This window comes from Nocardia sp. NPDC057668 (assembly GCF_042799795.1).
Taxonomy (GTDB): Bacteria; Actinomycetota; Actinomycetes; order Mycobacteriales; family Mycobacteriaceae; genus Nocardia.
Window position 1 is genome coordinate 1 of the sequence record NZ_JBHVIC010000002.1, and the last position, 111,982, is coordinate 111,982.

Annotated in this window: 107 protein-coding genes, 3 tRNA genes and 1 other RNA gene (1 of these 111 cut by a window edge); 61 read left to right on the top strand and 50 right to left on the bottom strand. The window is 68.5% G+C overall.

All coding sequences use genetic code 11. The features are described 5' to 3' along the window. Positions 1–1,058, bottom strand: a 1,058-nt coding sequence (locus ACFVBH_RS12930; RefSeq protein ID WP_379001754.1) for a DUF222 domain-containing protein, incomplete at its 3' end; no start/stop codon positions are given. Positions 1,059–1,383: 325 nt separating this feature from the next. Here ACFVBH_RS12930 and ACFVBH_RS12935 point away from each other — a divergent pair. Further along, positions 1,384–2,154 (top strand): hypothetical protein, encoded by a 771-nt coding sequence (locus tag ACFVBH_RS12935; RefSeq protein ID WP_379001756.1) that lies wholly within the window; start codon positions 1,384–1,386, stop codon positions 2,152–2,154. Positions 2,155–2,264: 110 nt separating this feature from the next. Here the strand turns inward: ACFVBH_RS12935 and ACFVBH_RS12940 are convergent, their stop codons facing one another. Further along, positions 2,265–2,408 (bottom strand): hypothetical protein, encoded by a 144-nt coding sequence (locus tag ACFVBH_RS12940; protein WP_379001758.1) that lies wholly within the window; start codon positions 2,406–2,408, stop codon positions 2,265–2,267. Between the two features lie 151 nt (positions 2,409–2,559). Here ACFVBH_RS12940 and ACFVBH_RS12945 point away from each other — a divergent pair, with 151 nt between their 5' ends. After that, positions 2,560–2,979, top strand: a complete 420-nt coding sequence (locus ACFVBH_RS12945) for a hypothetical protein (protein WP_379001760.1) — start codon at positions 2,560–2,562, stop codon at positions 2,977–2,979. A 65-nt stretch (positions 2,980–3,044) separates the two neighbouring features. Here ACFVBH_RS12945 and ACFVBH_RS12950 read toward each other — a convergent pair whose 3' ends face one another. Further along, positions 3,045–4,280 (bottom strand): multiprotein-bridging factor 1 family protein, encoded by a 1,236-nt coding sequence (locus tag ACFVBH_RS12950; protein ID WP_379001762.1) that lies wholly within the window; start codon positions 4,278–4,280, stop codon positions 3,045–3,047. A gap of 174 nt (positions 4,281–4,454) precedes the next feature. On the opposite strand from ACFVBH_RS12950, the gene ACFVBH_RS12955 reads away from it, so the two are divergent. From ACFVBH_RS12955 to ACFVBH_RS12970, 4 genes are all read left to right on the top strand, one after another. Further along, positions 4,455–4,631, top strand: a complete 177-nt coding sequence (locus ACFVBH_RS12955) for a hypothetical protein (RefSeq protein WP_379001764.1) — start codon at positions 4,455–4,457, stop codon at positions 4,629–4,631. A gap of 6 nt (positions 4,632–4,637) precedes the next feature. Next, on the top strand, positions 4,638–4,895 hold the full coding sequence (locus ACFVBH_RS12960) for a helix-turn-helix domain-containing protein (RefSeq protein ID WP_379001766.1): 258 nt from the start codon (positions 4,638–4,640) through the stop codon (positions 4,893–4,895). Beyond that, entirely contained in the window at positions 4,892–5,128 is a 237-nt protein-coding gene (locus ACFVBH_RS12965; protein ID WP_379001768.1) for a hypothetical protein, read from the top strand. Before ACFVBH_RS12960 ends, ACFVBH_RS12965 begins: the two co-directional genes overlap by 4 nt. Positions 5,129–5,529: 401 nt before the next feature. Further along, positions 5,530–6,354, top strand: coding sequence for a hypothetical protein (locus tag ACFVBH_RS12970; protein ID WP_379001769.1), 825 nt, complete (start codon positions 5,530–5,532; stop codon positions 6,352–6,354). Positions 6,355–7,029: 675 nt separating this feature from the next. Here the strand turns inward: ACFVBH_RS12970 and ACFVBH_RS12975 are convergent. Then, positions 7,030–7,102 (bottom strand) — tRNA-Ala (locus ACFVBH_RS12975). A gap of 198 nt (positions 7,103–7,300) precedes the next feature. On the opposite strand from ACFVBH_RS12975, the gene ACFVBH_RS12980 reads away from it, so the two are divergent. The 6 genes from ACFVBH_RS12980 (at position 7,301) to ACFVBH_RS13005 (ending at position 13,481) form a co-directional block, all read left to right on the top strand. Beyond that, positions 7,301–8,035 carry a phosphatase PAP2 family protein gene (locus ACFVBH_RS12980; protein ID WP_379001771.1) on the top strand — a complete coding sequence of 245 codons (735 nt, stop codon included), beginning with the start codon at positions 7,301–7,303 and terminating at the stop codon, positions 8,033–8,035. A gap of 147 nt (positions 8,036–8,182) precedes the next feature. Further along, positions 8,183–9,277: a serine/threonine-protein kinase gene (locus tag ACFVBH_RS12985; RefSeq protein ID WP_379001773.1), complete on the top strand. Its 1,095-nt coding sequence runs from the start codon at positions 8,183–8,185 to the stop codon at positions 9,275–9,277. A 3-nt stretch (positions 9,278–9,280) separates the two neighbouring features. Further along, positions 9,281–9,424, top strand: a complete 144-nt coding sequence (locus ACFVBH_RS12990; protein ID WP_354989412.1) for a hypothetical protein — start codon at positions 9,281–9,283, stop codon at positions 9,422–9,424. A gap of 10 nt (positions 9,425–9,434) precedes the next feature. Beyond that, the gene (locus ACFVBH_RS12995) at positions 9,435–10,625 is read left to right on the top strand and encodes a hypothetical protein (protein ID WP_379001775.1); all 1,191 of its coding nucleotides are present in this window, start codon (positions 9,435–9,437) and stop codon (positions 10,623–10,625) included. Then, the gene (locus ACFVBH_RS13000; RefSeq protein ID WP_379001776.1) at positions 10,622–12,829 is read left to right on the top strand and encodes a hypothetical protein; all 2,208 of its coding nucleotides are present in this window, start codon (positions 10,622–10,624) and stop codon (positions 12,827–12,829) included. Before ACFVBH_RS12995 ends, ACFVBH_RS13000 begins: the two co-directional genes overlap by 4 nt. 217 nt (positions 12,830–13,046) lie before the next feature. Further along, on the top strand, positions 13,047–13,481 hold the full coding sequence (locus tag ACFVBH_RS13005) for a hypothetical protein (RefSeq protein ID WP_379001778.1): 435 nt from the start codon (positions 13,047–13,049) through the stop codon (positions 13,479–13,481). Positions 13,482–13,593: 112 nt separating this feature from the next. On the opposite strand, the gene ACFVBH_RS13010 is transcribed toward ACFVBH_RS13005, so the two are convergent. Continuing rightward, positions 13,594–14,772: a cytochrome P450 gene (locus tag ACFVBH_RS13010; protein ID WP_379001780.1), complete on the bottom strand. Its 1,179-nt coding sequence runs from the start codon at positions 14,770–14,772 to the stop codon at positions 13,594–13,596. Between the two features lie 53 nt (positions 14,773–14,825). Here ACFVBH_RS13010 and ACFVBH_RS13015 point away from each other — a divergent pair, with 53 nt between their 5' ends. After that, a complete protein-coding gene (locus ACFVBH_RS13015) occupies positions 14,826–15,620 on the top strand; it encodes an SAM-dependent methyltransferase (protein ID WP_354989418.1) in 795 nt (264 codons plus the stop codon). A gap of 9 nt (positions 15,621–15,629) precedes the next feature. Here the strand turns inward: ACFVBH_RS13015 and ACFVBH_RS13020 are convergent, their stop codons facing one another. The 3 genes from ACFVBH_RS13020 to ACFVBH_RS13030 all read right to left on the bottom strand — a co-directional run bounded on the left by ACFVBH_RS13020 (position 15,630) and on the right by ACFVBH_RS13030 (position 18,243). Then, positions 15,630–16,067: a hypothetical protein gene (locus ACFVBH_RS13020; protein WP_354989419.1), complete on the bottom strand. Its 438-nt coding sequence runs from the start codon at positions 16,065–16,067 to the stop codon at positions 15,630–15,632. Between the two features lie 40 nt (positions 16,068–16,107). Continuing rightward, positions 16,108–16,917: a hypothetical protein gene (locus ACFVBH_RS13025; RefSeq protein WP_354989420.1), complete on the bottom strand. Its 810-nt coding sequence runs from the start codon at positions 16,915–16,917 to the stop codon at positions 16,108–16,110. Between the two features lie 240 nt (positions 16,918–17,157). Further along, positions 17,158–18,243, bottom strand: a complete 1,086-nt coding sequence (locus ACFVBH_RS13030) for a polyprenyl synthetase family protein (RefSeq protein WP_379001783.1) — start codon at positions 18,241–18,243, stop codon at positions 17,158–17,160. A 501-nt stretch (positions 18,244–18,744) separates the two neighbouring features. Between ACFVBH_RS13030 and ACFVBH_RS13035 the strand changes: the two genes are divergently transcribed. Next, positions 18,745–19,953 (top strand): glycosyltransferase, encoded by a 1,209-nt coding sequence (locus ACFVBH_RS13035; protein WP_379001785.1) that lies wholly within the window; start codon positions 18,745–18,747, stop codon positions 19,951–19,953. A gap of 90 nt (positions 19,954–20,043) precedes the next feature. On the opposite strand, the gene ACFVBH_RS13040 is transcribed toward ACFVBH_RS13035, so the two are convergent. Further along, entirely contained in the window at positions 20,044–20,574 is a 531-nt protein-coding gene (locus ACFVBH_RS13040) for a PaaI family thioesterase (RefSeq protein ID WP_354989423.1), read from the bottom strand. Between the two features lie 55 nt (positions 20,575–20,629). Between ACFVBH_RS13040 and ACFVBH_RS13045 the strand changes: the two genes are divergently transcribed. Together ACFVBH_RS13045 and ACFVBH_RS13050 are read left to right on the top strand one after the other, a co-directional pair. Then, complete coding sequence (locus ACFVBH_RS13045) at positions 20,630–21,088, top strand: helix-turn-helix domain-containing protein (RefSeq protein ID WP_354989424.1); 459 nt, start codon at positions 20,630–20,632, stop codon at positions 21,086–21,088. A gap of 167 nt (positions 21,089–21,255) precedes the next feature. Continuing rightward, positions 21,256–21,609 carry a ribosomal subunit interface protein gene (locus ACFVBH_RS13050; RefSeq protein WP_354989425.1) on the top strand — a complete coding sequence of 118 codons (354 nt, stop codon included), beginning with the start codon at positions 21,256–21,258 and terminating at the stop codon, positions 21,607–21,609. Between the two features lie 173 nt (positions 21,610–21,782). Here ACFVBH_RS13050 and ACFVBH_RS13055 read toward each other — a convergent pair whose 3' ends face one another. Continuing rightward, positions 21,783–22,646, bottom strand: coding sequence for a LuxR C-terminal-related transcriptional regulator (locus tag ACFVBH_RS13055; protein WP_379001787.1), 864 nt, complete (start codon positions 22,644–22,646; stop codon positions 21,783–21,785). Between the two features lie 62 nt (positions 22,647–22,708). On the opposite strand from ACFVBH_RS13055, the gene ACFVBH_RS13060 reads away from it, so the two are divergent. From ACFVBH_RS13060 to ACFVBH_RS13085, 6 genes are all read left to right on the top strand, one after another. Further along, positions 22,709–24,361, top strand: coding sequence for an AMP-binding protein (locus ACFVBH_RS13060; protein ID WP_379002754.1), 1,653 nt, complete (start codon positions 22,709–22,711; stop codon positions 24,359–24,361). Beyond that, positions 24,358–26,061 (top strand): AMP-binding protein, encoded by a 1,704-nt coding sequence (locus tag ACFVBH_RS13065; protein WP_379001789.1) that lies wholly within the window; start codon positions 24,358–24,360, stop codon positions 26,059–26,061. Before ACFVBH_RS13060 ends, ACFVBH_RS13065 begins: the two co-directional genes overlap by 4 nt. A 173-nt stretch (positions 26,062–26,234) precedes the next feature. Further along, complete coding sequence (locus ACFVBH_RS13070) at positions 26,235–26,426, top strand: hypothetical protein (RefSeq protein WP_354989428.1); 192 nt, start codon at positions 26,235–26,237, stop codon at positions 26,424–26,426. A gap of 256 nt (positions 26,427–26,682) precedes the next feature. Then, positions 26,683–28,875, top strand: a complete 2,193-nt coding sequence (locus ACFVBH_RS13075) for a hypothetical protein (protein WP_379001791.1) — start codon at positions 26,683–26,685, stop codon at positions 28,873–28,875. A 272-nt stretch (positions 28,876–29,147) separates the two neighbouring features. After that, entirely contained in the window at positions 29,148–29,339 is a 192-nt protein-coding gene (locus ACFVBH_RS13080) for a hypothetical protein (protein ID WP_354989430.1), read from the top strand. Positions 29,340–29,359: 20 nt separating this feature from the next. Then, positions 29,360–30,073, top strand: a complete 714-nt coding sequence (locus ACFVBH_RS13085; RefSeq protein WP_354989431.1) for a phosphoribosyltransferase family protein — start codon at positions 29,360–29,362, stop codon at positions 30,071–30,073. 3 nt (positions 30,074–30,076) lie between these two features. On the opposite strand, the gene ACFVBH_RS13090 is transcribed toward ACFVBH_RS13085, so the two are convergent. Together ACFVBH_RS13090 and ACFVBH_RS13095 are read right to left on the bottom strand one after the other, a co-directional pair. Then, positions 30,077–30,247, bottom strand: a complete 171-nt coding sequence (locus ACFVBH_RS13090) for a hypothetical protein (RefSeq protein WP_379002843.1) — start codon at positions 30,245–30,247, stop codon at positions 30,077–30,079. 650 nt (positions 30,248–30,897) lie between these two features. Further along, the gene (locus ACFVBH_RS13095; RefSeq protein WP_379001793.1) at positions 30,898–31,260 is read right to left on the bottom strand and encodes a MerR family transcriptional regulator; all 363 of its coding nucleotides are present in this window, start codon (positions 31,258–31,260) and stop codon (positions 30,898–30,900) included. 65 nt (positions 31,261–31,325) lie between these two features. On the opposite strand from ACFVBH_RS13095, the gene ACFVBH_RS13100 reads away from it, so the two are divergent. Next, complete coding sequence (locus tag ACFVBH_RS13100; RefSeq protein WP_354989433.1) at positions 31,326–32,549, top strand: MFS transporter; 1,224 nt, start codon at positions 31,326–31,328, stop codon at positions 32,547–32,549. Between the two features lie 108 nt (positions 32,550–32,657). On the opposite strand, the gene ACFVBH_RS13105 is transcribed toward ACFVBH_RS13100, so the two are convergent. Next, positions 32,658–34,052, bottom strand: a complete 1,395-nt coding sequence (locus ACFVBH_RS13105) for an MFS transporter (protein WP_379001795.1) — start codon at positions 34,050–34,052, stop codon at positions 32,658–32,660. Positions 34,053–34,262: 210 nt separating this feature from the next. Here ACFVBH_RS13105 and ACFVBH_RS13110 point away from each other — a divergent pair, with 210 nt between their 5' ends. Next, positions 34,263–36,518 carry a CocE/NonD family hydrolase gene (locus tag ACFVBH_RS13110; protein ID WP_379001797.1) on the top strand — a complete coding sequence of 752 codons (2,256 nt, stop codon included), beginning with the start codon at positions 34,263–34,265 and terminating at the stop codon, positions 36,516–36,518. Between the two features lie 80 nt (positions 36,519–36,598). Here ACFVBH_RS13110 and ACFVBH_RS13115 read toward each other — a convergent pair whose 3' ends face one another. Further along, positions 36,599–37,678 carry an LLM class flavin-dependent oxidoreductase gene (locus tag ACFVBH_RS13115; protein WP_354989436.1) on the bottom strand — a complete coding sequence of 360 codons (1,080 nt, stop codon included), beginning with the start codon at positions 37,676–37,678 and terminating at the stop codon, positions 36,599–36,601. A 320-nt stretch (positions 37,679–37,998) separates the two neighbouring features. Beyond that, positions 37,999–38,071 (bottom strand) — tRNA-Ala (locus tag ACFVBH_RS13120). 127 nt (positions 38,072–38,198) lie between these two features. On the opposite strand from ACFVBH_RS13120, the gene ACFVBH_RS13125 reads away from it, so the two are divergent. After that, positions 38,199–40,019, top strand: coding sequence for a DUF222 domain-containing protein (locus tag ACFVBH_RS13125; protein ID WP_379001799.1), 1,821 nt, complete (start codon positions 38,199–38,201; stop codon positions 40,017–40,019). Between the two features lie 329 nt (positions 40,020–40,348). Next, positions 40,349–40,666, top strand: coding sequence for a hypothetical protein (locus tag ACFVBH_RS13130; RefSeq protein WP_379001801.1), 318 nt, complete (start codon positions 40,349–40,351; stop codon positions 40,664–40,666). A 50-nt stretch (positions 40,667–40,716) separates the two neighbouring features. Here ACFVBH_RS13130 and ACFVBH_RS13135 read toward each other — a convergent pair whose 3' ends face one another. The 3 genes from ACFVBH_RS13135 to pgm form a co-directional block, all read right to left on the bottom strand. After that, the gene (locus tag ACFVBH_RS13135; RefSeq protein ID WP_354991393.1) at positions 40,717–41,460 is read right to left on the bottom strand and encodes a thioredoxin domain-containing protein; all 744 of its coding nucleotides are present in this window, start codon (positions 41,458–41,460) and stop codon (positions 40,717–40,719) included. 293 nt (positions 41,461–41,753) lie between these two features. Beyond that, the gene (locus tag ACFVBH_RS13140) at positions 41,754–42,959 is read right to left on the bottom strand and encodes an MFS transporter (protein WP_354991392.1); all 1,206 of its coding nucleotides are present in this window, start codon (positions 42,957–42,959) and stop codon (positions 41,754–41,756) included. Next, positions 42,952–44,592 carry a phosphoglucomutase (alpha-D-glucose-1,6-bisphosphate-dependent) gene (pgm, locus tag ACFVBH_RS13145; RefSeq protein WP_354991391.1) on the bottom strand — a complete coding sequence of 547 codons (1,641 nt, stop codon included), beginning with the start codon at positions 44,590–44,592 and terminating at the stop codon, positions 42,952–42,954. The genes ACFVBH_RS13140 and pgm overlap by 8 nt, the downstream gene beginning before the upstream one ends. Before the next feature lie 785 nt (positions 44,593–45,377). Between pgm and ACFVBH_RS13150 the strand changes: the two genes are divergently transcribed. Beyond that, positions 45,378–46,559 carry a lipase family protein gene (locus ACFVBH_RS13150; RefSeq protein WP_379002757.1) on the top strand — a complete coding sequence of 394 codons (1,182 nt, stop codon included), beginning with the start codon at positions 45,378–45,380 and terminating at the stop codon, positions 46,557–46,559. 148 nt (positions 46,560–46,707) lie between these two features. Here the strand turns inward: ACFVBH_RS13150 and ACFVBH_RS13155 are convergent, their stop codons facing one another. Beyond that, positions 46,708–48,210 (bottom strand): MFS transporter, encoded by a 1,503-nt coding sequence (locus ACFVBH_RS13155; RefSeq protein WP_379001804.1) that lies wholly within the window; start codon positions 48,208–48,210, stop codon positions 46,708–46,710. A 118-nt stretch (positions 48,211–48,328) separates the two neighbouring features. On the opposite strand from ACFVBH_RS13155, the gene ACFVBH_RS13160 reads away from it, so the two are divergent. From ACFVBH_RS13160 to ACFVBH_RS13180, 5 genes are all read left to right on the top strand, one after another. Continuing rightward, positions 48,329–49,003 (top strand): TetR/AcrR family transcriptional regulator, encoded by a 675-nt coding sequence (locus ACFVBH_RS13160; protein ID WP_354991388.1) that lies wholly within the window; start codon positions 48,329–48,331, stop codon positions 49,001–49,003. Positions 49,004–49,128: 125 nt separating this feature from the next. Further along, positions 49,129–50,424 (top strand): D-arabinono-1,4-lactone oxidase, encoded by a 1,296-nt coding sequence (locus ACFVBH_RS13165; protein WP_354991387.1) that lies wholly within the window; start codon positions 49,129–49,131, stop codon positions 50,422–50,424. 293 nt (positions 50,425–50,717) lie between these two features. Continuing rightward, positions 50,718–50,963 (top strand): CsbD family protein, encoded by a 246-nt coding sequence (locus tag ACFVBH_RS13170; RefSeq protein ID WP_354991386.1) that lies wholly within the window; start codon positions 50,718–50,720, stop codon positions 50,961–50,963. Between the two features lie 8 nt (positions 50,964–50,971). Continuing rightward, complete coding sequence (locus ACFVBH_RS13175) at positions 50,972–51,241, top strand: hypothetical protein (RefSeq protein WP_354991385.1); 270 nt, start codon at positions 50,972–50,974, stop codon at positions 51,239–51,241. Between the two features lie 121 nt (positions 51,242–51,362). Further along, a complete protein-coding gene (locus ACFVBH_RS13180; RefSeq protein ID WP_379001807.1) occupies positions 51,363–52,955 on the top strand; it encodes a BCCT family transporter in 1,593 nt (530 codons plus the stop codon). On the opposite strand, the gene ACFVBH_RS13185 is transcribed toward ACFVBH_RS13180, so the two are convergent. Then, positions 52,942–53,805 (bottom strand): sterol desaturase family protein, encoded by an 864-nt coding sequence (locus tag ACFVBH_RS13185; protein ID WP_379001809.1) that lies wholly within the window; start codon positions 53,803–53,805, stop codon positions 52,942–52,944. The two genes, ACFVBH_RS13180 and ACFVBH_RS13185, sit on opposite strands and share 14 nt — an antisense overlap. A gap of 100 nt (positions 53,806–53,905) precedes the next feature. Continuing rightward, positions 53,906–54,523: a TetR/AcrR family transcriptional regulator gene (locus ACFVBH_RS13190; protein WP_379001811.1), complete on the bottom strand. Its 618-nt coding sequence runs from the start codon at positions 54,521–54,523 to the stop codon at positions 53,906–53,908. 256 nt (positions 54,524–54,779) lie between these two features. Between ACFVBH_RS13190 and mscL the strand changes: the two genes are divergently transcribed. Then, positions 54,780–55,292, top strand: coding sequence for a large conductance mechanosensitive channel protein MscL (gene mscL, locus ACFVBH_RS13195; RefSeq protein ID WP_354985513.1), 513 nt, complete (start codon positions 54,780–54,782; stop codon positions 55,290–55,292). A gap of 123 nt (positions 55,293–55,415) precedes the next feature. Then, positions 55,416–56,966 (top strand): MFS transporter, encoded by a 1,551-nt coding sequence (locus ACFVBH_RS13200; protein ID WP_379001814.1) that lies wholly within the window; start codon positions 55,416–55,418, stop codon positions 56,964–56,966. 227 nt (positions 56,967–57,193) lie between these two features. On the opposite strand, the gene ACFVBH_RS13205 is transcribed toward ACFVBH_RS13200, so the two are convergent. After that, positions 57,194–57,880: a GAF and ANTAR domain-containing protein gene (locus ACFVBH_RS13205; protein WP_379001816.1), complete on the bottom strand. Its 687-nt coding sequence runs from the start codon at positions 57,878–57,880 to the stop codon at positions 57,194–57,196. A 177-nt stretch (positions 57,881–58,057) separates the two neighbouring features. Continuing rightward, positions 58,058–59,413 (bottom strand): ABC transporter permease, encoded by a 1,356-nt coding sequence (locus tag ACFVBH_RS13210; protein ID WP_379001817.1) that lies wholly within the window; start codon positions 59,411–59,413, stop codon positions 58,058–58,060. Between the two features lie 121 nt (positions 59,414–59,534). Between ACFVBH_RS13210 and ACFVBH_RS13215 the strand changes: the two genes are divergently transcribed. Both ACFVBH_RS13215 and ACFVBH_RS13220 read left to right on the top strand, forming a co-directional pair. Beyond that, positions 59,535–60,128: a TetR/AcrR family transcriptional regulator gene (locus ACFVBH_RS13215; protein WP_354985517.1), complete on the top strand. Its 594-nt coding sequence runs from the start codon at positions 59,535–59,537 to the stop codon at positions 60,126–60,128. A 99-nt stretch (positions 60,129–60,227) separates the two neighbouring features. Further along, positions 60,228–60,851: a TetR/AcrR family transcriptional regulator gene (locus ACFVBH_RS13220; RefSeq protein WP_354985518.1), complete on the top strand. Its 624-nt coding sequence runs from the start codon at positions 60,228–60,230 to the stop codon at positions 60,849–60,851. Positions 60,852–60,855: 4 nt separating this feature from the next. Here ACFVBH_RS13220 and ACFVBH_RS13225 read toward each other — a convergent pair whose 3' ends face one another. After that, entirely contained in the window at positions 60,856–62,970 is a 2,115-nt protein-coding gene (locus ACFVBH_RS13225) for a prolyl oligopeptidase family protein (protein WP_379001820.1), read from the bottom strand. Between the two features lie 170 nt (positions 62,971–63,140). On the opposite strand from ACFVBH_RS13225, the gene ACFVBH_RS13230 reads away from it, so the two are divergent. Beyond that, entirely contained in the window at positions 63,141–65,759 is a 2,619-nt protein-coding gene (locus tag ACFVBH_RS13230; RefSeq protein ID WP_379001822.1) for a DUF4132 domain-containing protein, read from the top strand. Here the strand turns inward: ACFVBH_RS13230 and ACFVBH_RS13235 are convergent. The 4 genes from ACFVBH_RS13235 to ACFVBH_RS13250 all read right to left on the bottom strand — a co-directional run bounded on the left by ACFVBH_RS13235 (position 65,735) and on the right by ACFVBH_RS13250 (position 69,920). Then, positions 65,735–67,192, bottom strand: a complete 1,458-nt coding sequence (locus ACFVBH_RS13235) for an FAD-binding protein (RefSeq protein WP_379001824.1) — start codon at positions 67,190–67,192, stop codon at positions 65,735–65,737. The two genes, ACFVBH_RS13230 and ACFVBH_RS13235, sit on opposite strands and share 25 nt — an antisense overlap. Beyond that, positions 67,189–67,680 carry a VOC family protein gene (locus tag ACFVBH_RS13240; RefSeq protein ID WP_379001826.1) on the bottom strand — a complete coding sequence of 164 codons (492 nt, stop codon included), beginning with the start codon at positions 67,678–67,680 and terminating at the stop codon, positions 67,189–67,191. Before ACFVBH_RS13240 ends, ACFVBH_RS13235 begins: the two co-directional genes overlap by 4 nt. A 136-nt stretch (positions 67,681–67,816) precedes the next feature. Next, a complete protein-coding gene (locus ACFVBH_RS13245; RefSeq protein ID WP_379001828.1) occupies positions 67,817–68,473 on the bottom strand; it encodes a VC0807 family protein in 657 nt (218 codons plus the stop codon). Between the two features lie 118 nt (positions 68,474–68,591). Next, positions 68,592–69,920, bottom strand: a complete 1,329-nt coding sequence (locus ACFVBH_RS13250) for an MFS transporter (RefSeq protein WP_379001830.1) — start codon at positions 69,918–69,920, stop codon at positions 68,592–68,594. Positions 69,921–70,135: 215 nt separating this feature from the next. On the opposite strand from ACFVBH_RS13250, the gene ACFVBH_RS13255 reads away from it, so the two are divergent. After that, positions 70,136–70,552 (top strand): nuclear transport factor 2 family protein, encoded by a 417-nt coding sequence (locus tag ACFVBH_RS13255; RefSeq protein ID WP_379001832.1) that lies wholly within the window; start codon positions 70,136–70,138, stop codon positions 70,550–70,552. 52 nt (positions 70,553–70,604) lie between these two features. Here the strand turns inward: ACFVBH_RS13255 and ACFVBH_RS13260 are convergent, their stop codons facing one another. Continuing rightward, positions 70,605–71,498, bottom strand: a complete 894-nt coding sequence (locus ACFVBH_RS13260; RefSeq protein ID WP_379001834.1) for a bile acid:sodium symporter family protein — start codon at positions 71,496–71,498, stop codon at positions 70,605–70,607. Positions 71,499–71,680: 182 nt separating this feature from the next. Between ACFVBH_RS13260 and ACFVBH_RS13265 the strand changes: the two genes are divergently transcribed. Beyond that, a complete protein-coding gene (locus ACFVBH_RS13265; RefSeq protein ID WP_354985527.1) occupies positions 71,681–71,893 on the top strand; it encodes a DUF5302 domain-containing protein in 213 nt (70 codons plus the stop codon). 54 nt (positions 71,894–71,947) lie between these two features. Here the strand turns inward: ACFVBH_RS13265 and ACFVBH_RS13270 are convergent, their stop codons facing one another. Both ACFVBH_RS13270 and ACFVBH_RS13275 read right to left on the bottom strand, forming a co-directional pair. Then, the gene (locus ACFVBH_RS13270; protein ID WP_379001836.1) at positions 71,948–72,907 is read right to left on the bottom strand and encodes a DNA polymerase domain-containing protein; all 960 of its coding nucleotides are present in this window, start codon (positions 72,905–72,907) and stop codon (positions 71,948–71,950) included. Between the two features lie 46 nt (positions 72,908–72,953). After that, the gene (locus ACFVBH_RS13275; RefSeq protein WP_379001838.1) at positions 72,954–73,301 is read right to left on the bottom strand and encodes a hypothetical protein; all 348 of its coding nucleotides are present in this window, start codon (positions 73,299–73,301) and stop codon (positions 72,954–72,956) included. 79 nt (positions 73,302–73,380) lie between these two features. Here ACFVBH_RS13275 and ACFVBH_RS13280 point away from each other — a divergent pair, with 79 nt between their 5' ends. The 3 genes from ACFVBH_RS13280 to ACFVBH_RS13290 are packed head-to-tail and all read left to right on the top strand — an operon-like array spanning position 73,381 to position 75,030. After that, positions 73,381–73,707: a hypothetical protein gene (locus ACFVBH_RS13280; protein WP_379001839.1), complete on the top strand. Its 327-nt coding sequence runs from the start codon at positions 73,381–73,383 to the stop codon at positions 73,705–73,707. After that, entirely contained in the window at positions 73,688–74,203 is a 516-nt protein-coding gene (locus ACFVBH_RS13285) for a DUF6879 family protein (RefSeq protein WP_379001841.1), read from the top strand. Before ACFVBH_RS13280 ends, ACFVBH_RS13285 begins: the two co-directional genes overlap by 20 nt. Further along, on the top strand, positions 74,200–75,030 hold the full coding sequence (locus tag ACFVBH_RS13290; RefSeq protein WP_379001843.1) for a helix-turn-helix domain-containing protein: 831 nt from the start codon (positions 74,200–74,202) through the stop codon (positions 75,028–75,030). Before ACFVBH_RS13285 ends, ACFVBH_RS13290 begins: the two co-directional genes overlap by 4 nt. Positions 75,031–75,163: 133 nt before the next feature. Here ACFVBH_RS13290 and ACFVBH_RS13295 read toward each other — a convergent pair whose 3' ends face one another. Further along, positions 75,164–76,468 carry a class I SAM-dependent methyltransferase gene (locus ACFVBH_RS13295; protein WP_379001845.1) on the bottom strand — a complete coding sequence of 435 codons (1,305 nt, stop codon included), beginning with the start codon at positions 76,466–76,468 and terminating at the stop codon, positions 75,164–75,166. Positions 76,469–76,637: 169 nt separating this feature from the next. Between ACFVBH_RS13295 and ACFVBH_RS13300 the strand changes: the two genes are divergently transcribed. Together ACFVBH_RS13300 and ACFVBH_RS13305 are read left to right on the top strand one after the other, a co-directional pair. Further along, positions 76,638–77,321, top strand: coding sequence for a DUF899 family protein (locus ACFVBH_RS13300; protein WP_354985533.1), 684 nt, complete (start codon positions 76,638–76,640; stop codon positions 77,319–77,321). A gap of 200 nt (positions 77,322–77,521) precedes the next feature. Continuing rightward, a complete protein-coding gene (locus tag ACFVBH_RS13305) occupies positions 77,522–77,989 on the top strand; it encodes a hypothetical protein (RefSeq protein ID WP_379001847.1) in 468 nt (155 codons plus the stop codon). 53 nt (positions 77,990–78,042) lie between these two features. On the opposite strand, the gene ACFVBH_RS13310 is transcribed toward ACFVBH_RS13305, so the two are convergent. Beyond that, positions 78,043–78,666, bottom strand: a complete 624-nt coding sequence (locus ACFVBH_RS13310; RefSeq protein ID WP_379001849.1) for a hypothetical protein — start codon at positions 78,664–78,666, stop codon at positions 78,043–78,045. Between the two features lie 116 nt (positions 78,667–78,782). On the opposite strand from ACFVBH_RS13310, the gene ACFVBH_RS13315 reads away from it, so the two are divergent. Beyond that, positions 78,783–78,929: a hypothetical protein gene (locus ACFVBH_RS13315; protein ID WP_379001851.1), complete on the top strand. Its 147-nt coding sequence runs from the start codon at positions 78,783–78,785 to the stop codon at positions 78,927–78,929. Between the two features lie 9 nt (positions 78,930–78,938). On the opposite strand, the gene ACFVBH_RS13320 is transcribed toward ACFVBH_RS13315, so the two are convergent. The 3 genes from ACFVBH_RS13320 to smpB form a co-directional block, all read right to left on the bottom strand. Beyond that, positions 78,939–79,463 (bottom strand): NUDIX domain-containing protein, encoded by a 525-nt coding sequence (locus tag ACFVBH_RS13320; RefSeq protein ID WP_379001853.1) that lies wholly within the window; start codon positions 79,461–79,463, stop codon positions 78,939–78,941. Between the two features lie 177 nt (positions 79,464–79,640). Next, positions 79,641–80,012, bottom strand: a transfer-messenger RNA (tmRNA) gene (gene ssrA, locus ACFVBH_RS13325). A gap of 136 nt (positions 80,013–80,148) precedes the next feature. Further along, on the bottom strand, positions 80,149–80,625 hold the full coding sequence (smpB, locus tag ACFVBH_RS13330) for an SsrA-binding protein SmpB (protein ID WP_379001855.1): 477 nt from the start codon (positions 80,623–80,625) through the stop codon (positions 80,149–80,151). 252 nt (positions 80,626–80,877) lie between these two features. Here smpB and ACFVBH_RS13335 point away from each other — a divergent pair, with 252 nt between their 5' ends. Then, on the top strand, positions 80,878–81,375 hold the full coding sequence (locus ACFVBH_RS13335) for a hypothetical protein (RefSeq protein ID WP_379001857.1): 498 nt from the start codon (positions 80,878–80,880) through the stop codon (positions 81,373–81,375). 74 nt (positions 81,376–81,449) lie between these two features. Continuing rightward, on the top strand, positions 81,450–81,911 hold the full coding sequence (locus ACFVBH_RS13340) for a hypothetical protein (protein WP_379001859.1): 462 nt from the start codon (positions 81,450–81,452) through the stop codon (positions 81,909–81,911). Between the two features lie 81 nt (positions 81,912–81,992). Here ACFVBH_RS13340 and ACFVBH_RS13345 read toward each other — a convergent pair. From ACFVBH_RS13345 to prfB, 8 genes are all read right to left on the bottom strand, one after another. Then, positions 81,993–82,065 (bottom strand) — tRNA-Glu (locus tag ACFVBH_RS13345). A gap of 150 nt (positions 82,066–82,215) precedes the next feature. Then, positions 82,216–82,575, bottom strand: a complete 360-nt coding sequence (locus tag ACFVBH_RS13350; RefSeq protein WP_354991222.1) for a hypothetical protein — start codon at positions 82,573–82,575, stop codon at positions 82,216–82,218. Positions 82,576–83,080: 505 nt separating this feature from the next. After that, on the bottom strand, positions 83,081–85,129 hold the full coding sequence (gene recQ, locus ACFVBH_RS13355) for a DNA helicase RecQ (protein ID WP_379002759.1): 2,049 nt from the start codon (positions 85,127–85,129) through the stop codon (positions 83,081–83,083). 243 nt (positions 85,130–85,372) lie between these two features. Then, entirely contained in the window at positions 85,373–86,275 is a 903-nt protein-coding gene (ftsX, locus tag ACFVBH_RS13360; protein ID WP_354991223.1) for a permease-like cell division protein FtsX, read from the bottom strand. Continuing rightward, entirely contained in the window at positions 86,275–86,964 is a 690-nt protein-coding gene (gene ftsE / locus ACFVBH_RS13365; protein WP_354991224.1) for a cell division ATP-binding protein FtsE, read from the bottom strand. The genes ftsX and ftsE overlap by 1 nt, the downstream gene beginning before the upstream one ends. Before the next feature lie 56 nt (positions 86,965–87,020). Beyond that, entirely contained in the window at positions 87,021–87,188 is a 168-nt protein-coding gene (locus ACFVBH_RS13370; RefSeq protein WP_354991225.1) for a hypothetical protein, read from the bottom strand. Then, on the bottom strand, positions 87,175–88,038 hold the full coding sequence (locus tag ACFVBH_RS13375) for a mechanosensitive ion channel family protein (protein ID WP_354991226.1): 864 nt from the start codon (positions 88,036–88,038) through the stop codon (positions 87,175–87,177). The genes ACFVBH_RS13370 and ACFVBH_RS13375 overlap by 14 nt, the downstream gene beginning before the upstream one ends. Positions 88,039–88,287: 249 nt before the next feature. Then, the gene (gene prfB, locus ACFVBH_RS13380; RefSeq protein WP_379001862.1) at positions 88,288–89,403 is read right to left on the bottom strand and encodes a peptide chain release factor 2; all 1,116 of its coding nucleotides are present in this window, start codon (positions 89,401–89,403) and stop codon (positions 88,288–88,290) included. 360 nt (positions 89,404–89,763) lie between these two features. Between prfB and ACFVBH_RS13385 the strand changes: the two genes are divergently transcribed. Continuing rightward, the gene (locus ACFVBH_RS13385) at positions 89,764–90,117 is read left to right on the top strand and encodes a DUF732 domain-containing protein (protein ID WP_379001864.1); all 354 of its coding nucleotides are present in this window, start codon (positions 89,764–89,766) and stop codon (positions 90,115–90,117) included. Between the two features lie 66 nt (positions 90,118–90,183). Here the strand turns inward: ACFVBH_RS13385 and ACFVBH_RS13390 are convergent, their stop codons facing one another. Next, positions 90,184–91,044, bottom strand: coding sequence for a helix-turn-helix transcriptional regulator (locus ACFVBH_RS13390; RefSeq protein WP_354991229.1), 861 nt, complete (start codon positions 91,042–91,044; stop codon positions 90,184–90,186). A 225-nt stretch (positions 91,045–91,269) separates the two neighbouring features. Here ACFVBH_RS13390 and hisN point away from each other — a divergent pair, with 225 nt between their 5' ends. After that, positions 91,270–92,055 (top strand): histidinol-phosphatase, encoded by a 786-nt coding sequence (gene hisN, locus ACFVBH_RS13395; protein WP_354991230.1) that lies wholly within the window; start codon positions 91,270–91,272, stop codon positions 92,053–92,055. Positions 92,056–92,154: 99 nt separating this feature from the next. On the opposite strand, the gene ACFVBH_RS13400 is transcribed toward hisN, so the two are convergent. Continuing rightward, on the bottom strand, positions 92,155–92,379 hold the full coding sequence (locus ACFVBH_RS13400) for a hypothetical protein (RefSeq protein WP_354991231.1): 225 nt from the start codon (positions 92,377–92,379) through the stop codon (positions 92,155–92,157). Positions 92,380–92,646: 267 nt separating this feature from the next. Here ACFVBH_RS13400 and ACFVBH_RS13405 point away from each other — a divergent pair, with 267 nt between their 5' ends. The 4 genes from ACFVBH_RS13405 to ACFVBH_RS13420 all read left to right on the top strand — a co-directional run bounded on the left by ACFVBH_RS13405 (position 92,647) and on the right by ACFVBH_RS13420 (position 97,541). Continuing rightward, on the top strand, positions 92,647–94,041 hold the full coding sequence (locus tag ACFVBH_RS13405) for an acyl-CoA dehydrogenase family protein (protein WP_379001866.1): 1,395 nt from the start codon (positions 92,647–92,649) through the stop codon (positions 94,039–94,041). 28 nt (positions 94,042–94,069) lie between these two features. Then, on the top strand, positions 94,070–95,296 hold the full coding sequence (locus ACFVBH_RS13410; protein ID WP_379001868.1) for an acyl-CoA dehydrogenase family protein: 1,227 nt from the start codon (positions 94,070–94,072) through the stop codon (positions 95,294–95,296). Positions 95,297–95,599: 303 nt separating this feature from the next. Next, positions 95,600–96,574, top strand: coding sequence for a M48 family metalloprotease (locus ACFVBH_RS13415; RefSeq protein WP_379001870.1), 975 nt, complete (start codon positions 95,600–95,602; stop codon positions 96,572–96,574). Positions 96,575–97,076: 502 nt separating this feature from the next. Beyond that, positions 97,077–97,541, top strand: a complete 465-nt coding sequence (locus tag ACFVBH_RS13420; protein ID WP_379001872.1) for a DUF4160 domain-containing protein — start codon at positions 97,077–97,079, stop codon at positions 97,539–97,541. A 132-nt stretch (positions 97,542–97,673) separates the two neighbouring features. Here ACFVBH_RS13420 and ACFVBH_RS13425 read toward each other — a convergent pair whose 3' ends face one another. The 3 genes from ACFVBH_RS13425 to ACFVBH_RS13435 form a co-directional block, all read right to left on the bottom strand. Further along, positions 97,674–98,174, bottom strand: coding sequence for a DoxX family protein (locus tag ACFVBH_RS13425; RefSeq protein WP_379001874.1), 501 nt, complete (start codon positions 98,172–98,174; stop codon positions 97,674–97,676). An 11-nt stretch (positions 98,175–98,185) separates the two neighbouring features. After that, positions 98,186–98,476 carry a hypothetical protein gene (locus tag ACFVBH_RS13430; RefSeq protein WP_354991236.1) on the bottom strand — a complete coding sequence of 97 codons (291 nt, stop codon included), beginning with the start codon at positions 98,474–98,476 and terminating at the stop codon, positions 98,186–98,188. Positions 98,477–98,541: 65 nt separating this feature from the next. Further along, on the bottom strand, positions 98,542–100,377 hold the full coding sequence (locus tag ACFVBH_RS13435; RefSeq protein ID WP_379001876.1) for a sensor histidine kinase: 1,836 nt from the start codon (positions 100,375–100,377) through the stop codon (positions 98,542–98,544). A 54-nt stretch (positions 100,378–100,431) separates the two neighbouring features. Between ACFVBH_RS13435 and ACFVBH_RS13440 the strand changes: the two genes are divergently transcribed. From ACFVBH_RS13440 to ACFVBH_RS13460, 5 genes are all read left to right on the top strand, one after another. Further along, positions 100,432–101,061 carry a DNA-binding response regulator gene (locus ACFVBH_RS13440; RefSeq protein WP_379001878.1) on the top strand — a complete coding sequence of 210 codons (630 nt, stop codon included), beginning with the start codon at positions 100,432–100,434 and terminating at the stop codon, positions 101,059–101,061. Positions 101,062–101,205: 144 nt separating this feature from the next. After that, entirely contained in the window at positions 101,206–102,594 is a 1,389-nt protein-coding gene (locus tag ACFVBH_RS13445; RefSeq protein ID WP_379001880.1) for an allophanate hydrolase, read from the top strand. Next, positions 102,591–103,292, top strand: coding sequence for a cysteine hydrolase (locus ACFVBH_RS13450; protein WP_354991276.1), 702 nt, complete (start codon positions 102,591–102,593; stop codon positions 103,290–103,292). The genes ACFVBH_RS13445 and ACFVBH_RS13450 overlap by 4 nt, the downstream gene beginning before the upstream one ends. Before the next feature lie 30 nt (positions 103,293–103,322). Continuing rightward, the gene (locus ACFVBH_RS13455; RefSeq protein WP_379001883.1) at positions 103,323–105,107 is read left to right on the top strand and encodes a regulator; all 1,785 of its coding nucleotides are present in this window, start codon (positions 103,323–103,325) and stop codon (positions 105,105–105,107) included. Between the two features lie 275 nt (positions 105,108–105,382). Next, on the top strand, positions 105,383–106,864 hold the full coding sequence (locus ACFVBH_RS13460) for an AIM24 family protein (RefSeq protein WP_354991274.1): 1,482 nt from the start codon (positions 105,383–105,385) through the stop codon (positions 106,862–106,864). A 41-nt stretch (positions 106,865–106,905) separates the two neighbouring features. Here ACFVBH_RS13460 and ACFVBH_RS13465 read toward each other — a convergent pair whose 3' ends face one another. Further along, a complete protein-coding gene (locus tag ACFVBH_RS13465) occupies positions 106,906–107,718 on the bottom strand; it encodes an SDR family oxidoreductase (protein WP_379001885.1) in 813 nt (270 codons plus the stop codon). A 517-nt stretch (positions 107,719–108,235) separates the two neighbouring features. Here ACFVBH_RS13465 and ACFVBH_RS13470 point away from each other — a divergent pair. The 3 genes from ACFVBH_RS13470 to ACFVBH_RS13480 all read left to right on the top strand — a co-directional run. Then, a complete protein-coding gene (locus ACFVBH_RS13470) occupies positions 108,236–109,882 on the top strand; it encodes an acyl-CoA synthetase (protein WP_379001887.1) in 1,647 nt (548 codons plus the stop codon). A 187-nt stretch (positions 109,883–110,069) separates the two neighbouring features. Further along, positions 110,070–111,728, top strand: coding sequence for an acyl-CoA synthetase (locus ACFVBH_RS13475; protein WP_354991271.1), 1,659 nt, complete (start codon positions 110,070–110,072; stop codon positions 111,726–111,728). 64 nt (positions 111,729–111,792) lie between these two features. Beyond that, positions 111,793–111,982, top strand: the beginning of a protein-coding gene (locus tag ACFVBH_RS13480; RefSeq protein ID WP_354991270.1) for a hypothetical protein. It continues 386 nt past the right edge of the window; only the first 190 of its 576 coding nucleotides appear in the window; the start codon lies at positions 111,793–111,795; the stop codon falls past the right edge of the window.

Below are 111,982 nucleotides of genomic sequence, written 5' to 3' on the forward strand. Positions count from 1 at the left end.
GTCGCGTTGGCCGCCAGCTCAACCGCCTGGGCGATCGAGAGGGTGCCGCCGGTGGCGGTGGTCGCCATACCGGTGCGCTGCTCGAGATCGGTGATACTCATCGTGATCACCGTGGAAACCGGCAAACCACGATGGTTTCCGAGCCGGGTCGGTCCCATGTCGGGGCGCAGGAATGCGATCACCGCGTCATGGTTACGTTGAGCAGCGGTGCGGTGATCCCGCTTGGCGGCAGCTTCGAGCACCGCCCGCGCGGCAGCCACGGGCCCATCGCTGTTCTGGTCGCCGGTGTCGGTTGCGGTGTCGATCCCGAGTTCGGCAGCAGACCACGGGCTTTGCGGATCATCGGGGTTACACATGCCGGGACGGGCGAGCTTCTCGAGCACCGGAGTGAACACGGCTTGGAATTGCGGGGTCACCCACCCCGACACCGGAGCCATCCCATCAGCGCGCGCATGCCCGATCGTGAACCCCCGCCGCGCCTGCTGATCACGATCCCTGGTCAACGACCCATCCGGATCGGTGAATTGCAAGATCCGCACCCCGAGCGTGGTGATGCCCTTCGGATCACCTTCACGCGCGAACGCCGTCAGCTGTTCTTCGGCGAAATCCACAGCCTTGGCACCCGCCGCGGCGGGGATCTGCTTGATCACCTCATGAATCGCCCGAATGTGGTCGGTGGAGATCTCCCCCGCCCGCTGCGCCTGCGCCACCAACGCCAACACCGGCGGCCGCGTGAACGTGCCCTCGGACACCTCGGACAGCAATTCGGTATTCCGCACCCGCGCGGCGGCCTCACCGGGTGAAAGCCGCAGTGTCTCTTGCAGAAACCGGACCGGGCTCTTCACCCCCGCCCGAACAGGCAACCCCCGCGTCACCGCTTCGAGCACGAGATGCTGCTTCATCGCGTCGAGTTTGCGCGTGATGGCTTCGATGTCCTGCATAACCTCGATGAGCTCATCATCGACCACCGAAAACAAGGGCGATTCGAGCAAGGATTCCGCCGCGACATCGAGTGCGTGTACACCCTGCGCGATAGCGGTCATCCCTCCCGAATTCATACCCCCATTCTACGCCTCAATAGCGAGCTGACATAGCCCAATGCCATTGTGATACAACAATATTCAGACACATCGGCAGTTCAAATTCAAACATCCCACCGCCGGCACAAAGCACCTGCCCGGTGTTTCAACGGGGCAGAACCGGAGACCGTAAACGCCACGACGTCGGCGATATCAGAGGGCTCGGCAAGCCTCCCCAGGGGTATCTCGGCGGCGCCTACGGCTGCGACTCGACCCGGGCAACCGGGCGACGGTTGCGTCCGCCCACCGCTTCGGGGCATCCGAAGTTGACCATGGTTGAGCACCCGATGATGCTGTACGCGTTATGGATTCGACAATTGAACCGGTCCGGCGGACCCAAGAGCGCATTCATCGTCGTCGCCGGGTGGTCTTCGGCGAGCTGCCCGAGCGGGAGCGGGAGGCGATCGTCGACGAGACGTTCGAAATCTGGTCGGAGCATGTCGTCGGGAACACTCGTGCCGAGTTTCGTGAGCACCGCCTGTTCGATGACACGCGGCTGCACCTGTTCTATGGCGTCTCAGGCGAACTCGCGGCCTTCCTGAACTTCACCGTCGATCCGATACCGGTGTCGGGGCGCAGGCTGCTCGTGGTGTCGTGCGCGGTGATGAGCAGACTGCACTACCGGGCCATGGTGCCGCTCGCGACCGCTCTCACGCAGGAGATACTGCGAACGCGACTTACCTTCGCCCGCCACGAGCTCGCCTACAACGCGGTCGCGTCCTCGCCGATTTCCTTCGGTACCCTCACTCGTTTCACACCGGAGTACTACCCCCACGTCGACGGCCGGGTCGCTCCCGCATACATACTCGACGCGCTCACCGAATTGGCACACCGCCGAGACTTGGTGATCGACGACCACGATCCGTGGATCCTGCGCAGCGATGCCGTCATCCGTCATCCGGACCGTATTCGTGCGTCCCGCACAATGCAGAACCCCGACCGATTCATCCGATGGTTCCTGGATCGCGCACCCAACTGGGATACCGGCGAGCTCCTGATGATGTGGATCCCACTGACATTCGGCAACGTATGCGCGGGCCTGATGAACCTGGTGCGCCGCCGCCCGATCGGCTGATTCTCGAGCACGGGCCCTTCACCGCCCGATCCTCGCGCACATCCGGTCGCGTCCCGAACCGGACGCGCCATTATTCGGGCAGTGGTCGCTGCCCGACGGCGGCCACCGCCCTATTTGGCGGTTTTGAGAACCGCGTTGGTACGCGAAGGTTTCCGCTTCAGCATCTTCTCGACTTCGCGACGGCGCTCGGCGATCTGCTCCGACGTGAGCGTCACCCGCGTGACGCGGCTGGGTCCCTGTATCAACACGCCCATCACTCGCCTCCTCGCACAATTGCTCTATTGCGGGACATATTACGCGTGTCGGGGTGTCCGGCACCAACGATGTGTGCGGTGGGCACGTCTGTAACCAAAAATTCTCCAATGCCTTTCGTCGCCACGGTTCGACCGAGCTACCGTTTCGGGCATGGGAGCGGCATCCCTCGAAGCCCTGAGAAACGCTGTAGAGCAGTCATGGTCGGCTGACACGGCTGTCGGGTCCGGCTGGTTCGAGGTCAATCGCGCGAAGGGCCAGTGCGCGGTCACCGCCTGCGTGGTTCAGGACTACCTCGGTGGAGAGATCCTCCACACAACTGCGACATTGCCCGGTGGCGAGCAGGTTTCGCACTATTTCAATAGTGTCGCCGGCAGGTTCGTCGACCTGACGCGAACGCAGTTCCCCGCCGGTACTCGGTTTTCGTATCCAAGGCCGAAAGCGAAGGAATTCGCCTCGACTCGCGAGTACTGCCTGTCTTACGACAGCACGAGACGGCGGTATGAGGAGTTGCGTGAGCGCGTCACGGGCCGCTTTCCCAACAGGACCAGCCATACAGAAACGGGCCCCTGAGCTGAACCCACTCACGTGGCGGACCCAATCCCACTTTTGTTGGACCGATCAGAACGCAATCCCGGCTAGACGCGGACACCTACTCGCCGGCTGAGTTCACGGACATCGCCGCGCATGCCGACGGGCGGCTTCTTCGACAGCTCCCGAAGCATGTCGCGAGCGAACCCGTTGTAGCGGATAGTCTCGGGTGCCGTCTGTTCCGACTTGATCAACATCGTCAATGCCGCGGTGTCCTCGTCGCGTTGCATGTGGGCGCGGGCGACCTCGATCAGGTGGCGGCCACGCCGTGGCACCGAGACTATGTGGTCGGGGGCGATCGAGCGGGACGCGCGCAGGGCCTCGCCGGGCTGTCGGAGCTCGACGCCGAGAGTTGTTGCGTGTGCGGCCATTACCGGCTGGGAGAAGCTGGTTTGTACGTGGCGATAGGTGGGGCCGAGCTGCTGGGCGATGTGGCCGGCCTGCTCGAGAGCGTGCCAGGCGTCGCCGGAGCGGCCTCGGCGGCCGTGGACGTGGGCGATCTCGAACTCCAGCGCTCCGGCTATGCCGTGCCAGTCGTCGGGGGTTTCGGGGCGGGTCAGGTAGGGAGCGAGTTGGTCGATCGCGTTGCGGGCCAGTGCGATTGCCTCCTCCCACCGGCCGGAGTCGCGAAGCGCTTGCACCATCGCCCACGCGCTGCAGGCGATCACGTAGGGGTCGTCGGCCTCGTAGCCCTCGTTCACCGCGCGGTCGGCGACCATCCAGACCAGCTCGGGCGCGGGCTGGTAGGCGACGTAAAAGTCGGCCAGCTGATAGACGCCGGCCAGGGTTCGGCGGGCGGCGCGACGGTCTTCGGCGGTGCGCGCCGCCGTCTGAGCATCTCGGATAAGGCCGGGCAGCAACGCACCGAGTTGCGAGCGGTGGTCGGGGCTGGAGTGGCGGATCCGCCACGCTTTGCGGAGGCGCTCGGCAAGGTGTTCCGCATTGATCAGCCGGTCACCGGGGGTGATGCGGTAATCGGTCAGGGCGGCCTGCACGTCGGAGAGAGCCGAATGTCGTTCCCCCGCGAAGACAGTGACCGGTACGGCGTGATCGTCTCCGGTGAGGGTGGCGAGGTCGTCCAAGTCGAGGACGCGCGCGACGCGCAACAACAGCTCGAGGCTCGGCGTCCGCTGAATTCTGCCGTTCTCCAAGGCTTTCAGCCATTCGGCGGACCGGCCGATCTGCGCGGCCAGCACCGGCCGCGCCATTCCGGCGCGCTCCCGGTACAGCCGGACCCGCTGACCAATTTTCGAAGGACTTTCGGAACCACTCACGGGGACCACCTCCTGGTCGTGTTCTCACGACAATCGCCAGCGTAACGGCATTGGGGGTACGTTCGTACCCCTTCGCGGCGTCGGCCGGGCATACGTTCCACATTGCCCCGACGTCGGTCAGATCACCAGTCCCCGGCGCCGAGTGCACTCCAACACCTTCCAGGGACATGGAGAACACCCGACATGGAGATCATCGTTGTCGCCACCATCATCGCGCTAGTGCTGGTTTCTCTCCGGAGCCGAGCACTACCGGACGCCGATCGCGCTCACCGGCCGAAGCGGTTGACCGTCGCCGGTATTCAGGCAGGGCTCGCCGCCGAATCGGCACGCAACTACGTCCCGGTCTACAGGGCCGGGTGAGAATCAATGGCCTTCACCGAGCCCGAAGCGAAAGTACTTGGCGCACTCTCGATCCTGGACTCATCGCATTCACTGACGGTGCGGCAACTCTGCCGCACGACTCAGTTGCCCGAAACATCGGTGCACCGGGCACTGCTCCGGCTGTCGCGTATCGGACTGGTGTTGGGCACCTCCCAGGGCTCCACTCGATGGCGCTGCACCGACCGCGGCCGGCGCGCGATCACGCGACCCGTCTACAGCGACTACGCGGGGACACGACCATGACCGGCTACGCGATCGGATTCCTCCGTCCTGACCTGTGCGGACCGGCACGACCCGAAGACGAGGCGCGCATCCACGCGCTTGCCGCCGAGTTCGGGCGGTCACTGATTCTGATGTACTACGGAGACCCGGGCCGACCGGGCGGCGCGATGGTCAACCGCCTGATGAATCTCGCCTACGCCGTGGACGCCAACGAGGTGATCGCACCGAGCGCGAACCACTTCACGCCCCGGTGACATCGCGGCACTGGTCAAGATCACCGACGTGGTCTGCGTGGACACCGGCGCCAGATACACCGCTCGCAACACCCGTATCCCCGCCGAATGACCGACCCCCGAAACGACGTTGAGGCTGGAATCGCCTGTGCGATTCCAGCCCCAACGGAGTCGGTTCGTGTAGATACACGAGGAGTGGAGCTAAGGGGATTCGAACCCCTGACCCACACTGCCAGGGCGTAATCCGCTGTATCACACCGTCTAGACCGTATTGAATTGTCGACGCACACAATGCATTACGTCCAATATGTCCAATGCGTGCGAACGAGTGATCGAACGTCCTAGAACACTTCTAGGACACGGTCGAACGCTTGTTCTCCCACGTCAGACACATGTCGGACGCCCGGAATAGGGTGTGATCTGTGACGGACGAACATGGCGGCGCGACTGATGGCGGACAGCGCGTGACGCGGGGAATCACCGTCACCGACGGATCGGACCTGCGGATCGGCCCGTTCCACATCGAAGTCAACATGGACACCGGCGAGACGACCGCTGCGCCGGTCGATGTCCACCTACGAACGGACATGTGGCCCTACTGGCTCGCCGAGGGAATCGAGGCCGTGATCGACGTCCGTCAGTACGCAGCCCTGATCCCGGCGGCGGTAGCCGCCGACGACGGCCCGGCGATCGACGCCGCAATGATCCGTGAACTCCGGTCCTCCATGCGTGCGGTGTGCGCCGCAGCGTTCGCGGTGGACTCGTTCTACGCGTCAGTGAAGGCGCGGTCGCCGCAGCACCCCGACGCCGACCGATGGCGGACTAACCGGACACCCCGCCACTCGCAGGTGTTCGAGACGTTCCGATACCACCTGAAACTCGACAACGCGACGTCGAAGGAGACGAAGAAGCGGATCACGCAGCTGTTCACGATCCGGGACGCGGCGGTTCATCCGGGATCGGAGTTCAAGGAGCCGGTGTACCGCCCGGACGTCAACGCGTCCGTCGACTGGCACTTCGGGGTGTTCACCGCTGACAACGCCGTGGCGTGCGTCGCGATGATCGTTCAGATGATCGACCGGTTCGAGCCACGTCTCCAACGCGGCAGTGCGGAACTGGCCGGGTTCCGGTCGAAGGTGCGGCCCGCGATGGACCGGGTTCTCGATCAGTACGAGGCCGTGGACGGCCTTCCCGCAATCGGGCGTGCGGTGCCCCCGACAGTGGAGCCGGTACCCGCTGACGCCTGACCCGTAGACGACGGACGTCGCCCGGGCGAGTTCCGCGTCACCAGGGCGGCGTCCACCATCGGGAACACAACACCGGGATCGAGCGTACTGATCGGCCGGTGTACGTCGGTCTTCTGAAAATTCGGTCAAATTCCCTGGCGTGTCGAATTCGGATAGTGCAGGTCGTGATCGTGGCAGGGTGCGTCAGACGGACCAGCGCAGCGTCCGGCGATCGAGGGCGGAACTGAACGACGGGCGTTCCCGCAGCGGGTGGGTCCGAGGAAGCCGCCAACCCTCGATGTCCACAACATCGCCCGTGTCCGATTCAGGTTGCAACGCCGACACCGATCCCAAGGATTGCGGGCCCGCACCCGCCGCGTTAGGAGCAATCGCGGCGGGCTGTTCGAGGCCGGGCTACGGACCATCCCGCTGCGGAACGTCCGGCATTCGTCGGTGTCGCGGATGCGGCAGATGGGCGTTGCGTCGGACGTCGTGGCGGCATGGCACGGGCATTCAGAACGGATGACGCAGGCGGTCTACGGCCGCGTATCCGACGACCTACTCGCAGCCGCCGCGCTCACGATGTCAGCGGCCGTTGGTAACCGCTAGGACACATCTAGGACAAATGGTTTCGTCAGGACATCCGCCAGAACGAGAAAAACCCTGAATCCTGTTGGGATTCAGGGTTTTTCGTTGTGGAGCTAAGGGGACTCGAACCCCTGACCCCCACACTGCCAGTGTGGTGCGCTACCAGCTGCGCCATAGCCCCGAACTGTGCGCTCGGTGTCCCGAGTGCGGGGATGAAGTTACACCATCACCTGGGGGTTACCGCAAATCGCGACACCGGGAAGGGGAGCCTTCGTCGGGGAGCGGGAGCCCGGCGGAGAGTTGGTTAACATTGGGCTACATGGGACACATGCGGGGCGAGCGGGTCGTTGGAGCCGTACTTCGGCTTCGGTGGGTCCTTTTGGGGACCGGGCTGTTCGTCATCGTCGCCGCGCAGGTGGTTGCGGGTGGGTGGCTGACCACGTGGGACGTGGGGACTTTGGAGTGGTTCGTCGCGCACCGGAGTGACGGGTGGAGTACCGCGGCTCGGGAATTCACGTTCTTCGGGAACCCGGGGCGGGCCACCGTTGTCGCGGCGGCCGTCGCGGGGTTCGTGGGGTGGCGGGCGAGGGACTGGCGGGCGGCGGCGTTGATCGCGGGCACGGTGGCGGGAGCCGCGTTCGCGGGGGCGATTCTCAAGCAGGTGCTCGACCGGCCGCGGCCGCCGGCCGGCACCCGGATGACGGTCGTGACCAACATGTCGTTTCCCTCGGGGCATGCCGGGGCCACCACCGCGCTGGTGGGCGTGGTGCTGCTGACGTATCTGAGCAGCAGGCCGGGGCGCTTGCGCGGTTGGGGCGCAGTCGCATTGGGGGCGGTGTTGGTCATCACCATGTGCCTCACGCGGCTATACCTCGGGGTGCACTGGCTCACCGATGTGGTGGGCGGCACCATTCTCGGCGGCACCGCGGTCGCCATTGCCGCGGTGGCGCAGGCCCATTGGCGACCGCGATTCGGGAAGGCGCCCGGGACCGGCCCGGTGGACATCGTGACAGCGGGTGAAAAACCGCTGGCTGACACCGCACGAAGGACCCCGCCGGGCAATAACGGTGACGGGCCGGCGCCGAACCAGACGGACGGTATGAACCGTCGGTGAATTGCCGTCAGATGACTTGGGGCGGAGGAAAATAGCGGGGCGGCCGTTCTGACGCCCGCGTACACTCGGCGGTGATTCTGGTTCGTCCGACAAGCCGTCCGAAGGGGCCGGCCAGCGAACCATCCGGGGTGGAGGGATCGCACGCGCTTGAGGCTGATCAATAACCGCTATGAGCTCCGCGAACTCGTCGGCAGAGGAGGCATGGCCGAGGTCTGGGGCGCATGGGACAGACAGTTGCGCCGCCAAGTCGCGGTCAAAGTACTCGATTCCGGGAGTTTGCCGCCGCTCGAGCAGGATGAGCGAATACAGCGGCAGCGCTTCGAACAGGAAGCCCATATCGCCGCGCAGATGAACTGCCGCAATATCGTGATGGTCCACGACTCCGGCATCTTCGCCGAGAACGGCAGGCGCTACCCGTTCCTGGTCATGGAATTCATTCACGGCAGAAACCTGCGCCAGTATTTGCGCGATCGGGAGAACACTTCCCTGCCTGCGCTTTTCCGCATTCTCACCGACGCACTCGAGGGCCTGGTCTACGCGCACGCCAAACACGTCGTGCACCGCGACATCAAACCCGAGAACATCATGATCTGCCGCGACGGCCCGGCCAAGCTCGCCGACTTCGGCATCGCGATCGAGATGCGCGCCACCATGCGCCGGCTCACCCACGATCAGCGCGCCCTGGGCACCCAGCCGTACGCCGCCCCGGAGTACCTGCACCACGGCGAGATCACCCACCTCAGCGACGTGTACTCCTTCGCCGTGGTCTGCGCCGAAGCGCTCGAATTCGCCTACGGCACCGAGCCCGTCCCCACCGATCTGCGCTTCGAACTCGATCGCGCCCGCTCGCTGGATCCCGCGCTGCGGCATCGCTCCGCGGCGGAATTCCAGCATCAGTTCCGGCAGGCGATCGACCGGGCCATGCGGCCGGTGCGCAATCCGCCGCCCGAACTCGAGACCACCAAGCGCATGCAGACCACCCTGCTGACGCCCAGCGAAACCGGCTATCTCGAACCCGATCCGCAGCGTCCCGCACTGCCGACCCACACCACCTGGCAGTTCCTGACCGCGCCGATGATCGAATCGCGCCAGCGGATTCTGGCCGGGCTGCACCGCAACGACTACCGCATCATCGGCGGCGTGCTGGCCACCGCCGTCACCGTGGGAATCCTCACGGGCGGACTGGCATTCATCCTGCTCACCTGGTTGTGCGTGCAGGTCGCGAATTTCGTGGGAGGCTGAGGAATGAATCGTCCGACCGGCACCGGGTGGCAGCTCTACGTCTTTCCGGGTTCCCGGGCCTCGACGTGGCTGCGCCGCGCGTTCCGCGTGGGCGCGGTCGCCTTCGGGTGCACGATCGTGCTGCTCACCATCGCCGTGCTGAGCTGAGATGCGGCCGATGCGAACCGTCTGCCTGAACTGCCTCACCGAATTCACGTACGACCGCGAGCACAATCGCTGGTACACCGTGATCCGCCAGCGCAACAGCGGGCACGCGAAGCAGATCGAAACCTATTTCGACAAGCTGAATCTGCGCTGCCCGCGCGGCTGCGAACTCGATCCGGTGACCCTGGACCATCCGACGAAGGTCATCGGCTTCGTCGGCGAATCCGCGTCGTCCAAGAGCCATCTCATCGTGTCGATGATCCACTCCATGATGAACGACCCGAATCTCGCGAGCCGGTACTCGTTCATCGTCTCGCCCAAGTCCGCGAGCCTGTGGACCCAGCTCGAGGCGCGACTGCTGGATCGGCGCGCGCTCGACGCCACCGGGCCGCGGCGCATGTCCATGGATATGACCCAGCGCTCGGACGGCATCACCGTGCAGGCCCAGCGCCAGACCCAGGGGCACGTGTGGGCGGGGCTGGAGCAGCGCAAACCCATCCTGGTGACGGCGTATTCACTGCATTCGGCGCGGGCGGTGAACCTGGCCTTCATCGATGTCGCGGGTGAGGACATCGCCGACGGGGCGGTGGCGGCGCGGGTGAGCCCGCATCTCACGGTGGCGGATTTTCTCTGGTTCGTGGTGCCTTCCACCCTCAACAAGCAGTACCTTGCGCTCATGCGCGAGCACGCCGACGCCGACGATCAGGAGAGTCTGACCAATGCCGTGGAGCATTCGCAGACCGTGGGGCGAACCACGCTGATGATCGATCAGATCGCCAAGCTGTGGCGGGCCGCGAACTCGTTCCCCATCGACCGGCAGATCGAGCCGCCGCGCGTGCACGTGTCCACGATCATCGCCAAAACCGATCTGCTGTCCCTGATTCCGCTGCCGGAGGTGAACATGGTGGCGCCGCCGGCCGACTGGGCGGACAGTCCGGTGAGCGCCAACGGGGCGGGGAACTCCTACGACCCGGCGCAGATCATGCACCGGGGTGAGATCACGCGCGGACTGGTGCGCAGATTGTTCCCGGCGGTGGATTCGGCGTTGAGCATTCATTTCCCGTGGAACATGTACTTCCCGGTGTCGGCGGTGGGGTGCGGAAAGCGCGGTGACGGAACCTATCCCGTGTTCAAGCCCTACGGCGCGGCCGATCCGGTGGTGTACATGCTGGACATGATCGAGGACCTGCGGGTGCGCGCATGACGGGATTCGCGCAGCTGGTGTGCGGCTGGGCCCTGGTGAACCTCGAGTCCTCGGGCGCGGGGGTCGGGGTGGTGGCGCGCTCCGGGAACTGGCCCGCCGCACTGGGTTCCACGGTGCGCGAACTCGGGCCGCTCGTCACACCGGTCGAGAACGCGCCGGGATTCGTGCTGGAGTTCACGCTGGCGCGCGGGCTCGCGGTCGCCGGGCTCAAGACGCCGTCCGAGGTGCGGCCGGGGACCTGTGTCACGCATCTGGTGGCGGGTGATCGCGGGGCGCTCGACGGGTCGATCGCGTTGCAGCTCTTCGAATCCGGGGCGCTGGTGACCTCGCTGCAGGACGGGGTGTCGCCGACCGAGCACTGGCCGGCGGCCGACGTGGAGCCGGACGGGCAGTTGTTCGCGGGGGCCGCGACGGCGTCGATCGACCAGCCGTGGTTGCCGGTACTGGTCGGGGCGGTGCTCGCACAGCTGGCCGAGCAGGGGCCGCCGATCGCGTTGCACGTGGAGCAGGTGCGGGACGCGGTCACGATGTTGAAGGCTCTGTACGGGGTGCTGCCGCGAAATCTGCTGCGGGAGTTGACCTTCTCCACCGGTCCCGAGCTGTCATCCGAGACGCCGGCGATCACCACGGTGGTCGGGTGGGAAACGCCGCTGCCCGGGGGGCGGCACGCGATCAATCCCGACAGTGCGATCGAGGCGAGCGCCGAGACCTATCCGCGACTGGGCCGCGACATCGTCGCGCACCGCCGGGCCGGGCTCGCGGCGCCCGCGACACTGCGGAGTGTGCACGATCTCCGGCAGTGGTGCTACCAACAGCATTTGCGGACAGTCGAACCCGCACTGCTGGACGACGGCCAGCTCGCGCGGGTGATCACCGATCCGACGCTGAGCCCGGACTGGTTCGTCGACGAGACCGTGGCGCGCCGGGCCGTGCACCTGGCGATCGACAACTCGGAGGTGGCAACGGCTTTGGCGGCCATCGACCACCACGCGGTCGTGCGGAACACCTTCGAACGAACGCTGACCGACTACGTGCTCGCCGACGCGCGCGGGCACTCGCGCGCGACGCGGGTCGCCGAGCAGCTCGGGTTCGACATCAGCGCGGTGGTGGTCGAGTCGTCCTTCCGGCGGCTGGAGAACGGGACCCTGTCCGCGACCGACGCCAAAACCGTGTGGCCGCAACTGAAGAAGAGCTGGACCACCGGGGAGAACGAGGAGCGGAACCAGATCCTGGAGCACGTGCGGCGGCATCGCGCGCTGCGCGAGCACAGCATCGCCTCGCCCGATCGTTTCCTGGTGTACGAGACAATTCGCGCCGAGATCGGCGATCCGGCCGTGCACACCGGATCCAGTCAGCTGCTGCGCTCGGCCATGCACTCGCACCTGCCGATCATCGCGCAGCTGCTGGTGAACATCTCCTGCAACAGTCGCGATCGCTATGTGCTGGAACAGATTCTGGCGTGCGCTCCCGACGATCAACTGCCCCGGCTCGTGGCGGAGTGCTCGAAATACCAGGCCGTGGACGCGTTCGAGCTGATGAAAGCCGTGACCCTGGTCAAGGCCGAACCCGAGGAACTCGCGGCCGCCCTGAAGCCCGCGTGGCGTCAGCTGCGCCGCTCCCTGGGTCTGCCCGAGGCGCTGGAGGCGGTGACCACCCTCGACGCCGCGGCTGCCGCGCCCGCCTCCGGCGGCGCTCGATTCGCGTTGCTGCTCAACCGCTTCGGCCGCACCCGCGACAACGGCCTGTGGAGCAAAGCGGAGGTGGCGGGCATCCTGCGCGCCGCCGTCGACGATCGCCTGGTCATCGACGAGCACTTCGAGATCCTCAACGCCGCCATAGCCGCCGACATCGACTACGTGGCCGGCTGCATGGCCGAGCGCTCCCAAGCACCCACCGGCGCGGCGATCCTGGCCCAGGTCCTGGTCAACGCTCCCCACGACCGCCTCCCCGCTCTGATCACCGCCTGCGCCGCCCACCCCGACATCAACCCCCACGCCCTGATGCGCGCGGCCTGCGCCCTGGACCTGGACTCCCCCGCCCTGGTGGAGCTCCTGACCCCCGCCTGGCCCCACCTCCGCCAGCACCTGAACCTCCCCCACCGCGTGGCCGACCTCCTGACCCTCGACCCCGCCGCCGCCCATCCCCCACGCCTGCAACCCCTCCCCGCCCCACCGAAACCCCGCCGCAAACGCTTCAGCTTCTGACGCGACCGAGTTCCCGGAGCAAGCTGGGTTCCCGCCGTGCCGAGGCAGGCCGAGCAGGGCGGGGCCGACGCCGGGACAGCGCGGACGACTGACCGTTTCGGGTTGCGGAGTGGTTGCTGAAAACTGTTCCGGGGCAGGGGGATTGGGGTGGGGCGGTGGTAAAGTTCGGCTCGGTGCCGGTACTTGGGCCGGCGGGTTATCAGGAAGGGGCGGGGTCGTGTCGGACTTTCAGCCGGGCAGTGTCAAGTTTCTCGAGGTTCGGAACAAGTACCGGTCGTTGCAGATCAGGGAAGTGCTGTGGGGAGCCGAGGAGCGGGAGCTCGACTTCGGGTTCGGGACCGAGCTGCGGTACGAGGTGCGGTACCAGGAGGGTGAGTTCCCCGCGTTCGAGAGCGCGGGCGGGCATCTGCGGCAGCTGGATCTGAACAACGGCAAGTCCGCGGACGACATCAACTTCCCGCAGCCGGGTAATAGCGGAGACGACTCCATCACCTACGTTGCCGGGTCCGGGCGGCGCGGGACCCTGGTGGAGCTGACGGCTGGGACGGTCGGCGCGGTCCTCGACCTCGACGGCATCGCGGGCGGAGCGCCCGGGCAGGTCGTGGCCAGCATCGAGGACGAGACGCTGGTCATCACCCTCAGCCTGAAGTAGGCGAGCGAATCACGGCCCGGCGCAGCGTGCACCGAACCGGGCCGTGTCATCGCGTGACCCCGAGCGGACGGGACAGCCGGGGCGTCCCGCCGCTCCCGGAGGAAGCGGGCGCTCAGCGCAAGGTCACCGTGGTCGGCAGACTCGCGAAGCCGCGATTGTTCGACGAGTGGATTCGCCGCAGTCCGGCGGGGTCGATGTCGTAGTCGGCGACCGCGGCCGCGATCTCACCCAGGGCGATACGCAGTTCCAGCAGCGCCAGATTCGAGCCCAGGCAGTGGTGCCGGCCGCTGCCGAACACCAGCGAGGCACTCGTGTCGCGATCCAGGTCGAAGGCGTCGGGGTCCGCGAAAACCTCGGGATCACGATTCGCCGCGCCGGTGAGCAGCAGAATCCGCGCCCCGGCCGGAATGGCGACGCCGTGCAGGTCCAGCGCCTCGGTCGTGGTCCGCAACTGGCCCTGCGAGGACGGATCCCACCGCATGGACTCCGCGATCCAGTCGTCCACCCGCCCGTCCAGCGCCGCGCGCCGCGCGTCCGGATGCAGCCAGCCCGCGTGCCAGGTGTTGCCGAAGGTCAGCATCGCGGTCTCGATGCCCGCCCCCACCAGCAGAATCAGAATGCCGACGATCTCCTCCGGCGTGAGCTTGTCCGCACCGTCTTCCGCGCCCAGCAGCCCGGACAGCAGATCCTCGCGCGGCGATTTGGCCCGCTCGATGGTCAGTTCGGTGTAGTACCCGACCAGTGCGCCGATGGCCGCCATCGCCTCGGGCCGCAGATCGGTGGACTCCGCGTCGGTGTACATGATCTCCATACCGAGCTTGCGGATCATCTCCCGATCCGCCTCGGGCACCCCGACCAGTTCGGAGATCACGTCGGTCGGGAAGGGCCCGGCGAAATCGGTCATCAGATCGAAGCTGCCGCGTTCGAGCAGCGGTGTGAGAATTCCGCGCGCGATCTCGCGTAGTCGCGGCGCCAGGCCCTGCACCCGGTGTGCGGTGAACGCGCGCAGCACCAACCCGCGCAGGCGGGTGTGCTTGGGCGCGTCCATGGCGACGAAGGAGAAGAAGTGTTCGGCCTGCGGACCCCAGAACGCGGGTTCCATCCGAATGCCGTTCACGCTGGAGAAACGATCGGAATCGCGAAGGGCGGCGAGGACGTCGGCGTGCCGCGAGAACGCCCAGAAGTCGTCGGTCTCGTTACGGTAGACCGGGGCCTGCGAACGAAGACTGGCATAGTAAGGGTACGGATCGGCGTGCACATCGAAGTCATACGGGCTGTAGCTCGGCAGCATGATCGAAACAGTAGTCGAGATGGATTGGGGGCGTTGTGAACTCGGAGTCGGCAATGGTACGGATCGACACCACGAAACCGCATCCCGCTCGCCGGTACGACTACTGGCTCGGCGGCAAGGACAACTACCCGGCGGACCGGGAATCCGCGGACGCGGTCGCCGAGGCGTTCCCCACCGTGCGCCTGGCCGCGGTCGAGAACCGCAACTTCCTGCGCCGGGCCACCGGCTATCTGGCACGGGAAGCCGGCATCCGCCAGTTCCTCGACATCGGCACCGGCCTGCCCACCGCGGGCAACGTGCACGAGATCGCCCAGGGCATCGCCCCCGAATCGCGCATCGTCTACGTCGACAACGACCCGATCGTGCTGGCACACGCCCGCGCGCTGCTGAACAGCTCGCCCGAGGGCAAGACCGCCTATCTGGACGCCGACCTCCGCGATCCCGACCGCATCCTCACCCACCCGGACCTGCTGGCCACCCTGGACCTCACCGAGCCGGTGGCGCTCATGCTGGTCGCGGTACTGCACTTTCTGCCCGACGACCAGCAGCCGTACGAGCTGGTCCGGCGGCTGTCCGCGGCGCTGCCCTCGGGCAGCTACCTGCTCATGACCCACGCCACCAGCGACTACCTGGACGCGGAGGATCTGGCCCGCACCACCGAGGCCAACCAGCGCAGTGGGGTCCCCTTCCAGCTGCGTTCGAGCGCGGAGTTCGCGAATTTCTTCACCGGCTTCGAGATGGTGGCCCCGGGCATCAGCGCGGTCACCGCGTGGCGACCCGAGGTCTGGCGGCCGCATCCCCGGGCCGAGGCCGTGTCCATGCTCGGCGCGGTCGCGCACATTCCCTAGCGCGGGGGTTCAGAGCCTGCCGATGTCCTTGAGCACGCGGCGGGCCTGCGCGAACAGCATGCCGACATTCACCGCCTTGCGGCACACCACCACGATCACGACATCGTCGCGGCTCTCGGTGCGAATGAACAGGTGGGTGAGGTTGTCGGAGTTGACGAGTATCTCCTGAAAGTAGTGCCGCTCCTGCCGAATACCGCGGCGTTCCTTCCAGATGTCCTCGATCATCACCACATTGCGGCCCTGGAACAGATCCAGCGTCGCGGCGGCGAGCAGATCCAGGACCTCCTGGGGATGATTGTCGACCGTCTCGACCGCCAGCAACATGCCCGTCGACATGTCGATCGCGCCCGAGGCCAGGCACTCGGGCACCTCGGTGCGTAAATCCTTGACCAGCAACCCGATTCGATCGGCCAGACTGGCCGCACCGGATCCAGTGGGAGAACTCATGACGTCCTTTCGGGCGCGCGGCTGACTTTCGGGCGCGCGGCTAAATGCGAATGACCGGCTGTGGAGCGCGTGGCAGCAGAGTGTCGTTGATGCCGCTGGCGCCCCGCCGGCGACGCGGCAGTGCGGAGCGATCCGGACCGCCCCGTGCGGGTTCGGCGTCGCGCGAGGGTTCGCGAGCCGGCGCCCGCACGGGCGGCGCGATGGCGACCAGGTCGTTGTCGAGAAGGCGCACGACTTCGACGGTCACCCCATACAGGCTGCGGCACAACAGCATCGAGATATCCCGGCAGCTGTGCCTGCCGTTCACCCAGAGCAGGATGTCCGCCCACTGCCCACCGTCCGGGCCGCGGAGAAGGGCGCGGCCCGGATCGGTGAGCACCAGTTGATTGCGATGCGGGGAGACCCGGCCGTGCGCCAGGGCGCGCAGCCGCCGCTCGGTCTCCGACAGCAACCAGCCGGGTTCCACACCGGGAACAGGCGGGACAGGGTGGTCCGGCCACCTCTGGCCGGATGGCAGCTCCTGCCAGGTACAGGAGCCGATCCAGCCAGAGGTGAGTGCGAAGGCGCCGTCGAGCGTGGCCATCAGGGCGACCACGCGCAGGTCGGCGGCGCCTCCGCGGGTACGTCCGGGACGCGAAAGCAATTCGCGCACACCGGGAGCACCGGGTGTTTCGATGGCGACGACCTGGCCGTGCACGATATAGAGGTCGCCGCCGGGTTCACCGGATACGCGCAATACTCCGGTGCGTGCGGTGGAGGCGGCGCGCACCAGCTCCGCCACCAATTCCCGGATGGACTCTCGACCGAGTGCCAGCAACCGCCCCGACTCGGCGAATGGCCCCGTCGTCATGTTGGCACTCCTGGGAATAACCGCACTGAGACAGGCGTATTCGCGAGGGCACACGAAAGATTGCGAAAGAGCTACGCCTGCTTGAACTTTCGGCGGCGGTTCGAGCTTCCGAACCACCGCTCGCAAGTAATCCTGACAGCACAGCGGTTTTGGAGCAATGGACTCCGATCAATTGATTACCAAAGTCCCTACCGGTACCGGGCGGTCGAATTTCAATTCCAATTTGCCCGAAATGCCGTGTCAGCGTTGCCGATCGACCGCACCGTCCGCCAGTTCGATCAGCTCGCGCTGATCACTTCTACCGCCCAGCTCGGACAAATACGCTTTGGCCGCGCGCACATGCCGTGCCGATTCCGATTGCGCCCAGCCCTTGCCGCCGGCCCGCTCGACGAGATCGGCGGCGTGCGCGGCCGACGCGGCGTCCAGCGGACGATCCGCGGAATAGAGCTCGGCGAACTCGCGCCCGGCCGCCGTATCGGATTCCAGCGCGGCCAGCATCGGCAGAGTCATCTTGTGCCGCAACAGATCACTGCCCCTGGGCTTGCCGGTGAGCGCTGGATCACCCCAGATGCCGAGCAGATCGTCGGCCAGCTGGAACGCCACACCCAGCTCCCGGCCGAACCCGTCCATGGCGGCGATGGCCTCCGGTGCGGCTTCGGCGCATACCGCGCCCAGCGCGCACGCACAGCCGAGCAACGCCCCGGTCTTGTAGCGCAGGGTCTGCATGCAGTCCTCCACCGTGAGTCCGAGACTCGTTTCGGCACAGTCGAAATGCTGGCCGAGGCAGAGTTCGATCACCGCCTCGGCGAGCCTGCCCATGCCGGTCTGCGCCGCGCGCGGGGCGTCGGCCAGGGTCCAGATGGCCAGACCGTGCAGGGCGTCGCCGACCAGCACCGCGTCGTCCACGCCCCATACCCGCCACACGGTCGGGCGACCGCGCCGCAGGACGTCGCCATCCATGACGTCGTCGTGCACGAGGGTGAAGTTGTGCACCAATTCGATTGCCGCGGCGGCGTGCAACGCGGCGTCCGGGCCCGCGCCCAGCGCTCGCGCGGCGGCCAGCACCAGGGCCGGTCGCAGGCCCTTGCCCGGGGCGGAGGCGGCGGGCACACCCTCGGCGTCCCACCAGCCCAGGTGGTAGCCCGCCATGAGGCGCAGTTCGCCGGGTAGATTGTCCACCGCCCCGCGCAGGATCGGGGCGGTCAGGCGCTGTGCCCGCTCGAGCGGATCCAGCCCTTTCCCGTCCGGGCCGACGAGCGTTCCCCACCCGCCGTCCCACTCCGATTCGGAGCCGGATGCGGGATCCGCCGCGGTCGACGAACTCATGGCTACCTCCAATTACTCGCCGGGTCATGTATCGCGACTATCGGTTGCGCACGGGTGCGCGATACGACGTCGCGGGGATGCGGAGCACAGGGCCGAGGAGCCCGCCCGAGGCACCCGGACAGCGAGGCGGGGCGGGAGCTACCGAGAGCGAGAAGTGCTGCCGCACAGGCGAATCGAGCGCCGGATGGGAACGGGGCGGCATAATGAGCCCCTCTCCCCGATTCGACGGCGCGAACGCCCGGCGGCACACCGGCGCACCCGGCGCCGGCATCGGAACACACACGGCTGCACGGTGTTCCGAATCACAACCATGGTAGAGGCCAATCGACCGATAGCCAACACCCCGCAATCTTCGCCGACCGACCAGTACCGACCGCGCCGTACGCACCGCGCGGGCTCTCATGCCCGCCCGGCGGCCGCGCGCTAGCCTGAACCGGGCGCCGCGGCCGGACCCGGCCCCGCCCCGTCAGCCGACCGACCCCGCCCCAGGAGGCTCGTCCTATGCCACGTCCCGCCCTCGACCGCGCCACCATCCTGCGCCGGGTCGGCGCACACGCGAAGGTGCGCGTCATCGTCGCCGGCGGCGGCACCGGCGGGCACACCTATCCGGCGGTCTCGGCCATGCGAGCACTGCGCGACCTGGTCGCCGAAGCGGGCAGCGAGGTCGAGGTGCTGTGGGTCGGCACACCGGACAGCCTGGAACAGCGGGTGGCGGGCGAGAACGACATCGCCTTCACCGGGATCAAAGCGGGCAAGCTGCGGCGCGATCGCAATCCGCTCAAGATGCTGAACGCGGCCAACGCCAAGGACGCGGTGCGGGTACCGCTGAGCGTGCTCACCGCGCAGTCGGTGGTGCGGCGCTTCCGGCCGGACGCCGTGCTGTGCACCGGCGGATACGTGTGCGCGCCCATCGGCATGGCGGCCGCGCTGCGCCGGCGGCCGCTGGTGATCCACGAGCAGACCACCGGCATCGGCAAGGCCAACCAGCTGCTGGCCCGCGCCGCGACACGCATCGCCCTCAGTTCGGATGCCTCGGTGGAGCTGCTGCCCGCCCGGGTGCGCGACCGGGCCGTGGTGACCGGCAACCCGATCCGCCCCGCGCTGACCACCGGCCGCGCGGAAGAGGCTGTGCCCGCGCTGAATTGGGACGGGTACACCCCCGGCCTGCCGACGGTGTACATCACCGGCGGTGCGCAGGGCGCGGTGCAGATCAACGATCTGATCAACGAGTTCCTGCCCGAATTGCTGGCCGTCGCCAACGTGATTCACCAGTGCGGCGCGCGGTCCTACGATCAGGTCCGCGAACGCGCGGCGGCCCTGCCCGCCGAGCTGCGCCCGCGCTACCTGGTCCGCGACTTCCTCGGGACCGAACTCCCGCACGTGCTCGCGCTCACCGACGTGGTCGTATCCCGTTCCGGGGCGGGCACTCTCGCCGAACTCACCACCCTCGGCAAGCCGTCGGTGCTGATCCCCTACCCGCATTCGGTGGGCGGCGAACAGATTCGCAACGCCCGCATCCTGGCCGAGAACGGGGCGGCCCGCGCGGTGATCGGCGACGACGCCACCCCCGCCAATCTGCGTGCCGCCCTGTTCGATCTGCTCACCGACGCCGAGGCCCGCAAGGCCGTCGGCGCGGCGGCGCGGGCCATGGGGCACCCGGACGCGGCCGAACAGCTCGCCCTGACGGTCCTGGACCTCGCGGTCGGGTGAGCCGCGCGGGCGGACGTTGTTCGCCCCCGGGGCGGGAGGGCGGGTGCGAGCCGCACGGATGCCGGTGGGGCGGGACGCCGGACCGCTCGCTCAGGCGCCGATGATCAGGCAGGCGCTGGTGGCGGTGGCCAGCAGTACCCCGTCGGCGTCGCGGAGATCGGCCTCGGCGAACGCGACACGCTTACCGGGTTTGGTCACCCAGCCGTGGGCGGTCAGCTCGCCGGTGTGGGTGTGGATCGGGCGCAGGTAGTTCACCTTGATCTCGATCGAGGTGTAGCCGACGCCGGCGGGCAGGGTCGTGTGCACGGCGCAGCCCGCCACCGAATCGAGCAGGGTGCAGGCGATGCCGCCGTGCACCATGCCGATCGGGTTGTACATGGATTCGTCCGGCGTGCAGACGAATACGATGTCGCCCGGCCCGGCGCTGATGGGCCGCATGCCCAGCAGCCCGGAGATGGGCGGACCGGGAATCTCGCCCGCGGCCATGGCGGTCAGGAACTCGAGCCCGGTACGGCCGGGCGCGGCCTCGAGGGCCACCTTCGGGTCGTGCCACCGCACCGTCTTGCTGCGCACCTCGCCCCAGGATTCGGGCGCGCCCGCGGACTCGGAAGTAATCGTCATGGCCCCGACCCTAACACCCTGAGTTCACAATGTGAATGTAGATAGAATGTCGGACATGGCACGAATCTGTTCGGTGGCGAACGCGCTCGAAGTGGTCGGTGAGCAGTGGGCGCTGCTCGCCCTGCGCGAGATCTTCCTGGGCGTGCGCCGCTTCGACGCCATCCAGACCGCCACCGGCGCACCGCGTGCGGTGCTGGTGCGCCGGCTGAACACCCTCGTCGAGGCCGGGGTGCTCGAACGCCACGACTATCGCGAACCCGGCGCGCGCACCCGCCAGGAGTACCGGCTCACCGATGCCGGCCGGGAACTGCAGCCGGTTCTCACCGCGCTCATGCAGTGGGGCGACAAGCACTTGGCCGGGCCCGCCGGCCCCCCGCTGGCCATCACCCACACCGATTGCGGCGCACCCGTTCGCGCCGCGCTGTGTTGCGAACAGGGCCATCTGCTCGCGGACTCCGGACACGAGCTCACCGCGACTCCCGCAGCGCCGCAGCGGAATCCGCACCGCGACTGAGCCGCACGCTCATCCGATTCTCAGAAATCGGGCGCGAACAATACCGTCCGGGAGCGTCCAGCGGGGGTGATCTTTCCAACCGGCTTTTGACGAGCCGATCCGTGGGAATACGGGTACTGTCGGGGATGTCAGCAAGTTCTCGGCAATCCCGAGAGATTGGAGATGCCATGCAAATCCAGGTCTTCGCAGACAAGCACGTCGGCGGTGGCGCGACACTCATCGAGCGGGCGGAGGACGGCATCGCGTCGGTCCTCGACCGTTTCGCCGAGCACCTCACGCGGGTGGAAGCCCACATCACCGATGTGAACGGCCACAAGAGTGGTCACGAAGACAAACGCTGTAGCCTCGAGGCCCGTCCCAAGGGACAGCCGCCGGTGGCGACCAATCACAAGGCGTCCACCGTCGAAGAGGCCTATCTGGGCGCTGCGGAGAGCATGGCTCATCTGCTGGACAGCAAGTTCGGCCGCCTGCACCACGCGAAGGGCGGCGAATCCATCCGATTCCTGCCCACCGACGACTGACGGTGGGCACCGGCCCGCCGCGGTCCTCCCTCCCGCGGCGGGCCCTCGAACACTTCGAGAAGTAACTCCCATCCGTCCGAACGGCGGCCGCGTACGCGGCCGCCGTTCCGCCGTCCGGATCGGCTACGGCGGAACGGATTTCGCGCCAGATTGTGCTGCGTGCCGTGAAAGCCCTAGGGCAGCAGGCCCGAACGGCGGGCGCGGACCACGGCCTCGTGCCGGGTGTGCGCGCCGAGCTTGGTCATGGCGCTGCGCAGGTAGCTCTTCACCGTCTCCGCCCGCAGCGAAAGACGCCGGGCCACTTCGGCGTTGGTGCAGCCCAGCGCGATCTGAGCGAGCACGTCGAGTTCGCGCGGAGCCAGGGCCACCGGCTGCTCGGCCGCGGCGATTCCGGAGACCAGACCCGCCAGGCGATCGGTGACCGCCCGCAGCCTGTCCCGCGCCACGGCGTCCGGGATGCTCTGGCCGATCTCGCGCAGCTCCGCGTGCAGATCCCGAAGCTGCTCGGCGCCAACGCCATCCGATGCACCCGCGCCGAACCCGCCCTCGACGCGCAGGCGCAGCCGCCGATCGACCTCGTCCCGGATCGCCAATTCCGCGCTCAGCCGCCGCCCGGCCCGCACCATCTCCTCGGCGATGCGATCCCCGATGGGCCCGGACTCGCGGGTGGCCACGTACAGCACCGCGCGCGCCTGCCCGGCCACCACGACCGGCACCGCGGTCACCGCCCGCAGGCCCTCCCCCAGCACCGGGCCGTCGTAGTGGTGGGTGATGGTGGACGCCGAACGATAGTCCGCCACCGCGCGCGGCCGACCGGTCGCCACCGCGCTGCCGCCCAGCCCGGAGCTGGGCGCGACCACCAGTCCGCGCATGCTGTTGGTCCGGGTCCCCACGAACTCGCTGAGCACCAGCGTGCCCGCGCTGACCTCACCGCCGAAGACCACCGGCAGGCGGGAGATCGCGGCGATATGGCGCAGTTCGGCCCGCAGGGCGTCGGCGTCGCGCGGGCGCAGCAGCGGATCGGCCACAGGGGTCATCGGATACCCCTTTCCGGGGGTAGTCGAGCGGCGGGTGTGATGTGGATCCTATCGGTGTGAGCATGAGCATGGACCGGCTCCCGCCGGTGAGCTATTCCTTCGGGGTCTGGGACGCGCCGTTGCTCGGCGATACCATCGGCGCCGACCTGGACCGGACGGCGGCGGCCTTCCCCGACCGCGAGGCGCTGATCGACCACCCCACCGGCCTGCGCTGGACCTATCGCGAGTTCGTGGCGGAGGTGGACGCGCTGGCGCTGGGGCTGCTGGCGGCCGGGATCGGCAAGGGCGATCGGGTGGGGATCTGGGCGCCGAACTGCCCGCAGTGGACCCTGACGCAGTACGCCACCGCCAAGATCGGGGCGGTGCTGGTCAACATCAATCCGGCCTATCGATCCCACGAGCTGCGGTATGTGCTGCGGCAGGCCGGAATTCGGGCCCTGGTGGCCGCGCCCGCCTTCAAGACCTCGGACTACGCGGCCATGATCGAACAGGTCCGTCCGGAGTGCCCGGAGCTCGAGCAGGTGGTGCTGCTGGAGAGCGGCGAATGGCGCGCCCTGCTGGACACCGGGCGCGCGGGCGATCCGGAGCTGCTGGCCCGCGCGCAGGCCGGACTCTCCGCCGACGACCCGATCAACATCCAATACACCTCGGGTACAACGGGTTTCCCCAAGGGCGCCACGCTCAGCCATCACAACATCCTGAACAACGGCTATTTCGTGGGCGAGCTGTGCGGCTACACCGAACATGACCGCGTGTGCATACCGGTCCCCTTCTATCACTGCTTCGGCATGGTGATGGGGAACCTGGCCGCCACCAGTCACGGTGCGGCCATGGTCATTCCGGCCCCCGCGTTCGACCCGCGCGCGACCCTGGAAGCCGTTGCCGCCGAACGCTGCACCGCCCTCTACGGGGTGCCGACCATGTTCATCGCCGAACTCGCGGACCCGGACTTCGACAGCTTCGATCTGTCCAGCCTGCGCACCGGGATCATGGCCGGATCGCCATGTCCGGAGCAGGTCATGAAGCAGGTCATAGAGCGCATGGGCATGCGCGAGGTGAGCATCTGCTACGGCATGACCGAGACCTCACCGGTCTCCACCCAGACCCGGGCGAACGACAGTCTGATCCAGCGCACCGCCACCGTCGGCCGGGCCGGCCCGCATATCGAGATCAAGATCGTGGACCCGGACACCGGCCTGACCGTGCCCCGGGGCGCGCCCGGGGAACTGTGCACGCGCGGGTACTCGGTGATGCTGGGCTACTGGAACGACCCGGACAAGACCGCCGAGGCCATCGACGCCGCGCGCTGGATGCACACCGGCGACCTCGCGACCATGGACGCGGACGGCTACGTCGCCATCACCGGGCGCATCAAGGACATGGTGATCCGCGGCGGCGAGAACATCTACCCGCGCGAGATCGAGGAATTCCTCTACACCCACCCGGACGTGCTCGACGCGCAGGTGATCGGCGTCCCCGACGCCAAATACGGTGAGGAGCTCATGGCCTGGGTGCGCATGCGCGAAGGCGCGACCGCGCTCACCCCCGCGGCACTGCGCGAGTTCTGCCTGGGGCGGCTCGCGCACTTCAAGATTCCGCGCTACGTGCACGTGGTCGACGAGTTCCCCATGACCGTCACCGGCAAGATCCGCAAGATCGAGATGCGCGAGATCGCCGCGCGCCTGCTCGACGACACCACCGAGGAGCAGGCATGACCGCCAACATCGAGACCTACCGCGCCGCTCGCGACCACCTGCTGGCCACCGCGACCGATTACGACGCCGCCGTAGCCGGTTTCGAGTGGCCGCGCCTGAGCGGCGAATTCAACTGGGCCACCGACTGGTTCGACGGCTTCGCGCGCGGCAACGACAACCTCGCGCTGTGGATCGCCGAAGAGGACGGCAGCGAACGGCGAATCACCTTCGACGCCATGGCCACCCGCTCGGACCTGGTCGCGACCTGGCTGGCCGGGCTCGGCGTGCGCACGGGCGATCGGGTCATGCTGATGCTCGGCAATCAGGCCGAACTGTGGGAGGCCATGCTGGCGGTGACCAAACTGGGCGCGGTCATCATGCCGACCACCGCCGCGCTGGGCCCGGAGGACCTGCACGACCGAATCACGCGCGGCGGCGCGAGTTTCGTCATCGTGAACACCGCGGACACCGCCAAGTTCGAACAGGTTCCGGGCGAGTACACCCGAATCGTGGTGGGCGAACCCGTGATCGGCTGGCACCCGTACCGCGCGGCCGACGACGTCGTGTCGGCCGGGCCGTTCACCCCCGGCACCACCGTCGAGGATCCGCTGCTCGTCTACTTCACCTCCGGCACCACCAGCCGGCCGAAGATGGTGCAGCACTCGCAGATCAGCTACCCGGTCGGGCACCTGACGACCATGTACTGGATCGGCGTGCGGCCCGGCGACGTCCACCTGGCCATCAGCGCGCCGGGCTGGGCCAAGCACGCCTGGAGCTGTTTCTTCACCCCGTGGCTGGCCGAGGCCACCATCTTCGTCTACAACTACGCGCGCTTCGACGCCGCCGCGCTGCTGCGCGAACTGCATCGCGCGGGGGTGAACACGTTCTGCGCGCCACCGACGGTGTGGCGCATGCTGATTCAGGCCGACCTCGGCGAGCGTCCGGCCGGCCTGCGCGAGATCCTGGGCGCGGGTGAGCCGCTCAACCCCGACGTGATCGCGCGGGTGGAGAAGGCCTGGGGACTGACCATTCGCGACGGCTTCGGGCAGACCGAGACGACGCTGCAGGTCGGCAATACTCCGGGGCAACCGGTCAAGCCCGGATCCATGGGCCGCCCGGCGCCCGGAGTGCCGGTGGTGCTTGTGGATCCGATCTCCGGAGATGTCGCTGACGAGGGCGAGATCTGCCTCGACCTGGGCTATGATCCGGTCAACCTGATGACCGGATATTTGGGCGATCCGGAACGCAATGCCGTTGTCACGGCGGGGGGCTTCTACCACTCCGGTGATGTCGCCACTCGCGACGAACACGGATATATCACCTATATCGGCCGCACCGACGACGTCTTCAAGTCCTCGGACTACAAGGTGTCACCTTTCGAGCTCGAAAGCGTGCTCATCGAGCACCCGGCCGTGGTCGAGGCGGCCGTTGTGCCGCAACCGGACGACACGCGCCTCGCGATTCCCAAGGCATATGTTTCGCTCGCCGCCGGATGGGAACCCGATCGCGGAACCGCCCGCGCCATACTCGAATACGCCCGCGATCACCTGGCGCCGTACCTGCGCGTACGCCGCCTGGAGTTCACCGAGCTACCGAAGACCATTTCCGGCAAGATTCGCCGCGTCGACCTGCGCCAGCGTGAGGAGCAGGCATACGCGGCAGGAACACCCATTCCCACCGAGTATCGCTACGAGGACGTTTTCACCGACAGCACTTCCTGATTCGTCGTCCCACCGCTCGCGTCATACCCACAGCTCTCGCGTCATACCCCACAGCTCTCGCGTCATGCGGTACCCGCTCTCGCGTCATGCGGTACCCGCTCTCGCGTCATGCAGTACCGCCCTGTGCAATGCCGTACCGCCCGCCCATCCCGACGACAGATTGGAGTCCATGCGTGTCCCACACCGTGGAAACCGCCACTGCCTACGTGATCGCAGCCCTGGAGGTCAAAGGCACCGCCTCCAGAGATGATTTCGACGTGCACGGCATCGTCAGCGCGACGCACACCATCGCCGAGACATGGGATTTCCACTCGGTGGATCGCGGTCGCTTCTGGAGCATCGCGGCGAGTTTCCTGAGGCCCTGACCCCACACGGCCGCACCGCCGGCTAGTCCCCGCAGCACTCGACAGCCGGATTCGGCCGGGTCCACCCCTGCGGACTCGGCCGAATCCGAAGTGACACCGGATCCCCCGCCTCGAGAAAACGGGGCGTCCTTCGCCTCGAGCAAACGGGGCGAAACGGATCCGGTCACGACAAAGTCTTGTTCCGTTCACCCGCTTGCCTTAGCCTCCGATCCTCGTGAGGACTAGCGCGGAGACCGAACCGCGAAGAGATGTACGCGTGTGGGGGACGGTTACCGCGCTCGGAGTGATCGCCGGATATCTGGCGGTACTGCTTGCGGATCCACGTCACTTCTATACCGACGACACCGAGGCCCAGTACGCGCCGATGTGGCAGCTCCTCGGCGCCGAATTGCGAGAGGGCAGATTCCCCGCGCTGGTGCCGTGGGAATGGATGGCGGGCAACTACTCGCTCGAAGAGGCCGCGATCTACAACCCGCCGCAGTTGCTGGTGTATCTGCTGGCCCCGTCCATGGACAACCTGGCCGTGTACGCGACCGTGGTGAAACTGGTCTTCGCGATCATCGCCGCCCTCGGCGTCTATCGAATCTGCCTGGCCTACGGCGCCAAACCCGCCTGGGGCGCGGTCGCGGGCGTGGCCTTCCCGCTCAGCGGCTGGTTCCTGTTCTTCGATCAGGCCAGCTGGTTCACCTCACAGACCGGCACCGCGTGGCTGCTGCACGCGTGGGCGTCGGCGGTGCTGTACGCGCGCGGGCGCGGCGGGCCGATCCCGGTGTTCGGCTTCCTGTGGCTCGCGCTGACCATCCAATACGTCTTCCCCGCGGTGGAAGCGGGCCTGATGATGCTCGCGGTCATCGCCGGTGAGTACATCTATCAACAGCATTGGGCCGTGGTGCGGCGGCTCGTGCTGGTCTCGGGCTGCGCGGCGCTCGCGGCACTGGTGGCCAACCTGCCGCTGCTGCTGTCCTCACAGGTGACCTGGCGCGGGGACGCCCGCATCCGCAACGAGCCGTTCCTGACCGTGCCGTGGTCCGAATCGCTCAACGCCAGCCTGCCCAGCACCACACCGGCCTTCCACGCCTGGTGGGGATACGTGCAGCCGCTGCCCATGGTCTACATCGCCTGGTTCCTGATTCCGGCGCTGGCCTTCATCGACTGGAAGGCCGCGCGGCATTCGGCGCGCGAGTTCAGCGGCATGGCGCTGTTCGCCGGCGGCATGCTCATGTGGACGGCCGGGCCGGGTGCGGTGGGACCGCTGCGCTGGCCCGCGCGCGTGCTGCCCATGGTGGCCATCGGGTTGCTGGTGCTGGTGTGCGTGCTGCTCAGCAGGCACGGCGATTTCGGATCCTCGCGCCGGCGGGCCATCGCGGGGCTGGCGCTGACCGGCGTCCTGTTCATCCGCTCGTTCTCGGCCGCACCGGAATTGGTCCTGCGGCATCTGCTGGCGGTGGCGACGGTGGTCGGGGTGGGCGCCGGGGTGCTGTGGCTGGCGCGCCATCGCGGACCGGCCCTGGCCAGCGCGCTGATCATCGTGGCCATGTTCCCGATCGCCTTCGCCCAGGTGAAGGCCGCCCCCTCGACGCCCATGTCGTACAACTTCCCCGAGCGCCGCTCCACCATGACCGATGCCTTCCCGCATTTCCCGGGACTGACACTGCAATTGGCCGATCGCGCGCTGCTGCGCCCGGAGGACAAGAGCGTCGAGCGGGCCTGGGGGTCACTCGCCATCGGCAGCTATGCCAAGAATCTCGGCCAGCAGTACGTCAACGGCTACACCCCGGTCGGGCACGCCGCGTTCAGCGACGTGCTCTGCATCGCCTGGGACGGCAGCACCTGCGGGGACGCGTATCGGCGGGTCTTCACCGCCGAGCCATCCACGGGCCGCACGATCGCCGACCTGATGAAGGTGGATCGGGTGGTACTGCACACCGCGCAGTACCCCGGCATCGACGCCACCGCGGCGCCCGAGGGCTGGAAGTGGGTCGAGCAGCCCGGGCACGAGGAGTACATCCGGGTGCTCGAGCGCGAAGGCGGTCTCGCCTCCATCGTGAACGGGGCCATCGCGGACACCCGGGGCGTGAGCGCGGTGACCACCATGGTCGACGGGGTGAGCACCCGCGCCCGGGTGAGCTCGGCCGACGGCGGTCGCATCGTGTTCTCGCGGCTGGCGTGGCCGGGCTACCGGGTCACCCTGAACGGGCGCGAGCTCGAGCACACCGAGGTCGCCAAAACCTTCCTCGCGGTCGACATTCCGGCCGGGACCTCCGACGCCGATCTCGAGGTGAGCTGGATGCCGCCCGGCTGGGAGATCAGCCTGGCCGCGGCGGGGATCGGCGTGACCGGCGTGGGTTTGCTGCAGTGGTCGTACCTGCGCAATCGGCGGCGAAATGCCGAATTGCCGCCCAGCGAACGCCTGCATCCGGCACAGGATCACACCCTCATCAGCACCTAGTACGCATTGCGAAGGACGTGTGCGCCGAAAAGGCGCGCACGCCTTCGCGATTCGGCGGTGTTTCTGATCTCTTTCAGGCCATATGACTGTTTTGTCCGTGTAATTGGGCAAGTGATCCAGAGATTGCCCGCAATGCGCGGCGGCACAATGGAATCCGCTCGCTACCGATCCGCGAAGCCGCAGGTCGCCCTGACGTACACTGGTGATCTGCCTGACTGAGACGTTGTCATCAACACTCATGAACCGCGGCAGCTCAATGGAGAGGGCATGCGATGACGATGGTTGCTGAGCAGATCATCCGTCTCGCCCGCACCCCGCTGGGCCGCCGAATCCGGCCGAATCCCTTGGCCGAGCATCAACTCCGCAGCACCCATGCGGCACTACTTCGAATTACCGGTGACTGGCCGACGCCCGCGCCCGGCGGCAGGACACCCGCCGCGCGCGTGCTGTCGACACCAGGCTGACACGCACAGTCGGGGACTGTATGCCGCCTTACTTGGACCGCAATGACGCGGGACGGCAGTTGGCCGGACTGCTGTCGGCCTTTCGCGGCCGCGACGTGGTGGTGCTCAGCCCACCCGGTGCGGGCGTGCCGGTCGCCTACGCGCTCGCCAGCACCCTGCGCGTGCTGCTCGACGTCATTCTCATCCGGCCGCTGAGCGTGCCGCGCCGGCCCGATCTCGTCTACGGGCTGCTCGGCGAGGACCGCTCGTTGCTCATCGACACAGCGGCCGTCGCCGACGGGGCCATCGCGGACCCCGAACGCGTGCACACCGAGCAGGAGCAGGAGAACATATTGCGCCACAACGCTTTCGACCTGCGGGGCCATCGACCACGGGTGAGCCTCGACGATCGGACGGTGGTCATCGCCGAGGAATTCGTCACCGACGCCACCGCGCTGCGCGATGCCTGCCGGATGGCGCGGTTGCAGGGCGCGATCCGGATCGCGGTGGCGGTCAGCGTCGGGGATCCGCGCGAGTTGGACACGCTCAGCGTCTACGCCGACAAGATCGTCTGCCTGGAGCCCGCGCCGCGCGCGGCGCCGGACACCATTCGCGAGCTGAGCACCACGAACGCCGATATCGCCGCCATGCTGGCGGCCAATCACGCGGCCGAATGGTCGACGGTCACCACGGTGCTCAACGATCGGAGCATTCCGCCGATCCGGAGCTTCCCGCTGCGCGACCCCTGCGCCTGAGGCTCAGTCCGCGGCCGGCGGCTCGGTCTGCTCGGGCCGGGGAGCGGGCGCGAGGCGGATCACGCCCGCGTCGAGGTCGAGCTCGACGCGCGGCTTGTGTGTCTGGCCGTCGGCGTCCTGGCCGCTCTCGTCGTTCAGCTTCTGGCCCGGAAACAGTTCACCCATGATGCCCACGCATCCACGATAGGCGCTCGCACGGAGTGCGCGCCGCGCCCGAATCGGGACAGGCCGCCTGACCCGGGCGAATCAGCTGGTCGGGGGGTGGTCCGGGCATGGGCAACGGCCCGGAAGCTGCGGACCTCCGGGCCGTTTCGTACTCCGGGCGCCATGCACGTATCCAATGTCCCGCCGGCACCCGACCGGGTACACCCGCAATCGTGACCGAGCTCGAACGCCACGACTACCGACAATTCCCGACCGGCGTGCATTGGCGGTACACCCATGACGCCCGGAGCAGATCGGTGGAGAATCACGAGGAGCTTGCGAATCTCCGCCGGTCACAGCAAGTGTCGCGCGGTTGAACGCACAACGTCGACTCGACCGGACCAAGTGGCACTGCACGTCGCCCGATTGGCACTGCACGTCCGCCGCCGGGACGGGGAATGTGTACCCGCTCTCTCCTCTCGCCGCGGCGCCGGCCACGAGCTCGCGCCATCCAGCGAGGGCGAGGCATGGCGGGCGCAGATGGCGGCGAGTTTCGGGTCCGCGGGCACGGCTATCACCGCGCGCCGGAGGTCATCGAACAACTCCGCACGGTGAGGGAACCCTCCGTCGCGGTCGGTCAGGACGCGGCCCGGGGGTGCGATTCACCCGGTTCGGGCCACTCAGATCTGGGCGCGCACGGCCTCGAGGTAGTCGGCGATCGCGTCGCGGTTGCGGGCGAGGCAGTCGATGCGGTGGGACATGCGCGCCAGTTCGGTCTCCAGGAGCTCGAGCATCTCGGGGGTGGCGTCGCCGAAAACGATGGTGCGGGGCTTGTCGAGGCAGGGCAGGATCTGTTTGATGATGCGGGTGGGCAGCCCGGCGTCGAGCAGACCGCGGATCTGGACGACGCGGTCCACGAAGCGCTCGTCATAGCTGCGGTAGCCGTTGCCGCAGCGATCGGCCGCCAGCAGACCCTGCTCCTCGTAGTAGCGCAGCAGGCGGCGGGAGGTGCCGGTTCGCTGGGCGAGCTCTCCGATGCGCATATGTCGTACCTCACAGGTGCTCCGGTTGACCTTCACATCAATGTGAAGGTTCGACCATACCGTTCATGACGACACCGAACACGTTCCCGCCCAGCGCATCTGCGCCGCCGGGACCGGTCACGAAGCTCGATGCCGGTGCGCTGCTGGCACTGGCCACGGCCGTATTCATCACCAGCCTCACCGAAACGCTACCGGCCGGAGTGCTGCCCGCGCTCAGCGGCGACCTGGGGGTCGGCGAATCCGCCGCCGGACAGTCGGTGACGATCTACGCGATCGGCACGGCGCTGACCGCCATTCCGCTGACCGCCGCCACCGCTCATTGGCGGCGCAAGAGACTGCTGCTGACCGCGATGGCGGGGTTCGCGGTCGCCAACACCGTTACGGCCCTGTCCTCCAACTACGGGCTGACCATGACCGCGCGATTTCTGGCCGGGGTGGCGGCGGGGCTGGCCTGGGCACTGATGGCCGGGTACGCGCGGCGGCTCGCCCCGGATCATCTGCAGGGCAAGGCGGTTGCCATCGCGATGGCCGGGATCCCGGTCGCGCTCTCGCTGGGCGTGCCCGCCGGTGCGTTCATCGGCCAGGCGGTCGGGTGGCGGGCCGCGTTCCTGTCGATGTCCGTGCTCACGGTCCTGCTGCTCGGCTGGATCCGGTTCGGGGTGCCCGATCGGCCCGGGCAGACCTCCGGCGAGCACACCCCGATCACGCGCGCCCTGACCGTTCCCGGCGTGCGCCCGGTGCTGTTCGTGACGCTGATATTCGTTCTGGCGCATACGATTCTGTACACCTACATCGCGGCGTTCCTGGCGCGCGCGGGTATGGAGGACGCCACCGGCGCGGTGCTGCTGGCGTTCGGCGCCGCCTCCCTGGTGAGCATCTGGTTCGTCGGCGCGCACATCGACCGCCGGCTGCGCGCGCTGACCATCGCCAGCGTCCTGCTCGTCGCCGTCGCGGCGGGAATCCTTGCGGCACTGGCACGCAACCCCGCACTCGTGTACTTCGCCGCGGTGCTGTGGGGGCTGGGCTGGGGCGGTCTGCCGACGCTGCTGCAGACGGCCGTCGCCGACGCGGGTGGCCCCGCTGCCGATTCCGCGCAGGCCATGCTCGTCACGCTCTGGAATGTGGCCATGGCGCTGGGCGGGGTGGTGGGCGGGCTGCTGCTCGGATGGTTCACCGCCGGCGCGCTGCCCTGGAGCGTACTGGCGCTGCTCGTGCCGGTGGCGGTCGCCGTCGGTGCGGCCCGGGCACACGGGTTTCCGGCCCGGCGCGGGGTGGCGGCTTCCCGGTGATCGATTCGGCGAGACGGGCTCGGGGCGACGGGACGGGCTCGGGGCGACGGAATTGCACGGCACGGCAGAGGATCCGGCCCGGTGCGGCCCCCGCCGCCCACGCCGTGCCTAGCCCTCGAGAGCCGGATCGAGCCGTGGCGCTGCGGGTGCGGGCGTGCGGGTGCGGGCGAAGGCGCGCAGGGCGGGGAGCGAGACCAGCATCAGCAGGGCGGGGGCGACGGTGAATCCGAGCAGCATGCCCAGTTTCGCTCCGCCGGACTGGGCCACCGGGGCATCCCAGGTGGTCGCGGCGTATCCGGAGACCGCGAGCGCCACGGAGAACAGCCCCGGACCGATGGCCATGCCGGCCGTCTCGCCCGCGGTCCAGAGGCCGGTGAAAGTCCCCGCCTGCGTCTGTCCGGTGCGGTCGGCGTCCGCCAGGACGGTGTCGGGCAGCAGCGCCAGCGACAGCAGTTGCAGTGCGGCGTAGCAGATTCCGAGGAGGGCTATCAGGATCAGCGCCGGAATCGGCCCGCCGAGGGCGATGCCCGGCAGCAACAGCAGCGCGCCGGCGGCGTAGCCGACGGTGGCGGCGAGATAGCAGCGGAGCCTGCCGAAGCGGCGGGCGAGCCGCTCCCAGACCGGGATGGCCAGTGCGCTCGGGGCGACCAGGCAGATGAACAGGACCGAGGTCATGCCGTGCCCGCCGAGCCAGTAGGTGGCGATATACGGCGCGGCCGCCAACATGATGGCCACCGCGACGGCCTGGGTGATGTACACGGTCAGCAGCGCGAAGAACGGCCGATTGCCCCGCGCCGAGCGCACCGCGGCGATCAACCTGAGCGACTGCCCCGGACTCGACCGCACCCAGCGGGTGCCCAGGGCCGCGGTGACCAGCGCGCCCAGCATCAGCACTCCGACCACCACCCCCATCACCACGTAGCCGCCGCGGCCACCACCTGCCGTGGCCGCCAACACCGGGGCTATCCCGCCGCCGAGCAGGATGCCGATGGTCAGGTAGATGACGCGGCGCGCTGTCACCCGGGTCCTGGCGTCCGCGCCCGCCGCCATTTCCGCCGGCAGCCCGACATAGGGCACCTGGAACAGCGCGTAGGCGCTGGAGGCCAGGACGAAGACGACCGCGACCCATGCCGCACCGGCGGCCCCCGTGAACGGCGAGAGGAACATGGCCGTGAAGAGCACGGGCAGCGATATCGCGCCCCACAGCAGCAGCACGGTCCGGCGACCGGTGCGGACCGCCTCGCGATCACTGGCCGCGCCGACGATGGGGTTGAAGATCACGTCCCAGAGCTTCGGAAGCGCGACTACGAGCCCCGCCAATCCCGCGGCCACGCCGAGCACATCGGTCAGGTAGTAGAGCAGCAGCAGGCCGGGGACCGTGGCGAACACCGCGGTGCCGACCGAGCCGACGCCGTAGGTGGTGAGCCTGCGACGGGTGAGAGGTTCGGTGAGTTCCGGGCGGCTCAGCGCACCCGCGGGTGGGCTCGGCCGACGTTCGATCATCGTGCGGCTCCCACCGAAACGCGTCGAGCGCCCGGGTGGCGTCGACCGAGACCGAACTCTATGCCGGACGTGTGACCAACAGGCCGAGTTTCGCTCAGCTTGATTGTTTCGATTGCCTGAACAATTCGAAACAGCTTACGGCCCTGCGGATAAGAACCCGACTGACCGAAAGCGACGCTTCCTGGTCAGTTGACCTTTACCGTGTGCACCGTGCGCCCCTATCGACGGCTGACCCCCCTGCTGGCACTGCTCCTCATCGCGCTGGGCGCCGTGCCCGCGGCGCACGCGGCACCCGATACCGGCACCGGGCAGGGCTCGGTGACCGCGGCGTACATCCGGGGAGCGACACCCGGTGCGGGGGTGGAACTCCTCGACGCGAACGAGCGAATCGTGGGGCGCGGCAGCGTGGATCGGCTCGGCTCGTTCCTGGTGCGGGATCTGCGGCCGGGCGACGGCTACCGGTTCCGGGTCGAGGGCGTGCGCGGCAACAGTTTTCGCGTGCTGGACGGGACAGCGCCACCGCAGTCGCAGTACGACGAGCAGCGGTTGCAGCCCGGGATGAACTATGTGCGCATGCGCGACGGCATCACGCTCGCGGCGTTCGTGCGGCTGCCGTTCGGGAAAACATTGGCGGACGGGCCTTTTCCCACCGTCATCGAGTACTCCGGATATCAGACCGCGGCGCCGAATCCACTCGTGCTGGGCGCGGCCACCGGGTTGCTCAAGGCGCGCGATCCGCTGGCCCCGGCGAACGGCCTCGTGCTGGGGGCCGAGCTCGCCCCGGATATCGGATTCGCGTCGGTCAGCGTGCAGATGCGCGGCAGCGGATGCTCCGGGGGTGCGTACGACCTGTTCGACTACCCGACCGTGTACGACGGCTACGACACGGTGGAAACCGTTGCCGCCCAATCCTGGGTCGCCGGGCACAAGGTCGGCCTGGTCGGCATCTCGTACTCGGGCATCTCGCAGATCGCCGTCGCCGGTACCGAGCCGCCGAGCCTGGCCGCCATCGCGCCCATGAGCCTGACCGAGGATCTGCACTCCACCGGATTTCCGGGCGGCATCTTCAATACCGGTTTCGCCGACACCTGGCTCACCGAGCGGCAGGCCGATGCCACGCCGGGGCCGGACGGCGGGCAACCCTATGTGCGGCAGCTGATTCAGCGTGGTGATCAGGAATGCGCGGCGAATCAGTCATTGCGGCTGCAGACCCCGAGTCTGCGGCAGCTGGTGGCCGACAATCCCGAACGCAATCCCGAGGTGTTCGACCACCGCTCCCCCTCCACGTGGGCGCCGAAGGTGCGGGTGCCGGTCCTGTTGACCGGGGCGCTGCAGGACGAGCAGGTCGGCCCGCAGTGGACACGCATCATCGACAGGTTCGACGCGAATCCCGACGTGTGGGTGCGGATGATCAATGGCGCGCACTTCGACTCGCTCGGGCCGCAGATCCTGAGTCAGTGGTGGGAGTTCCTGAATATCTTCGTGGCGGACCGGGTTCCGCCGCCCTCCCCGGCGCTGGAGGCGCTCAGCACCGTGATGTACGCGGCCATTACCCGATCCCCTGCCGTTCGGGTCGACAGCACCCGGCTCGCGGGTTCGCCGTCGGTATCGGCCGCCAGGGCGGCGTTCGCGGACTCGCCGCGGGTCGAGGTTTTCTATGACAATGGGGCCGGAGCCGCGGGAGCCGGCGGACTCGCCGCGCCCTGGTCGCTGGGGCTGGAGGGCTGGCCGTCGTCGCGGATCGTACCCGCCACTTGGCATCTGGGGGCGGGCGGCGCTCTGTCGACCGAGCCCGGGGCGGTGGAGAGCATCTCGTTCCGGCCCGATCCGGCGGCCCGCCCGGCCGGGACGCTGGATGTGGTCGGTCCGTCGGATATTCCCTGGCAGCCGATTCCGCCGTACAACTGGACACCGCTGCCCGGCGACGCCGGAATCGGTTTCACCTCACCGGTACTGGACCACGACGTGGTGACGGCCGGGCCCGCCAGTCTTGATCTCCAGCTGTCCAGCACCGCGCCGGTCACCGATCTCCAGGCGACCGTCACCGAGGTGCGCCCGGACGGACGCGAGACCTATGTCGCCTCCGGCTACCTCCGGTCGTCCTACCGCGCCGTGGACGCGAATGCGACCGAGCTGCAACCGATCCGGTCCTATCGCAACCCGGCGGACCTGTCACCCGGATTCAACGAGGCGCGTATCTCGATCGACCCGATGGCGCACGCGTTCCGCGCCGGCTCCCGCATTCGCGTCACCCTCACCGCGCCGGGCGGTGACCGCACGTCGTGGCGATTCGACACCCCCGCCACGAACGGACTCGTCGTGGACACGATTCAGCTCGGGGCGGGCGGCTCGGCCCTCGTGCTGCCGGTGATCTCCGGGGCCGTGGCCGGCGCGCCGCTGCCCGCCTGCGACGGGTTGCGCGGTCAGCCGTGCCGGGCGTACGCGCCCGCGCTCAACGGCGGCTGACCATCGCGAAAGTCCTTCCGCCGGTTACTTCTCGACCGGCGGAAGGACAACCGATACGCCTGCTCGATGTGCTCGGCCGGCTACTTCTTGACCAGCGGCAGTACGCCCTCGCCGAACCAGTACGCCTCCTCGATGTGCGGCTGGCCGGAGAGGATGAAGTGGTCGACCCCGACGGCGCGGTACTGCTCGATCAGGTCGGCGACCTCGGAGTGACTGCCGACCAGGGCGGTGCCCGCGCCCGGGCGCACCAGGCCGTAGCCGGCCCACAGCCCCGGATACACCTCGAGGCTGTCCCGGTCGGCGTTCAGCTCCAGCTGCCTGCGCTGCCCCTCGGACTCGCCCTGCTTCAGCCGGGCCCGGGCCAGTTCGATGATCGCCGGGTCCATGCGGGACAGCAGGTTTCGCGCCTCGGCCCAAGCCTGCTCGTGGGTGTCGCGGGTGATCACGTGCGCCCGGATGCCGAAAGACAGCTTCCGGCCGTACTTCTCGGCCCGGGCGCGCACGTCCTCGATCAACGCGCCCACCGCGGCGGGCGGCTCGGTCCAGGTGAGATAGGTGTCGACATTCTTGGCGGCGACTTCTCTGGCCGCGTCGCTCGCCCCGCCGAAGAAGACCTCCGGCACCGGTGAGGGCGCGGGCAGCACCATGGTTCCGGTCACGTCGTAGTACTCGCCCTTGAAGTCGCTCGGCTGCCCGACCCACGCCTTCCGCACGACCTGGATGAATTCGTCGGTCCGCGCGTACCGCTCAGCCTTGGAGAGGTAGTCCCCGAACCGCGCCTGCTCCTCCGCGTCGCCCCCGGTCACGACGTTCAAAGCGATTCGCCCGCCGGACAATTGCGCGAAGGTGGCCGCCTGCTGGGCGGCGAGGGTCGGGGTGATCAACCCCGGCCGGAAGGCAACCAGGAACTTGAGCCGCGAGGTCTGCGGAATCAAAGCGGCGGTGGTGATCCAGGCGTCCGCGCACCAGGTCCCCGTCGGGGTCAAAACGGCTTCGAACCCCAGCTGCTCGGCGGTCTTGGCCACCAGTGTCAGGTACTCCAGGCTCGGCGGCCGATGCGCGGACGCGGTCCCGATAACCCCCGCCGACTGCAAAGCCCCGATCACTTCCCGCCCGTCCCCCGAGGTCGGCAGATACCAATGGAAGTGCGGATCACCCATACGACAAACTCCTTCGTGACCGGGCCGGCGGAACACTTTCCGGCCGCAGCCCTACAGAGTTCCACGCGTCGGCGGTGCCCCGAAGGGTTACGGCTGAGGTGATCCGAATTGATTTGGGCGCACGACCAGATTGTTCACAGGCCCGGAGACTTCCGGAAAACTGCCGGGCAGCGCGAGTGCGCGGAACGGATCAGACGGTCAGTCGCCGCCCCGAACCGCCGATAGCGGGTACGACATGAGCCAATCCGAACGCCCGCGGATCTCCGGGACATAAGAAAAAGGTCAGGCCCGGCGGAACCCGCCGGGCCTGACCTTCGAAGTGGAGCTAAGGGGACTCGAACCCCTGACCCCCACACTGCCAGTGTGGTGCGCTACCAGCTGCGCCATAGCCCCGTGTTCAGTTCTCGCTCGCGGGGCGTGCCCCGCTTGCTTGAACGAAGTTACACGACGCGTGTCGGACAAACCAAATCGCCTGCGTAAAGGCTGGCAATGACGATCTTCCGGGGGTAGCCTCGAACACATGTTCGACAGCAGAGAGGTGGAGGCGATGGGCGACGAAGAGCTGATCGATGCGCTGCGGCGGGCACATGGAGCAGCGGCTTTCGCGCACGCGGCGGAGGTCACGGCGGTGCGGGAGGTGTATCGGCGGCATCGGGCCGAGAACGCCGCGCCCGGGCCCGGCGGGACGCGGGCCGGCGAGTTCGCGGCCGCCGAGATCGCCGTCGCCGTGCAGGTCAGCGAAGGCGTCGCCGCCGCGCTCATCGACATCGGACTCGCGCTCGACTCGCTACCGCAGACCAAGCTCGCCTTCGCGGCCGGGCGCATCGACCTCTCCCGCGTGCAGGTGATCGTGGAGAGCATGCGCGGGCTCACCCGCGAGGTGCGCGAAGTCCTCGAACCCCGGCTGATCGACACCGCCATCCGCTCGGATCCCGCGCGGCTGCGGCAGACAGCGCGACGCTGGCTCATTCGCCTCGATCCCGACGGGGAGCGGCGGCGGCGCGAAGCGCGCGAGGAGGACCGCGACATTCGCATTCGCGCGGTCGAGGACGGGATGGCGGTGTTCGACGGGCTGCTACCCGCGGCCGGCGCGCAGACCCTGGCCATGCGGTTGCGGGAGATGTCACTGCAGGTCTGCGACCACGACCCGCGCAGCATGCCGCAGCGGCGCTCGGACGCGCTCGTCGCGCTGGCCGAGGGCAGCACGCAGCTGGGCTGCCGGTGCGGGCGAGGTAAGGCGTGCCCGGCCGCCGTGGCCCCGGTCAGCACTCGCAGGCCGCTAGTGCAGGTCGGAGTTTCCGCGGACACGCTGCTGGGACTGCGAGACGATCCGGCTTTCCTGGCCGGATACGGGCCGATCGATCCCGCGCTCGCGCGCACGCTCGCCGAACACGCTCGGTTCCAGGTGATTCCGGAGTACTTCCCGGACGAACCGCAGCCCGAGCCCGAGCGGGAGGAAGAGTCGACCCGGGCCGAGCAGGCCGGCGAGCCGCCGGCGGCCGATCCCGTTCAGCAGCAGCGCAAATCCACGACGAACACGGCCGCGGTGCGCGTGGAGATCGAGGAACCGCGACCCGTTGTCAACGACACGACGCTCAGACCCGGTCAGGTGCATCCGAGTTCGCGGCGGCCGCAGACCGAGGCCGCGCTCTGGGCCAAGGCGAACCGAGAGAGACTGAGCGCCAGGCCGATCGACGACTGGTCCCGGCCCGAGCGGCTCAACCCGCACGCGCCCGCCGCGCGAGCGGACGAGCCGAAGCCCGCGGAGTCGCCGGATTCACCACCGGTGGTGGCGTATTCGGTCGACCGGGGGAATCTGGTGCCGCGCGTGCAGCTGCGTCCCTTCATCGCCGCGCCCCCGCGCGAGGTGCGCGCCGTGGACGGACACTGCCGCTTCCCGGGCTGCACGATGCCCGCCGCCGAAACCATTGTCGCGCAGTTCAAACCGGCCAGAGCACTACGCGCGGTCCCCTCCGACCCCGCCGCGAGATCGGTGCTGTGCAGCCACCACTGCCGCCTGAAGCTGCTGGCGGACAGCGGAAAACAGCCCTGGCGGGTCTATCTCTCGGACACCGATCACATGCGCTGGATCGACCCGAGCGGCGAGTCACACGAAACCATCCGCGAGGGCGCGCGCTATCTGTTCCCGCACACCGACCTGGACGCCCCCACCTGGCCGAATGCCCTGCGCCGCCCCCACACCGACCTCCCCATTCCCCGCCCCTTCCCGGTGGACCTCGCCTACCCCCTGGAGTCCCACCCCCTGATCCACGCCCAGCTGTCCCGCTGCACGCCGGAGAACGACATCCCCGAGCCGGCCACCCGCACCGGAACCCACTGACCGCGAACAGCTCTGCGGCGAACCTTCACACCTCCCCGAACCAGGAGCCGACCGCCCACGTTGACCCGAGGTTTGTCCCGACCCTCGGTGCCGTGGCCGGTCGACGGCTCCCTGCCAGGAGTGCGGTCCGTCCGGTGGCCCCACCGGGCGGACCGCATTCCGCCTATCTCTTGCGCCCGAACCGAAACCCACGACCACGGGGCCGCATTCCGGTGCGGCTCCCCGCCCGGGGTGCGGCCCTCCTGTCCACTCGATGGGCCGCACCCCAAACGTGTTCGTCCACAGCGGAATCCCGGGCCGCGGTCCCAGGCATCCCGCATGCTGGGCTCATGAGCACGGACAACGGTGCGACCGCCGACAGTTCGGATCCCCTGCTGCTCGAGCAGCGGCGGCGACTGCTGCGAGAGCGGCTCGAGGCGCTGCGGCACGAGGTCGCCGACCTGGCGCAGGCGTATCGCGCACTCCCCGAAAGCGGGCTGCTGCTGGACACGCCCGGGGTCGGTGCGCTCACCTCCCCGCACTACTGCGTCGCCGGCGCCACCGAGGTTTTCGAGGAGGCACTCCTCGAACTCGACGCCGCCGACGACGCACTGGGCCGCGCCGGGGACTACACCGGCAGACTGCGCCGCGCGGTACTCGACGGCTGAACGCCGGGTGTGGGCAGCCCGGGCCACCCACCGCCGGAAGAACCTCGGGACTACTTGCCCGCGTTCAGGACCCAGTCGCTGTCGTTCACATCGACCTTCTTGCCGTCCACGAAGACCGTCGGGGTCGCGGCCTTGTCGCTGCCCAGCGCCGACTTCAGGGACGTGATCGCGGACTCGGCGTGGTTGCGAGCCGTGTCGAGGCGGTCGCCGGTGATGATGCAGCTGACCACGTCGGCGGACGCGCCGGAGTTCTTGGCCAGGGCCGCCAGGGCCGCGTTGTCGTGGTCGGCGGCGCGTTCCTCGGGCTGGTCGGTGGTGAACAGGGCGGTGTGGAACTTCGCGTAGACGGGGCCGTCGCCGGCCTGGGCGACGCACTCGTTCGCCGCCACCGCGCGGGTCGAGTAGTCCTTGCTGCGGGAAGCGTCATCGAGGAAGTTCACCAGGCGGTACCGCACCGCGATCTTGCCCTCGTCGACCTGCTGCGCGATCTCCTGGCCGTAGCGGCGCTCGAGCTGGCCGCAGGCGGGGCACAGCGGATCCTCGTAGATCTCAACGGTTTTGGTGACGCCGGACTTGCCGAGCACGATCGCGCCGTCGGAGTCGAGGGCAACGCTCACCGCCGGATCATGGGAGGAGCCGTAGCCGTCGTTGCGCACCTCGTCCCCATTGCCGCCGCTCCACTGCATGACAGCGAAGACGATCAACCCGATCACGACCACGGCTACCGCCGCGAGGGCATAGGTGGTCCTGCTCGAGACCGGCCGCGGAGTGTGTTTCGTAGACGGTGTGCTCACCCCGCCCACTCTGCACCACCGAGCGCCCGAACGCCCACCCACCCCGCCGGGAGAGCCCCACACCGCACGCGCTCGAACGCACGCCGCGTGCTCGGTCCGACCACGACAGCGGCACCGAGTGGGACGCGAAACTGCGAACCCTCATCGCGCGCCCGGTCTCTCATGCGGGGGTCTCGCTCCCCGCCGGCGACCACGCCACCGTCGACGGCACAGGATCCTCCACGCACACCCGCACCGCACGCTCCCGCACCGCGTGCTGCGTCACGCCCACCGCATCGGCGGGCCACCCCGCCTCACACCGCCGGCGTCGGCGCGGTCTCCTTGCGGTGCAAGGTCTCCGGCACCGCCAGCCACGCCGCGGTCGCCGAGGCCAGCAGCACGCCCGTCACCGCCAGCGCCAGCCCGTACGACACCTGATCCGCCAGCAGCCCGATCAGATACGGCCCCAGGAACGTTCCGAGGTCTGCCGACATCTGATACCCCGCCAGCACCGGACCGCCCCGGGTATTCGGCCCGACGATGTCGGCCACCGACGCCTGCAGCGCGGGCGAGAACATGCCCGACCCCAGCCCCGCCACCGCGGACGCCACCAGGAACCACGGCAGGCTCGGAGCCAGCCCCAGCCCGGCGGTGCCGACGGCGCAGACCAGCGTGCCCGCGATCAGGAACGGCTTGCGGCCCAGCGTGTCCGACCAGCGCCCGGACAGGAACAGCACCGCCGCGTTGCCCGCCGCGAACACCGTCAGCGCCACCCCGGCCATGGCCGCGCCCTCGTCGAGCACCTCCACCACGATCAGCGGCACCAGCGCCATGCGCACACCGAAAACAGCGGCGCCATTACCGAAGTTGGACCACAGCGCCGCCCGGTAGGCGGGGTTCGCCAGCCCCTCGCGGAAGGTCATGACCCGCAGCCCTCCGGCCGATTCGGGCGTGACCAGCGGGGAATCCTTCAGCGCCACATACACGATGAGCGACGCGATGAGCAGCGCCACGCAGTAGATCAGGAACGGCGCGCGCAGGCCGAGGAAGGTCAGCGCGCCGCCGACCAGCGGCCCGCTGATCGATCCGATGAGAAAGCTGGTCGAGTACACCCCGGACACCCGCCCGCGCTCGGCGGGCGGGGACATCCGAATCACCAGCGCCAGTGAGGACACCGTGAACATGGTCGACCCGATGCCGCCCAGCGACCGCAATACCAGCAGCTGCCAATAGGTCTGGGCGAACGCGCACGCCCCGGTGGACACCGCCACGATGATCAACCCGGTGAGATAGACCGGCCGCTCCCCCAGCCGCTGCATGAGCTTGCCGCTCATCGGCGCGAAGATCAGCCGCATGAGCGCGAAGGCGCTGATGATGAACGAGGCCGCGGCGACCCCGACCCCGAAACTACGCGCGAACTGCGGCAGAGCGGGCGCGACGAGCCCGAATCCGATGGCGATCGTGAAGGCCGACCCCACCAGTACCCAGATCTCGACCGGCAGGGCTTTGGACTTACTCACCGGATAGTGCCCGTCCCACCATCTCCTCCGCGGCCGCCTGCACCTGCGCGAGATGCTCGGGGCCCTGGAACGATTCCGCGTAGATCTTGTACTTGTCCTCCGTGCCGGACGGGCGGGCGGCGAACCAGGCGTTCTCGGTGGTCACCTTCACCCCGCCCAGCGGCGCGCCGTTGCCGCGGGCCCGGGTCTGAATGCCGGTGATCGGTTCGCCGGCGATCTCTGTCGCGGTAATCATGTCCGGCGTCAACGCCGCCAGCCGCGCTTTCTGTTCCACGGTGGCGGCCGCGTCGATCCGGTTGTAGGCCGGGCTGCCGTACCGCTTCTCGAGCTCGGCGTAGCGGGTGGACGGACTCTGCCCGGTGACCGCGGTGATCTCCGCGGCCAGCAGCGAGAGCAGGATCCCGTCCTTGTCGGTGGTCCACACGGTGCCGTCCATGCGCAGGAACGACGCCCCGGCGCTCTCCTCACCACCGAAAGCCAGGCTGCCGCTGAACAATCCGGGCACGAACCATTTGAAGCCGACCGGAACCTCGTACACGTCGCGACCCAGCACCCCGACCACGCGATCGATCATCGAGGACGTGACCACCGTCTTGCCGATCTTGGTCAGCGCGTCCCACCCCCTGCGATTGGCGATCAGGTACTCGATCGCCACCGCCAGGTAGTGGTTCGGATTCATCAGGCCCGCATCGGGAGTCACGATGCCGTGCCGGTCGGCGTCGGCGTCGTTGCCGGTGGAGATGTCGTAGTCGTCGCGAATCGCCACCAGCGAGGCCATGGCGTAGCGCGAGGACGGATCCATCCGGATCTTGCCGTCGCTGTCCAGGGTCATGAAGCGCCAGGTCGGATCGACGAACGGATTGACGACCTCGAGTTCGAGGTCGTACCGCTGCCCGATCTCCTCCCAATAGTCCACGCTCGCACCGCCCATGGGGTCCGCGCCCAGCCGGATCCCGGCGCCGCGCACGGCGTCCAGGTTCAGCACGTTGGGCAGGTCACCGATGTAGCGGTCGAGATAGTCGTAGCGTTCGACCTTGCCGGCCAGCGCCGCGGACAGGCTGGTGCGCTTGACGTCGGCGAGCCCGCCGCGCAGCAGTTCGTTGGCGCGCGCGGCGATGGCGTCGGTGGCCACGGTGTCGGCGGGCCCGCCGTGCGGCGGGTTGTACTTGAAGCCGCCGTCGCGCGGCGGATTGTGCGAGGGCGTGACCACGATGCCGTCCGCCTGATGCCGGGTGCCGCCACGGTTGTGCCGCAGCACCGCGTGACTCAAAGCCGGTGTGGGCGTGTACCTGTCCCGCGCGTCGATCATGGTGGTGACGTCGTTGGCGGCGAGCACCTCGAGCGCGGTGGTCCACGCGGGCTCGGACAGCGCGTGCGTGTCACGGGCCAGATACAGCGGCCCGGTGATGCCGCGACTCGCCCGGTACTCCACGATCGCCTGCGTGATGGCGAGGATGTGCGCCTCGTTGAAGGCCACGTCGAGGCTGGATCCGCGATGCCCCGAGGTTCCGAAGGACACCAGCTGCGCGGGCACGGACGGATCGGGAATACGGCTGTAGTACGCCGTCACCAGATGGGCGATGTCCTCGAGATCCGTGGGCCGCGCGGGCCGGCCCGCGCGATCGTGAGCCATGCTCGCACCGCCCTTCCGTATCGCCTGCGCCCGGCTGGTCATCAACATCACGACCCCACCCGCTGCCCGGACCAGGTCCCGGGGCGGGTCACGGCCGGCCTTGCCGCGACGCCGATCACGACGTTCGCCACCGCATAGCTGTCAACGCCCTCCTCAGCCCATCGAATCGTTGCACAGCCGAACAGACCGGGTGCGGCCGGTGCCCCAGGAAGCCCTGTTCCCGCGGCGCCGAACTCCCAATGCTGCGCTCCCACAGGGTCCGGCGGGCCCGCCGCCCCCGATTCGGCGACGTTCACCATCGGTGTGCCCGGTCCACAGACCCTAGCGAATCGCGGGGCCCGCACGCGATCGGGCAGATAGCGGGCTGTCATGCCGACCATATCGCCCCGTGCCGCCGGTGCGACCGTCATCGCCGAACCTCGCCCATCACGTGCCCCCGTTCCGTCGCGCCGTACCGATATCCACCGTGCCACGCCCGTTCCCGCCACGGTCGCGCCCGGCCATATCGACCACCTCCCCCCGAGGTGGCCGGGCGCGGAAGGGATCCGGCCCGTTTCCAGCAGTCTACGAACTTCCGCGCCGTCGCAGCAGGGTCACCGCGCGACCTCGATGCTCCCGCGCCGCCGGGCATCTCGATCGGAAACCCGCCCGTTTCGGTTGCCAATTCATTGCCGAACGGCGTGTTGCTGAGGCCGAATGCCGCTGCGGAGCTGCAAGGATAGGGCGGCTTGCCAGGTGTTGTCCCAACGGCCACGAGGAGAGCCAATTTGTCGGTACGGCAGTCGATCAGGAGCATGCTGTTCCGAACCTGCGGAATTGCCGCAGTAGCGATCGCGGTGGCTACGAACGCACCGACCGCGCACGGTGCGGTGTACCCGATCCCGGAAGGGGACGGCTTCTACTACGCCCCAGGGAATCTCGGTGACAGCGCACCCGGCGATGTGCTGCGCTCGCGCATGGTGGGCGCCCACGGCTGGCCCGGTTCCACCGTGTGGCAGTTGCTCTTTCACTCCACGGATTCCTCCGGCGGCCCCATCGCCGCCGTGACGACCGTGATCGTCCCGCCCGGCGGCGGTTCCCATCCGCTGGTCTCGTACCAGCCGTTCGTGAACTCGCTCGGCATGCAGTGCGCCCCCTCGCACACGCTCTTCAACGGCGGGCTCAAGGAATCCGCCGCGCTGAACATGCTGCTGGCCCGCGGCTGGGCGGTGGCGGTTCCGGATCACCTGGGACCGACCAGCGCCTACGGCGCTGCCCGGCTCGGCGGCCAGATCACCCTCGACGGCATTCGGGCGGCCAAGCGTTTCGCTCCCGCGGGCCTGGGTGATTCACCGGTCGGCATGGTCGGCTACTCCGGTGGCGCGATGTCCACCGGCTTCGCGGGCGCGCTGGCCGCGGAATACGCGCCCGAACTGCCCATCGTCGGCATCGCCATGGGCGGCGTGCCGGTGAACCCGGGCAAGATGGCCATCGAGGTCGGCGACACTCCGCACCCGCTGTTCGGGCTGGGCTTCGCGGTCGCGATGGGCATGGAACGGGAGTACCCGGGCGAACTGCCGCTCGGCAACGCCCTGACCCCCGCCGGATTCGCGATGCGCGATCGCATCGCCAATGCGTGTGTGGACGACATCATCTCGGCCGGCGCGGGCCACACCATCGGGGAGATGTTCAACGCGGGCATGGAGAACGACCCGACGCTGATCAGCACCTTCCACGCCAACGCGCTGGAGATCTACCCCGGGGTGCCGCGCGCCCCGATCTACCAGTGGCACGGCGGCAACGATCAGGTGCCGCTGGATCTGGCGATGAACACCGCCGGAAAGTACTGCGCCGCGGGCACCCCGGTGCTGTTCGACGTCATCCCGGGCACCGACCACCTCACCGCGATCGCGCCCGGCACGATGAACGCGATGGGCTGGATCGGCGATCGTTTCGCGGGCAGGCCCGCACCGTCCAACTGCCGCTAGCGCTTTCGGCAGTAGCTCGAACACATCACTGAGAACAACGATGGGGCCCACTCGCGAATCGCGAGTGGGCCCCTGTCGTACCGCGGGACAATCAGTACCCGAGTCGCCGCGCGCCCGTTCGTGAGCTCGGCGCGCGGCTATTCGAATCTCAGTGCGCCAGAACCGGTTCACCTTCCGACGGCTGCGGGACAGTGTTGGGCATGATGAGTCCGGTGATCACCGCGCCGACCACGAAGATGGCGGCCGCCCACCAGAAGGTGGTGGTGTAGCTCTGGACGGCAGCTTCGGCCAGCGTCTGCGGCGACGGCGGAACCCGGTCGGCGACATAGTCGTCGAACGCGGAGGCGGCCAGTGTGCTCAGCAGCGCGGTGCCGATGGAACCGCCCACCTGCTGGCTGGTGTTCACCATGGCCGAGGCCACGCCGGCGTCGGTGTGATGCACGCCCGAGGTCGCGCCGATGAACGCGGTCGACATCGCGGTGCCGAGACCGATGCCCATGAGGATCAGGCTGGGCAGGATATGCGTGGCGTAGGCGGTGTCGACGCCGATGTTGGTCAGCAGCGCCATGCCCACCGCGGCGATGAGGAAGCCCGCCACGACGGTCACGCGCGGCCCGACCCTGGGCACCAGCAGCGAGGGCACCGTGGTCGAGGAGGCCACCATGCCCGCGACCATCGGCAGGAAGGCCACGCCGGTGATGATCGGCGAGTACTCCAGCGACTGCTGCATGTAGTAGGTCAGGAACAGGAACATCGCGAACATGCCGATGCCGATGGCGAACACGGTGATGTAGGACGCGGCGCGGGTGCGGTCCAGGACCACGCGCAGCGGCAGCAGCGGGTTCTTGACGCGCTGCTCCAGGAACACGAACACCGCCAGCAGGATCACGCCGCCGATGAGGAAGCCCAGGGTCGCCGAGTCGGTCCAGCCGTCGGTCTCGGCCTTGGAGAAGCCGTACACGATGGCGAACAGCGCGGCGGTGACCGCGAGCGTGCCGGGCAGGTCCAGTTTGGGCCGCTCGGTGGCGGTGTGCTTGGCCAGCAACAGGATCGCGCCGACCAGTGCGACGGCCGCGAAGACGAGGTTCACGTACATGACCCAGCGCCACGACGCCCACTCGGTGAGCGCGCCGCCCAGCAGCAGGCCCAGTGCGCCGCCGGCGCCGGCGATGGCGCCGAAGATGCCGAACGCCTTGGCACGTTCACCGGGCTCGGTGAAGGTGACGGTCAGCAGCGAGAGCGCGGCGGGCGCGAGCAGCGCGCCGAACACACCCTGCGCGACGCGCGAGGCGACCAGGATTTCGAAGTTGGCCGCGGCGCCGCCGACGGCGGAGGCGACCGCGAAGCCGATGAGGCCCACGATGAAGGTGGTCCGGCGGCCGAACAGGTCGGAGAGGCGTCCGCCCAGCAGCAGCAGGCTGCCGAAGGCCAGGGCGTATCCGGTGATCACCCATTGGCGGTCGGCGTTGGAGAAGCCCAGATCGAGCTGGGCCTCGGGCAGTGCGATGTTCACGACGGTCGCGTCGAGCACGACCATCAGCTGTGCGACGCCGAGTACGGCGAGCACCCACCAGCGCATGGCGTGCGATCCGCGCCGGCCGTCACCGGCCGGCGCGGGCGCCGCCTGCTCTTTTTCGAGAGCTGTCGTCATGGTTGTTCTCCTCGTCCCCTAGGATTAACGGAGAGCCCATCTCCGTTTACCGATCCAAGCTAACAGCTAAACGGAGAAATAACCTCCGGATAATCCCGCCTCCTGTTAGGATCTGGGTGTGAATCACGTCACCACCGCGCCCCCACCTCGGCGTTTGCGCGCGGACGCCGCCCGCAATCAACAGCGGATCATCACCGCGGCGAGCGAACTATTCGCCGAGCACGGTCTAGAGATCACGCTGGACGATGTCGCCGCGAAGGCGGGCGTGGGCGTCGGCACCGTCTATCGGCGCTTCGCGAACAAGCAGGAGCTCATCTCCGAGGTGTTCGATCAGAACGTCTCGGAGTTCGCCTCCGCCGTGGACACCGCACTCCACCATCGCGACCCGTGGCAGGGCCTGGTCGAGTTGTTCGAGTACGCCTGCCAGCACATGGCCGCCAACCGCGGACTCAGCGAGGTGCTGCTGGAGATGCGCGACAGCATCGACCGCTTCACCTGTGTGCGCGACCGCATCCAGCCCGGCATGCATCAGGTTGTGCAGCGCGCCAAGGATTCCGGCGCGGTGCAGCCCGATATCGAGCCGGGCGACTTCTTCGCCCTGGTGAACATGGTCGACGGCGTGGCGGGGTTCGCGCGCACGGTCAATCCCGAGGTGTGGCGGCGCTACGCCGCGGTCGTGCTGAACGGCGTGCGCGGCGATTCGGTGCCGCGCCTGCCGCTGAACGTGCCCGCGCTGACCGACGACGAGGTGCACGCCGCGAAGGTCGCCATTTGCGAGAAGAGCAAACGCTGACGCATGCGCCCGCGGGACCGGTCCACCGGTCCCGCCGCGCGCGCGGCGGAAGAAATTCGCATTCCAGCTAGCTTTCGGTCACATTCCAGTAGCGCACATCACACTGCCGGTTTAAAGTTGGTCGCATGACCAACTCTTGGGTGAACTGGGCTGGGGATCAGAGCTGTTCTCCGGCGTCCATCGCCGCACCGGGCTCGCCCGAGGAAGTCGCCACCGTGCTGGCCCGGGCCGAGGCCGCCGGGCACACCGTCCGGGTCGCCGGATCGGGCCATTCCTTCACCGAGACCGTGCTCACCGACGGCACCCTGATGCGCCTGAACAAGCTCGACAAGATCCTCTCGGTGGACCGCGCCACGGGCCTGGTCCGCGCCGAGGCCGGGATCACGCTGAACGCCGCGAGCACCGCGCTGCACCCGCTGGGCCTGGCGTTCCCCAACCTGGGCGACATCGACGTGCAGTCGATCGCGGGCGCGACCGCCACCGCCACCCACGGCACCGGCGCCAAGCTGCAGAACCTCTCGGCCGCACTGCATTCGGTGGAACTCATGCTCGCCGACGGCAGCCGGGTCGAACTCAACGAGCAGACCGACCCGGACGGCTGGCGCGCGGCGCGGGTCAACGTCGGCGCGCTCGGCGTGGTCACCGAGGTCACGATGCAGATGGTCCCGTCGTTCGTGCTCGAGGGCGTCGAGCGCCCCGAGCCCGTCGAGGACGTCCTCGCCGATCTGGACACGCACGTCGACGGCAACGAGCACTTCGAGTTCTACATGTTCGCGCACAGCCCGCTGGCCATGACCAAGCGCAACAACCGGGTCGAACTGCCCGAGCAGCCCCGGCACCCGGTGGTGGACTGGTTCTCCGACATCCTCATCACCAACCACACCTTCGACGCGCTGTGCAAGCTCACCCGCGCGCAGCCCAAGCTGATCCCGTACGTGCAGCGCGCGGCGGCCTACGCGGGCAGCTACCGCCGCCAGGTCGAGCGCTCGCACCGGGTCTTCGCCAGCCCCAGGCTCTTCCGCTTCACCGAGATGGAATACGCCATCCCGCGCGAGCATTCGGCCGACGCGATCCGCGAGATCAAGCAGGTTGCCGCGCGGTTCGACACCGTCATGCCGATCGAAGTGCGCTGGGTCGCGCCCGACGACGCGTTCCTGTCCCCCGCCGGCGGCCGCGAAACCTGCTACATCGCCGTACACCAGTACGCCGGCATGGAGTACGAGCCCTATTTCCGCGCCTGCGAACGTGTCTTCGATCAGTACAACGGCCGCCCGCACTGGGGCAAGCGGCACTTCCAGACCGCCGACACGCTGGCCGAGCGGTACCCCGAGTGGGAGAAGTTCGCAGCTGTCCGGCGGCGCTTCGATCCCAAGGGCCGGTTCACCAACCCGTATATCGAGCGGGTACTCGGCTCGGTCTAATTGCCTCCGCTTCGCTCCGGCTGTTCGCGGCCCTCGTAACCCGGTTCTTCCCTCCCTCCGCTCCTCCGCTTCGCTCCCCCGCTCCACTCAGTCCAGAACCGGGCGGGCCGCGAACCACGTGGTTCTCTACCCCAGCCGGGTGCACATGCACCCGGCTCGGCGCTTTTCTGGGCACCGGGCCCGGAGGCGACTATGCTCATTTGCTGAAAGATCGCTGCGTTAGCAGTTCTGTTCGTCGGACTGTCCCGAATGCACGCCCGCACCCGGGCGTGACCACACGCGAGGAGGTTTCGATGTCTGATCTCAACGACAAATTCGACGAGGCGGCCGATAAAGCCAAGGACGCCGCAAAGGACGCCGAAGCCAAGGCGCGTGAGGCCGCCGACAAGGCGAAGTCCGCGACTCAGGACGCCACGAAGGATGCCGAGGGCAAGGCCGACCAGGCGAAGGACAAGTTCGAGGACGCCGTGGAGGACGTCCGCGAGCGGGTCGGCGGCTTCGTCGGCAAGATCAAGGACAAGCTCGGCGGCGCGAAGTAGCCGCGGGTATGCCAAACACAGAGGACAGTGGTCTGACCGCAGCAGCCGGGCAGCTCGCCGAGAAGGCGAGCGGCGCCGCCGCCGAACTGGCCGATCGGGCGAGCACCGCCGCGGCCGATCTCGCCGACATGGCCAAGGCGTTCGCCGACAAGCTCACCACCGAGGACATGCAGGGCACCCTCGAGGAGGTGCGCGCCAATCTCGAGCACGCCGCGCAGGACGTCATGGCGGCGGTGAACGCGATCGTCGAATCGCTGAAGGACCGGGTCGGAAAGTAGTAGGCCATCGGGTGCGGGGGCTCGGGCCCCCGCACTCGCCCGCGTTCGCGAGCCGCGCCGGCGTTCGAGCCCGGTCGCGCCGCGGCGTGGTTCGCGGAACACTCGACGAAGGACGGCTGTCTTGAGCGCATCGAACGGCACCGCTTCCGATCCCGCGCCCGTCCACCCCCGGGCGGCGGTCGCGCCCCGGGTGTTCTGGCCCTCGGCGATCGTGGTGGCCGCCTTCACCGTGTACGCCATCGTGTTCCGCGATCTCGCGGCGCGGCAGGCGAAGGCGCTGCAGGACAACGTGATCGGCAGCTTCGGCTGGTACTACATCGTGATCGTCTCACTGTTCGTGGTGTTCGCGATCTGGCTCGGGGTGGGACGCTTCGGCGACATCAAGCTGGGACAGGACGGCGAGCGCGCCGAATACAGCATGGGCGCATGGCTTTCCATGCTGTTCGCGGCGGGGATGGGTATCGGCCTGGTGTTCTGGGGCGTGGCCGAGCCGCTGTTCCACTACGACGACCCGCGCCCCGGCGTCGGCGACACCGCCGCCCAGCGCGCCGACGCCGCCATGGTGCAAACGTTCCTGCACTGGGGTATTCACCCCTGGGCCATCTACGTGGTGGTCGGGCTGGCCATCGGCTACTCCATTCACCGCAAGGGCAGGCCGGTCTCGATCCGCTGGTCGCTGGAATCGCTGGTGGGCGACCGGATCAGGGGGTGGCGCGGGGACGTCATCGACATCGTCGCGGTCATCGGCACCGTGTTCGGCGTGGCCACCTCGCTGGGCCTGGGCATCCTGCAGATCTCGGCGGGCCTGAACTATCAGGGCTGGTTGCACGAACCCGGCAAGGGACTGCAGGTGGTGCTGATCCTGGTCGTCACCACACTGGCCACCATCTCGGTGGTGACCGGCGTCGACAAGGGGATCAAGCTGCTCTCACAGGCGAACATGGGCGTGGCCGGGATGCTCATGCTCTTCGTGCTGTTCGCGGGGCCGACGCTGTTCATCGTCAACGACCTGGTGCAGAACATCGGGGCGTACATCCAATCGCTGCCCAAGATCAGCCTCTATACCGGCGCGACCGAGGGCCCGACCGGCACCGCGTGGACCCAGCAGTGGACGGTCTTCTACTGGGGCTGGTGGATTTCCTGGGCGCCCTTCGTCGGTGTGTTCATCGCGCGCATCTCGCGCGGGCGCACGGTCCGCGAATTCGTGGCCGGGGTGCTGCTGGTGCCGACCCTGCTGACCTTCGTCTGGTTCGCGGTCTTCGGCGGCGCGGCCCTGAACCGCGAGATGTTCGGCGGCGGCGGGCTGGTCGGCCCGGACGGCCCCGATCGCGACAGCGCCCTGTTCGCGCTGCTGGACACCCTGCCCGGCGGCAGCCTGACCGCCGGCCTGGCTATCCTGGTGATCGTCCTGTTCTTCGTCACCTCGGCCGACTCCGGCGCGCTGGTGATGAACATGCTGTCCTCGGGCGGTAATCCGGAGCCGCCCACCTGGAGTCGCGCGTTCTGGACCTTCGCGACCGGCGGTGTGGCCATCGCCCTGCTGGTGGCCAGCGGTTCCGGCGCCTCGGCCCTGACGACCCTGCAAACCGTGGCGATCCTGATCGCCCTGCCGTTCAGCGTCGTCATGCTCGCCATGTGCTGGGCCCTGGTCCGCACCTTCCGCGCCGAGCACGCGGACCGGGCCGCCGCCGAGGCGGGCGCTACGCGGCGGTGACGGGCCGCGGCGCGGGCTGCCAGCCGGGCGGGGCGAAGATGTAGCCGAGTTTGTCGCGCAGGCGGTCCGCGCCGCGCACGTCGCGAACGATCTTCACGTATTCGCCGTACTCCAGTTTCAGCAGGTTGTAGGTGCCGACCGGGGTGGTCAATCCGTAACGGGGACGGTGCAATTCGGCCTGGAAGGTCCCGAACATCCGGTCCCAGACGATGAAGATGCCGCCGTAGTTCTTGTCCAGGTACTCCGGGTCCGAGCCGTGATGCACCCGGTGGTGCGACGGGGTGTTGAAGATGTACTCGATCGGGCGGGGCAGCTTGCCGACGGTCTCGGTGTGCGTGAAGAACTGGTAGATCAGATTCAGGGTCAGTGCGATGTAGATCGCCCACGGCGCGAAGCCCAGCAGCGGGAGCGGGGACCAGAACAGCGCCTCGGACCAGGGGTTCCACTTCTGCCGCAGCGCGGTCCCGAAGTTGAAGTACTCGCTGGAGTGGTGCGCGCGATGCGCGGCCCAGCCGATCCGGACCCGGTGCGAGAAGCGGTGATTGAAGTACAGCGACAGGTCCACCACCACCAGCAACAGCGCCCAGCCCCACCAGGTGTCGGTGGGCACGTGCCACGGGGCCACGGCCCAGAGGTAGCTGAAGCCGAGCAGCACACCGATTTTGAGCAGCAGCGACGAGGCCAGCGAGCCGACGCCCATGGCCAGGCTGGTGCGGGTGTCCCTGGCCAGATAGCCGGTGACGTGGTCGCGGTCGCGCAGCGTCCACACCTCCACCGCGATGAAAAGGAAGAAGAACGGGATGGCGTACAACACCGGTGTGTTGATCTGGTGCCAGAACGAAGTCAACATCGATCCTCCTGAATTGACTGATCCGTAATTTACGGATCAGTCAATTTGAAGTCAAGACGTGTGACCGGCCCGGATACGGGCGACTTCGGTGCGAGTCGGGTCAGTCGAGCAGCGCGACCAGGCGCAGACTGCGCGCGGTCATCTGCGCCGCGGTCTCCCCGGGATGCCGCAGCCACCAGTCGACCAGGGCGCTCACGATGCCCATCCAGGCCGCGGTCAGCGCGGACACGTCGTCCGAATCGGTCAGCCCGCCCGCGGCGCCGAACGCCGAGATCCCCCAGTTCGCGCGCTCGGCGATCTGCCGCCGAGCCTCCCGGGCGGCGTCGGCGGCCGGGCCCTGCTCGGGATGCGAACGATCGAAGACCACGCGCCAGTCGTAGGGGCGGTGCTCGAGCGCACCGAAGATCGCGGCCAGGGTGCGACCGGCCAGGGCCGTGGTCACGGTGCCGGCACGGGCCTGTTCCTCGGTCTCCCCGATGACGCGGTCCATGGCCTCGCACAGGTTGGCGGCCGCGCGCTGCACACAGCGCACGTACACGCCGTCCTTGGAGTCGAAGTAGGCGTAGATGAGCGGCTTGGAGACGCCCGCCGCGGTGGCCACCGAGCCCAGGAACAGCCCCGCGTACCCGACGCGGCCGATCTCCCCCGCCGCGGCGTCGAGGATCGACTCCTCGCGTTCGTGCCGCGGAACGCCTTTGGTACCAGCCTTTTCGGCCATTCCCACCCCGCTCCGTCACCGGTCGCCAATACTTCTGGCAATTTACCAATCGGACCGCCGCACATACCCGGACGACCGCCCGCCGGGCCGGGCCGATCGGGCTCACTCATCGGCGACGGGGAGTGATAGCCCACCCCGCGCGGTGTGATGTGAGGGTCGTCAAGGTGGGTGCGCTCGGTTCGAATCCCGTGGTCCGGAGCACTTAGACTGCGGCGAAGTACATAACGGAGTCGTCACGGATGGGGTTTACGGCGTCATGTTCAAGGGTTTCAAAGATTTCCTGATGCGGGGCAATGTCATCGACCTGGCGATCGCGGTCGTCATGGGCACCGCCTTCACCGCCATCGTGACCTCGGTGACCAAGGGTCTGCTCGAGCCGCTGCTGGCCGTGCTCGGCGGGAACAGCGAGTTCGGGCTCGGCTTCCAGATCATCGGCAGCAAGCCCGCCACCTTCGTCGCCGTCGGGCCGATCATCAGCGCGGTCATCAACTTCCTCACCGTCGCCGCGGTGCTGTACTTCATCCTGATGGTGCCCATGACCCACCTGCAGCGCCGCCTGGCCCGCCAGACCGAGATCAAGGCCGATCCCACCGAGATCGAGCTGCTGGTCCAGATTCGCGATCTGCTCGTCGAGCAGAACTCGGGTAAGAGCGAGACCGCCACCACGACGCAGCGGGGCACGACCGCGGCGGCCGCGGCAGCGGTGGCGGCCACGGCGCCGGCCGGGGCCATCGCGCCCGCCCGGCAGCCCGAAAGCGCGGACAAGTAACAAGCTTCCTCCCGAACCGGACGTCTTCGGTCCGTGTGCCCGGTCGCGGCCCGCACACGGACTATCGTGCTAGCCAGAGTGTTGCTGTCTGGTCGATAGGCGTCTATCCGAGGAGGCTCGCACGTGGGTCGCATCCCGCCCCGGGAACCGGCACTGGATCGACCCGCCGGCCAGCTCGAGCCGATGCCCGGACGCTGGGCCATGCTCGCGGTGCTGTGCTGCAGTCTGCTGCTGGTGGCCATGGACGCCACCATCCTGAACGTGGCGCTGCCCTCGCTGATCGATCACATGGAACCCAGTCCCATGCAACAACTCTGGATCGTGGATCTCTACGGTCTGGTACTGGGCGGCCTGCTCATCACGTGCGGCGCGATCAGCGATCGGTACGGCCGCAAGCGACTGTTCATCGCCGGCTTCGTGCTGTTCGGCCTGGCCTCGGTGGTGGCCGCGACCGCCGATGATCCCGCGCAGCTCATCGCCGGGCGCGCACTGCTCGGCGTCGGCGGGGCCATGGTCATGCCCTCCACGCTGTCGCTGATTCGCAACATCTTCACCGACGATCACGAGCGCACCCAGGCCATCGGCATCTGGGCGGCGGTCGCGGGCGCGGGCGCGGCGATCGGCCCGCTGATCGGCGGCCAGCTGGTGGAGCGCTTCGGCTGGTCCGCCGCGTTCTGGCTGAACGTTCCGGTGGTGGTGCTGACCGTGACCGCCGGCCTCTGGCTGCTGCCGGAATACCGTGCGCCGCAACACGGCCGGCTCGACTGGTTCAGCGCGGTGCTCTCGGTGCTGGGCGTCGTGGCGCTGGCCTGGGGCATCAAACACGTGGCCAAGGGTGAACCGGCCGCACTGGATGTGCTGATCCTGCTCGCCGCCTTCGCCCTGCTCGCCCTCTTCGCATACCGGCAGCTGAAATCCCCCGACCCGCTGCTGGACGTGCGGCTGTTCCGCAACCGCGCCTTCACCGCCGCCGCGCTGGCGACGCTGCTGGCGATGCTCGCCATCGGCTCGGCGCTGTTCCTGATCTCGTTGTGGCTGCAGTACATTCACGGCTACACCCCGTCCGAGGCCGGACTGCGCACGGTGCCCGCCGCCATCGCCACGCTGCTGGGCTCGCTGTGCACGCCGTGGCTGCTGCGGCGGGTGAGCGTGCGCTTCCTGATGGGCTTCGGATTGTTCACCCTCGCAGGCGGTTTCCTGCTGCTGGCCGCGGTGTCGACCACCACCTATCCGCTGGTCGCGGTCATCCTGGTGGCGCTGGGCATCGGTGACGGCGTCGCCATCACCACGGCGGCGGCGGTACTGGTCGCCGCGGTGCCGCCCGAGCGGGCCGGGCAGGCGGGCGCGGTGGAGGAGACCAACTACGAACTCGGCATCGGCCTGGGTGTGGCCCTGCTCGGCAGCATTCACGGCCGGCTCTTCGTCACCCATATGACGGATCTGCCGCTCACCGGCGATCAGCTCGACACCGCGCGCGGCTCGGTCGGCGGCGCGGCCTACGTCGCACACGACATCGGCGGGCCGACCGGTGATCGCGTGCTCGAAATCGCCCAGAACGCCTTCGATTCCGCGCTCACCACCACCTCGTGGATCTCCGCGGGGCTGGTGGGCGCGGTGGCCGTGCTGACGGTGGTCCTGGTGCCACGCGGGTTCCGGGCCACCGCCTCGCACTGACGCAGCGCGGCCTGTCAGGCGCCCACGCACCGCGGTCCATCGGGCATCCACGCACCGTGGCCTTTCGGGCATCCGCGCGACGAGGGCTGTCGAGCACCGCGGGTCCGCGGCCGGGCAGGCTCGAGCGCCGGTGTCGGCGGCTGGTCGGGGTCCGGCGGGATGCGGCGGCGCACGACCCCTTCCGCTAGTCGGGTCGAGCAGGTTGCGACCGCGCACGACCCCCTCCGCTAGTCGGGGTCGAGCAGGATGCGGCGGCGCACGACCCCTTCCGCCACCTCCGCCAGCGAGAGGTCATGGGTGAAGGCGTAACCGCGCAGCCGCGCGCAGGCGTCGGCCGCGCCGATGCCCAGCCGCGCACCCGTGAGCGTCGCCGCTTCGTGAATCCATCGGCTGGACAACGGTTGTGACCATTTGCGCGCCTGCTGCCCGGCGGAGAGCACCAGGCTCGCGGTCACCAGGTCGGCGATGTGCAGCGCCGCGGACATGAGCCGGGGTTCGGGCCGCCCGGGCAGATCGCGGTACAGGTCCATCGCGCCGAGCCGGACGCGGCCCAGTTGCAGCGGCACCGCGAACATGGAACCGGCCGTGCGAAATCCGGTGAGCGCCTCGGCGAAACCGGGCCAGTGCTCGCTCTCGGAGGCGAAGTCGGTGATCAGGACCGGCACCCCGGCCCGCGCCGCCGAGACCGCGGGTCCCTCCCCCGCGGTCGCCTGGGCGGTTTCCACGCGCGTCGCGAATTCGTCACTGGCACACCAGGGTTGCATCCCGGCATCGTGCTCGGTGAGCACGATGGCGGCACGCCGCACGGGCAGTACTCGTACGCACGCCCCGCACACCGCCGTCAATCCGCCTCCGGCGTCGCGGACCGCACGCAGAAACTGCCCCGTCAGTGGGTCGAACTGTGACGAAACCATCCTGCGAACCGCCCCGTGATCCTCGCTCTGCCATGAGTATTCGGTGCTCGCGGCCCATGGTGCCGTCACAGGTCGGCAACGAAAAGGGCCGAAAGTCACTCCGGGCCAACGCCGCTCGGGAGCGGCGGATCGTTCCGCCGCTCCCGGGCACGTGACGCTCCGGCAGTTGCGCGCCGGCTACTCGGCCGCGACGGGCTTGTGCGGCACCCCGAGCCGGTACAGGCCGCGCAGGTCGTAGGTGTGGGTCACCACCGCGCCGAACAGCACGCCGAAGCCCAGTCCGAACAGCGTCATCCAGATGCCGGTGCCCAGCCCCGCCGCCAGGTGCCCGTCGAAGTACAGCAGCGCGCGCACCGAGAGGTAGATCTGGTGCATGGGTTCGAAATTCGCCAGGACCGCGATGTAGCGCGGGGTGGCCTCGACCGGAATGGTGCCCGAGGACGACGGCAGGCCGAGCACCACGAAGACGATCATGTTGATGAGCAGGCCGGCGGTGCCGAAGGCGGCCAGGATGGACAGCCCAGTCACGCAGACCGCCGCGACCGCGAGCGCGCCGTAGAGGAACAGCGGCAGCGCGTGATCGATCGGCATGTCGAGCAGCGTCGCGATGCCGAGGAACAGCCCGGACACGATGGGCGCGGTCACCAGCGCGATGGCCCACTTGAGCAGCAGGGTGCGCCAGCGGCTGATGGCCACGGGCTGCACGTCCAGGAACCACGGACCGTATTCGGCGGGCAGGTAGCCGAGCTTGTTGTCGACCATGCCGTGGATGAGCATGGCCCCGCTGAACCCGGCGAACAGCAGGATCAGGGTGTAGAAGAACGCGGACAGACCCTGGCCGGTGCCCTCGGGCAGCGGGCGGAAGGGGCTAACCGAGATGTCGATCGGGGTGGCCAGTTGCAGGCGGGCCGCGCCGGTGAGTTCGGCAGGCGCGGCGCCGGGGGCGGCGGCCAGTGCCGCGTTGACCCGGTCGGTGAGTTGTGCGCCGACGGTGTGGTTCACCTCGGTCATGGCGCGGTCGCTGACCCGCTGCACGATCTGCGCGGCGTAGGTGCCCGCGCGCGGATTGGTGTGCACGGTGATGACCGGCCGTTCGATGTCGCCGGGCACCACCGCAGCCGTGCCCAGGATGGTGAGCCGCTTGGAGAAGTCGCTCGGAATGACGATGGCGCCGTAGATCCGGCCGTCGCGCAGCTGGCGCTGGGCCTCGCCCACGCCGACCAGGCGCAGATCCACCTTGTCGGCGGGCACCTTGGCGATCAGCGCGTCGGTGATCTGCTTGCCGACGTTGACCGCCTGTCCGTCGACGATGTCGCCGTCGTCCTGGTTGACCAGGGCCACCGGGAAGTCGTGCAGGTTCTTCTCCGGGTCCGAGGTGTACCCCAGGTACATGGTGCCCAGCAGGGCGGCGAGCAGCGTGACCACGAAAATCGGCGGGATCCAGCCGCGCAGGGGCAGCCCGAATCGGTGCCCGGCACCGCTCGCCCGGCCGCCATTGTCCGGAATCGCCGAGGGCGCACTGTTTTTCGGCACGGGCTCACTCCCATTCGGTTCGGACGCACTCACGTTCGTCATAGCAAGGGCAAATGTAGGCACTGACAACAAAGTAGTCAATGCCAACATCGCGGAGTGTGTCCGATATCCTGCTCTCACCATGCCCATCACCAGCTCGCGCTCCTATCACCACGGTGACCTCCGCGCCGAACTGCTGCGCCGCGCCGAGGCACTCCTGCGCCGGGCCGGGGTGGACGGGCTCTCGCTGCGCCAGCTCGCCCGGGACACCGGGGTCAGCCACGCCGCGCCGAGCCGGCACTTCCGCGACAAGCAGGCGCTGCTGGACGCCCTCGCGGCGGAGGGTTTCGAACGACTCGGGACCATGCTCGAAAAGGCCGCCGCCACCGGCACTTTCCTGGAGCGGATTCGCGCGGTGGCCCGGACCTACCTCGGTTTCGCCATCGAGAACCCCGCCCTGCTGGCGGTCATGTTCGCGCGCAAACAGCGCCAGACCCCGGAGATCGCGGCGGCCGTCGCGCAGGCGCTGGCCACCCCGCTGGCCATGATCGCCGACGGTCAGGCGCGCGGTGAGGTGGTCGACGGCGATCCGCGGCGCATGTGCCTGACCGCCATGGCGGCGCTGCAGGGTCTGGCCACTTTCGTGGGTTCGGGCTTCGTCCCGGCCGCCGATGCCGACGCACTATTTGAAGAGACCGTGACCCACATGTTGGACGGTTTGCGGCCCCGTCGCTGATTTCCCGGCCGTCCCCGTTACCTTTGGAACGGTTCGGACGATGACCACAGGGTGGCCGCGACGCCACCATCAGGCACCAGCGACAGTCGAGGACGGACAGTGACAATCGAGGGACGGCAGTACGGCGGGCGCGCCGTCACCGAGCGCAAAGCCGAACGCCGACAGCGCTTCCTCGACGCCGCCATCGAAATCTTCGGCGAGCGCGGATACGCAGACTGTTCGCTCGCCGACGTGTGCGCGGCGGCCGGCCTGTCCAAGCGGCAGTTCTACGAGGAGTTCGCGACCCGCGAGGACGTGCTCGTCGCGGTCTACGACCACATTCAGCAGGCCGCGGCGACCGCGCTGGCCACGGCGGTCGCCGACCTGGGACCCGATCCGGACCCGACCGTGCGCGTCACCAAAGCCATGGAGGCGTATCTGGGTTCGGTCGGCGCGGACCCGCACCGCGCCAAGGTGGCCTTCGTCGAGGTCGTCGGGGTCAGCGAGCGCATGGAAGAGCACCGCCGCGCCCGCAGGCACGAGTGGATCGCGACCATCGAGATCATTCTGGGCCCGCTGGCCGGGGCCGACTCGCGCCTGCGCAGCACCCCGGAGCTGACCGGCAGCGCGCTGATCGGCGCGGTGAACGGCCTCGCGCACGAATGGCTGCTCTCGGACCCGCGACCGCCGGTGAGCGAGCTGGTGGGTGTGCTGGTGGCGGTGTCGATGTCGTTGATCGTCTGAGCGGCTACATGAGCTGGCGGGCGAAATAGGTGTACTCGAGCGCGCTGGTGCGGGCGCGCTCGTCGATGTTCGCGCCCGAGCCGTGCCCGCCCTGGGTCGCCTCGTAGAAGAAGTACGGCGCACCCAGTTCCGACAGTCGCGCGGCGAACTTGCGGGCGTGCTGGGGGCCGACCCGGTCGTCCTTGGTCGTGGTCCAGATGAAGGGCTTGGGGTAGGACACCCCCGAGCGCAGCTGCGCGTAGGGCGAAATCGATTGCAGGAAGGCGCGTTCGGCCGGATCGGCCACTGTCCCGTATTCGCCCGTCCAGGACGCGCCCGCCGCGATCTGCTCGTACCGCACCATGTCCAGCAGCGGGATCTGGATGTCGACCGCGTTCCACAGCTCCGGGGCCTGGGTGAACTGCACGCCCATCAGCAGCCCGCCGTTGGATCCGCCCTGGATGCCGAGGTGGCGCGGGGTGGTGACGTCGCGGCCGATGAGATCGTCGGCGACGGCGCGGAAATCGTCGAAGGCCCGCTGCCGCTGAGTTTTCAACGCGGCCTCGTGCCACGCGGGACCGTATTCGCCGCCGCCGCGAATGTTGGCGATGACGTAGACGCCGCCGCGTTCGAGCCAGAGCCGGCCCAGCAGGCCGCTGTAGCCGGGCGTCTCGCTGGAACCGAAACCGCCGTAGCCGTACATGATCGTCGGGTTCTTGCCGTCGTACTTCATGCCCGCGGCGTGCACGATGAAGTACGGCACCCGGGTGCCGTCCGGAGACGTGGCCTTGAGCTGCTCCACCACGAACCGGGAGGCGTCGAAGCGCGCCGGGGCAGCCTTGATCGGGTCCGCGCGACCGGCCGCGGTGTCGAGCCGCCACAGCGTGATCGGGGTGACCGGTGAGCTGACCGTCAGATACGCGGTGTCACCGCGGGAATCGGCGTCCACGGCGTCGACGGTGGCGTTCTCGGGCAGTGCGACCGGGGCCGCGGACCAGCCGCCGCCGGGCAGCGGGGTGTAGACGGTGGCGCGCCCGCGCACGTCGTCCAGGGAGGTCGTGATCAGGTGCGCCCGGGTGGTCATGACCTGCTGCAGGGTCTGGGTGGGGCCGGGCGCGTAGACCAGGGTGGCCCGCGGCCGGTCCGGGGCGGTGGTCAGGGCGTCCCTGTCGAACGAGATCAGCGATCCCGCGGCGAACGCCTGCCCGTCCGCGCCGGTCCAGTCCTGGCGCAGCGAGACGAGCACCCGATCGCCGACCAGTCCCTGCACATCGACCTTGGGCGGCAGGGCGATTCGCACCGCCCGCCCGTCCCGGACCAGGCTGATCTGCGATTCGAAGAAGGACGGCCGGCGCACCACCATGGTCACCCGCTCGCCCCGGCCGCCGTCGAGCAGGAACGGCGCGGTGCCGAGACCGTCGGCGGGGTCGCCGCGCAGGATCTCGGTCGCGTCCGCCAGCGGTTGCCCGCGCTCCCAGCGTTTGACCACGTACGGGTAGCCCGAGACCGTCGTGTCCCCCGGGTTCCACTCCCGCGAGACCAGCAGTGTGTTCTCGTCGATCCAGGACGTGTACTGCTTGCCTTCGTCGAGTACGAAGCCACCGGCCACGAATTGCCCGGTGGACCTGTCGAATTCCCGTACGGTGACCGCGTCCGCGCCGCCGTCGGACAACTCGACCAGGCAGCGGGCGCCCGCGCCGGGCGCGCAGTTCATGCCCTCCCACACCCAGTTGCGGCCCTCGGCCGCGGCGAGGGCGTCCAGATCCAGAACGGTCTTCCACTCCGGTTGCGGCGCTTCGTATCCGGCGACGGTGGTCTCGCGCCAGATGCCGCGCTGATGGTCGCCGTCCTGCCAGAAGTTGCCGACCGCGCCGCCGTGGAATCGCGGCAGCGGCAGCCGATCCGGGGCCTTGCCGAGTTCCACCGCGGTGGCGAGGTTCGCGGCGTAGCCCGGATCCTTTTCGAGCACGTCCAGGGTTTTGGCGTTCTCGGCCGCCACCCACGACTGCACCCGGGGACTGTCGAGTTCCTCCAGCCACAGGTAGGGGTCGGCGCCGGGATCCGATCCGCCGCAGGCCGTCACGAGCGCGACCACCAGGGCCGCCAGCGCCGCGCGCCGTCCGATTCCGCCGTGATTCATCGCTTCCCCCCGGTTCGACGATGCCGCGGCCACCTCGTTCGAGTTGCCGATAGGAAGATTACAGCGGGTGGCCGATGCCGGCGGGGTACGGCGGGCGGGTACCCGGGCGCGGCACTGTCGGTACCCGGCGGCATTATGCGGGTATGGCGGGGAGCGCGCGACGAGGCGAGATGACGCACGACGAGGATCTGTGGACCGTGCCCGAACACTGGTGGGCGCGGGCAGAACCGTTCCGCGGGCACGGGGAGTTGCGGGCGCGCGCAATCGATCCCGCGGCGACCGCGGCGCTCGGCGCGGCGCTGGAGCCGTTCCGATCGAGCATCACCGAGAGTCTGGCGCAGCTGCGCGCCGCCGGGCTCGGTGACGTCGCCGATGCCGCCCGGACCTATCTCGACGCCCCGGAGTCGGCGGCGACGCCGATCGGGGCCGGGCTCGTCTGGGGACTGGTGGCCTACGACCGCTGGTCCTGCTGCGGTGCGATGATCGAGCACTACGACCACGTGCGCGCGGAGTTCGCCGATCTCTTCGCCGACAGCTGGGTGCTCGAGCACGGCGTGGGGTTCGCCGCCGAGGCGACGGTGTGGAACCGGAGCTTCCGGATCGAGCGCGTCCGGCGACCGGAAGGCGGCTGGCACAACGAGGTTCGCGTCCTGCCCGGCGACCACATCGGCTGGACCAACTTCGGGAACATCGCCACGCGGGTGCGCGCGGACCTCGCCACCGCGCCGGACGCGGACCACACCGACGCGGTCCGGCGGCTCACGGCGTTGCGATCCGATCCTGGCGCGCTGTGGGCGCGGCTGGCGACCTCGTATCTGCTTCCGGAACAACGACACTGGCTCGATCAGGATCTGGCCGGACTGCCCCGTTCGTCCCCGTACGACCATCCGGTGTCCATGCTGGTCAGCGCGCTCACCACACCGGCGCAGCTGACCCGCTTCCTGGAGATCACACAGCCGCTCATGCGGGGCGACGCGCCCTTCTACAGTCTGCTGACCCAGGTCGGGCCGGACGCGGTTCCGGTCATCGAGGCCGAGTTCCGGCGCGAAGGCACGCGGACCGCGCAGGACGTCAAACCCCTCGCCGTCCAGCTGTCCGAGATCCCCACCGATGCCGCGTATCAGGCGCTGCTGGACCGCATGGACCACAAGGCCGTCCGGGCCGAGCTGACCCGGGCCACGGCCCGGTATCCGAAGCGGGCCATGCGCCTGCTGTCCCGGCAGGCGGCGGCGTCCGGCGCGCCCGAAGTCGTGCGCGCACTGCGCCTGCACGCGGTCGAGCATCCGGAGCTGGTCTCGGAATATGTTGCCGAGCAGGCAGTTCCACTTCTCGAAACGGCCCGGCGACTGCCCGAGGCAGCCCCCGACGAACTACCCTCCGTCTTGACCGCAGCCGCACCGAAGCGGGGTGCGCGCGTCCCCAAATGGCTTGCGCCCCAGCTCCTTCCACAGCTGCGTGTGCGCGGATCGGACCGGGCGCTGCCCGAGGCCGCCGCCGTGCGCTGGGTGAGCCTGCTCATGGCGTGGGGACCGGACGGCGACGCACCCGGAACCCCGGAGGTGATCGCGGCCGTGGATCCGGTATCCGCCGCCGCGTTCGGCTGGGCGATCTTCGACGCCTGGCACCTGGCGGCCTATCCCGCCAAGAGCGGCTGGGTGCTGCGCACGCTGGCCCTGGTCGGCACCGACGACACCGTGCGCCAACTGGTCCCGTTCATCAATGCCTGGCCCAGCAAATCCGGCAGCGCCCGCGCCGTCGAGGCGGTCGAGGTGATCGCCGCGATCGGCGGCGACGTCGCGCTCACCCAGCTGCACGGCATCGCCGAGCGCAGCCGCCACGACAGCGTGCGGACCAGGGCAGCGGAGAAGGTCGAAGCGCTCTCGGCCGCGCTGGGCCTGAACGAGCAGGAGCTGGCCGACCGGGTGGTCCCCCAGCTCGGCCTGGCCGCGGGCGTCCGGACCCTGGACTACGGTTCCCGCCGGTTCACCGTGTCGCTGGATCATGAACTGCGGCCGCGGATCATGCTCGACGGCCGGTCGCTGCGGACGCTGCCCCGGCCCGCCGCCACCGACGATCCCGAGCTGGCCCCCGCCGCCTACCGATCATTCCGGGAGTTCAGCGAGGAACTGAAAACCGCCACCGCCGAGCAGATTCGGCGCTTCGAATCCGCCATGCTCGACGGACGACGCTGGCGGGCACCCGCTTTCCGCTCCCTCATCCTCGAACATCCGGTGCTCGGTCACCTCGCGCGCCGCCTGGTGTGGGCGGAGTTCGACGCTACGGGTGCGGTGGCCGGCGCGTTCCGCGTCGATCAGGACCACAGTCTCGCCGACGTGGACGACGAGCCGTACGAGCTCGCCGAGGACGCCCTGCTCGGCATCGCGCACCCGCTGCACCTGGGCGATTCGCTGCCCCGCTGGCGGGAACAGTTCCGGGACTACGAGCTGCTCCAGCCCTTCGAGCAGCTCGATCGCGACGTGCACGGCTTCACCCCCGAAGAAGCCGCCGGGGAGACCCTCGACCGCTTCGCGGATCGGCGGATTACCACCGGCCGCATCTACGGTCTGCGCAAATACGGCTGGGTGGTCTCGCACGACGGCATCTACCGCAGGTTCGGTACGTTCCGCGTGGTGCGGGTCGCCCTGTCTCCCGGGATTCAGGGCGGATACAGCTACGAGGCGGAGGAACAGCGGGTGGTCTCGGTGCGGCTGACCGGTGGCACGTTCGCCGCCTTCGACCCGGTCACCGCCTCCGAGCTGCTGCGTCAGCTGGAGCGGCTGGCCGCGTGAGCCCCGGCTCGGCGGCCGAAGAACGACCCCGCGCCGAGCTGGGTGCCGCTCGAATAGCCCTTGCCGTCCTGGGCCAGGGTCGCGGCGGCCGCACCGGCGGCGTACAGGCCGGGGATCGGTGAACCGTTCTCGCGCAGCACTTCCCCGTCGGCGGAGGTGTACAGGCCGCCGAGGGTGAAGCCCGCGTACAGCGCCTTGCCCAGGGTCAGGTCGAAGGCCGCCCACGGCCCGGTGTCCTGCGCGGCGAGGAAGTCCGCCGATTTGCCGAAGTCCGGGTCCTCACCCCGCGCGGCGTTCTCGTTGTAGCGGTCGAGGGTGGATTGCAGTGCCTCGAAGGGGATTCCGAGCGCGGTCGCCATCTCCTCGACCGTCTCCCAGCCGTCGATGAACGGGGCCAGCGGGAACATGGGCCGTTCCATGTGCTCGGAGTCCACGATCAGATACGCCGCGGCATCCGGCTGTTCGAGCACGAACGCCGAGGTGCGGGCGTGATAGGAATCCTCGGCCACGAAGCGCTGTCCGTCGCGATTGACCACCAGGCCGGTGAGCAGCATGGCGGGCGGGTACACCGGCGCGGTCACGAAGGCCTGCTTCATGTTTCGCGCCGCGCCGCCCGCGGCCAGGCCCAGGCGCAGGCCGATGCCGTCGTCGTAGGTGGTGCCGAGCACGAAGGGCTTCTCCGCCAGCCACGGCACATGTTCGGCGACCATGTCGGCGTTCATGACGAAACCGCCGGTGGCCAGCACGACCGACTTCGCCCGCACCGCACCGGTTTCCCCGGGCCGGCGCCAGCTCACCCCGACGATGGTCCCGTCCGGGTCGGCGATCAGGTCGGTCACCCCGGTCTCGTACCAGACGTCGACCTCGAGCGCGGCCGCCCGCTTGACCAGCAGGTCGATCACCAGCGCCGCGCCCTGGGTGTCGCCGGGCACCGGCACCTTGTGCCCGCGCGGGGCGGGCACGGCCTGATCTCGGTACGGGAAGACCTTCTCGTTGCCGGTGTACATCAGCCCCTCGGTGCCGGGCTGGATGACCGCCTTCTCCGGGTAGTAACTGCGCTCGAATTCGAATCCCAGGCTCTCCAGCCAGGTGAAGTGCTCGACGCTGCCGTCGCAGTAGGCGCGGATCTTCTCCGGTTCGGGTTCGCGCGCAACCGAAGTGAGGTACTTGTACATCTCCTCGGCCGAATCCGCGTGCCCGGTGGCCTGCTGCACGGGGGTGCCGCCGCCGAGGTAGAAGTGGCCGCCGGCCAGCGCGGTGGTGCCGCCGGCCACGGCCGCGCGCTCGAGCAGCAGCACCCGCGCGCCGCGGCTCGCGGCTTCGACCGCGGCGCAGCCACCGGCGATGCCGAAGCCGGCGACGAGCACGTCGACCTCGGCGCTCCACTCGGTAATCGATTCCGCCGCAACAATATTGACCGGCCGTGCGCTCACTGTGCTTCCCTCTTGATCTGTTCGAAGAACTTCCGCATATTCTCGCCGACCTCGGCCACCTCGATGAAGGGCACTCCGGCCGCCGCGCCGTCCAGGTAGGCGAAGCGCATCTGCCCCGCCATGTCGCCGCGCTGCACCACGTCCAGACCCAGCGCCGCGGCGTCTTTCAACGTCTCGTCGAAGTCCTCGGGCTCCACGCAGATGTGGTGCAGTCCCGGCCCGGAGGCGTTCAGGAATTCGGTGTAGATGGAGTCGCCGCGCACCGGCTGGATCAGCTCGAGCTGGGTGTCGCCGTTGTAGGCGAGCGCGATGTGCGCGGTGAAGTCCGCGGGCGCGCCGCGGTAGGTGCACGTTTCGGGCCCGAAGTGCACCTCGGGCATGCGCGTCCACTTGCGCGCGCCGAGCACAGTGCCCAGGAAGCTCTCGCTCCGCTCGATGTCGGGGACCACCCATGCGATCTGGGTGATCGGCCCGTGCGCCACCGTCATGCTCGCTCCATTCACCGATCCTCCCGGCAGTTAATCACAACCGCTTAAATGCGCAGTCCGCAAACTCACAACTGACCCGGGCGCGAACACGGCGATGGCCCGGCCCCCGAGGGGCCGGGCCATCGCGAACCGGCGACTAGTTCGCGGTCCGCTTGATCAGCTTGATCACCAGGAACGACACGACGCCCATGATGCTCATGACACCGATCATCAGCACGCTGGACAGCCACGCCATGGTGCTCACCGGCAGCCGGTAGGCCAGCACGATCCGCAGCGCCGACTCGCTCACCAGGGCGATGCCCCAGGCCAGGGCCAAGGTCGAATGCAGCCGTCGCACCGCCGGATTGGTGCGGTACGCCTCCTCCATGACGTGCAGGTGCGGCGATGCGGCGAACGCCTTGCGCGCGGCGGCGTAGGTCAGCGGCTTGCCGATCAGCGCGCTGATCAGGAAGGCGGCGCCGACGACCACGGTGCCGAAGGATTCCCGCACGATCACCATGCGCGCGTCCCCGCTCACCAGCGCGCCGGCCAGCCCGACCAGGAAGCCGCCGAGCACGACACCCGCGAAAAGATCGACCTGGCGCGCCCGCACCGCCCCGAAGACGACGATGGCGGCCGAGCACAGCGCGCCGCCCAGCAGGGCGACCAGGTCCGAGTACCCCAGCGCGTGCAGCGCGTAGTACGCGGCGACCGGAATCGCGATGTCGCGGGCGATGGGCGCGAGCATGCTCACGAGCGACGGGCGGTCGGTCTTGCCCTGCGGGGCGGTCACGGCGGGCGCGGTGGTGGTCATGGCTGGCACTCCTCGTATTCGACTGTGCGCTACGAGAAATGACGCTACGGACGGCGAAACCCCGGCGGACCTGCCAACCATCACGGTCCGCCCATGACAGTCGTCATGGGCGGTGCGGCTAGGACGCCGCGGACTCGAGGCTGCGGCCCTTGGTTTCCGGCGCGCCCCACAGGCAGATGAGGAAGCCGATGACGGTGATCCCGGCCGCGTACAGGAACGTCGGCCCCATCCCCAGATTGGTCAGCGACCACGGCAGCAGGAAGGTGCCCAGCGCCGCGCCGATGCGGCTGACCGAGGTGGTCACCCCGACCGCCGTGGCTCGAATGTGCGTGGGGAACAGCTCGTTCGGATAGGTCCAGTCCAGCACGTTCGGGCCGCCGCAGAAGAAGGCGTACAGGCACAGCATGAGGAAGGCGAGCATCGCGGGCATACCGGGCCAGAGGCCGATGAACAGCACCGGCAGCACCATGAGCCCGAAGCACCAGACGATGACCGGGCGGCGGCCGATGGTGTCGATCAACCGCATGGCGGGCAGGCAGCCGATGAGGAAGACCATGCTGATGAGCGCGGTGCCGAGGGTGTCCATCCAGGTGCCCTCGGGCATGCCGAAGGAGGTCAGGATCTGCGGGCCGAAGGTGAGCATGGCGAACAGCACGGTGACCTGGCAGACGAAGAAGCCGCAGCAGAAGGCCAGGCGCTTGCGGTATTTCGTGTGCAGCAGAGCGCGAATCGAGCCGTGCTCCTCCAGGGACACGTCACCCTCGATCAGATCCGCCGGATCGACCTTGACGTGCAGGTACTTCTCGATCATTCGGGCGGCCTTCTCCGGCTTGCCGTGCTGGGCCAGCCAGCGCGGTGACTCCGGGGCGGTGCTCTGCCGGATGATCAGGAAGAACGCGCACAGCACCGCGCCGCTGGCGAGCTGCCAGCGCCAGCTGCCGTCGCCGATGAAGGTCAGGCAGAGGTAGCCGACCACGTAGGCCAGGACCGATCCGGCGTACCAGGCCACGATCTGGAAGCCGAGCAGTTTGCCGCGCTGCTTGAGCGGCAACCACTCTCCCAGCAACGATGTGGCGATCGGATAGTCGGCGGCGACCGCCATGCCGAGCACGAACCGCAGAATGACGATGAGCCAGATGGATTCGGCCCAGAAGGACGCGATAGAGCAGGCCGCCATGACGACCAGGTCGGCGGTGTACATGACCTCGCGGCCGATCTTGTCGGTCAGCACGCCGAAGAGCGCGCCCCCGACGAACATTCCGACCAGGGCGGCGGCGCCGATCAGCGAGATGTCGGCGGTGCTCAGATCGAGTTCGGGGGTCATGCCGATGAGCGCGGTGCCGACGATGCTCAGGATGTAGCCGTCCAGCAGCGGTCCGCCCGAACACGCGATGGCGAGTCGTTTGTGGAATCCGGTGAAGGGGGCATCGTCGATGACGGTTGTCATAGCTCTCCTCGCGGACGCCTCGAACACCTCGGTTAGCTAATAACAAGCAAGCGTTGGCGAACGTACCCGCGACGCCGGGTGCCGGACCCGGGCGACACGCCGCCGACGCCGACTTTCCTGAATCGGCGCCGCGGGTGGGCGGGCATGGCGTTCCGGCGCGCGGCCGGGTAGGGTCCCCAACGTCTATTCAACGAGTTGCATATGCGAGGTGTTCGGTGACTTCCTTCCGACAGGCCGTCGAGGCCCGCGACGCCGAGGCCATCGAGGCCCTGCTCGCCGATGACGTGGTGTTCATCAGCCCCGTCGCCTTCAAGCCCTATCCGGGCAAGGCCATCACCGCGGCCATCCTGCGCGGGGTGCTGCGCGTGTTCGAGGACTTCCACTACGTCCGCGAGATCGCGAACGAGAACGGCCGCGACCACGCGCTGCTGTTCGAGACCAAGGTCGACGGCAAGGCCGTCACCGGCTGCGACTTCCTCACCTTCGACGAGCACGGCAAGATCGTCGAATTCATGGTCATGGTGCGCCCGCTCTCGGGTGCGCAGGCCCTGGCCGCCGCCATGGGCGCGCAGTTCGAGCGCATCCAGCAGGAGGCCACCGACCAGGTCCTGCGCGAAACCGCCGGGGCGTAGGCGAATTCGCGGGTCGCGGCCCGGCCCGCGCCGGGGCCGGGCCGGGCCGGAGTCAGTCCGCGATGGGCTCGGCCACCTCGGGCTCGGCCGCGCGCTGCCGGGTCAGCAGCCAGCCGACCGAGGCCGCGAGCGGGAACATCAGCACGCCGTACACCGCCGCCGGAACCGCCATCTCGGTGCTGTCCAGCACGCTGATCGCGATGGTGATGGCGATCGTGCTGTTGTGCACGCCGACCTCCATCGAGCAGGCGATGGCCTGCCGGAAGTCGATACCGAGCCAGCGCGGGATGAAGTAGCCGGCGGTCAGGCTGATGACGCAGAACAGCACGACGATGGCGCCGACCTGCACGAAGTAGTCGCCGAGGTTGGCGCGCTCGGCCGCGATGGTGCCCGCGACGACGATGGTGAGCACCAGCGCGGAGCCGATTCGCACGGGGCGGTCCATGCGGTCCGCGAACCCGACCGCGTACTTGCGCACCACCATGCCGAGCACGACCGGGATGAGCACGATCGCGAAGACCTGGACCGCCTTGCCGAATTGCAGTCCGAGCGTTCCGGATCCGTCGCTGGGGTCGAAGTAGCCGATCGCGAAGTTGGTGACCAGCGGGACGGTGACCACGGCGATGATCGAGTTGACCGCGGTGAGCGAGACGTTCAGCGCGACGTCACCGCGGAACAGGTGGCTGAACAGATTGGCCGTCGTCCCGCCCGGGGAGGCCGCGAGCAGCATCATGCCGACCGCGAGGATCGGCGTCAGGTCGAACAGCAGCACCAGGCCGAACGCCACCGCGGGCAGAATCAGCAGCTGGCAGGCCAGCGCTACGGCGACGGTCTTCGGGGTCCGGGCGATCCGGGTGAAGTCCTCGGCCGTGAGCGAGAGCCCGAGGCCGAACATGATCGCGGCCAGGGCCAGCGGCAGTCCCACGGAGACGAACGGTGAGTTCATGGTGTTCCTCAATCATCGAGCCGGGTCCGTGGACCCATATCTGAGACCGACTCGTCTCAGATTGGATGGAGGGTAGCTCGAGAGTGACCCGGGTCGCAGCATAACCGGACAAATCGCCCTAATAGGAGTTGTGCTCGGTAATCGAGTGCCGCGCGGAGGCTCGAAGGTGGGAGGCTGGGCCCATGGCCGATGAACAAGAAGTCCAAGCGAATTCCGCGGACGCGGTGCAGGAGTCGCCACAGGAGGCGACCAAGCGGAAGTTCCGGGAAGCCCTCGAGCGGAAGAACGGAACGAACGCCGCGGCGGGCGGGGCCGGCAAGAACACCGGAAAGGTGCACGGCGCGCACGCCGCCGCGGGTGGCAAGCGCACCTTCCGGCGTCGCGCGGGCGGATAGGACCGCGAACTCGGCCCCCGGCAGCGTCGCTGCCGGGGGCCGTTTTTCGTTCCGTCAGGTGTCGCGGCGGGCGCGTGCCCGGCGTTTGCCTTCGTGCATGGCCTGCACCCGGGCCACCGGGATGGTGTGGCCCTCGGCGATCAGGTCGGCGGGCAGGCGCTGCGGGGCGGGCATGTCCTCGGCCCAGGGATCACGGTCGCCGAGCTGTTTCAGCGCCGTGCGAATCGTGAAGTCGCGCGGGTGAACAGCGGGCAGGTCCGACCAGCTCACCGGGAACGACACCGTCGCACCGGGCCGGATCCGCGGGCTGTACGCGGCCACGACGGTGGCTCCGCCCGCGCGGGTCGAATCGAGAAAGACCTTGCCGCCCCGGTCTTCTCGGATGAAAGCCGTGGTGGCGAGTGCGGGATCGAGGCGTTCGGCGCGGGCCGCGATGGCTCGGGTGGCGGCAGCGGCGTCCTCCAGGCCCGCGTCCGTGACCGGGACGAAGATGTGAACGCCTTTGGAGCCACTGGTTTTCACCGCGCCCGCGAGGCCGTCGGCCGCCAGCGCCCGGCGGATCAGCTCCGCCGCGGCCACGGCCTGCGTGAACGGCTGTTCGGGCGCGGGGTCGATGTCGAGGACGAGATGCGTTGGCCCGCCGGAGTAGTCGTGCAGTTGCTCGGCGAGCAGCAGGGTGACGTGGTACTCGACCGCGCGCTGGTTTCCGAACCACAGCAGGGTGCGGACGTCCTCGCAGAGCGCGTAGGTGACTTCGCGTTTCGAGCTGCCCGCCCACAGGGTCACGCGCTGCACCCAGTCGGGCGTGTACTTGGGCAGGTTTTTCTGCATGAACGGCTCCTGCCCCGGCCGCACCCGCACCACCGACAGCGGCCGCTCCCGCAGCCCCGGCACGAGCCGCTCCCCGACCGCCTCCAGATAGTCGATGAGCTCGCCCTTGGTGGCCTCCGCGCCATCGAACAGCGGATCACCCAAACTGCTGAACTTCAGCCCGTCCCGAACCCCGTCGCCCATCGGCCCACCATGCGCCCCATCCGCACCCGCGTCAACCGACACGGCGCTACGGCCGGGCCGACGGCAGATCCCACCGGGACGCCGACGCCTCCCGGGCATAGGTGCGCTCGGGATGCACGGTGATCACGTCGACCCGCCCGACCAGCGGCTCGGGCACCACGTCCATCAGGTGCGCCAGCGAAGGCACGATCACCGCCTCGGCGTCCAACCGGGTGATCTGGGCGTTGAGCCGAGCCAACGGCGGCCGGCCGAACTTCGGGTCGTACACCACCATGTCCGAGAAGTCGTAGCCGAACCGCTCGGCGAGCGTACGGATCTCGGTCTCGTCCCGCCCCCGGCTCCGCCCCGACACCTCCACGTTCACATACCCCAGACACGTTGGCCGGTAGTCCATCTCATCCCCTGATTCGTCCGGGTCCACGGCGGATTTTCGATCGCAGCGAGGTCTCCACTCCACCCATAGGGGGATTCCGATGAAGCTCGAACGACTCGGCGGAGACTCCGTCAACGGACAATCGCCCACTCTGTTTCACAGCGATCGCAGCACCTATGTCATTCAAGGCTGGCGAACCGACCGGGTCGACACGATCGAGATACCGCATCGGCTGATTCAGTTCCTGAAGCCGGGAACCTGCTTCGGTGCCACGCTTCACGACAGCGGGCACGGTACCTTCACCGTCACCGGCGAGCCCGTGACCGATCCGGAAGCACTGGGCCGGATACAGCCACCGGACCACGAAACGGCGATCGAGGTCACGATCGGTCGAGAACGGAGGCGCGATGCACCACATGGACTTTGACGAACTCGTGAAGGCGTTCCACAGTCATGAGCGCGCGTTCCATCTCGAGGTCCGCGACGATTACACCGGCGTCCCCGGTGAAGCCGAAGCGCTGGAACGCTTCCTGACCGGGCAACCGCTCGATCCGGAGTTCACCGCCCAGTGGTACGCACTGATGAAACAGGTCACCAGCTACGGAACCGCGGTACAGCGGGTACGCGTAGTGACCGAGCCGCACAGCGACTACATCCGGTTCGCCCTGTCCACCACGGCGGGGAGTCTCGCAGTGGGCGACGACATACGGTGGCTTCCCCGGAATCGCGCTCCGGTCAGTCTGCCGGACGACGACTGGTGGCTTTTCGATGATCACCTCGTCGCATGGACGGTATTCAAGCGAGACGGAACCGCGCTGCCGGGCTGGGTAGCCAGCACCGACCCCGCGATAGCAGACCACTACGCTCAACTTCGAAACCAACTGTGGAGTAAAGCAATTCAGCACAACGACTACGCGAGGTGACCAACGTTCGGCAGGCACGCCGCGACCTCGGGGCACGGCTTCGTGATCTCCGACTCGCGGCGCACCTGCGCGCCTACCAACTCGCCGAACAGGCTCGGTGGTCGGCGTCGAAGGTCTCCCGAATCGAGAACGGCGCTCACTCGCTCACCGAAGCCGATCTGGAGATCTGGTGTCGGCTGACCGGGGCAGAGCTGGCTTACCCCGATCTGCGGGCCACGCTTCGCAACGTGAACGCCGCTTGGATGGAATGGCGGCGCATTGTCGGCACAGGACACGCGCGCCACCAGGGCGAGATCGGCGGCCTGGAATCCCGCACGGAACTACTCCGCAGCTATGACCCGCAGGTCTTTCACGGTCTGTTGCAGACCGAGAACTACGCCCGTGCGATCCTGACGGCCGCCGCCGGCTTCCTGCACATCAGCCAGGATCTGAACACCGCGATCGCAGCACGGATGCAACGGCAGGCCGTCCTGCGACAAGGCCGCCACAGGTTCTACTTCCTGGTCGGCGAACAAGCACTGTATGCCACCGTGGGCAGCAGTGAGATCGCGCGCGGTCAGTTGTCACACCTGCTCGACGCGATGACCCTGCCGAATGCCGTGATTGGCATAGTGCCACTGAATGCCAAGTTCTTCTATCGCACAACGGAATTCGCAATCTATGACCAGAAGGCGGTCCTGATCGAGACGATCACAGCCGAGTCGACGATCACTCAACCCCATGAGATCGCGCTGTACGAGCGGACATTCACCACGCTTGCTGATCGGGCGCACCACGGCCGAGCGGCCCGAGATCTCATCCACCGGGCACTTCGAGCATTCGATTAGCCCATGCCCACCGCGCCGCGGAGATACCCGGGAACCCCGGCCCTACCGCCCTCGCGCCGCTCTGACCTCCGACAGACTCATTTTCGGCGGCCAGAAAGCGCTCATCGAACCGCCGCCGGTACCCGACCTCGCCCTACCCCCAGGCCCGGCGGGTGCCGGGCAGACCGGCCCCGCCGTGTTCGTCCGGAACCACGCCCAGCACCTGGTGCAGTCCCAGGCCCCCGTCCTCGAAGCCCAGGGCCGAGGCGGCCATGTAGATCCGCCAGATTCGGGCGCGGCCCTCGCCGACCAGGGCGACGGCGGCGGGCCAGTCCCTTTCCAGATTGGCGACCCAGGCGCGCAGGGTCAGGGCGTAGTGCTCGCGCAGAGATTCGACGTCGCGGACCTCGAATCCGGCTCGCTCCATGGCCAATACGACTTCGCCGACGTCGCGGAGCTCGCCGTCGGGGAAGACGTAGCGGCCGATGAACGAGCGCGGGGGGATCTTCGAGCCGCCGCGGGCGGAGATGGCGTGATTGAGCAGCCTGCCGCGGGGGCGCAGCAGTGCGCGCAGGGTGTCGAAGTATTCGGCGGCGCGCTCGGAGCCGACGTGTTCGAACATGCCGATCGAGGAGATGGCGTCGAAGTGTTCGCCGCCCAGGTCGCGATAGTCCGCCAGGCGGATCTCGACGTTCGCGGACAGGCCCGCCTCGGCGACGCGGCGGCGGGCGAGGTCGGCCTGTTCGCGGCTGATGGTGACGCCGACGACCTGTGCGCCGTAGGTGGCGGCGGCGTGGATGGCCATCGAGCCCCAGCCACAGCCGACGTCGAGCAGGCGCAGGCCGGGGGTCAGGCCGAGTTTGCGGCAGATGAGGTCGTGTTTGGCGCGCTGGGCGTCGGCGAGGCTGACCGCGGGATCGGCCGGGCCGGTGCCGTCGTCGTGGGGCGCGGTGAACCGGGCGCAGGAGTACGTCATGCTCGGGCCCAGGACGAGGTTGTAGAAATCGTTGCCGACGTCGTAGTGGTGGCTGATCGCCGCCGCGTCCCGGGCGCGGGTGTGCGCGCGGCCGCGTCGCGGGCGAGCTTCCTCCCGGGGCGGTTCGGGCCGGCGGCCCAGTGCGCCGAGCCGCCCGGCCGCGCCGAGCGCGCGCACCGCACCGGCCGCTCCCAGGCGGGCGTTGCCCGGGACGGCGGTTTGCAGGGCGCGCAGCATGGCGAACAGGTCGCCGTCGAGGTCTGCGCTGCCGGACACGAAGGCCCGGCCGAGGCCCAATTCGCCCGGGGCCCAGACCATATGGGCGAGCGCGTCCTTGGATCGAATCCGCAGGGTGCCGGGTGACTGTCCGGCGGCGGCCGCCCGGCTGCCGTCCCAGAATTCGAAATTCAGCGGCGGCGACGCGCCGAATGCGAGGCGCAGCAGGGGTCCGAATGTCTCCGCGACTGTCGCGTCACTGCCCATATGTCCACTTTGCCCCTATCGTGCCGTCGAATCGGGGATCCCGGACGCCGTGGCGGGCCGATCGCGATCGGCGCGCGAATTCGATCGGCGTGGACCGATGAATTCGTGTCCCGGGCCGGGTCTATACCTTCAGCACGCATTCTGCGTCCACGGTCAAGGGAGGACCCCCATGAGCCCGACAGCATTGCCGCCCATCACCGACGCCGACACCTGGCGGCACGAACTCGACGCCCTGCGCAAACGCGAGAAGGCCGCGACCCGCGAACTCGACGCCATCGCGGCGCAACGCCGCCGCCTGCCGATGGTCGAATTGCCCGACTACACGCTGGAGGGGGAGGACGGCCCGGTCAGCCTGGCCGACGTCTTCGACGGCAAGTCCCAGCTGATCGTCTACAACCACATGTGGTCGCCGGGCAAGGAATGGCAGTGCCCCGGCTGCACCGGCTTCACCTCGCAGTTCACCCGCCTGGAGTTCCTGGACAACTACGACGCCCGCTTCGTGATCGTCACCCAGGGCCCGATCGAGGAGGCCCTGGCCTACAAGAAGCGCGTGGGCAACAAGATGACCTGGTACTCGACCGCGAACAGCCCCTTCGGCTCCGACGTCGACGCGGCCCCCGAGGAGGGTTTCGCCGTGAACGTCTTCCTGCGCTCGGGCGACACCGTCTACCGGACCTGGCACACCAACGGCCGCGGCACCGAGCAACTGACCCACACCTTCTCCCTGATCGACCTGCTCCCCTACGGCCGCCAGGAAGAATGGCAGGACTCCCCCGAAGGCTGGCCCCAGTCCCCCACCTACAGCCGCTGGGTCGGCTCGGAGGACGTGGCCGCCGCCTACGGCAACGCGTAACCCTCACAACGGTTCTCGCGGGCCGGTGAGTTCACCCCGGCCCGTGAATTCCGGGGTCCTTGATATCCGCGCCCCGAGAATTGCGGGCAGCCACACACCCACGTAGCTATTCCCTTCCCGGCCGCTGGAAGTTAGCGTTCCTCGACCCCCTCGTCAGGGGTCCGGGATAGAGGAGTCCGGGGATGGGAACACGCAGCGGTATGGCACGTCGAATTGTGTGGGGCACAACTTCTTTGGCATTCGCCTCGGCATTGACGGCGCTCGCCGCCGCGCCGGCGTCCGCCCTCGACATCGAGCTGTCGCCCAGCCAATCCTTCACGGTGGGAACGGCATACACGATCTCGTATCACACGGACGTGGAGCAGACCGGCCACCAGATCGTGTTCACGGACAACGGCGAGTGCTTCACCGGCCGCTGGGTTCCGGGCCGTCCCGCCTACGGCTCCTCGAACAAGCAGCAACCCGAGAACCTCTGGGTCGGCTGGACCCCCACCACCCCCGGCCCCCACACCATCACCGCGACGATGAACGGCCGCACCGTCTCCCAGACGGTCTACGTAACCCCCGCTCTCGGCGGCACCCCGCCCCTGCTCCCCAACCCCCGCACCGGCTGCGACGGCCCCAAGCCCGGCGGCCTCCGCGCGGAGCTGGAAGCAAACCTGCCCTGAGGTGACGGTTCCCCGGTCCGGACCGGACCGGGGTTCACCCCGAAAATCGGGCGCTACCAATGCCCTTGAAAAGTGACGTCATCCACCACGGCCGGCCACGGCGGCGGCTCGGGTCGCAAGTTGTACGTCAGATGCACGATGACGTACCGAACGTCCGCGCCGCCGACCTCCCCGACCCGCACCACGACATCGTCGTAATCCGGCCCGTAGGCAACGACTTCGAGCGCGAGCCCGAACAACTGGTGCCCCGCCCCGATCTCCGCGATCAATTCTCCGGTGGCCGACTCCCGACCCGCTCCCCGCACCGCGGGCCGGTAGTAGCGAGACTCCACCAGGTTCTCCCAGTCGATCCGCGGCCCCCGCGGGTCCTTCCCCTCCACCCGCGCCCACAGCTGCCGAAATTCATGGAATCCGCTGCTCCGATCAACCGAATCATCGAAGGTCCGGATCAACCGATGGGCGTCGGACAACAACTCTTTGGCCGCTCCGGGGTCGTCCTCCGCCAACCCCTGCCGAACGATCTCCAACAGCGCACGTGCTTGATAGAAGGCAGGCTCGTCGTCGTAATACCGCGTCGAGGTATCGGTCCGCTCCACCGCCAACCGCCGAAAAGCGGCAACCCTCTCCCCCACATCCCCGATCCCCAGCGCTGCGCTGTACTCCCGATCCTCATTCACCCCAGAATCCCCCTCACCGTGCAATTGCCAGGATTCCCGCAGCCTCGGATCGTTGAGTCGTACCGTAATCCGGAACCACGAAACAGGCCATCGCGAGAGGACCGATCATGACTTCGATGTCGCCCGAACACACGGGGTCGAACCTGCATCCGCTGATCGAGCACCCGGCCAACGCTGCCCGGCTCGCACAAGGCATCGCTCAGCTCGAGTCCGGGGACACCGTCGAGGTCGACCTCGAAAAACTCTCGAAAGAGCTTGAATGAAGGTCACTTTCACGAAGAACGCGTTCGAGGACCTCGACCACCTGCTGGGATGTCGCGTGACAGGGCCAACTCGGTGATCTTCCGCGCCACCGCCCCTGCCGCTGATGCGTTCAGTGGGAGCGGACGGAACTCGCACGCCGTGACGTCCGTGCCGTTCCCACCGACCATCATGGAGCCGCTCACCCCACCGGCGTAGTAGCGCCGAGTACTTTCCCACCCCGACCGCGTTCCGAGGTCGAAGAAGTACTCGATGAACTCGGTCAGGTAGACCGGCTCACCCTCGAGCCGAAGTCCCGTCTCCTCCAGCAACTCCCGATCGAGGGCATCCAGATGGTCCTCGCCCTCCTCCAGACCGCCCCCGGGCAGATCCCACAGCCCTCGTCCCGCGTACCCGTCCCGCACCAGCAATACGGTGTCGTCCCGCATCGCCACGATGTAGGCCGAGGTCCGTTGAATCAGGTCCTCCTCGGGCACCAGATGCGCATCGCCGTTGATGTCCCGGCACAAGTAGGTCCTACCCGCGTGACTCCCCATTCCCCTGATTCGGAGCAGTCGCGGGAGCGGACCGGTCACCGCACCGGGCGGGCCCGGTAATCCAGCTCTTGGCGTCCGGCCGCAGTCGACATGGCGACGCGCTTCGAACCGCCCCGTCGGATCCGCGGGCGGCCGAAACGACGAAGGCCCGGTCCCCTGGGGACCGGGCCTTCGTGCCAGTGGAGCTGCCGGGAATCGAACCCGGGTCCTCCGCCGTGTCACCAGGGCTTCTCCGTGTGCAGTTCGCTTCGTCTCTACTCGGATCTCTCAGTCATGCGAACAAGCCGAGATGACGATCCCAGTCGCTGTTTGATGTTCCGTTCGACTCCGCGACCGAGCCGAACGGTAAGCCCTCTAGCTGATGCCAGTGACCGGGTCGAGGGCGAACCCGGGCTGACAGACACGCTTCGCTACTTAGGCAGCGAGAGCGTAGTCGCGCTGATTGGAATCGGCGCTTATAGGGTTGCAGCGACGCTTATACAGTGGTCTCCTGCCTGCACTGACACGCTTCCCCTGAATCAACGTACGCAGTCGAAACCGTTCAGCCCCGTCTGTGTTCACCGATTCGAGTGAACCACCCGGCTCGCACCGGGCCCAGTCATACTAACACCGCTGAAACAGCGGATCATCCCATTATCCGCGCGTCACGCGGGCGTTTCCGACCTGCGCGTTCCCGAAGGAACGGTCAGGCGCGCATGCCCTTGATCCGGCGCCCGACCTCGCGGACAACCTCCCGCTCGGCATCGCGCTTGGCCAGGTCCTGGCGCTTGTCGTAGTCCTGCTTACCCTTGGCCAGCGCCAGCTCGACCTTGACCTTGCCGTCCGAGAAGTACATCGACAGCGGAACCAGCGTCAGGCTGGACTCCTTGGTCTTACCGAGCAGCTTGTCGATCTCACGGCGATGCAGCAGCAGTTTGCGGGTGCGTCGCGGCGCGTGATTGGTCCACGAGCCGTGCGAGAACTCCGGCACGTGCAGGCCACGCAGCCACACCTCACCGTCATCGATGCTGGCGTAGGCGTCCACGAGCGACGCCTTACCCTCGCGCAGGCTCTTCACCTCGGTGCCGACCAACGCGATCCCGGCCTCGTAGGTGTCGATGATCGCGTAGTTGTGCCGCGCCTTGCGGTTCGTGGCGATAACCTTGCGCCCCTTTTCCTTCATAACGACCAACAATAATCAGCCGCGCCAGCCGTTTATTCCACACGCCCGCAACCGCCCCGGAACCCGGCCGGCCGGGCAGCCCCCACACCCGCCCCCAACCGGTGAACCAGCAGGTAGCGGGCCGAACGCCGAGCCCGTCATGCCCCAGGAATTGCTGGCACGGCGGTTTTCTGAAATCGAGACTTTTCACTCAATCCGGACGTTAGCGTTCCTCGACCCCGCCGATCGGGGTCATGGAACAAGGAGCGATGGATGAGTACACGCAGCGGCCCGGCTCGCCGAATCGGCTGGGGCGTAACGGCATTGGCCGCGATCTCGGCCACGGTGGCCATCGTCGCACCCCAGGCGTCGGCCGGCGTCGGCGCGCTGGTGGCACCGGACGAGCCCGTGGTGGCGGGGACCACGTATCGCGTCGACATGTGGCTCGAGAGTGACAGCGACGCGGCCTTCATCGGCGAGAAGTACGTCGTCACCGACAACGGCAAGTGCATCTACAGCGTCACCGTCAGCTGGGGATTCGGATCCACGATGCTCCAGAGTCCGGCCAGATTCCGGTGGACTCCGACCACCGCCGGTTCTCATACCGTGACCGCGAAGTCGTACGGGACCTACGGCGTCCGATCCGATTCGTTCACCGTGAACGTCGCCGAGGCGCCTGCGGGCAGCACACCCGAGCCCGCCACCACCACCGGATGCGACGGCAGCGGCAGTTTCGGCGGCAGCTCCGGCTCCGGCAGCGCGGGCTCCTGAGATTCTCCATCACCGCGCCGGTGACTCGCGCAGTCGCCGATCTTGCGTCGCACGGAAGAACCAAGGACAGATATATGAGCACAAACAGCACAGTTCGCCGCCGCATCGGCTGGGGCGTATCGGCTTTGGCGGCGACCTCTGCCATGGTGGCGGTGGCCGCACCGCAGGCCGCGGCGGGTGTCACCTGGGTCGACGTTCTCGGGACCACGTACACGGTGGGCAGCGAGTACACGGTGCAGTACATGGTCGAGGCCGACCTGGGCACGATCTTCAACAACCGCGCGTATTTCCGTGACAACGGCGTCTGCCTCGGCAGCGGTACGGGGTACAGCCCTGCTGCGAAGGTCCCCAGTTTCACCTGGACCCCGGCAACGCCCGGGTCGCACGTCATCACCGTGAGCGTGGGCGGGAAGAGCAAGTCCGAAACCGTCACCGTGGTGGCCGCCGCACCGGGAACGCCGCCTGTGCAGGTCCAGGAATCCGACGATTGCGCCGGGGACACCGGAAGCTTCGGGTCGGGCAGCTCGGGCTCGTAAGCCCGTCGAGCCGGCGGCGTTGGGCAGGGCGCCGCGCATGAGAAAGGCCCCCAACCGAAAACGGTTGGGGGCCTTTCTAAGTAGTCCCGACGGGATTTGAACCCGCGCTACCGCCTTGAGAGGGCGGCGTCCTAGGCCGCTAGACGACGGGACCTTGGACTTCCCGCGATCCGTGGACCGCGGCAGCTCCGAAAGCTTATCCTGCCGGGGCTCAGCTACCAAATCCGCAGCAAGCGGGGGTTCCGCACCGTCGAAAGGGTGTTGCCGGACGGCCGTGAAGATCGTTCTCGACCGTCCGCGACGATCACTTCCGGCGGATAGGGACCATGTACTCGCCCGCGCGCACCCCGGCCGCGCGATCGGTCAGCATCGGAATCCCGGTGTAGCGCCACCAGTGCAGCGAGACGACGCCGTCGCTCATGCCGCTGCCGATGCGGAAGCGCTCGACGGGGAAGTGCGCGGCATCGGTGGCCGGAACGGACAGCGGCAGTTCCGCGCCGATGATCTCGGCGATGGACTCCTCGAGGACCCGGCGCAGGTCGTACTCGCCGTCGGGGATCGAACGGCTACCGAGCTTCTCGTGCAACGCTTCCCACAGCCGCGGGTCGCCGCGTAACCCCCACCGCTCGGGCCTGCGCGTGAACAGCACATCGATTTTCACCACGGTCGAATACTCACAATCACTCGTCGTCGGGTGGAGCTCGGAAGTGGTCCTGCTGTCTAACCGTTCGATACGCCCGGCACGAAGGCGTGGTTCGACACGATGACGAACCGACGGCCTCGCACCGGCTTCCCGCCCCCACGCGGATCAACCTGCACCGCCGCTGATCACTGCCGCATGCCGATCACCCAACGCCACGACAGATCAGTCGGCGACCCGGCATCGCGACGATCACCCCGCCGTACTCCCGTCACGTCGATCACCCGCGACCGCGACCGACCGCCGCGCCCGAAAACCCGCGCCACACCGGCCAACCCGCGCCCGGCCGACCGCCCCGAGTCGAGCATTCCCGAGCCGACCGCCCCGAGTCGAGCATCCCCGAGCCGACCGCCCCGGGTCGGGCCTTCCCGGGCCCCTGGCCTTACCGGTCCGAACCTTCCCGGGCCAGGCCTTCCCGGGCCAGGCCTTCCCGGTCCGAACCTTCCCAGGCCGAGCAACCCCGCCGCGCCTACTCGTAGTCGGGCGGCATTTCGTCGGGGAACCCCGGTTCCTCGTCCGGCCAGGGCACATCGTCGAAGTCCGGGGCGGGCGCCGCCGGGCGCGCGGGTTGTCTTGCCGCCGTGGCCGATTCACGCGTGGACGGCGCCGACCGCGGCGGCGCCGACGCGCGAGCGGCCGCCGGACGGGCAGCTGCCGGGCGCGCGGGCGGAGCCTCGCGAACCGGCGCGGGACTCCCCTCGAGCAGCGTGCCGGCCTGGCTCGGGGCCGCGCCCGTCACCACCTCGAGCACCCCCTCGCCGTACTTGGCGCGCTTGTTCTCGCCGATTCCGGCGATCGCGCCCAGATCGGCCAGGGTGGCGGGCTTGCGGGCCGCGATCTCACGCAGCGTCGCGTCGTGGAACACGACGTACGCGGGCACGCCCTGTTCCTTGGCGGTGGCCGCGCGCCACGCCCGCAGGCTCTCGAACAGCCCCGCGTCACCGGGTGCGAGATCGGCCACGGCCTTGGCCGCCTTGGCGGACTTGGAAGCCCGCGCGGTCTTCGCGCGTTCGGGCTCGCGCCGCAGCATGACCTGGCGGCCGTTGAACAGCACGTCGTTGCTGGCCTCGGTGAGCGTCAGCACGCCGTAGTCGCCGTGCACCGCGAGCAGCCCCTGCGCCAGCAGCTGGCGGATCGCGCCGCGCCACTCGATGTCGCGCAGATCCGCACCGATGCCGAACACTTTGAGCTCGTGGTGCGCGTGCTGCTCCACCTTGGGATTGCGCTTGCCGATCAGAATGTCGACGATGTGGCCCGCCCCGAAGCTCTGCCCGCGTTCGCGCTTGAGCCGCAGCACCGTGGAGAGGACCTTCTGCGCGGGCACCGTGCCGTCCCACGACTCGGGCGCGTTCAGGCAGGTGTCGCAGTTGCCGCACGCCTTGCCCGGCTGGCCGAAGTAGGCCAGCAGCTGGGTGCGCCGGCACTGCACGGTCTCGCACAGGGCCAGCATGGCGTCCAGGTGCAGCTGCAACTGCCGGCGATGCGCCGCGTCGCCCTCGGACGAGTCGATCATCTTGCGTTGCTGCACAACATCACTGAGCCCGTAGACCATCCAGGCCGTGGACGGCTGCCCGTCGCGCCCGGCGCGGCCGGTCTCCTGGTAGTACCCCTCCACCGATTTCGGCAGATCCAGATGCGCGACGAAACGCACGTCGGGCTTGTCGATGCCCATGCCGAAGGCGATGGTGGCGCACACCACCAGCCCGTCCTCGCGCAGGAAGCGCGACTGGTTGGTCGCGCGCACCCGATTGTCGAGCCCGGCGTGATACGGCACGGCGGGCACGCCGTTGGCGCTCAGGAACGCGGCGGTCTTCTCCACCGAATTGCGCGACAGGCAGTAGACGATGCCCGCGTCCCCGGCGTGCTCACCCTGGATGAACGACAGCAACTGCTGTTCGGGCCGGTTCTTGGCTTCGATGCGGTACTGGATGTTCGGCCGGTCGAAGCTGTCGACGAAGTGTTTGGCGCCGGTGAGATCCAGGCGCTGCGCGATCTCCCTGCGGGTCGCCTCGGTGGCGGTGGCGGTGAGCGCGATGCGCGGCACGTCGGGCCAGCGCTCGTGCAGCATGGACAGCGCCAGGTAGTCGGGCCGGAAGTCGTGACCCCACTGCGAGACACAGTGCGCCTCGTCGATGGCGAACAGCGCGATCTTGCCGCGGTCGAGCAGTTGCGCGGTGGACTCCAGGCGCAGCCGCTCGGGGGCGAGGTAGAGCAGATCCAGCTCGCCCGCCACGAATTGCGCCTCGACCGTGCGCCGTTCATCGGGGAACTGGGTGGAGTTGAGGAACCCGGCCCGCACCCCGACCGCGTTCAGCGCGTCGACCTGGTCCTGCATGAGGGCGATCAGCGGGGAGACCACCACGCCCACGCCCGGGCGCACCAGCGCCGGAATTTGATAGCAGAGCGACTTGCCGCCGCCGGTGGGCATGAGCACCAGGGCGTCGCCGCCGGAAATCACCTGTTCGACGATTGCCCGCTGCGGTCCGCGAAAACTGTCGTAGCCGAATGTCTTACGCAGAACCTGGTGCGCCGCAACACTTCCGGCGTCCTCGAGAGACTCACTGCCGACGACGGTTTCGACCTCCGGTGCACTCACGGCAGCAATCCTACGGACAGCGTCCGACGCGCAATACTCCCTTGGCAACTTCGCACCCCCGCGCACCCGGCGCATCACCGGCCGCTGCGTGCGGGATCACACCCCGATACCCCGGCTCGCCTCGCACGATGCCAATCGGCGAAAGACGGGCCCGGGCTCCGCAACTCATTCGCGCACGTAATACCGAAGCGCCGCATACGCCGCCAACGCCGCGAATCCGACACCCACCGGCGTGATGATCATCGCCACCGTCGCGATGTCCTCGCTCGAGATCGGCGGCAGCACGTCGTCGTTGGCCAGCGACCCCAGCGCCTTGTTGATCACCAGCGGTTGCGCGACGAACAATCCGGCCACCGCCAGCAGCGAACCCACCAGGGCCGCAAGCACCGCCTCCAGCAGGAAGGGCAATTGGGTGTACCACCGCGTCGCGCCGACCAGGCGCATGATGTTGACCTCGGTCTTGCGGGCCAGCGCCGCCACCTGCACCATGTTCGCGATCAGCAGCAGCGCGGCCAGCGCCTGCAGCGCCGCGAGCCCGAAGGCGGTGTTGCGGATACCGGTGAAGAACCCGACCAGCCGATCCACGATGTCGACGTCGTTGAGCACCGTCATGACCCCGGGTCGCTCGTGGAAGTCGTCATAGATGGTGCGGTACTTGGTCACATCGTTGAGCTTGACCCGGAACGAACCGGGCAGCCCGTCCTTGCTGACCTCGTCCGCGAGCCCCGGCTGATCCTTGAAGGTCGATTCCTTGACCTCCTTGACCGCCTCCTGGCTGTTCACGTACTGCACGCTCGCGACGTACTGGTTCTGCTCGAGATCCATCATGATCGACTTGCAGGGGTCCTGCGTGCAGTCGAGATCGCGCGAGGCCGAGTCGTCGAGGTACAGCCGGATCGCCACGCGCTGGACGTAGTAGTCCTGGATCTTGTCCGCCAGCCGGACCGTCAGCAGGCCGCCGCCGAGCATGGTCAGCGAGACCGCCGTGGTCAGGATCATGGCGATGGTCATGGTGATGTTGCGGCGCAGGCCCGTGAAGATCTCGCCGAACAGGAATCCCGCGCGCATTACCGCCCCACCCCGTAGACGCCGGTCTCGTCGTCGCGGACCAGCCGGCCGCGATCCAGTTCGATCACCCGGCGCCGCATGGCGTCGACGATGGTGTTGTCGTGGGTGGCCATGACCACCGTGGTTCCGGTGCGGTTCACCCGTTCCAGCAGCGCCATGATGTCCTGACTGGTCTCGGGGTCGAGGTTGCCGGTCGGCTCGTCCGCCAGCAGCACCAGCGGCCGGTTCACGAACGCGCGGGCCAGCGCGGCGCGCTGTTGCTCGCCGCCGGAGAGCTCACCGGGCAGCCGATCGGCCTTGCCCGCCAGACCGACCAGGTCGAGGGCTTCGGGCACCGCCCGCGAGATGAATGCCGCGGGTTTGCCGATCACCTCCAGCGCGAAGGCCACGTTCTGCTCGACGGTCTTCTGCTGCAGCAGCCGGAAGTCCTGGAAGACGCAGCCCATGCGCTGGCGGAGTTTGGGCACCTTGCGCCCGGGCAGCTTGTCCACCCGGAAGTCCGAGACCCAGACCTCGCCCGCGGTGGGCTTCTCCTCTTTGAGCAACAGCCGCATGAAGGTCGACTTGCCCGAACCGGACGGGCCGATGACGAAGACGAATTCGCCCTTGTCGATGTCGACCGTGACGTTGTCCAGGGCGGGTCGCGTCGAGGTCTTGTAGGTCTTGGTGACGTTGCGCAGCGCTATCACGATTGGCCAGTGTAGCCAGGCGGTCGCGCCGCTCCGCCACACCGCGCGCGGGCGGGTCAGCGTGGCGTGGTGGCCGGAGCCTCCGGTAAATAGTTGCTGAGCATGGTGTTCACGATGGGCGTATATCCCGGATTCGCGGGTGTTTCCGGCTTGACGAACATGTAGAGCACGAACGTCGCGAGCCAGACCGTGATCAGGACCGCCGTGGACTTACGTGTTTTCACTCAAACCCTCCCGGCGGAGTGCCGCGGCTACCCGCACGCGCAGCTCGCGCCCTACCTCGAACTGTTTGCCCGGCAGTGTCCGGGCAACCATCTTGATGTTCATCTGGTCGACCGTGAGATCTTCGACACCCATGACGCTGGGTTCGTCCAGCAGCAGGGTTTTCAGCTTGCGATCGGCGAACGCCTTGGCGCCCACCTCCCGCAGGATCTCGTTGACCCTGTTGATGTCGGCGGTCGCGGGCACGGGGACGTCGATGGCCGCACGAGCCCAATCCTTCGACAGATTGGTCACTTTCACGATCTGACCGTTCGGTACCGAAATGACCTCGCCGTCAGCGCTGCGCAAGGTCGTGATCCGCAGCGTCACGTCCTCGACCGTACCCTCGGCATCGACCGCGGATCCAGTCACCGCGATGCGCACGACATCGCCGAAACCGTATTGCCTTTCGGTGATCAGGAAGAATCCGGCGAGCAGATCCTGCACGATGCGCTGGGCGCCGAAACCCAGTGCGGCGCCGATCACCGCGGCCGGCGCGACCAGACCACCCAGTTGGAACCCCAAGCGCTGCAACACTTCCAGCGCGACCAGGAAGTAGACCAGCGACAGCACCACCCAGGTGAGCACCTGGGCGAGCGCGTGCCGATGCTTGGCGGCCTCGGTGCGCACCAGCGAATCGCTGCTGCGGAACGAGGCGTCGATCTTGCGCGTGATGCGGTCCCGGACGAACGTGACCGCACGCGCGAACAACATCGCGCCCACGATCAGCAGCACGATCTCGAGTCCGCTGGAACGGAACCAGTTCCCGAGATCGGACCCGGTGCCCGCGGCGAGAATCGAACTACTGCTCATACTGCCTCCGTACTGTCTTGCCTCCGCTGCGCCAGGGCTGTTCGCGATCCCGGCGGCCCGGAACTCCGGGGCACGCCATTCGGTTCAGCGCTCGGGCGGATCGCGAACATCGCAGTGCCGCAAACACACCCGAGGCACCACAGTACTGGCTGTCGCGGCGGCGCTCGGCGGGTCCGCGGCGCATCCGGCCCGGCTCCCGCGCGTCGCGATACCCCGTTCCGCGCGGGTCATGAGCCGGGGTGTCGCGAATTACGCCTGGGCTTCCCGCATGCGCCAGCGGATGCCGCTCTCGATGAACGCGTCGATGTCGCCGTCGAGTACCGCGGTCGGGTTGTTGACCTCGTAGTTGGTGCGCAGATCCTTGACCATCTGGTACGGGTGCAGCACGTAGGACCGCATCTGGTTGCCCCAGGACGCGCCCTCGTTGGTCTTGAGGGCGTCCATCTGGGCGCGCTCTTCCTGCCGCTTGCGCTCGAGCAGTTTGGCCTGCAGCACGCGCATGGCCGAAATCTTGTTCTGCAGCTGCGATTTCTCGTTCTGACAGGTGACCACGATGCCGGTCGGGATATGCGTCAGGCGGACCGCGGAGTCGGTGGTGTTGACCGACTGGCCGCCGGGGCCGGACGAGCGGTACACATCGACGCGGACCTCGCCGTCCGGGATCTCGATGTGGTCGGTGGTCTCGACCACGGGCAGCACCTCGACCTCGGCGAAGGAGGTCTGGCGCCGGCCCTGGTTGTCGAACGGGCTGATGCGCACCAGCCGGTGCGTGCCCATCTCCACCGACAGCGTGCCGTAGGCGTAGGGCGACTTCACCGCGAAGGTGGCCGACTTGATACCCGCCTCTTCCGCGTACGAGGTGTCGTAGATTTCGACGGGGTACTTGTGCCGCTCGGCCCAGCGCACGTACATGCGCATGAGCATCTGCGCCCAGTCCGCGGCGTCCACGCCGCCGGCGCCGGAGCGAATGTTGACCAGCGCCTCGCGCTTGTCGTATTCGCCGGCGAGCAGCGTGCGGACCTCCATGGCCTCCACGTCGGCGTGCAGCGCGGACCGTTCGGCGTCGGCGTCGGCGATGGCGGCCGCGCGGGCGTCGCCCTCCTCGTCCTCGGCCAGCTCGTACAGCACCGGCAGATCCTCGAGCCGCTGGCGCAGGCCCTGGACGCGGCGCAGTTCGGCCTGCGCGTGCGAGAGTTCGCTCGTCACCGCCTGGGCGTGGTCCTGGTTGTTCCACAGATCCGGGTCGGCGGCCTGGTGCTCCAGCTCGTTGATCCGCCGGACCAGTTCGTCGATATCGAGCACCGACTCCACGGTCTTCAGGGTCGCGTCGAGTTCGGCCAGGTCAGCGGATACGTCAGGATGCACGGTGTTCAAGGCTACCGACTGCCCCGCCCGCTCCACACTTCGACGCCCGGCAGCGGGTCGAACCGTGCCGGGCGAACCCGCGCGGGGGTCGCCGCGACCGGGTGCGGACGCGGCGCCGGGCAGTCAACCGGCGGCGGGGGCACTGCCCCGGCGGGAGGTATTCACCGACTTTCGCGATTTGTCGCTCATGACTCCACGATAACCACCCGCGCAAGGGAAATTCGCTGTGCCACTGGAACTCTCGTATAGTCGAACAGCTGCCATCGGGGAGGGAACCAGATGTGGATGCGTACGCGTGCCGTTTCACGCCTTCTCCGTGCTGCGCCGAAAAGCTCACGAGAGAAAGAAACCATCTCCGCAATGCGTAAATTCGCCGTTGTATCGCTCATCGCCCTCATGCCCTTCCTGGGAATGGGCGCCGCGCAGGCCGGGCCGTTCGACACCGGGTCGGGCGGCGGATCGTCCCAGCCGCGCACGGAGAACGAGCGTCGCTTCCTGCAGGAGGTCGAGGAAGACGGCTACATCATCGAGGACGAGAACGATGTGCTCAGCGACGGCTACGCCGTATGCGGCGTGCTGCGCAACGGCGGCACGAAATTCGACGCGGTGCTGGCGATGGACAGCCGGGGCCTCACGGAGGACGCCGCGATCGACGTGACGATCGACGCCTCGTTCTACCTGTGCCCGGAATTCCGGGACGCGCCGATCGGCTGATCGCGCGAATAGAGAATAGGAATGGAACCCTCGGGGATACCCGGGGGTTCCGTCATTTCCGGGAGGTCAGTTCGCCGCGGCGACGCTGAGGCGATCGGATTGGCGGCCGATCAGATCATCGAGCGCGACGGTGGTGGGTTCGTCTGCGGGCAGCTGGATGATCAGGCGCTGATCGTCCTCGGCGGGCAGGTCCAGGGTTTCGTGGGCCAGGCGCAGCATGCCGGCCTCGGGGTGGCGCAGGCGCGTGATGCCGGTGGCGTCGGGCAGGCTGGTGACCCGGGACAGGCGGCCGGTGAACTCCTCGCCCACGGTGTCGGCGAGTTCGTCGACGAGGGTCGCGGTGGCCGGGTCCGAACGGAACGGGCCGAACTTGAGGCAGGCGACCGTCTGATCGGCGGTGTGCTGCCAATCGGGGTAGATGTGCCGCGCGCGGGCGTCGGTGAAGACGTAGCGCGGGACGCTGGCGGGCAGGCCGTCGTCGAGCAGCCCGGTCGGGCCCATGAGGCGGCGGTAGCCCTCGGTGCAGGCCAGCACCTCCCCGGCGCGATTGTGGACCGAGGCGGGCGCGGGTTCGAGTTGATCCAGGATCGCGAGCATGGGCGCGCGCACGACCCGGGCGGGCTGCGGGTTGCCGGTGCAGGTGAATCCGGTCGTCTGGGCCTTGACCAGGCGGTGCAGGTGCACGCGTTCACTCGGGGTCATGTTGAGCGCGTTGGCGAGCGAGGACAGCACCGCCGAGGAGGGATGCCGGTCGCGGCCCTGTTCGAGCCGGGCGATGTATTCGACGCTCACCCCGGCCAGCGCGGCGAGTTCGGAGCGACGCAGGCCCGGCGTACGGCGGCGGGCGCCCGCCGGTAGTCCCACATCCCCCGGTACGACCCCCTGGCGCCGAATGCGAAGAAAAAGGCCCAACTCATTGTCGCTCACCCACAAACGGTAGCAAGGCGCGCAAGGCGCAAAGTCGCCCTGCCACTTCGCATCTCGGCGTGTTGCACGCTCCGCGCCCGGTATCGCGATCGCCGCTCCGGGCGAGCCGCGCGGTCGCCGGGAATTCGCGAGCGCGGGTATCGGCCCGGCTCGCACCGCGACTCCCGCAGCGGGAAGTTCGCTGCCGTCGCCGCGGTGTTACCCGGAGGGGCTAACGTACCCCCGGTGACCGCCTACTCCGCTGATCTCGAACTCGCCCTGCGGCTGGCCGACGCGGCCGACGCCATCACGCGCGACCGGTTCGGGGCCCTGGACCTGAAGATCGACGCCAAGCCGGATCTGACACCGGTCTCCGATGCCGACCTGGCCGTGGAGCGCATGGTGCGCGAGGTGCTCTCCGCCGAGCGCCCCGGCGATCTGGTGCTGGGCGAGGAATTCGGCGGCGACGCCGAATTCACCGGGCGCCAGTGGGTCATCGACCCGATCGACGGGACCAAGAACTTCGTGCGCGGCGTGCCGGTGTGGGCCTCGCTCATCTCGTTGCTCGAGGACGGCGTCCCGGTGGTCGGCGTGGTGAGCGCGCCCGCGCTGGCCCGGCGCTGGTGGGCCGCTTCGGGTGCGGGCGCGTGGACCAGTTTCGAGGGTGCCGAGCCGCGCGCCATCTCGGTGTCCGGCGTCGCCGAGCTGGGCGCGGCCTCGCTGGCGATCTCGAGCCTGTCCGGCTGGCGGGCGATCGGGCGGCGGGCCAAGCTCATCGCGCTCTCGGACGAGGTGTGGCGGGTGCGCGGCTACGGTGATTTCTTCGGGTACACGCTGCTGGCCGAGGGTGCGGTGGACATCTGCACCGAACCCGAACTCTCGCTGTGGGATATGGCCGCGCTCGACATTCTGATTCGCGAGGCGGGTGGGGTGTTCACGTCCCTGGACGGCAATCCCGGCCCGCACGGCGGCAGCGCCGTGGCCACCAATTCTCATCTGCAGGACCAGGTTCTGGCCGCACTGGCCGCCTGAGTCCGACGGGCCGCCGATTACGGCGCGGCCGAAGGTATTCGGCGCCGATCCGGGGCTGCGGTCCCGGCATCGGGTCGCCCGAAGGCAATGTCGCCGGTATCAGCCGAGCGGGATGCGCACCGAACCGAAGTCGATGAACGCGCCACCGGGGTTGGCCGAGCCGACGCTGACCGAGCCGAGGCCGATCTCGGTCTCGGTGTTCGGACCGCCCGCGGACAGGCTGACCGCCACGTCCTCCAGTTCCACGGCCTCGGCCTGGGCGGCGGGAGCGGACAGGAACAGCGCGGCGGCGATCAGGCCGGTGGTGCCGAGCACGGTTTTCATGGGTTACCTCCATCGGAACTGCTGTGCACCGGAGGGCGCTTCTGCTACACCCAAGGCATCGCGGTGCCCCTGCACCCTAGCCCGCACCGGGTCTTTCTGAAGCAAGTTTGTTTCACTAGACCCTGATTCGCGGGGCAAGGCCCGGAACGCACCGCTTCGACCTGCCGATTCGACAACCCTCGACGGTTGTTCTTACTCTGGAGTAAGATAGTCTTACTCTGGAGTAAGATTGCTGGGCAGGATCACCCTCCACACTCAAGAAAACTGGTGATTATGAGCACTCGAGACACCGCAAAGACGCGACGTCCTGATACTTCCGCCGTCGGCCTGAACCCGGTCAAGCGCGACTGGATGGGCGCGGCCATGCGGGTCATGACGACCATTACCGGGTCCCCGATCGCGGAGAAGTACAACCTGCGCAAGCCGATCGAGCGGCTGACGTACGAGGGCACCAAGACCGGCTTCCGCAGCCTCGGCGCCGCGACCCGCGTCTTCGAGAAGGTCGCCGGCGGCGGCGCGCCCAAGCGGCTGCCCGCCAACGAGTCCAAGAAGAAGGACTACTTCGACCTCACCCCGACCGACGAGCAGCAGATGATCGTCGAGACGGTGCGCGAGTTCGCCGAGGAGATCCTGCGTCCGGCCGCGTACGACGCCGACAATGCCGCCAAGGCGCCCCGCGATCTGCTGGAGCGCGCTTCGGAACTGGGCATCACGCTGATCAACGTGCCCGAGGAGCTCGAGGGCGCTGCCTCCGAGCGCGGCGCGGTCACCAATTCCCTTGTGGCCGAGGCGCTCGCGCACGGCGACATGGGCTTGGCGCTGCCGCTGCTCGCTCCGTCCGGCGTGGCCGTCGCGCTCTCCCAGTGGGGCACCGACGCGCAGCAGAAGACCTACCTCGGCGCGTTCGCCGGGGAGAGCGTGCCGCAGGCCTCGGTCGTCATCTCCGAGCCGCACGCGCTGTTCGATCCGTTCGCGCTGCGTACCAAGGCCACCCGCTCGCCCAGCGGTTTCCGCCTCAACGGCGTGAAGAGCCTGGTTCCGGCCGCCGGTGACGCCGAACTGTTCATCGTGGCCGCCGAACTCGACGGTCGCCCGGCCTTCTTCATCGTGGAGTCGGACACCGAGGGTGTGGTCGTGGAGGCCGATCCCAGCATGGGTCTGCGCGCCGCGGGTCTGGGCCGGCTGCTGCTGAACAACGTCGCGGTCTCGGCCAACGCCATTCTCGGCGATGCCGAAACCGCCGAGCGCACCGAGGATTACGCCGATGCCGTGCGCCTGGCCCGCCTGGGCTGGTCGTCGCTGGCGGTCGGCACCGGTCAGGCCGTGCTCGACTACGTGATTCCCTACGTGAAGGAGCGGGAGGCGTTCGGCGAGCCGATCGCGCACCGCCAGGCGGTGGCCTTCATGGTCGCCAACATGGCCATCGAGCTCGACGGACTTCGTCTCGTGACCCTGCGGGGTGCGTCACGCGCGGAGCAGGGCCTGTCGTTCGCTCGCGAGGCGGCGCTGGCCAAGAAGCTGGCCACCGAGAAGGGCATGCAGATCGGCCTGGACGGCGTGCAGCTGCTCGGCGGCCACGGCTTCACCAAGGAGCACCCGGTGGAGCGCTGGTACCGCGATCTTCGTGCCATCGGCGTTGCCGAGGGCGTAGTCCTTCTCTGACCCGACTTCTCAACGGAGAGACAAACTCATGATCAATCTCGAACTCCCCAAGAAGCTCCGGGCCAGCGCTAACCAGGCCCACCAGGTCGCCGCGGAGATCTTCCGCCCGGTGTCCCGCAAGTACGACCTGGCCGAGCACGAGTACCCGGTCGAGCTCGACACCATGGCCGCCATGATCGAGGGCCTGTCCGCTTCGGGCGAGCAGGACGTCTCGGGCGCCACCGGTGGCCGCAAGGCCGAGGAGAAGGACGAGCACGCCACCGAGCTGCTCGGAAACTCCAACGGCGGCAACATGTCCGCGCTGTTGAACGCCCTCGAGACCTGCTGGGGCGACGCCGGCCTGATGCTGTCCATCCCCTACCAGGGTCTGGGCAACGCCGCGATCGCCGCGGTGTCGACCGATGAGCAGCTGAAGCGTTTCGGCAAGGTGTGGGCCGCGATGGCCATCACCGAGCCGTCGTTCGGCTCGGACTCCGCGGCTGTCACGGCGACCGCGGTCCTCGACGGTGACGAGTGGGTGCTCAACGGCACCAAGATCTTCGTGACCGCCGGTTCGCGCGCCACCCACATCGTGGTGTGGGCGTCGGTGGACAAGTCCGCGGGCCGCGCGGCCATCAAGTCCTTCGTGGTGCCGCGTGATGCCAAGGGCCTGACCGTGTCTCGTCTCGAGCACAAGCTGGGCATCAAGGCCTCGGACACCGCCGAGATCCGGTTCGAGGATTGCCGCATCCCCGCGGACAACATCCTGGGCAGCCCGGAAGTCAACGTGGAGAAGGGTTTCGCGGGCGTCATGCAGACGTTCGACAACACCCGTCCCCTCGTTGCCGCCATGGCTGTCGGCGTCGGCCGCGCCGCGCTCGAAGAGCTCCGCACGGTGCTCGAGGACGCGGGCGTGGAGATCTCCTACGACAAGCCGGCCAACAACCAGCACGCCGCCGCCGCGGAGTTCCTTCGTATGGAAGCGGATTGGGAGTCGGCCTACCTGCTGTCCCTGCGCGCCGCCTGGATGGCCGACAACAAGAAGCCGAACTCCCTCGAGGCGTCGATGTCCAAGGCCAAGGCCGGCCGCATGGGCACCGACGTAACCCTGAAGGCCGTGGAGCTGGCCGGCCAGACCGGCTACTCCCAGCGCACCCTCCTGGAGAAGTGGGCCCGCGACTCGAAGATCCTCGACATCTTCGAAGGCACCCAGCAGATCCAGCAGCTGATCGTGGCTCGCCGCGTCCTCGGCCTGGGCTCGGACAAGCTGAAGTAAGTTCCGGCACAACGGGAAACCGGTGTGAGATCACTTGATCTCACACCGGTTTCTTCGTTTCGGACCGTGGGCAACCGCCGACATCGCCGCTGGATCGCTTGCGGCGCGGCGGTTTCAAGCCGGCCTGAGCGTCGCGGACTCGAGTCCATAAGCGCTTCCCAAGGTTCGGACAAGCCGCGCCGACGACACTGAACCGATGACGGCCTTTGTGACAGGGTCCTGCGGCTCGATCAGCGGCTGCGCCGGGGGTGACACGCCGCGGTCGTCGTTGCCTTGTCGGGCTCGATCGGTCCGGGAGGCGGGGTGGATCCGTTGCTGCGCATAGAGTCCGATCGGGGGCGGCTGCGGTGGCGGCGGCGGTTGGCCACGACGGCGATGTTCGCGCTCTCGACGCCTTCGATCGCGCTGGGGCTCATGATCGTGGCTTGGGCAGGCGGACTGTTCGGGCACGGGGGAACGATCGTATTCCTTTCGGTGTGGGCATTTATCGGCGCTGCGCTGCTGATAGTGACCATGTTGGCCGAGGGGTTTCGGCCGGCTTCGAATGCGCACGAATGGACCTCCGAGCAGATCGACCGGCTCGTCCCGGCGTGGCTCGATGTCGCCACGGCCGCAGGGGTTGTCGAGTCCGACTATGTGCTGTCGATCGATGAATCCACGGAGGTGCGGGCTTACGCCCGGGGTCGGTGGGCCGTCCATGTGAGCAGCGAGGCTGTGCGGCAGCTGCGCGAACCTCAGTTGCGGGCGATGCTCGCCCACGAGCTCGGCCACCTGCTCAGTACTCGCCGCAACGGCGCATCGGTCGTGGCCGGTTGGTGCGCGCTGCCTTTGCACGCGGTTCCCCGGCTGGCAATCGGCATCGCAAGGAAACCAGCCGACCTCGCACGGCACGGCGGACTGCTGCGAGTACTGCTCCTTTGTGCCGCGTTGGTGGTGTATCTCAGCACCCAAGCCTCGGTGCTGGTGGTACTGCTGGGCCCCTTCCACGCCTTCATCGCCGCTTTGCTGCTGATCATGGAATTGCTGGCCGAGCGAGCGACCCGTAGGTACGGCGAACGATTGGCCGACCGCGTCGCGGTGGATCTCGGCTTCGGCGACGGGCTGCTGACATTTTTCCGTGAGCACGGCCGCGATAATTGCTTCGGCCTGCCGGTCCGCCCCGATGAGCATCGTCTCCCCACTCAGCTCTTCGCACCGCTCTCTGCCTACCCGCTGACCCGAAAGCGCATCCGCGCGATCGAGTCTCGAATGAGTGCCCACGCGCGAGGAGCCGACTGAGCAGGCCTCGCGGCGCAGTTGGCACCGTGACCTCACGTCAGGAGCCACTCCGCGAGGAAGAGGACACCGCACACCGCCAGGTAGAGGGTGAGCAGACGGGCAACCGTCCAGGTTTCGGGAGGTGGCGGGGTGGACAGGAAGTAGCCCGCGGTCCGGGTCCGCGTGACCCAGGTAGTCCGCGAGCTCCTTGATCAAGGCGACGCGCAGCGCGGCTCCCTGAATCCGGTCGCCGCGGCACGTCGGTCGCGTCGGCCGCGCACAGCGCCCGCAAGGTACGACCACGACAGAAATGCCGCACTCTGGGATCAACAGAGCAGTGCTGGGTGCGACGTGAGCCGTCCCCGGCTTGCCCTCGCAGTTTCACTTGAAGCGAGGCGACGGTGGTGCGCCCGGCGGTCGTCACCACGACGCTGAACTTCGCAAAATGGCCGTTCCGAAAACCACGTGCTCACGCGCCGATTGAGCTGCTACGTTGCACGCCGACTCAAAAACGGAAGGTGAGATGAGCCAACACCCCAACAACCCGTATTGGTGCCAGAATCACGACCGCCCAAAGGCGATCCTGTCCCGGCGGGACTGGGAAGAAGCAGAGGCCGGAGGGTACATCACTGCAGACCACGTGCTAGATCGTCTCTACGCGATCGCCGTCCGCGAGTTCGGCGACAGTGGTCCTGCTGCCTACGACGAAGAGGGCTTCATGATCGCCCTCACCGCCGAGGGGATTCGCTGCCAGGGCGGGGTGACCTTGCAGGTGTACAACGACCATCCGCCGCCGCATGTGCACATCGTCATCAAAGCCGATCCTTCCAAGAAGCTCCGAATCAACCTTGAGACGGGCGAGATGATGGACGAAATTCCGAACGGTTGGGCGAAGAAACTCAAGGCCGCTCGTGGCTTGGTCAACCAGAACCACTCAGGTCTGTTGCAGTTGTGGGAGTCGAAGAACGGGCCGATCACTCGCGGGTGAGTACAACCGGGACTGCGCGGCTTCGGCCGCGTGGCCCTCCTGTGTGATGGCCTGCATTATGTTCCCGCCCACGTGCACCCGGCCGGGTGACGGCCCGGGAAAGTTCCGGGTGCACGCTTATCGGACCGGGGATCAGGACCGGCGGAACGCGCGGCGCAGGCCCTCCGGGAGGGGTTTCGGGTCGCGTTGGGCGGGGGCGCGGAGGTACCAGGAGGTCAGGGTCAGGGCCGTGAAGACCAGGGGGCTGATCCAGCGGGCGGGGGGATCGCCTACCGCCACGTGGGAAGCCGACGCACCCGCGTAGACGAAGACCAGGCCCGCGTAGGCCCATTCCTTCAGGCGGGGGAAGCCGGGGACCACCACCGCGCCTACCGCCAGGACCTTGGCCGCGCCGAGGATCGTGGCGAAGTACATGGGGTACCGGATCTCGGCGAACGTGTCCTGGACGTAGGGGACCCGGGCCAGGTCCCAGTAGGCGCCCACCACCGACTCGGTCAGGACGATGCCGGTGGTGGCGGCGAAGGCGGCGAACCTGGCGCGGGCGGTCCAGGTCGTGCCCGCCCACGAATCGATCAGGCCGGCGGAGCGTTCGGTAGCGGGCGCGGCCTCGCGGGACAGCTGTTGGGTGCTCATGATGTGGATCCCTAACGCTCGTCGACGATTTCGCCGGTCTCGACCACGGCGTCCACGGTCAGCGCCATGGTCGCGTCCACCAGGGGGAAGCCCTGGGACGCCCCGATCGCCGCGAGCATCTGCTCGGCCGAGTCCCAGCGCCAGGTGTCGGAGTAGCTGCCGTCTTCCAGACGGGTGAGGCGGGTTTCGGTCAGGCCGGGGTTGTTCATCCGGATCCCGTTGATGAGGGTGGTGCGCTGGGCCAGCAGCGCGTCGAGCCGCTCGTCCTCGACGCGGTAGTGGTGGATTCTGATGACGGGCATGACAGGCTCCTCGCTGTGCGAATAATGCTGCGGGAGAACTGCTTTCCCGCCGCGTTCGGTACAGCTCAATCCTGTTCCGTCGCGGGCGCGGCGGGTAGTGCGCCGCGCACCGATCCGGTATGCGTTGTCACGGCCGGAACCGTGCAATCTGCATATTCGGTGACCGGAACCTCTGCCGTGAGCTGGAATTCGCCATCGGCCACCTCCACGCGGAACACCCCGCCGGCCTCGGTCACCCGGGCACGCATGTTCCGCAACCCCTGACCGGCCCCGTCCGCAACGGCCCCGGCCCCGTCGTTGCGCACGGTCAGCCGCAGCCGGTTCTCGCGCACCCGGCACTCGATCCACACCCGCGTCGCCGCGCTGTGCCGCAGGACGTTCGTGACCGCCTCCCGCACCACCGGCGCGAGTACCGCACCCGCCAGCTCGGGCAGCGAGTCGTCTCGATCCAGCCGCACCCGCGCCCCGTCCGCACCGACCGCCAGTGCCGCGGAACGCAATTCGTGCCCAAGCGCCTTGGTCCCCCGCGCGTCCGCCATCCGCCGCGCCTCGCCCCGCGCCTCCCCCGCGATCCGCAGCGCCTCCTCGATCTCGGCAGCCGCCCGCCGCGGATCGCGCGTGATCAACTCGGTGATCAGATCACTCTTGAGCGCGAGCACCGACAGCGTCAGCCCCAGCAGATCGTGAATATCGCGCGCCACCCGTAATCGCTCCACCTGCAAGGTGATTCGCACCAGCTCGGCGCGCGAGCGATTGAGCTCGACGGACAGCCGCCAGAACCGCGCCAGCCCGACCAGCACCAGCGTCGCCTCCATCGCGAGAATCACCCAGCCCGCCCGCATCCCGAGCCGTTCGGCCGGCTCGGTATAGGCCCCGCGCAGCGCGAACAACCCGCCCACCACCACCCAGGCCCACACCCCGCGCTGGGTCAGCAGCACCGAGGCCGCCAGCAGGATCAGCCACACGCACCACGAACTCCCCAGCCACGGCAGCGGAATCAACGCGATCCCCGCCTGCACCGCCAAGCACGCCGTGGCCCACCGCGGCCAGTACAGCTCGGCCAGCAACAGCGCCGACATGGCCGCGCCCCCGACCGCGATGAACGGCCGGTGCTGCCCGCTCTCGAGCACCTGATTCACCGTCCACGACGCGAGACTCACCGCCAAGGTGAGCAGCGTCAGCCGCGGCAGCAACCGCGCCACCGGCTCGTGATCACGCGGCAGCACCGCGACATCCCGGTGCAGCGCCGCTGTTTCGCGCACGGTCTCGGTCATCGCCCGGGTGGCCAGCGCGGCCGCGACCGCCGCGGCCCGCGCCCGCACGGGATCGCGCTCCACCTCGCGCCCGGCCTCGCCCAGCAAACTCATGACCGCGCCGAGCCGCCCGCCCAGCGCCGCCCGCAGCCGCCCGGCCACCCGTAACCGCTCCCGCGCCAGGGTGACCCGAGCCAGATCGTCCCGGGTCGCGGTCAGCCGATCCACCAGCGCGGGCAGCCGCAACAGGCTGTACATGACGATCGCGATGGCGCCGGTGGTGAGCACGCCGTAGGCGAAGGCGTGCGAATCACCCCGCCAGCTCTCCCGCGTGAATCCCGCACCCGCGACGACGAGAAAGAACAGCACCCAGCGCCACCGGGTCGGCACACACCACAGCACCGTCACCGCCAGCACGCTGCCCTGGTACGCCGCCGATCCCCCGACCAGCGGAATCGGCAGATACGTCAGGGTGATCTGCGCGAGCAGCACCCACTGCCGGGTCGAGGCGCGCCGCTCGGCCAGCACCAGCAAACCGACCTGGAACGCGCAGCCGCCCAACGCCAGTGCGTCGGCCCCGCCCACCGCGAACGAGAGGGTGAACAGGACCAGGAAGAGGTATCCGATCGACTTATGGAGCAGCGGCACGCCATTGATTGCAACCCGGGGAAGGTGTCGGAGGCAATCGGGGTTGTTCCCGAGGTGAACCAAGGTGACGAGCGACGAACGATCCGGGTGCTGGTCGCCGAGGACATGTGCCTGCTGCGCGAAACGCTGGTGGCCTCCCTGGAACTGGAGGCGGACATCGAGATCGTGGCCGCCCTGGATTCCGGCGCGGCCATCGTGCGCACGGCGATCACCACCCGCGCCGACGTCGCCATCGTGGACATCGATCTGCCGGACGTGGACGGCCTCACCGCCGCCGCGGAACTGCGGGAACGGCATCCCGCCTGCCGGGTGCTGATCCTGACCGCGCTGGCCAGTCCCGCACATCTCAAGCGCGCCATGGACATCGGCGCGGGCGGCTTCGTCCTCAAGGACAGTCCCCGGCACGAACTCGTCTGCGCGGTCCGCACGGTCGCCGCGGGCGGCCGGGTGCTGGACGCGGATCTGGCCTGTTCCGCGCTGCGCATGCCCGCCAATCCGCTCACCGATCGCGAAGTGGAAGTGCTGCGCTGCTTCTCCGAGGGCGCGGACCCCAGGGACATCGCCGCGCGCCTGCACCTGTCCTACGGCACCGTGCGCAACTATCTCGCCGCCACGGTCACCAAACTCCAGGCCCGCAATCGCGTGGACGCGGTCCGCCTGGCCACCGACTCCGGCTGGCTGTGATCACGCGGCGAAAGCCCTTCGGACAACTCGATTCCCGGGCGGCCGGCCCGAGGAATTCCGGGTGGCGCGGCCGATGAATCTCAGCTAACCCAGCCGATACATCGGGAGAATCTCAGCTTCATACACGGTGCCCACAATCGACAGATGTTGAACCCCGGCCCCACCGTCGCGGAGATTCTGGCCTCGCACGAGAGCGGCAGCGGCTCCCCGACCAATACCGCTGCCCGCGTGGCGGATGCGATCGCGGCCCGCGGCGCGGACGGCACCTGGATCACCACCGTGCCCCGCGATCGCCTGCTGGCGGACGCCGCGGAGATCGAACGCCGCCCGGGAGCGCGCACCCTGCCGCTGTACGGCGTGCCCTTCGGGGTGAAGGACAGCATCGATGTGGCGGGCTGGCCCACCACGCTGGCCTGCCCCGACTACGCCTACACCGCGACCGAGACCGCACCCGCGGTGCAGCGCCTGCTGGACGCGGGCGCGCTGTTCGTCGGCAAGACCAACCTGGACCAGTTCGCGACCGGCCTGAACGGCACCAGGACCCCGTATCCGGTGCCGCGCAGCGTCTTCGGCGGTGACCTGATCTCGGGCGGTTCCAGTTCCGGATCGGCGCTGGCGGTGGCGCTGGGCCAGGTGTCCTTCTGCGTGGCCACCGACACCGCCGGCTCGGGCCGGGTTCCGGCCGCGCTGAACGGGATCGTGGGCTGGAAGCCCTCGCGGGGGCTGATCAGCACGGTGGGCCTGGTCCCGGCGTGCAAATCCCTGGACTGCATGACGTTGATGGCCTCGAGCATCGAGGATCTGGACCGCGTGTTCGACGTGATCGCGGGCCTGGACCCCGCCGACGCGTGGAGCCGGGCGCGCGGGCCGCGCTTCTCGGGCGATCGGCTGCGCGTCGGCCTGCCCGCCCCGTCGGAACTGGAGTTCTTCGGCGACGAAGTCTTCCGGGCCGCGCACCTGGGCATGCGGGACCGGCTGGCCCGGCTCGGATTCGACTGCGCGCCAACCACCCTGATGCCGTTCCTGAACGCCGGAGCGCTGCTGTACGAAGGCCCCTGGGTGGCCGAACGCCTGGTGGAGTTCGACGATTTCCTGACCGGCAAGCCCGAGTCCATGCTGCCGGTGGTGCGCGAGATCTTCACCGGCGCGAAGCGCTTCGACGCGGTCGACGTCTTCCGCGCCCAGCAGCGGCTGCAGGAACTGAAGTCCGTGGTCGCCCGGATCTGGACCGATATCGACGTGGTCATGGTCCCGACCATCGGCACCACCTTCACCGTGGCGCAGGTCGAAGCCGATCCCATCGCCACCAACACCGTGCTCGGTCACTACACCCACTTCGGAAACCTGCTGGACCTGACCGCGATAGCGGTCCCGGTCGGCAGCACCGCGGACGGGCGGCCGCTCTCGGTCATGATCTTCGGCCCCGCGCTGGCCGATGACACCGTGCTCGCCGCGGCCGCTCGCATCCTCGACGAGCCGCGCCCATTGCTCGGGCACGCGGATTTCCGGCTCGCACAGAGAGAACGACGATGACAGCGGTTCACTACATACCGGCGCGACCGGCGCCCTTCGAATTCACCCCGGCCGCCACGGCCCTGCTCGTCATCGACATGCAGCGAGACTTCCTGCTGCCGGGCGGATTCGGCGCCAGCCTGGGCAACGACGTGGAGCTGCTGCGCACGGTGATCGAACCGCTGGCGCGGCTCATGGCGGCGGCCCGCGCGGCGGGCATCCCGGTGATCCACACCCGCGAAGGCCATCTGCCCGATCTCTCGGACTGCCCGCCCTCGAAACTGCTGCGCGGCAGTCCGACCCAGCGCATCGGCGATCCGGGCCGGTACGGCCGGCTGCTGGTGCGCGGCGAGTACGGCCACGACATCATCGACGAACTCGCCCCCGCCCCCGGCGAAGTGGTGATCGACAAACCCGGCAAGGGCGCGTTCTACGCCACCGAACTCAGCGCGGTCCTGACCGCGCGCTCGATCGATTCGCTGCTGGTCACCGGCGTCACCACCGAGGTGTGCGTGCACACCACGGTCCGCGAAGCCAATGACCGCGGCTACGAATGCCTGGTCGTATCCGACTGCGTTGGTTCGTATTTCCCGGAGTTCCAGCGCGCCGGACTGGAGATGATCGCCGCTCAGGGCGGCATCTTCGGCTGGGTCGCCGATTCCGCGGCCGTCATCTCCACCCTCGCGGATACCGCCCCCGCGAAACACCCGGCCGCCTGACGCGCCCCGGCTCAGTGAACAGGAAGCACCATGTCCGCCGATACCCGAACCCCTGACGAAACCGGCTCTCCCACAACGCTGTCGCTGCCCTGGTGGACGCGCGGGGACACCAATGCCTTCTTCGGCCTGTCCTTCAACATCCTGGTCAACGTCCTCACCCTGACCACGCTGTCCATCGCGGTGGTCAAGATTCCGAGCGGCGATGTACTCGGCACCGTGCTACCCGCCCTGGGCGTGGCGCTGGTGCTGGGCAATCTGTATTACATGGTGCTGGCGCGCCGCCTCGCACGCCGCGAGAACCGGGACACGGTGACCGCGTTGCCCTACGGTCCCAGCGTCCCGCACATGTTCATCGTGGTGTTCGTGGTCATGCTGCCGATCTACCTGAAGACCAATGATCCCCTGCAGGCCTGGTCGGCGGGTCTGGCGTGGGCGTTCATGATCGGCGTCATCGTGATGATCGGGGCGTTCGTCGGCCCGTTCATCCGCAGGATCACCCCGCGCGCGGCCATGCTCGGCACCCTGGCCGGCATTTCCATCACCTTCATCGCCATGCGGCCCGCCGCCCAGATGTGGGAGGCCGCGTGGATCGGCCTGCCGGTGCTCGCCATCATCCTGATCGGCTTCTTCACCGACGCCAAGCTGCCCGGCAACATCCCCATCGGCCTGGTCGCGCTGCTGGTCGGCACCGCCATCGGCTGGATCGGCGGATACATGTCCGCGCCCGACGTCGCCCAGGCCGCGCGCGACATCGCGCTGGGCCTGCCCGATCTGCGCCTGGATCTGCTCGCGGACGGTCTCGGCAATCTCGCACCGCTGCTGGCCACCGCGATACCGCTGGGCGTCTACAACTTCACCGAGGCCATGAGCAACGTGGAGAGCGCGGCCGCGGCCGGGGACAACTACAACCTGCGCAGTGTGCTGCTGGCCGACGGTTTCGGCGCGATCATCGGCTCCGGATTCGGCTCGCCGTTCCCGCCCGCGGTCTACATCGGTCACCCCGGCTGGAAGGACGCGGGCGGTCGCACCGGGTACTCGCTCGCCAGCGGCGGCATCATCGGATTGATGTGCCTGCTCGGGCTTTTCGGCCTGCTGGCCACCCTGCTGCCGATTCCCGCCATCGTCCCGATCCTGCTCTACATCGGCCTGCTGATCGGCGCGCAGGCGTTCCAGGCGGTGCCCAGGCTGCACGCGGTCGCGGTGGTGGCGGCGCTGCTGCCCAATCTCGCCGAATGGGGTGTGGGACAGATCGACAACGCGCTCAGCGCCGCGGGCACCTCGGCGAGCAAGATCGGCTCGGACGCGCTCGGGCAGGCGGGCGTGGTCTACGACGGACTGAAAACGCTCGGCGCGGGCGCGGTGCTGGCCGGGCTGGTGCTGGGCACCATCGTGACCTTCATCCTGGACAAGCGATTCCGGGCGGCGGCACTGGCCGCGGCGGTCGGCGCGGCGCTGAGCTTCATCGGGCTCATCCACGCCGCCGAGGTCGATTGGGCGGCCGCGCCCAAGGTGGCGCTGGGCTACCTGTTCTTCGCGCTGGTGTGCCTGGCCTGGTCGGTACTGCCCGCGGCCGCTACGCCGGACGCGGATCCGCCCGCCGAGGAGGCGGTCCCGGCCCCCACCTCGCCCACCCCGACGACGTCCACGGCCGCCGCTCCCGATGCGCCCGCGACCACGCCGCCGCCGGACACGACCACCGATTCCGCCCGTACGTCCCCGGCCGCCGAGACCACCGACTCCGCTCCCTCACCATCGGAGTCGGCGCCGGCGCGGGCCGCGTCCACGCCGACCGAGTCCTCGTCCTCGTCGGTCTGAGCACGCCCGCGCCACCGCGACGCCGATGTCCCGCCGCGTCGGGCGGGGCATCGGCGTCGCCCGGGTCGCCGTCCGGGCGGCCGCTCGCGGACAGGCGACCTGCCGTGCCGGGCAAGGCAATCCGCCATGCCCGGCGAGACCGTCCGCCACCTGGGCCGACAGGCAATTCGGCGCGCCCGCGGAGTGGATACTTTGCGGGCCGCCGGAGGGCGGGGCACACTCGGGACTGTGACACCGAATTCGTTGGGGCGGGTTTCTGAACTGGGCGGTTGGTCATGAGTGTGCTGGCTCGGGGTGAGAACCGGCCCGCGCCCGGCGAGCGCATGACGATCACCGTCACCAGCGCCGCCGGGGTGGATGTTTCCGCGCTGCTGCTGGGCGGCAACGGCAAGGTCCGCTCGGACGCGGACTTCGTCTTCTTCAATCAGCCGGCCGGGCCGGGGGTGACGTACCGCCACGGCCGCGGCGCGGGCGACATGGTCGACGTGCAGACCGGCGCACTGCCCCCGGACGTCGAGCGCGTGGTGATCACCGCGAGCCTGGACGGCAGCGGCCCGCCCACCTTCGCCTCGGCCGGGCCGCTCACCGCGACCATCGGATCCGACTCGGGCACTTTGAGTTTCCCCACCACCGGACTCACCACCGAGTCGGCCGTGGTGTGCGTGGAGATCTACCGGCGGTCCGGGGCGTGGAAGGTGCGCGCGGTCGGCCAGGGCTATGACGACGGGCTGGCGGGCATCGCCTCCGCGTTCGGGGTGAACATCGACGATGAGCCCGAACCCGCCGCGCCCCCGGCCCCGCCCGCGATGCCGGGCACCTACCCGCCGCCGAGCGGGTATCCGGCCCCCAATGCTCCCGCGCAGCAGCAGTATTCGCCGCCGCCCGCGCAGCAGCCGCCACACTCCCCGCCCCCGGCGTACTCCCCGCCGCCCCCGCCCCCGGCGTATCCCACGCCCGCCCCGGCCTATTCGGCGCCCGCCGCGCCCCAGGCACCCGCATATCAGCAAGGAGCGCAAGCCATGCAGAGCGATCTCTTCGATCCCCGTCATGCCGAGGTCGGGGGCGCGGGCATTCAGAAGCAGGGCGGCAAGATGATTCGCGTCGCGGTCAACGGCGAGGTCATGGCGCGCGCCGGATCGATGGTGGCCTACCAGGGTGATCTGCAGTTCAAGGCGCTGGGCTCCGGCGGCATCGGGCGGGCGATCCAGCAGCGACTGACCGGCGAGGGCGTTCCGCTCATGAAGGTCACCGGACGCGGGGATCTGTTCCTGGCCGACTCGGCGTCCGACGTGCACACCGTGGATCTGGACGGCTCGGACGGGCTCACCATCAACGGTTCCAACGTGCTGGCCTTCGAACCCTCGCTGAGCTACAACATCCGCCGGGTCGAGGGCGCGGCCGGATACGCCAGCAACGCGGGCCTTTTCAACTGTGTCTTCACCGGCCGCGGGCGGATCGCCATCACCACCCACGGTTCGCCGGTGGTGCTGCAGGTCGATCAGCCGACGTACGCCGATCCGCAGGCGGCGGTGGCGTGGTCGTCGAGTCTGCACACCGGCATCAAACGCAACGACTCGTTCGGCTTCAGCAGGCTCATGGGCCGCAGCACCGGCGAGGGCATCACCCTGTCGTTCTCCGGGCGCGGATTCGTCATCGTGCAGCCGTCCGAGCTGCCGCCGGGCGGCCTGCTCGGCGGGACCGGCGGCGGGCAGCAGTCCGGGCAGAGCGGTGGCATGCTCGGCGGCATTCTCGGGTAGCGGTCGCCGCCGGCTCGTTCACGACCGGGCGGGCCGGCCGGTCACGGGGTGGCCGCGAACATCTTGCGCACGCCGGCGAACAGCTGCGCCGCGCCGCCGAGCGACCAGCCGCCGTCCACCGGGAGCACCACGCCGGTGATGTAGGAGGCCATGGGCGAGCCGAGCCACAGGCAGCTGTCGGCGATCTCGGCGGCGTTGCCGTATCTGCCGAGCGGCACCGATTCGGTGACGACCTGTTCGAGCTCGGGCGTCGGCGCCAGCCGGGCCATGCCCTCGGTGCCCGAGATCGGCCCGGGGGCAACGGCGTTCACGCGGACCCCGGCCGGGCCCCATTCCAGCGCGCACACCCTGGTCACCATGTCCACGCCCGCCTTGGCCGCGCACGCGTGGGCCTGCATCTCCATGGCGATGCTCGACTGCGGCGCGGAGATGTTGATGACGGCGGCGCCGGGTTTGCGCAGGTGTTCGTAGGCGGCCCGGAGCAGGTGATACGTGCCCTTGAGGTCGATGTCCACCACCGCGGAGAAACCCCGTGCGGACATGTCGGCCGCCGCGGCGGGAAAGTTTCCGGCGGCGCCCGACACCAGCACGTCGATGTAGCCGAACTGCTCGCGCGCCGCCGTGAGCGCCGCCGCCACCGCCTCGTAGTCCCGGACGTCGGCGGCGAAACCCATCGCCCAGCCGCCGTATTCGGCCAGCTCCTCCACCGCGGCGTCGACCTTGTCACGGTTGCGGGACAGCACCGCCACGCTCGCGCCCGCCCGGGCGAAGGCCCGCGCCACTTCCAGATTGATGCCGCTGGTACCACCGGCCACGAAAACAGTGCGGCCCGAGTAGTCGAATAGCTCTGTCATCCAGCCATTTTCCGGCCGAAAAGCGCACCTCGAGGCGATTCGCCCCGATCAGCTCGGACGAAACGCCCGGACGGGCCGGCCACCCCGGCGCACCGCAAGCCACCCGAATTCCGAAACCGCGATCACGCCCGCCCGCGCGCCGGCGACACACGGATGACGAAAACGACCATGGCCCGCGGGAAATCTCCCGCGGGCCATGGTCGTTCACCGCTACAGGGACGCGCTGCCGCTCGCCGCGCTGAGCAGGGTCGTCACGAGATTAGCGAAAACTTCGAGCAGTTCCATGGGGTGAACCTCATCGATCGGTAGCCGTATCGTCCCGAAAGTGGGACACCGCACTCTCACCGATGCGGATGTCCGGCAGGTAACGCCGAGGTGAAGAGTGGCGGGAGATGTGCACACGGTCGGCAAATGTCCGAATTGACCGAATTTGTGTAATGCAGGTCACACCGCGCTGCTACCGTGGCGATAACCCGCCGCAGGGCGCGCGGCGGAACATCTTCCGGAGGTGGTCCCGATGACCTCGGTCCTGCAATCCACACGCGAGCGAATCGCGCATACGGCCGAGGCGGTGCGCGGGCTCAAGCGGTTACGGGAACTGGGGCTGAGCGATCCGCGCGATCCGGCGGAAATGCTCCGAACCTTGAGGGAGTCAAGGGTTTTCGGGCCGCCCGCGACGGCCGTACGGCGAGCGGGACGCCTGTTTCCCGACAACCCGGCCGTCGCCGACGAGCGTGGCGAGCTGACCTACGGCGAACTCGACCGGCAGTCCGACGCGCTGGCTCGCGGTTTGCAGCGCATGGACGTCAAGCCCGGAACCGTGGTCGGGGTGCTGGCCCGCGATCATCGCGGACTGCTGCTGACCATGGCCGCGCTGGGCAAACTCGGCGCGCGGCTGGCGCTGATGAACACCGGGTTCGCCAAGCCGCAGTTCGCGGCGGTGTGCGAGCGCGAGAACGTCAAGGTCGTACTGCACGACTCGGAATTCCTCGGCCTGCTCGACGCCCTGCCGCCGGAACTGCCGCGGGTGCTGACCTGGGTCGACGAGGGCGTCGAAGTACCCTCCGGGGCAACGACTCTCGACGCGCTCATCGAGGCAAACGCGCCGACCCCGCTGCCCGCGCCCAAGAAGCCGGGCGGGTTCATCATCCTGACCAGCGGCACGACCGGCCTGCCCAAGGGCGCCCCGCGCGACAAGACCGGGCCGCTGTCCACCGTGCAGATGGTCGATCGCATCGACTTCCCCCGGGGCGGGACGATGATCATCGTTTCGCCGATCTTCCACTCCACCGGCTTCGGCACCTGGCTGGTCGGGGTGGCCTTCGGGAACAAGGTCGTGACCAGCCGCCGGTTCGACGCCGAGCGCACGCTGCGCCTGATCGCCGAACACCGGGCCGATTTCATGGTCGCGGTGCCGACCATGCTGCATCGCATGGTGGAGCTGGACCCGGCGATTCGCGCGAAGTACGACACTTCATCGCTGAAGGGCATCGTGATCGCGGGGTCGGCGCTGTCGCCGGAGCTGAGCCAGCGCACCGCCGAGGTGTTCGGCCCGGTGCTCTACAACCTGTACGGCTCCACCGAATGCGCGGTCGCCACGGTCGCGCGACCCGAGGAATTGGCCGTCGCGCCGGGCACCGCGGGCCGCTCCCCCACCACCTGCGAGGTGGTGCTCTTCGACGACGACGGCAAACGAATTCGGGCCAAGAATGTCAAGGGCCGCATATTCATTCGCTCCGGGTCACCGTTCAAGGGCTATACCGACGGGCGGCACAAGCAGATCATCGAGGGCTATATGTCCAGCGGCGACGTCGGTCATTTCGACGACAACGGCCTGCTGTTCGTCGACGGCCGCGATGACGACATGATCGTCTCGGGCGGGGAGAACGTCTTCCCGCAGGAGGTCGAGAATCTGCTGCTCGAGCGCGCCGACGTGTTCGACGCGGCCGTGATCGGCGTGGACGATGTCGAGTTCGGCAAGCGGCTGCGGGCGTTCATCGTGCCCGAGCCCGGCGAGAAGCCCGATCCGGACGAGATCAAGCTGCACGTCAAGAACACCCTCGCCCGCTACAAGGTCCCCCGCGATGTCGTGTTTCTCGATGAACTCCCGCGCAATGCCACGGGCAAGCTGCTGCGCAAGACACTGCTCGAATACCAGATCTGAGTCCCGCGCGGGGACCCGGGGAGGTAATGCCTACCACGCCGCCGGCCAAATATTCGATACTTGAAGTAACAGAGACCTCGGCCACATCGATACGCTCGCTGCTTGCTAGGGTTGGCCCGTACTGGATATCGAGGTTGCGGACCGAAAGCCGACTCGTCCGGCAGGGGATTCGCGGAAGGTTGTACCCATGTCATCAGCCCTATCGGCAGGCACGGTTATTCGTAAGGCGGGGGATGCGGCGCTGAGCATCAACGCCATGGTCCGCGGTGGATTGGTGAACCCGCTGCGCCTGGATCATGCGGTGAAATCGGCCCTCAATATCGCCAAGTTCGGGCCTTTCGCCGGTGCGCTCATCCACGGCGCCACGACCAACCCGAAGTCCGCGGCGATCGTCGACGAGCGCGGCGAGATGACGTTCGAACAGCTGGACAAGCAGTCCAGCGCCATCGCCCGCGGCCTGGCCGCGCGCGGCATCGAGCCCGGCGACGTCATCGGTGTCCTGGCCCGTGATCATCGCGGCATGGTGCTCACCCTGGTGGCGGCCGGCAAGCTCGGCGTGCGCACCGTGCTCATGAACACCGGCTTCGCCAAGCCGCAGTTCGCCGACGTGAGCGCGCGCGAGAAGGTCAAGGCGGTGCTGCACGACAGCGAGTTCTTCGACCTGATGAGCGCGATCCCCGAGGATATTCCGCGCGTGCTGACCTGGGTCGACGAGAAGGACGACGCCGATCCGAGCATCCCGACCCTGGAGACGCTGGCCGCCGGGCAGTCCACCGCCCCGCTCACCCCGCCCGCGAGTCCGGGCGGCATGGTCATCCTGACCAGCGGCACCACCGGCACGCCCAAGGGCGCACCGCGCGACAAGGTGAGCCCGTTCATCACCGCGCAGTTCCTGGACCGAATTCCGCTGCCGCGCAACAGCACCGTCGTCATGGCCGCGCCGATCTTCCACGCCACCGGCCTGTCGCAGTTCACCATCTCGATCGCGCTGGGCAACCGAGTGGTGTTCCAGCAGCGGCGTTTCGACCCCGAGACCACCCTGGCCAACATCCAGAAGTACCGGGCCCAGGGCCTGACCGTGGTGCCCACCATGATTCAGCGCATCCTGGATCTGCCGCCGGAGACCCTCGCCAAGTACCAGCCGTCGGAGACCCTGCGCGTGCTGTTCGCCGCCGGCTCGGCGATCCCGCCGGACGTGGTGACCCGCGCCCTGGACTACTTCGGCGATTCGCTCTACAACCTGTACGGCTCCACCGAGTGTGCGGTCATCACCGTGGCCACCCCGAAGGAACTGCGCAAGAATCCGACCACCGCGGGCCGCGCCCCGGTCGGCATTCGCATCGCGCTCTACGACGAGAACCGCAAGCGCATCACCGCGCCGAACGTGACCGGCACGATCTTCATCGAGAACAGCCACTCGTTCAAGCAGTACACCGACGGCCGGACCAAGGAGAGCGTCGACGGGCTCATCTCCAGCGGCGACGTCGGGCATTTCGACACCGACGGCATGCTGTTCATCGACGGCCGCGACGACGACATGATCGTCTCCGGCGGCGAGAACGTCTTCCCGCAGGAGGTCGAGAACCTGCTCTCCAACCGGCACGACGTGTTCGAGGCGGCCGTGGTCGGCGTCGACGATCGGGAGTTCGGCAAGCGTTTGCGGGCCATCGTGGTGCCGGGTCCGGACTCCGCGCGCGACGCCCAGGAGATCAAGGACTACGTCAAGGCGAATCTGGCGCGCTACAAGGTGCCGCGCGAGGTGATCTTCCTCGACGAGCTGCCCCGCAACGCGACCGGAAAGCTGCTGCGCAAGCCGCTGATCGAAATGTCCGTCCCCACCGAATAGTTCCGGATGGAATCGGAATGAAAGCGCGGGAATTCGGCGGTTCGTTCTCGGTTATCATCAGCACGTGAGTTTCGTGTCCGGCCGGTCCTCGGCGCATATCCGCAGTGATGCGGCGATGTTGCGCGGTGGGTCGGCCGGTTCGATTTCCGGGGCGCTCGCCGTCGCCGCGCACGGCTGGATCTCGGGGGCCGCGCCCCTGGAATCGGAGGCGCTGACGCTGCTGGTGGCCGCTTCCGCCGCGGTCGGCGCGCTCG

What these genes read in the sequence shown, in the direction of transcription:
- ACFVBH_RS12935 (WP_379001756.1), top strand. Translation starts at nt 1,384, where the DNA reads ATGGATTCGACAATTGAACCGGTCCGGCGGACCCAAGAGCGCATTCAT.
- ACFVBH_RS12940 (WP_379001758.1), bottom strand. Translation starts at nt 2,408, where the DNA reads ATGGGCGTGTTGATACAGGGACCCAGCCGCGTCACGCGGGTGACGCTC.
- ACFVBH_RS12945 (WP_379001760.1), top strand. Translation starts at nt 2,560, where the DNA reads ATGGGAGCGGCATCCCTCGAAGCCCTGAGAAACGCTGTAGAGCAGTCA.
- ACFVBH_RS12955 (WP_379001764.1), top strand. Translation starts at nt 4,455, where the DNA reads ATGGAGATCATCGTTGTCGCCACCATCATCGCGCTAGTGCTGGTTTCT.
- ACFVBH_RS12960 (WP_379001766.1), top strand. Translation starts at nt 4,638, where the DNA reads ATGGCCTTCACCGAGCCCGAAGCGAAAGTACTTGGCGCACTCTCGATC.
- ACFVBH_RS12965 (WP_379001768.1), top strand. Translation starts at nt 4,892, where the DNA reads ATGACCGGCTACGCGATCGGATTCCTCCGTCCTGACCTGTGCGGACCG.
- ACFVBH_RS12990 (WP_354989412.1), top strand. Translation starts at nt 9,281, where the DNA reads ATGAATCGTCCGACCGGCACCGGGTGGCAGCTCTACGTCTTTCCGGGT.
- ACFVBH_RS12995 (WP_379001775.1), top strand. Translation starts at nt 9,435, where the DNA reads ATGCGAACCGTCTGCCTGAACTGCCTCACCGAATTCACGTACGACCGC.
- ACFVBH_RS13000 (WP_379001776.1), top strand. Translation starts at nt 10,622, where the DNA reads ATGACGGGATTCGCGCAGCTGGTGTGCGGCTGGGCCCTGGTGAACCTC.
- ACFVBH_RS13010 (WP_379001780.1), bottom strand. Translation starts at nt 14,772, where the DNA reads ATGCTGCCGAGCTACAGCCCGTATGACTTCGATGTGCACGCCGATCCG.
- ACFVBH_RS13015 (WP_354989418.1), top strand. Translation starts at nt 14,826, where the DNA reads ATGGTACGGATCGACACCACGAAACCGCATCCCGCTCGCCGGTACGAC.
- ACFVBH_RS13020 (WP_354989419.1), bottom strand. Translation starts at nt 16,067, where the DNA reads ATGAGTTCTCCCACTGGATCCGGTGCGGCCAGTCTGGCCGATCGAATC.
- ACFVBH_RS13025 (WP_354989420.1), bottom strand. Translation starts at nt 16,917, where the DNA reads ATGACGACGGGGCCATTCGCCGAGTCGGGGCGGTTGCTGGCACTCGGT.
- ACFVBH_RS13030 (WP_379001783.1), bottom strand. Translation starts at nt 18,243, where the DNA reads ATGAGTTCGTCGACCGCGGCGGATCCCGCATCCGGCTCCGAATCGGAG.
- ACFVBH_RS13035 (WP_379001785.1), top strand. Translation starts at nt 18,745, where the DNA reads ATGCCACGTCCCGCCCTCGACCGCGCCACCATCCTGCGCCGGGTCGGC.
- ACFVBH_RS13040 (WP_354989423.1), bottom strand. Translation starts at nt 20,574, where the DNA reads ATGACGATTACTTCCGAGTCCGCGGGCGCGCCCGAATCCTGGGGCGAG.
- ACFVBH_RS13045 (WP_354989424.1), top strand. Translation starts at nt 20,630, where the DNA reads ATGGCACGAATCTGTTCGGTGGCGAACGCGCTCGAAGTGGTCGGTGAG.
- ACFVBH_RS13050 (WP_354989425.1), top strand. Translation starts at nt 21,256, where the DNA reads ATGCAAATCCAGGTCTTCGCAGACAAGCACGTCGGCGGTGGCGCGACA.
- ACFVBH_RS13055 (WP_379001787.1), bottom strand. Translation starts at nt 22,646, where the DNA reads ATGACCCCTGTGGCCGATCCGCTGCTGCGCCCGCGCGACGCCGACGCC.
- ACFVBH_RS13060 (WP_379002754.1), top strand. Translation starts at nt 22,709, where the DNA reads ATGAGCATGGACCGGCTCCCGCCGGTGAGCTATTCCTTCGGGGTCTGG.
- ACFVBH_RS13065 (WP_379001789.1), top strand. Translation starts at nt 24,358, where the DNA reads ATGACCGCCAACATCGAGACCTACCGCGCCGCTCGCGACCACCTGCTG.
- ACFVBH_RS13080 (WP_354989430.1), top strand. Translation starts at nt 29,148, where the DNA reads ATGACGATGGTTGCTGAGCAGATCATCCGTCTCGCCCGCACCCCGCTG.
- ACFVBH_RS13085 (WP_354989431.1), top strand. Translation starts at nt 29,360, where the DNA reads ATGCCGCCTTACTTGGACCGCAATGACGCGGGACGGCAGTTGGCCGGA.
- ACFVBH_RS13095 (WP_379001793.1), bottom strand. Translation starts at nt 31,260, where the DNA reads ATGCGCATCGGAGAGCTCGCCCAGCGAACCGGCACCTCCCGCCGCCTG.
- ACFVBH_RS13100 (WP_354989433.1), top strand. Translation starts at nt 31,326, where the DNA reads ATGACGACACCGAACACGTTCCCGCCCAGCGCATCTGCGCCGCCGGGA.
- ACFVBH_RS13105 (WP_379001795.1), bottom strand. Translation starts at nt 34,052, where the DNA reads ATGATCGAACGTCGGCCGAGCCCACCCGCGGGTGCGCTGAGCCGCCCG.
- ACFVBH_RS13115 (WP_354989436.1), bottom strand. Translation starts at nt 37,678, where the DNA reads ATGGGTGATCCGCACTTCCATTGGTATCTGCCGACCTCGGGGGACGGG.
- ACFVBH_RS13125 (WP_379001799.1), top strand. Translation starts at nt 38,199, where the DNA reads ATGTTCGACAGCAGAGAGGTGGAGGCGATGGGCGACGAAGAGCTGATC.
- ACFVBH_RS13130 (WP_379001801.1), top strand. Translation starts at nt 40,349, where the DNA reads ATGAGCACGGACAACGGTGCGACCGCCGACAGTTCGGATCCCCTGCTG.
- pgm (WP_354991391.1), bottom strand. Translation starts at nt 44,592, where the DNA reads ATGGCTCACGATCGCGCGGGCCGGCCCGCGCGGCCCACGGATCTCGAG.
- ACFVBH_RS13155 (WP_379001804.1), bottom strand. Translation starts at nt 48,210, where the DNA reads ATGACGACAGCTCTCGAAAAAGAGCAGGCGGCGCCCGCGCCGGCCGGT.
- ACFVBH_RS13165 (WP_354991387.1), top strand. Translation starts at nt 49,129, where the DNA reads ATGACCAACTCTTGGGTGAACTGGGCTGGGGATCAGAGCTGTTCTCCG.
- ACFVBH_RS13170 (WP_354991386.1), top strand. Translation starts at nt 50,718, where the DNA reads ATGTCTGATCTCAACGACAAATTCGACGAGGCGGCCGATAAAGCCAAG.
- ACFVBH_RS13175 (WP_354991385.1), top strand. Translation starts at nt 50,972, where the DNA reads ATGCCAAACACAGAGGACAGTGGTCTGACCGCAGCAGCCGGGCAGCTC.
- ACFVBH_RS13185 (WP_379001809.1), bottom strand. Translation starts at nt 53,805, where the DNA reads ATGTTGACTTCGTTCTGGCACCAGATCAACACACCGGTGTTGTACGCC.
- ACFVBH_RS13190 (WP_379001811.1), bottom strand. Translation starts at nt 54,523, where the DNA reads ATGGCCGAAAAGGCTGGTACCAAAGGCGTTCCGCGGCACGAACGCGAG.
- mscL (WP_354985513.1), top strand. Translation starts at nt 54,780, where the DNA reads ATGTTCAAGGGTTTCAAAGATTTCCTGATGCGGGGCAATGTCATCGAC.
- ACFVBH_RS13205 (WP_379001816.1), bottom strand. Translation starts at nt 57,880, where the DNA reads ATGGTTTCGTCACAGTTCGACCCACTGACGGGGCAGTTTCTGCGTGCG.
- ACFVBH_RS13215 (WP_354985517.1), top strand. Translation starts at nt 59,535, where the DNA reads ATGCCCATCACCAGCTCGCGCTCCTATCACCACGGTGACCTCCGCGCC.
- ACFVBH_RS13225 (WP_379001820.1), bottom strand. Translation starts at nt 62,970, where the DNA reads ATGAATCACGGCGGAATCGGACGGCGCGCGGCGCTGGCGGCCCTGGTG.
- ACFVBH_RS13230 (WP_379001822.1), top strand. Translation starts at nt 63,141, where the DNA reads ATGACGCACGACGAGGATCTGTGGACCGTGCCCGAACACTGGTGGGCG.
- ACFVBH_RS13240 (WP_379001826.1), bottom strand. Translation starts at nt 67,680, where the DNA reads ATGACGGTGGCGCACGGGCCGATCACCCAGATCGCATGGGTGGTCCCC.
- ACFVBH_RS13245 (WP_379001828.1), bottom strand. Translation starts at nt 68,473, where the DNA reads ATGACCACCACCGCGCCCGCCGTGACCGCCCCGCAGGGCAAGACCGAC.
- ACFVBH_RS13250 (WP_379001830.1), bottom strand. Translation starts at nt 69,920, where the DNA reads ATGACAACCGTCATCGACGATGCCCCCTTCACCGGATTCCACAAACGA.
- ACFVBH_RS13260 (WP_379001834.1), bottom strand. Translation starts at nt 71,498, where the DNA reads ATGAACTCACCGTTCGTCTCCGTGGGACTGCCGCTGGCCCTGGCCGCG.
- ACFVBH_RS13265 (WP_354985527.1), top strand. Translation starts at nt 71,681, where the DNA reads ATGGCCGATGAACAAGAAGTCCAAGCGAATTCCGCGGACGCGGTGCAG.
- ACFVBH_RS13270 (WP_379001836.1), bottom strand. Translation starts at nt 72,907, where the DNA reads ATGGGCGACGGGGTTCGGGACGGGCTGAAGTTCAGCAGTTTGGGTGAT.
- ACFVBH_RS13275 (WP_379001838.1), bottom strand. Translation starts at nt 73,301, where the DNA reads ATGGACTACCGGCCAACGTGTCTGGGGTATGTGAACGTGGAGGTGTCG.
- ACFVBH_RS13280 (WP_379001839.1), top strand. Translation starts at nt 73,381, where the DNA reads ATGAAGCTCGAACGACTCGGCGGAGACTCCGTCAACGGACAATCGCCC.
- ACFVBH_RS13285 (WP_379001841.1), top strand. Translation starts at nt 73,688, where the DNA reads ATGCACCACATGGACTTTGACGAACTCGTGAAGGCGTTCCACAGTCAT.
- ACFVBH_RS13295 (WP_379001845.1), bottom strand. Translation starts at nt 76,468, where the DNA reads ATGGGCAGTGACGCGACAGTCGCGGAGACATTCGGACCCCTGCTGCGC.
- ACFVBH_RS13300 (WP_354985533.1), top strand. Translation starts at nt 76,638, where the DNA reads ATGAGCCCGACAGCATTGCCGCCCATCACCGACGCCGACACCTGGCGG.
- ACFVBH_RS13305 (WP_379001847.1), top strand. Translation starts at nt 77,522, where the DNA reads ATGGCACGTCGAATTGTGTGGGGCACAACTTCTTTGGCATTCGCCTCG.
- ACFVBH_RS13315 (WP_379001851.1), top strand. Translation starts at nt 78,783, where the DNA reads ATGTCGCCCGAACACACGGGGTCGAACCTGCATCCGCTGATCGAGCAC.
- ACFVBH_RS13320 (WP_379001853.1), bottom strand. Translation starts at nt 79,463, where the DNA reads ATGGGGAGTCACGCGGGTAGGACCTACTTGTGCCGGGACATCAACGGC.
- smpB (WP_379001855.1), bottom strand. Translation starts at nt 80,625, where the DNA reads ATGAAGGAAAAGGGGCGCAAGGTTATCGCCACGAACCGCAAGGCGCGG.
- ACFVBH_RS13335 (WP_379001857.1), top strand. Translation starts at nt 80,878, where the DNA reads ATGAGTACACGCAGCGGCCCGGCTCGCCGAATCGGCTGGGGCGTAACG.
- ACFVBH_RS13340 (WP_379001859.1), top strand. Translation starts at nt 81,450, where the DNA reads ATGAGCACAAACAGCACAGTTCGCCGCCGCATCGGCTGGGGCGTATCG.
- ftsX (WP_354991223.1), bottom strand. Translation starts at nt 86,275, where the DNA reads ATGCGCGCGGGATTCCTGTTCGGCGAGATCTTCACGGGCCTGCGCCGC.
- ACFVBH_RS13375 (WP_354991226.1), bottom strand. Translation starts at nt 88,038, where the DNA reads ATGAGCAGTAGTTCGATTCTCGCCGCGGGCACCGGGTCCGATCTCGGG.
- ACFVBH_RS13385 (WP_379001864.1), top strand. Translation starts at nt 89,764, where the DNA reads ATGCGTAAATTCGCCGTTGTATCGCTCATCGCCCTCATGCCCTTCCTG.
- ACFVBH_RS13400 (WP_354991231.1), bottom strand. Translation starts at nt 92,379, where the DNA reads ATGAAAACCGTGCTCGGCACCACCGGCCTGATCGCCGCCGCGCTGTTC.
- ACFVBH_RS13410 (WP_379001868.1), top strand. Translation starts at nt 94,070, where the DNA reads ATGATCAATCTCGAACTCCCCAAGAAGCTCCGGGCCAGCGCTAACCAG.
- ACFVBH_RS13420 (WP_379001872.1), top strand. Translation starts at nt 97,077, where the DNA reads ATGAGCCAACACCCCAACAACCCGTATTGGTGCCAGAATCACGACCGC.
- ACFVBH_RS13425 (WP_379001874.1), bottom strand. Translation starts at nt 98,174, where the DNA reads ATGAGCACCCAACAGCTGTCCCGCGAGGCCGCGCCCGCTACCGAACGC.
- ACFVBH_RS13430 (WP_354991236.1), bottom strand. Translation starts at nt 98,476, where the DNA reads ATGCCCGTCATCAGAATCCACCACTACCGCGTCGAGGACGAGCGGCTC.
- ACFVBH_RS13445 (WP_379001880.1), top strand. Translation starts at nt 101,206, where the DNA reads ATGTTGAACCCCGGCCCCACCGTCGCGGAGATTCTGGCCTCGCACGAG.
- ACFVBH_RS13450 (WP_354991276.1), top strand. Translation starts at nt 102,591, where the DNA reads ATGACAGCGGTTCACTACATACCGGCGCGACCGGCGCCCTTCGAATTC.
- ACFVBH_RS13455 (WP_379001883.1), top strand. Translation starts at nt 103,323, where the DNA reads ATGTCCGCCGATACCCGAACCCCTGACGAAACCGGCTCTCCCACAACG.
- ACFVBH_RS13460 (WP_354991274.1), top strand. Translation starts at nt 105,383, where the DNA reads ATGAGTGTGCTGGCTCGGGGTGAGAACCGGCCCGCGCCCGGCGAGCGC.
- ACFVBH_RS13465 (WP_379001885.1), bottom strand. Translation starts at nt 107,718, where the DNA reads ATGACAGAGCTATTCGACTACTCGGGCCGCACTGTTTTCGTGGCCGGT.
- ACFVBH_RS13470 (WP_379001887.1), top strand. Translation starts at nt 108,236, where the DNA reads ATGACCTCGGTCCTGCAATCCACACGCGAGCGAATCGCGCATACGGCC.
- ACFVBH_RS13475 (WP_354991271.1), top strand. Translation starts at nt 110,070, where the DNA reads ATGTCATCAGCCCTATCGGCAGGCACGGTTATTCGTAAGGCGGGGGAT.